Origin of the sequence: Curtobacterium sp. MCPF17_051 (assembly GCF_003234595.1) — a bacterium.
Classification (GTDB): Bacteria; Actinomycetota; Actinomycetes; order Actinomycetales; family Microbacteriaceae; genus Curtobacterium; species Curtobacterium flaccumfaciens.
In genome coordinates, this window is the sequence record NZ_QKSE01000004.1 from 57,672 (window position 1) to 173,014 (window position 115,343).

Sequence of the window (115,343 nt, forward strand, 5' to 3'; positions counted from 1 at the left end):
CACCTGCGCGGACATCGCCGGCATCGCGGCGGTGTGCCACGAGCGCGGCAAGCCCCTCATCGTCGACGAGGCCTGGGGTGCGCATCTGCCCTTCTCCGAGCAGCTGCCCTCGTGGGCGATGGACGCCGGCGCCGACGTCTGCGTGACGAGCGTGCACAAGATGGGCCTCGGCTTCGAGCAGGGGTCCGTGCTGCACCTCCGTGGCGACCTCGTCGACCACGACCACCTGTGGTCCTGCGCGGACATGCTCATGACGACGAGCCCGAACGTGCTCGTCTACGCGGGCATGGACGGCTGGCGTCGGCACATGATGCGCGACGGCACTGGGCTGATCGCGCGGACCATCGTGCTCGCCGAGCAGACCCGGCAGCGCATCGAGGCGATCGACGGCATCCACGTCCTGCACGACGAGCTGCTCGGGGCGGAGGCATCGCACCAGCTCGACCCGATGCGCATGCTGCTCGACGTCGAAGCGCTCGGGATCACCGGGTACCAGGCGCACGACTGGGTCCGCGAACACCACCGGCTCGACCTCGGGCTCTCCGACCACCGGCACCTCGGCATCGACGTGTCGCTGGCTGACGACGACTTCACCACCGACCGGCTCGTGCACGCCCTGCAGTCGCTCGCCGTGGCGGCACCGGACCTGCCGCAGACGCCGCCGGTCCGCATCCCGGAACCGTCGGGCCTGCTGCTCGAGTCGGTGATGACACCCCGCGACGCCTTCTTCGGCGCGGTCGAGCTCGTGCCCGCCGACCAGGCAGCGGGGCGGATCGCGGCCGAGCAGGCGACCCCGTACCCGCCCGGGATCCCGGCGTACGTGCCCGGAGAGCGGCTGACGGCCGAGGTGATCGACTACCTGCGCAGCGGGCTCGAGGCCGGGATGGTCATTCCGGACCCCACCGACGGGAGCCTCGGCGTGATCCGGGTGGTGCGGGAGACGAGCTGAGCGGGCGCACGAGCCCTGCGACGATCCACGCGTCGTTCGACTGGTGGTCTGTCGGAGAACGCGTGTTTGTGGGACCCGGCACCGGGCCTCCCGTCAGGCGGTCCAGGCGGCCGGGTGCCGCCGCTGCCAGCGCAACCGGCGCTCGAGCTGCGCGCCGATCGCGAGCAGGACGCGCTCGCCGCCGGGGCGTCCGATCAGCTGCACGCCCATCGGCAGCCCGCCGCCGTCGGGGTGGTCGTCGTCGGTCACGCCGACGGGCAGGGTGATCGCGGGGAGCCCGGACACGTTCGCCATCGACGTCCACGGCGAGTAGGCGCACTGGCGGCGGAAGTCCTCGTCCGGGTCGTCGCCGTACCAGCCGAGGGGCCGCGGCGTCATCGCGAGGGTCGGCGTGAGCACCGCGTCGAACCGGTCGAAGGCGCCGATGAGCGTCGTCGAGAAGGCGTCGAGCGTCGTCATCGCGTCGAGGACCTGCGTGCCGGACAGAGCCTGTCCGCGGGCCACGAGCCACGCCACGAGCGGGGTCAGCGACGTCGGGTCGATACCGGGCACCTGCGGCAGGCGGGCGGCGGAGCTCTCCCACGCCACCCGGAACGCGTCGGCGTACGGCACCCGGGGCATCCGGACGTCCTCGACGCCGTGCCCGACCTCGCCGAGCACCCGCACGGCGGTCTCCACGGCGGCCCGGGCCGCGGGGTCGACGACCACGTCGACGGTGTCGTCCCACGGCGACCCCTCGAGCACCCCGACGACGAACCGGCCCTCGCCGCGGACGGCTGCCGCGGTGAACGGCCCCTCGCCGACGTCGGGGGTGACGAGGGCGTAGGGCGACGGCTCCGGCAGCCCGGTCGGCGCGACCAGCGCGTCGAGCAGCATGCCCGCGTCGGCGACGGAGCGGGTGAGCGGCCCGGCCACGGACAGGCCGCCGACGCCGGAGCGGCCGGGCATCGACGGCACGCGGCCGCGGCTCGGCTTCAGCCCGACGAGTCCGGTCGCCGCGGCGGGGATCCGCACCGATCCGCCGCCGTCCGACCCGACCGCGGCCGGCAGCAGTCCGGCGGCGACGGCGACGGCCGCACCGCTCGACGACCCGCCCGGCGCGCGCGCGGTGTCGTAGGGGTTCCGCGTCACGCCGAGCCGGGTCTCGGACGACGAGGACATGCCGAACTCCGGTGACGCGGTCTTGCCGAGGCTGACGGTGCCGGCCGCGTCGAGCGCGGCGACGAGCGGGTGGTCGGTCGACGCGGGACGCTCCGGCAGGCTCGCGGTGCCGTTCCGCGTGGGGACCCCGGCGCGGTCGTACAGGTCCTTGTCGGCGGACGGGAGGCCCCACAACGGTCTCGACGTCGGCAGCAGGTGACCGAGGCGATCGGCTCGGGCCCGGGCCGCGTCCGCGGTGACCGTCACGAAGGCGCCGAGTCCGGCGTCCAGGCGTTCCACGCGGGCCAGGTAGTGCTCGGTGACCTCGAGGGCGGTCGCCTCGCCCCGGCGGATCCAGTCCCAGAGTTCCTGTGCGGAGAGGTGGTGGAGTTCGAACACGGCTCCGAGCCTAGGCGGCGGTGGCCCGTGCGTGCCCGGCCGATGCTCCGGTGCCCCGTATCCTTCGACGGTGGACACCACTCTCCCCTCCGGCACGACGAAGCGCCGGATCGAACTCCGGCTCGTCCGGCCCCTGTTCGCCTGGTTCGCCCGGCCGACCGTCACCGTCGACGGGGTGGGGCACCCGGCCCAGTGGGGCACCGGCACGTGGGCGGTGCCGGACGACGGCGACACGGTGATCGGCGTGTACCTGTTCAACCGAGCGTGGCGGTTCGGGGCGGCATCGGTGTCGGTCGGCGGCGCGACGGCGCTCGAGTACCGGAGCGGGCTGCTGCCGGTGGGTGCGGGTCGACTGGCGCCCAGGGGCTGAGGGTCGCGCCCGGGGGTGCCGCTTCCGCGTGGGACGATGGGCGCATGACCGCCACGCTCGTCGCCAAGGGCCTGTCCGGCGGGTACGCCGCTCGCACGCTGTTCGACTCCCTCGACCTGACGGTGGCGCCGGGCGACGTGATCGGGGTCGTCGGCGTGAACGGTGCCGGCAAGTCCACGCTGCTCCGGCTGCTGGCCGGGGTCGACGAGCCGCTGGCCGGCACGGTGTCCCTGGCGCCGACGGACGCGTTCGTGGGGTGGCTCCCCCAGGAGCACGAGCGCATCGCGCGCGAGACCGTCGCGGCGTACCTCGGGCGGCGGACCGGCTGCACCGAGGCGACCGTGACGATGGACGCGGCGGCGGCGGCGCTCGGGGACCCCGATGCCGGCGACGCAGCGGCCGACCGGTACTCGACGGCGCTCGACCGCTGGCTCGCCGCGGGGGCCGCCGATCTGGAGGACCGGATCCCGGCGGTGCTCGCCGACCTCGGGCTCGAACCCGGCACCGGCGACTCCGGTGCGGACGGCGTCGGCCCGGACTCCCTGATGACCGCGCTGTCCGGTGGGCAGGTCGCCCGCGTCGGGCTCGCCGCGCTGCTGCTGTCGCGGTTCGACATCGTCCTGCTCGACGAGCCGACCAACGACCTCGACCTGGACGGCCTCGACCGGCTCGAGGCGTTCGTGCGCGGTCTGCGCGGCGGGGTGGTGCTCGTCAGCCACGACCGTGAGTTCCTGGCGCGCTCGGTGACCTCGGTGCTCGAGCTCGACCTGGCGCAGTCGTCGAACCGGCTGTTCGGCGGCGGGTACGACTCGTTCCTCGAGGAGCGCGAGATCGCCCGGCAGCACAAGCGTGACGCGTACGACGAGTTCGCGTCGACGAAGGCCGACCTGGTCTCGCGGGCACGGACGCAGCGCGAGTGGTCGAGCCAGGGTGTCCGGAACGCCATGAAGAAGAGCCCGGACAACGACAAGATCCGCCGCCGTGCCGCCTCGGAGTCGAGCGAGAAACAGGCGCAGAAGGTCCGGCAGATGGAGTCCCGCATCGCCCGGCTCGACGAGGTCGAGGAGCCGCGCAAGGAGTGGCAGCTCGAGTTCACGATCGGCAGCGCACCCAGGTCGTCGGCCGTCGTCGCGACGCTGTCGGACGCCACGTTCACCCAGGGCGACTTCACCCTCGGCCCGGTCTCGCTGCAGGTCGACGGCGGTGACCGGATCGGCATCACCGGTCCGAACGGCGCCGGCAAGTCCACCCTGCTGCGGGCACTGCTCGGCAAGCAGGCGCCGACGACGGGCACGGCCTCGCTCGGCTCGAGCGTCGCGGTCGGCGAGGTCGACCAGGCGCGTGCGGCGTTCACCGGTGACCAGCCCCTGGCAGCGGCGTTCGAGGCGATCGTGCCCGAGTACACCACCGCCGACGTCCGGACGCTGCTCGCGAAGTTCGGGCTGAAGGCGGACCACGTCGGCCGACCGGCCGCGGCGCTCTCCCCCGGCGAACGCACCCGGGCCGGGCTCGCGCTGCTGCAGGCCCGCGGGGTGAACGTGCTCGTGCTCGACGAGCCGACCAACCACCTCGACCTGACCGCGATCGAGCAGCTGGAGCAGGCGCTGGAGTCCTACGACGGGACCCTGCTGCTCGTCACACACGACCGGCGCATGCTGGAGACCGTCCGACTCGACCGGCAATGGCGGGTCGAGGGCGGAACCGTCACCGAACGCTGACGGATCGACCGAGGGGGCGCAGCATGCGACGCAACACCTGGATCGCGACGACCGCCGGGGTGGTAGTGCTCGCCGTCGCCGCCGTCGTCGTGGGGGCGACCGTCGGGTCACCGGCGCCGGAGCCGACCCGGGCGGCACGGGCGACGACGACACCGACCCCGAGCGCCACGCCGACGCCGACGCTCGCGGCCGTCCCCGCTGCACCGTCGGACGCGACCCTGGCCGCGCTGCCGTTGGCGTTCCACGACGCCGTCGTGCCGCAGTTGCTCGACGGCGGGGACGTGGAGCCCGAGGACACCTGGCAGATCGCGACCCCGCGCACGCCGCTCGTCGCCCTGTACGCGAGCCCGTCCAGCCGCGCCCGACCGGTGGCGACCCTGTCCCACCTGGTGTCGACGATCAACCGACCCGCGGCGACCGCGGTGTGGGGTCGCTCCCCCGGCCGGGACGGCGGGATGCTCCTGGTGTCGACGCCGTCCCGCAACCGCACCCCCGGTGACGGCGGCGACCCGGACGCGCCGAGCGCGACGTTCGCCTGGGCCCGGGCGTCCGACTTCACCGTGACGCGGACCGACCGGATGATCCGGGTCGACGTCGCCGCCAGCACGGTGTCCGTCGTCACCCGGACTGGCGAGGTCACCGCGACCGAGGTCGCGCGGCTCGGGACCCCGGAGGACCCCACACCGGCCGACACCGCCACCTACGTCGAGGCGGCGTACGTCGACACCCGCGTCGCGTACACGCAGGGCAACCCGATCATCCTGACCGGGGCGCACTCGTCCCGGATCCCGTCGTACGGCGGCAACGCCGCACTGACCGCGTTGCACTACTACCCGGACCCGACCGGCAGCTCGCACGGCTGCGTCCGGATCTCGGCGGAGATGACCCGGACCCTCGCCGCGCTTCCCGTCGGCACGCCGATCCGGTTCGACTGAGACCGGGTCAGTGGAAGGGGCAGCGGCCCCGGACCTCGCCACCCGAGGCCGGCTTCGTCGGCAGCCGGCGGCGGTCCACCTGCAGCCCGTCGTCGAGGATCGTCAGCCGCGGGTCGCTCAGCACCGAGACCGCGGCCGCGAGCGCGGCGACGGCGACCTTCTCGCCGGGGCACCGGTGCCCGGTGGCGACGTCGGCGCCGCCGTGCGGGACGAACGTCGTGATCGCCTCGGAGTCGTCCACGCCGACGAACCGCGAGGGGTCGAAGTCGCCCGCTCGGTCCCACGAGTGCTCGTCGGTGTCGGTCCCGGTGATGTCGAGCACCACGCGACCGCCGGCGGGCAGGTGCTCGCCGTCGAGCTCGACGTCGGTGGTGGCCCAGGCCGGCAGCATCGGCACGAACGGCGCGGTCCGGCGGATCTCCTGCGCGAAGGCGACGGCGAGCGGGCCGTCGACGCGCGGCCCGTCCGCGGTGTCGGCCGCCCCGCTCTCGGCGGCGATCCGTGCCCGCCACTCCGGCCGGTCGTGCAGCTCCTTCGCCGCGAACGCCACGAACCGGGCCACCGCGATGGCCGGCCGGATGCTGTTCTGCAGTTCGATGCCGGCCAGCCGCGCCGGCAGCAGCGCCCCGGAGGGGTCCCGGTGCCACGCCCACTCGTGCAGGGCGGTGTGCGGCTCAGGGGCCAACCGGCCACCGCGCACGGCCTCGACCAGCCGCCGGGCGTGTCGGTCCGACCAGTGCCGGTTCAGGACGGCCTGCAGGTACTCCGGTGAGTAGGGCACCCCGAAGCCGTCGACGACCTGGGCGAGCCGGGCCGCCCACCGGGTCTTCGCCGCCGGCGTCCCCGGCAGTCCGGCCCACCGCATGACCGCACGGCCGATCGCGCCGACGGCAGCGTCGTACGCAGACCGGGTGCCGCCGGCGAGCCACGCGTCGCGTTCGGTCGCCCACTCCCGGGTCAGCAGGGGTGCGAGCCGCCGGACCTGCTCGTCCTCGTACGCGACGTCGACGAAGGTCGCCTTGCGGTGGTGGTGCTCCGCCCCGTCGAGGCTGTGCACCGACCCGACACCGAACAGCGTCCGCTGCACGATCGCCGGCATCGCGCCGTGGCGTGCCGTGCGGTCGCCGTCGTAGAACAGCCCGACGCCCTCGGCGCCACGCACGAGCAGCGCCGGACGTCCGAGCAGTCGGAAGCCCACCGCTCGCGCCCCCGGACGGGTCCGGCGCCACAGGTGGGCACCGAACCCGTAGCCGCGGGTCAGGAGCGAGAGGGAGTCGTCGATCGCCATGCCGCCATGCTGCCGAGCGCCACCCGATCAGGCTCTCGGGATCCGGACCAGTCCGAGCCGCGCCACGACCTCGGCGCTCTCCGCTTCGGGGGTGCGGTCGGCGGCGATCGTCACGTGGGCCTCGTCGGGTTGCGGCGGCTCGAGCGTGGCGAGCTGCGACTGCAGCAGCGACGTCGGCATGAAGTGCCCGGAACGCTCGGACATCCGCTCCTCGATGAGCGCGCCGTCACCGGCCACGTGCACGAACACCACCCCGGGGGCCCGCAGCACGTCGCGGTACGAGCGCTTCAGGGCCGAGCAGGTCACGACGCCGTTCGTGCCGGCGTCCAGGTGTCCGCGGATCCAGCCGGCGACGACGTCGAGCCACGGCCAGCGGTCCTCGTCGGTGAGCGGGGTGCCCGCGTGCATCTTGTCGACGTTCGCCTGTGGGTGCATCGCGTCGCCCTCGGCGAACTCCCACCCGATCTGCTCCGCCACCATGGCGGCGACGGTCGACTTGCCGGACCCGGAGACCCCCATCACCACCAGGACACGTGCTTCCAGCCCGGTGTCGGCCGCCCCGGCAGCATCGGCCGCACCGAGGTCTGCTGCGCCGCTCATCGGATGAACACCCCGGCCAGCAGGACCCCGACCAGACCGAACACCGAGATGAGGCACTCGAGCACCGTCCACGTCTTGAACGTCTGCCCCACCGTGGTGCCGAGGTACCCCTTCACCAGCCAGAACCCGGCGTCGTTGACGTGCGACAGGAACACCGAGCCGGCTCCGATCGCGAGCACGAGCAGCGACGTCATCGGCGTCGACAGGTCGGCGGCGATCGGCGCCATGATGCCGGCGGCGGTCACGGTGGCGACCGTGGCGGACCCGGTCGCCACGCGGACCAGGGCCGAGACGACCCAGGCGACGAGCAGCACCGAGACGCCGGAGTCCTTGACGGCGTCGGCGATCACGCCGCCGATCCCGGTGTCGATGAGCACCTGCTTGAAGCCACCGCCGGCGCCGACGATGAGCAGCACCCCGGCGATCGGGGGCAGCGCGCTCTCGAGCGACTTCGACACCGCCGAGCGGTCCATGCCACCGCCGATCGCGAAGAAGACCATCGCGTAGACGGCCGCGATGCCGATGGCGATCATCGGCGAACCGAGGAAGTCGAGCAGGCTCACCCACGAGCCGGCGGCGTCGGGGGCGGTGGCCTCACGGATCGCCTGGGCGAGCATGAGCACGACCGGCAGCAGGATGCCGACCAGGGCGACGGTGAACGACGGGCTGCGCGGTTCGCTGATGACGCGCGTGAAGTCGCTCTTGCCGTTGGGCAGGGACGCGGTGTCCTGCGTGACGGGGCCGCGCCGGGCCTGGCGTCCGGGGTGTGCCGGGTCGTCCACGAATGCGGCGGACCCGGAACCCGACCCCGAGCCCGGGCCGGCGGTGGCGACCGCCCCGCGCGACCCGAACATGTCGGGGACGGGGATGTCGACCCAGCGGGCCGCGAACCGGGCGAAGAGCGGCCCGGCCAGGATGATCACCGGGATCGCCAGCACGATGCCGAAGGCGAGCGTGGTGCCGAGGTTCGCGCCGACGGTGGAGATCGCGACGAGCGGGCCGGGGTGCGGCGGGACGAACGCGTGCATCGTCGACAGGCCGACCAGGGCGGGGACGGCGATCTTCATGATCGGCACCTCGCTCCGCTTGGCGACCAGCACGATGATGGGGATGAGCAGGACGAGGCCGACCTCGAAGAACATCGGCAGCCCGATGAGCGCCCCGATCAGGGCCATCGTCCACGGCAGCGCCGCCTTCGACGACTTCCGCACCAGGGTGTCCACGACACGGTCCGCTGCGCCCGAGTCGACGAGCATCTTGCCGAACATCGCCCCCAGCCCGACCAGGATGCCGACGCTCGTCATGGTCGCGCCGAAGCCGTCGCCGAAGCTCGTGACCGCCTTGTCCGGCGCGAGGCCTGCGCCGATCCCGACGCCGAGCGCACCGATCGTGAGCGCGATGAACGGGTGCACCTTGAGCCAGGTGATGAGCACGATGATCACCACGATGCCGACGAGCGCCGCGATGATCAGCTGCGGGATGGAACCGGACGGGTCGACCGTCTCGGTGGTGCCACCCGCGGCGAGCAGGTGGTCCGGGAGAGCGTGAGGCATCAGCGCCCCTTCCTGGAGTCGCTGCTGCGCGGCTCCGTCGCCTTCGTGTCGAGGGTGGACTGGCGCGACGAACGCCGACCCTCAATAATCTGATTAATCAGACTATACGACGTCGTCCCGCGCGCCGACCGCCCGTCTCCGGAGTCTGCCGCTTCGATGGGACCGGCGTCACGGCGACCGCGTGACCCGTACTGCACGGAGGAAACGATGCCCACCGCACGCGGACTGCACGCCCACGTGCTCGACACCCTGGGCCAGCGGATCGTCGACGGCGACCTGGCCGCGGGCGCCGTCGTCCGACCCGAACTGGTGGCCGACGAGTTCGGGGTGTCCCGCTCGGTCGTCCGCGAGGCCCTGCGCGTCCTGCAGTCCCTCGGCCTGGTCGAGCCCCGGCAGCGGGTCGGCACGCTCGTCCGCGACATCACCGCGTGGGAGCTGCTCGCCCCCACGGTGATCCGGTGGCGCGGCGGATCACCGGCGTACTTCGTGCAGCAGCGGGAGCTCGTCGAACTCCGACTCGGCGTCGAACCGGTCGCGGCGTCCCTGACCGCCGGCTCCGAGGGCGCGGACGCCGTGCTCGCAGCCGCCGAGGACATGCTCGACGCCTGCGGACGCGAGGACAGCCGCGCCTACCTGGAGGCCGACGTCCGCTTCCACCGTGCACTGCTCACCGGGTCGGGGAACGCCGTGTTCGCGCACTTCGCCGGCACGGTCGAGGCCCTCCTGCGCACCCGCACGTCGGAGTCGCGCGACCCCATCACGCGCTGGACGCGCGAGGCGGCGCTCCGGCACGAGGCCGTCGGGCGCGCAGCGGTCGACGGTGACGCGGACGCCGCGGCGGCGGCGGCCACCGCGCTGCTCCGCGTGACGCGCGACGAGTTCATCACCGAGGCCCCGGCGGGCTGACCCGGCCACGGCGGTCCGACGCGACCCGGAGACGGCCTGGAGGCGCGTGCCGGGCCCGCCACGGGCCTCCCGTCCGCACTGCCCACGTTCTCGTGCGTGACGCGCGTCGACCGCGTCGGGTCCGTCAGCGTCGTCGTGCGAACAGCCGCGGGCCGCGCAGGCGGAGCCGCATCGTGACGGTGCCGAGCCAGCGGTCGTACTTGTAGCCGACCTTCCCCATCCGGCCGACCTCCTCGAAGCCGAGCCGCTCGTGCAGCCGGATCGACGCCTCGGCCTGGCGGTCCGCGATGACGGCGACGACCTCGCGCACGCCGGCCGACCGGCACTCGTCGAGCAGCGCCTCCATCAGTGCGCGGCCGAGCCCCTTGCCACCGGACGCGGCGCCGAGGTAGATCGAGTCCTCGACGACGTGGTTCGAGCGGTCCCGGGGGTTCCACGCGTCGACCAGGGCGTACCCGAGGATCTGTCCGGCAGGGTTCTCCGCCACCAGGAACGGCAGGCGGCGCTTCCGGATGTCGTCGTAGCGCTTCTTCCACGCGGCGTAGGTGAACGCCGCCGGGTCGAAGGTCACCGACGAGTTGCGGACGTAATGCGTGTGGATCTCGCGCACGTGGGGCAGGTCCCCCACCTCGGCCGCACGGATGCGGTACTCGAAGGCCGTCTCGGTCGCCACGGGGGCACGCAGGTGTCGCGGCAGGACCCGCCGTCGCTGGTATTCCTCCTCGAGCACGTGCCGAGCCTACTGAGCGGGCAGCGTCCAGTCGACGGGCGGTGCGCCCTGCGACTCGAGCAGGGCGTTCACCTGCGAGAACGGGCGGCTGCCGAAGAACCCGCGCGACGCGCTGAGCGGGCTCGGGTGGGCCGACGCGACGACCGGGGTGTCACCGAGGAGCGGTCGCACCGACCCGGCCTGGGCGCCCCAGAGCACGGCGACGAGCGGGCCGCCACGGGCGACGAGGGCACGGACGGCCTGGTCGGTCACCGCCTCCCAGCCCTTGCCGCGGTGACTGCCGGCCTCGCCCGCCTGCACGGTGAGCACCCGGTTGAGCAGCAGGACGCCCTGGTCGGACCAGGCCCGCAGGTCACCGTGCTGCGGCGGCGTCACCCCGAGGTCGTCGGCGAGCTCGCGGTAGATGTTCGCCAGGCTGCGCGGCACCGGACGGACGGCCGGGTCGACCGCGAACGACAGGCCGATCGGGTGGCCGGGCGTCGGGTACGGGTCCTGCCCGACGACCAGCACCCTGACGGCGTCGAACGGGGTCGTGAAGGCACGCAGGACGTCGCCGCCAGCGGGCAGGTAGTGACGGCCCGCAGTGGTCTCGTCCCGCAGCCATGCGCCGATCCGGTGCACGTCGGGCTCCACGGGTGCGAGCGCCGACGCCCAGCCGGGGTCGACCAGGTCGGCGAGCGGCCGGGGTTCCACGTCGGCTACGCGCCCATGGTGGCGACGGCCACCGACTCCTCGCCGGCCATCACGCGCCAGACGCTGCCGGTCCCGCGGACCTCGAGCGCGCCCTCGCCGACGACGAGCGTGGTGTCCTCGTCGATCGCGAGTCCGGCGGTGACGAACTCGGCCTCGGCGCTGGCGATGAGCCGCGCGAGCGTGCCGGCCTGCACCGCGTGCACGTCGATGGTCAGGTCGACCAGGCCGAGGCCCTCGCGGAGCTCGACCTCGTCCAGGCCCTCGGACGCCGCTTCGGGGCAGATCTCGACGCCGCCGATGCGCCAGCCGCCCACCAGGGCACGGTCGGCGGCGATCATCGCACCGGCCGAGTAGCCGAGGTAGGGCAGACCGTCGGAGACGAGCAGCCGGAGCTGGTCGACGAGCGGGGCGATCGCCGCCAGGTAGTCGGGGGTGACGCCGCCGCCGACCACCAGGGCGTCGACGTCGCTCAGGACGGTGGTGTCGAAGACCTGACCGGCTGCGACCTCGGTGACGAGCACCTCGGCCGTGCGCGGGCCGCCGAGGACCTCGGCGATGTCGGCGGTCGACGACGGGCTGCCGCCGTCCGGGCCCGCCACGGAGAGCAGGGCGATGCGCGGGGTGCTCCGGCCGACCGCTGCCGAACGGGCGGTGGCCTCGGCGAGGAACGGCGCTGCGGCGTCCGAGGCGGCGAACAGACCGCCGCCGACCAGGTGGATGCTCACGACTCGGCCGTCACGGGGGCGAGGGCGCTCCACGGGAACGTGATCCAGCCGTCGACCCGACGCCACACGTGGTCGGGTTCGAGGACGGTGCCGGGCTTCGAGTACAGGCAGGCGCTCCGGACGTCGGCACCGGCGTTCCGGATGATGTCGACCACCAGGCGCAGGGTGCGGCCGGAGTCCGACACGTCGTCGACGACGAGGACCCGCTTGCCCGCCAGGCTCGGGGCGTCGAGGGCGGGGGCGAGCACGACCGGCTCCTCCAGCCGCTGCTCGACGTCGGTGTAGAACTCGACGTTGATCGAGCCGCACTCCTTGGTGCCGAGCGCGTACGCCACGGCGCCGGCGATGATCAGTCCGCCGCGGGCGACGGCGACGACGACCTCGGGCTCGAAGCCGCTGGACAGGACGTCCTTGGCGAGCAGGCGTGCGGCGTCACCGAACTCGAGCCAGCCGAGTACCTCGGGCCCGCTCGTCACGGTCACGGTGGACGGAGCCGCGGGCTCGGGTTCGCTGCTGATCGGCATCCGACCACGGTACCGGCAGGGAGCCCACGCCCGCGACCCGCGCCCGCCGCCCGGGCGCTGCGTGGGGCCGGCGCGGGTCCGGCGCGGGTTGGGCGCGGGTCGGGCGCCGTCCGCTCAGCGGGGCGTCAGCGGGCCGCGGGCCAGCTTGTGCTGCGCCGACTGCGCCACCGGCCGGATCGTCACGAGGTCGAGGTTCACGTGGGCCGGCAGCTCCACGGCGTGCACGATCGCCTCGGCGACGTCGTCGGCCACGAGCGGCTCCGGCACGTCGTCGTACACCGCGGCGGCCTTCTGCTCGTCCCCGCGGAACCGGGTGAGCGCGAACTCGTCGGTCTTCACCATGCCCGGCGCGATCTCGACGACCCGGATCGGCTCCCCGTTCAGCTCGAGCCGGAGTGCGCCGACCAGGGCGTGCTCGGCGAACTTCGCGGCGTTGTAGCCGCCACCGTTCTCGTACGCGACGAACCCGGCGGTGCTGGTGACCGTGACGATGTCCGCTCCCCCGGACGCGCGAGCGCGATCGCGCAGGTGCGGCAGCAGCGCGGAGACGACATGCTTCGTGCCGATCACGTTGACCTCGAACATGGCGCGCCAGTCGTCGACGTCGGACTCCTCGACACTCGCCGAACCGAACGCCCCACCGGCGTTGTTCACGAGCACGTCGGCGCCGCCGAGGTCCGCCACCCGCGCGGCGAGCGCCGCCACGTCGTCGGCGTCCGTGATGTCGGCGACCAGGGTCTCGGCCCCGGTCTCCGCGGCGAGCGCCTCGAGCTTCGCGGCGCGGCGGGCCACGGCGAGCACGTCCCAGCCCCGCGACCGGAACAGCCGAACGGTGGCCGCCCCGATGCCCGAGCTCGCTCCGGTGACGACTGCGCGCCGTGCTGCCATGTGATCTGCCTCCTGCGTCGGTGACCGGGGCACGTCGTGGCCCGGTCCGTCCACCGTACCGAGCGGGACGGTTCCGGCACCGCACCGGGCCGTCCAGGTCACGATCCGGTAACGTGACCGGCGATGACGACGGATGCCGCCCCTCCCGCCCCCTCGGCCCCGGCGACGCAGTTCGAACCCGGTCGAGCCCCGCGCCGGATCCCGATGTGGGACACCGCGCGGTTCGTCGCGGTCACGCTCGTGGTCATCGGGCACGCGATCCAGCGGCAGACGCCGGCGAGCGAGCACGCCCTGGCCCTCTACACGTTCATCTACGCGTTCCACATGCCGGCGTTCGGCGTGATCAGCGGCTACTTCTCGTCGGCGGACACCCCGACCGCGAAGCGGATGCGCCGGACGATCACGGACATCGTCGTGCCGTACATCATCATGCAGACGATCTGGACCGTGGTGCAGGGCCTCGTCGAGGGCGGCAAGGACTTCAACCCGACGAAGCCGACGTGGACCCTGTGGTTCCTGCTGGCCCTGGGCATCTTCAAGCTGATCCTGCCGTACCTGGCGCAGCTGCGGTGGCCACTGTTCTGGGCGGTCGTGTTCAGCATCGGCGTCGGCTACTTCGACAACGTCGACTCGACGCTCTCGCTGTCCCGCGCGATCAGCCTGCTGCCGTTCTTCCTGCTCGGGTGGCAGGTCAAGCAGTGGGGCGTCTTCGACCGCTGGTACGAGGCGTCCCGTCGCACGGTCGTCCGGGTGCGGATCGCCGCCGTCGTGGTGTTCGCCGCCTGGGCGGTGTCGTGCGCGGTCTGGATCCCGCAGTTCAAGGAGTTCGACCTGCACCACTGGTTCTTCTACGACGACTCCTACTCGGGGCTCGGCGAGGACGCCTGGTGGGCGGGTGCGGTGCGGTTCGGCCTGATGCTGCTCGCGACCCTGCTGACGGCGTCGTTCCTGGTGCTCATCCCCCGTCGGAACATCTGGATCACGCAGTTCGGCGCCGCGACGATGTACGTCTACCTGCTCCACACGTTCGTCCTCTACCCGATCCGGGAGTCCGGCGTCCTGGCCGGCGAGCACTCGGCCTGGCCGTTCGTGCTCCTCATGGTCGTCATCGCGTGCGTCGTCAGCCTCTTCCTGGCGCAGCCCTTCGTGCGGCGCGGGATGCGGTGGCTGCTCGAGCCGAAGGTCGACTGGCTGTTCCGCCGCGACGCGTGACATTGCCGCGCAAGCAGTCGTCTTCGCTGCGCTCAGTCGGCAGCGCGCGACGTCGCGGCAGGCCGCGACCGATCCCCGTGGTCGCCGCCGTCAGCCCCGGGCACCATCCTGGCCTGGAGGCGCGGGGCGGGCCCGGCGGGTGCGTTACGTCCCGAGGCGGGTGCGGTGGTGCGGGCCCGGCCACCTGCGTACCGTGACACCCGACGCACAGCAGCGCCGAGCCTCCGGGCCGAGCGCAAGGCGACCCGACGACCAGCCGCACCGGACAGGAGCACCAAGATGACCGAGCACGACGCCGCGCAGTGGCAGTTCGAGACCACCCAGGTCCACGCCGGCGCACAGCCGGACCCGACCACGGGCGCCCGAGCGACGCCGATCTACAAGACGACCTCGTACGTCTTCGCGAACTCGGACGAAGCGCGCGACCTGTTCGCGCTCGCCAAGCCGGGCAACATCTACTCCCGGATCATGAACCCGACGAACGACGTCGTCGAGCAGCGGATCGCCGCGCTCGAGGGCGGGTCCGGGGCCCTGCTCGTCGCGTCCGGCCAGGCTGCCGAGACCTACGCGGTGCTGAACATCGCGGGGGCGGGTGACCACATCGTGTCGTCGTCGTCGATCTACGGCGGCACGTACAACCTGTTCAAGTACACGCTGGCGAAGCTCGGCATCGAGACGACGTTCGTCGAGGACCAGGACGACCTCGAGGAGTGGCGCCGCGCGGTCCGCCCGAACACGAAGCTGTTCTTCGCCGAGACCATCGGCAACCCGAAGATCAACGTCCTCGACATCACGGGTGTCAGCGACGTCGCCCACGAGTCCGGCGTCCCGCTGATCGTCGACAACACGATCGCGACGCCGTACCTGATCCGTCCGTTCGAGCACGGCGCCGACATCGTGGTGCACTCGGCCACGAAGTTCCTCGGTGGCCACGGCACGGTCATCGGCGGGATCATCGTCGACGGCGGGAAGTTCGCCTGGTCGCAGCACGCCGACCGGTTCCCGGAGTTCAACACGCCCGACCCGTCGTACCACGGTGCGGTCTTCGCCGAGGCGGTCGGCAACGAGCTCGCCTACATCGTGAAGGCCCGGGTGCAGCTGCTCCGCGACCTCGGTGCGTCGAACTCGGCGGACACGGCGTTCGCACTGCTGCAGGGCATCGAGACCCTGTCGCTCCGCATCGAGCGGCACGTGTCCAACGCGCAGGAGATCGCGGAGTGGCTCGACCAGCACCCCGACGTCGCCACGGTCGCCTACGCCGGTCTGCCGACGTCGCCCTGGTACGCCGCCGCGAACCGGTACGCGCCGAAGGGCGTCGGCGCCGTGCTGTCGTTCGAGCTCAAGGGCGGGGTCACCGCGGGCAAGGCGTTCGTCGACAACCTGCAGCTGTTCTCGCACCTGGCGAACATCGGCGACGTCCGCTCGCTCGTCATCCACCCGGCGTCGACCACGCACTCGCAGCTCACTCCCGAGCAGCAGCTCACCACCGGGGTCACGCCCGGCCTGGTGCGCCTGTCGGTCGGCATCGAGAACATCGCCGACCTGAAGGCCGACCTCGAGGCCGGGCTCGCCGCGGCCCGGGCGATCGCGCAGGAGAGCCAGCGCGCGTAGGGCTTGCGCGCCGCCTGTCTGCCTGCCCGCCTGCCCGCCTGTCGATGCGGGTGCATGTTGCGACGTCCCACGTGTCGATCGACGCGTGGGACGTCGCTCGTTGCACACGCATCCGGTACGTGCGCATCGTGCGACGATCCACGAGTCGAACGACGCGCACGATGTCGGAACATGCGTACGCACGCAACGGCCTGCGCGGCCCGGAGCCCGGCCGCGCGCCGGACGTGACGTAACACGGCGGCGGCGACCCGCGCCTCCCGGCAGACTGGACCCACGATGGACTGGCAGACGACCCCCGAGGACTCCGTCCCGTCCACCCTGGTGCCCGGCACCGAACTCGGCACACTCGGCAAGCCGCCCGTGACCGGTGCCTGGCGTCCCGGTGACCACCCGGGTGCACGCCACTTCGAGTCCCTCGGCGAGCAGTGGGTGCGCGGCGGTCGCCTCCCGTCCGTGCGCGTGGCCTACGAGACGTGGGGCACGCTCAACGCCGCCCGCGACAACGCGGTGCTCGTCCTGCACGCACTGACCGGTGACTCGCACGTCGCGGGCGCCCCCGGCCCGGGCCACCGCACAGCCGGCTGGTGGGGTGACGTCGTCGGGCCCGGCCGGGCGATCGACACCGACCGGTGGTTCGTGATCGCGCCGAACATGCTCGGCGGCTGCCAGGGCACCACCGGGCCGTCGTCGGTGTCGCCGACGGGCGCTGAGTGGGGCTCGCGGTTCCCGTTCGTGACGGTGCGCGACCAGGTCGAGGTGCAGGCGCAGCTCGCCGACCGGCTCGGCATCGAGACCTTCGCGGCGGTCGTCGGCGGGTCGATGGGCGGCATGCACGCCCTCGAGTTCGCGGTCTCGCACCCCGCGCGTGTGCAGCGTCTGGCTGTCCTGGCGTCGACGGCGCAGACCACCGCCGACCAGATCGCGGCGAACTCGCTGCAGCGGGCGGCGATCCAGATGGACCCGGCGTTCGCCGGCGGCGACTACTTCGAGGCCGAGGCCGGCGAGGGACCGCACCGGGGACTGTCACTGGCCCGGCGGATGGCGCTCATGACGTACCGCGCGTCGGACGAGCTGAACAGCCGCTTTGCGCGGTCCTGGCAGAGCGACGTCTCCCCGCTCGGCGACGACGGCCGGTTCTCCGTGGAGAGCTACCTCGACTTCCACGGCAACAAGTTCACGCGGCGGTTCGACGCCTCGAGCTACGTCACGCTGACGTACGCGATGGACTCGCACGACGTCGGTGCCGGGCGCGGCGGGGTGTCGGCCGCCCTCGGGCTGGTGACCGCGCGGACCCTGGTCGTGGGGATCTCGAGCGACCGGCTGTTCCCCGTCGAGGACCAGCACCGGATCGCCGCGGGCGTGCCGGACGCGCTCGACGGGGACACCGCAGCGGTGATCGAGAGCGAGTTCGGACACGACGGGTTCCTCATCGAGCACGAGCAGGTCGGGGCGCACCTGCGGCGGTTGCTCGAGCCCTGAGCGGGGCCTGCCGTCACCGCGGCGCGCCGAAGACCCCCCAACGGGTGGCGCGCGTGGAATGATGGCGTGGAGCCCGGCACTGACCGACGCTCGGTTTCCCGCACCACCCAGATCGTCACCAACCAGGACATCGATGGACTTCATCGCACAGGAACGCGACCGCTTGCTGCGGTCGGCGACCCGTGTCGTGGGCATCGTCTGCGCGCTCGTCAGCGTCGTGGGCATCCTCTCCGCGGCCGCCGTGCCCACGGCGTCCCTCATCGGCGCACTCCTCTGCATCGCCGCGATGATCACCGCGCTCGTGTGCTTCGGCCGCGGCGGTGAAGTGTGGTGGACCGCCGCCATCGTCGTCGCCGGGCTCGCCACGATGGTGTTGCTCTTCACCGGCGTCGACGACTCGGCGCGGCCCCTCGTCGCCAGCGCCGTCATGCCCCTGGCTGCCGGCGGGCTCTCGGCACCGCTGATGGCACAGCGCGGGCACCCGGTCGGTCTCGGCATCACCATCGCCGGCGGCGGTGCCGTGGTGGTGCTCATGGTCTGGGGATCGGGCTCGCTCCTGTCGACCCCGGTCAGCGGCGCACTGCTCGGGTGGATCCTGATGGCCGTCGTGGCGATCTGGATCTCGCGCAGCATCCCCCGCGTCGCCCGCCGCATCTACAGCATCGGCACCGCCCACCGCGCCGAACGGCAGGCCAGCGAGACCGAGGCGCAGCGCCGCCAGGGTGCCCGCCTGCTGCACGACACCGTGCTCGCGACCCTGACGCTGCTCGCGCACTCCGGCGTCGGCGTCTCCGAGCAGGCGATGCGCGAGCAGGCCGCCGAGGACGCCCGACTGCTGCGGCACCTGCGCCTCGGTGCGACCCCGCAGCCCTCGCAGTCCGGTGACTACTCGCTCACCCGTGAAGAAGAGTCACCGCTCGGGCAGACCCTCGAGTCGGTCAAGCAGCGCTTCGGCCGGATGGGGCTCGAGGTCAGCTGGCACGGCACCGGGCAGGTCCTGCTGCCGTCGAACGTGCTCGACGCGTTCCTGCTCGCGCTCGGCGAGTGCCTCGAGAACGTCCGTCGGCACGCCGGCGTCGGCGAGGCCCACGTCACGATCGTCCACGACAACGAGGTCGTCCGTGCGATGGTCACCGACTCCGGCGTCGGCTTCGACCTCACCACCGTCAGTGCCGAGCGACTCGGCTTCAAGGAGAGCGTCGTGAACCGCCTGCGCGAGGTCGGCGGCGACGCCAAGCTCTTCTCCGCGCCGGGCTCCGGCACCACCGTCGTCCTGGAGGCACCGCGATGACCCGGGTCCCCGAGGACACCATCGGCCGCCGCCTGCCCGGTGAGACGGCTCCGCCCGCACCCCGCACCCGCCGCGAGGCGCGTGAGCGGTACCGCACGAGCGAACGCCGCCAGGCCAGAGGGCTCCCGTCGACGTCCACCGGCGCCCGGTCCCTGCGGCAGGCCGCGAAGCCCGGCGCCTCGCTCGGTGCGGGGTACCTCGGCCTCGGCGCCGCGGTCCTCACCGCGATCGAGGCCGTCGCCGGCATCGCGTTCTTCCTGGTGCGCTGGAACGAGTACTCCGACCCGTGGCTGCCCGCCGTCGCCTGGGCGCTCTACCTCGTCGCGGCCGTCGGGGTCGGACTCAGCGTCCTGACCTACGGCGAACGCCTGACGGGTCCGGCCTTCGCGCTGATCTGCGTCGTGCTGGCCTGCGTCGTCACGCTCGACTTCATCGGCATCTGGCCCGAGCACGACATCGCACACACCGCCACGGCGTCGATGGCCGCGGGCTTCGCCCTGCTGCCGATCGCCACGCTCCGACCCGCCCGCGAGGTCGCCGCCGCCATCGGCGTGCTCGGCATCGCGTTCATCGTGATGGCCGTCGCGTCGACGCCGATCACGCACGACACCATGCCCGGCATCGTGTCCCTGCTGTCACTCGTCGTCGTGCCGCCGGCGCTCGCGCTGTACGTCGTGCAGCGGTTCCGCCAGCTCGTGCAGCGCGAACTCGACCGGGTGCTCGTGCAGAGCAACGTGCAGGCGCCGCAGTTCGCCGTCGGCATGCTCGCCTCGGACGAGCTCGCCCGGCTCGACCTGGCCGCCGAGAAGCTGCTCGACGCCGTCGCGAACGGCACCGACCCCCTGCCGTTGTCCGACGCCTCGAGCTCCGTCGCCGCGTCGCTCGCCACCGAGCTCCGCCTGCACCTGATCGAGGGACGCCGCGAGACCTGGCTCTACCACGCCATCACCGAGTCCGACCACCTCGGTCGCTCGGTGAGCGTCGCCGACCCGACCGCCCTGGCCGGGCACCTCTCCCCCACGCAGCGCGACGGGTTGCTGCAGGCGATCTGGCAGATGGTCGGCGACGGCCGCACCGCGCAGCCCGGCATGCCCGTCGTCTCCGTCACCCTCGGCCCGATCGGCTCCGACGGTCACCCGGTCAGCGACGACACGATGGACGTGCCCGTCGTGATCGAGTCCCGCGGGGTGCCCCGGCGCAGCCTCGGCCCGACGGCCTGGAGTGCCCTGCAGCGCATCGGCCCGTACACCGAGACCGTCCGCGACGGCACGCTGCACATCGTCGCCCACTGCGTCGTGAACCGACATCCGTCGATGTAGCTGCCGGACACCCGCACGCCTCACCGACTTCCGGCCCGCATCCTCCTAGGATCGGCCGAGCAACCGCACCGAGAAAGGACGCCAGCATGGCGACTCCAGAGGAACCGATCCGACTCGCACTGGTCGACGACCACAGGATGCTCCTCGGCGCGCTCACGGAGTGGATCCGGAACGCCGCCGACGACATCACCCTGGTGGCCGCCGTCACGACCTGGCCCGAGCTCCTGACGAGCCCGGCGTTCCCGGTCGACGTGGTGCTGCTGGACCTGGACCTCAAGGACTCCATCCCGGTGTCGCTGAAGATCTCGACGCTCAAGACCGCGGGCGTCAAGACCGTCGTGATGAGCACGTACTCGGAGCCGAACGTCGTGCGCGAGGCCCTCGGTGCCGGCGCCCTCGGGTACCTCGTCAAGAGCGAGGACGCCGACATGATCGTCGAGGCGATCCGCTCCGCCCAGCGCGGCGAGCAGTACGTCTCGGCCGAACTCGACCTCGCCATCAACAGCGGTGACGTCGGCGGTGTCCCGAAGCTCAGCGCCCAGGAGCGTCGCGTGATGGCCCTGTACGGCGGTGGCGAGCCCGTCAAGAGCGTCGCCTACCAGCTCGGCATCTCCGAGGAGACCGCGAAGAGCTACCTCAAGCGCATCCGCGAGAAGTACCGCGTCGCCGGCTTCGACGTGGGCACGAAGGTGGCGCTCCGGAAGCGTGCGATCACCGACGGCATCATCGTGCAGGACGGCAGCCCCCTGGGCCTGTAGCGCCGCGTGCACGCTGCGCTTCGTGCGCACAGATGGTCGGGTCCCGTCACGGGAACCGACCATTTCTGCTCACCATGGGCGGTCTCCCGCACCCACCGGACGGACGGGAGGCCCGTGGCGGCGTCGCCACGGGCCTCCCGTCCGTCGGTGCGCGCGCGCACCCCGCGTGTCAGGCCGTCGGGACCGGTGCGGTGATCGGACCGGTCGACGGCGACGAGGAGCGCAGCGACGCGCGACGGGTGCTCCGCCGCTCGACGGCGTAGCTCACCATCGTCACCAGCACACCGAGCAGCGCCAGGCCGATGCCCAGCCAGCCCGGTGCGAGGAACCCGAAGCCGGCGGCGATGACGGCACCGCCCAGGGCCGCACCGATCGAGTTGCCGATGTTGAACGCCGAGTGGTTCAGCGCCGCCGCGATCGTGCGGGCATCCCCCGCGACGTCCATCAGGCGCGACTGCACCGCCGGCGGGATCGCGGACGAGGTCGCCCCGAGCAGGAACGCGCCGAGCAGCATGCCCCAGAGCCACTGCGCCGTGAGGACGGTGAGGAGCAGCGCTCCGATCAGCGCGAACATGCCGACGTAGATGGTGCGCTTCACGCTGTGGTCGGCCAGGTGTCCGCCGAGCACTCCGCCGACGACCATGCCGATGCCCACGACGACGAGCACGATCGGCACGAACGACTCGGGCATGCCGGTGACGTTCTGCACGAGCGGCGAGATGTACGAGTACACCGCGAAGAACCCGCCGAACCCGACGGCGCCGAGACCCATCACGATCCACACCTGCGGCACACGGAACGCCCGGAGCTCACGACCGATCGTGGCGTGCTCGTCGCGGGCGCTCTTCGGCACGAAGGCCGCGACGGCCAGGAACGTCAGGGCGAACAGCGCGGCGACCACGCCGTAGGCTACCCGCCACCCGGCCACCTGTCCGACCCAGGTGATCGCCGGGACCCCGACGACGTTCGCGACCGACAGGCCGAGCAGGACCATCGCGATGCCCTTGCCGCGCTTGCCCGGGCCCATCATGTCGCCGGCGACGATCGACGCGATGCCGAAGTAGGCGCCGTGCGGCAGGCCCGCGACGAAGCGGGCGACGAGCACCAGACCGAACGAGGGCAGCAGCGCGCTCGCGATCGTCGCGACGACGAACCCGACGAGCAGCACGAGGATCAGGCCCTTGCGCGGGAACCGGGCGGACATCGCCGCGATGGTCGGCGCACCGACGACGACCCCGAGGGCGTACGCGCTGACGAGCCAGCCGGCGTGGGCGATCCCGGCGTCGGGGTCGATGCCGTACTGCTCGGGGAGCAGGGCCTGCGCGATGTTCGGCAGTAGTCCCATCGCGACGAACTCGGTCGAGCCGATGGCGAAGCCGCCGAGGGCGAGCGAGATGAGCGCGAGGGTGCGACGCGCAGGCGTGAGCTGTGACATGGGGCCTGTTCTCGTGACGGGAGGGTCTGGGCGGCCGTCACAGCGGGACTGCCGTTCGGGCAGCGCGGTCACGGCGGGGAGTGCCGGTCCGGGTTCAGCGGCGAACGGGACTGGCCGGGCGGTGTCGATCACCCGGTCTTCGCAGTGTAGACCGCTCCAAAGCCCCAACGGAAGCCGGACAGTGCCCGGTGGTCGCCGCGCTGCGCACGCCGGAGGGGTCAGCGGATCGGCGGCGGCGGGTCAGCGGGTCGGCGGCGGGTCGGCGGCGGCGGCGGGTCGGCGGCGGCGGGTCGCCGGGTCGGCGAGTGGGCGGGAGTCTCGGCAAGGCGGACAGTTCTTGCGGTCTGCGACACGTGCAGTGCCCGTCAGCGCGAGACTCGGGTCAGACCCAGCGGCAAGCCCCGGCCGCGAGCACGACCGTCGGCCCGCCAGCGCGTCAGGTCAGGCCGCCTGACGCTCCGCGTGGGCCGGACGTGCGGTGGTGACTGCGGGCTCGGGCAGCTCGTCGCGGTGGACCCATCCGGTGCCGCACTCCGCGCAGGTCGCCCAGGCGTTGTCGCCCTGTTCATCCGTGTCGATGACGACCGTTCGCAGGTCGCAGTCGGGGCACCAGCCGTCGTGCATCATCACGCGCTCCTCGTCGTCTCGCAGGCCACCCGGTGTGGCTCGATGCAGACAATGAGACACCCGACCACCGACATCCGAGGGAGGGCACCGGCGTGTCGTCCGCGCCGAGGACGCAGGATGGCGACGTGCCCACCGTCACGACCGTCCTGGCCTCCTGCGCCGCCGGCGCGCCTGCGAACTGCGAGAACGTCACCGACCCGGTCGGGATCGTCGTCGTCGTGGTGTTCGCGGTCGCCGGCCTCGTCCTGCTGACGGTCGCCGCGGTCTTCGGCACCGACCCTCGTCGCCGTAGGCGTCCGCGTCGGCGCCGCTGACCGCTACTCGCCGAGCGCGGCCTCGAGCCGTTCGAGCTTGCCGTCGATCTCCCCGGTGTGCCCGGGGCGGATGTCGGCCTTGAGGACGAGCGACACCCGCGTGCCGTACTCGCCGACGGCCTCGGTGGCGCGCTTGACGACGTCCATGACCTCGTCCCACTCCCCCTCGATCTCGGTGAACATCGACGAGGTGCGGTTCGGCAGCCCGCTCTCGCGCACCACGCGCACGGCGGCCGCGACGGCGTCGTGCACGGACCCGTCGGACGTTGCAGCGGGACCACCGGACGGAGCGACGGAGAAGGCGACGATCATGCGTCCATCCTGCCCGGCTCGGGCTGGTCGCGCACGGACGGCGACGAGCGCGCCGACACCCGTCCGGACCCCGCAGCCCGTCCCATCCGCACCAGCACGACCACGCTCCACACCAGGAGCGCCACCTCGAGTACGTTCCGCAGCGTGAGCACCACGAGGATCCACGGCTGCACGCCGAGCAACTGGTCGTAGTAGCCCGGGTAGACCAGCTGCGTGAGCAGGGCCATCGGCAGCGCGAGCACCGCGATGGGCACGAACCGACGCGCACTCGGGGTACTCGCCGCGAGTCCCCACACGATCGGCACCGCGAACCAGCCGATGTACTGCGGCGACCCCACCTTGTTCGTCGCGATGAGCGCCGCGACGAACAGGAGCGCGAGGACCGGTGCGAGCTCGGCCCGACGGGCGCCCCGGTGTGCGGCCCAGAGCGCGAGCACGACCCCGGCCACCACGACGACGGCCATCAGCGGCGTCGACACCGCGGCGGCGGCGGACGTGCCGGCACCGGACACCTCGAACGTCAGGATCTCCTGGTCGTAGAACACCGCTGCGCCCGGGACGCCGAAGGCTGCGGCCCACATGAAGGGCGTCGCGAGCGGTGACTCGATCTGCAGCGCACGGCCGGTCTGCTCACCGACGAAGGACAGCAGGTACGGCGCACCGCCCCACAGCACGTCGACGAGCACGATCAGGGCGCTCAGCACCAGGGCTCCGGCGAGCACACCGCGGCGGTGTCCGCGACGCAGGAGCAGCAGCACCGCGACGAGCGCCGCGGGCCACACCTTCGTCCACGCGCCGGCGGTGAAGAGCGCGGAGGCGACGGCCGGCCTCGAGGCCACGAACGCCACGCCCACCAGCGCGAACACCGTCGCGACGGTGTCGATCCGACCGAGCGCGATCGGCCCGAGCGCGAGCAGGAACAGCAGCCACCACCAGACGACCCGCACGCCGTGCACGCCGAAACGGTCGGACGACCCCACACGCGCCCGGAACCGCCACAGGGACGCGCACGCCACGGCGTCGAGCAAGACCATCAGCAGCAGCCAGCCGGTGCCGATGGACTCGACTCCCCCGAGCGCCGCAGCCGCCATCGGCACGATCGCCAGGATCGGGTACACCCACGCGCCGTCGATGCCGACCCAGAAGTCCGCGGTCCGCCCGGTCTCGATCCAGCGACTGTAGGTGATGGTCACGTCACCGAGCGGCAGGTTCGCCGACACGAGGGTCAGCCACCACAGGAACCCGTGCACGGCGACGAACGCCAGGACGAAGCCGGCGAGTTCGAGCCACCGGGTCGAGGTCCTCTGCACCGGACGAGCGTAGCGGCCGGACCAGGGGCGATCGATGCCACGATCTCAGGCTCTCCCGAGCATGACGTGTCACCGTTCCTTTCGTGACCTCCGACACCCCGCGCAAGCGCCGCAAGGCCGTCATCTGGATCTCCGTCATCGCCGCCGTCGTCGTCCTCGGCGTCGTTGGCGCGGTCGTCTTCACGAACGTCTACACGAGCACCGAGAACGCGAAGGCCTCGGCCGCACCGTCCGTCGCCGCCACCCGCGAGGCCTCCACCCTCGACGACACGGACCTGTCCGGCGAGTGGACGGTCGGCGGGGACTCCGAGGCCGGGTACCGCGTCCACGAGGTCCTGAACGGCTCCGACGTCACCGTCACCGGCCGCACCGACAGCGTCGCCGGCACCGCGACCGTCGACGGCACGAGCATCACCGCCGCGAAGATCACGGTGCAGGTCGCCGACATCACCACCGACTCCGACCAGCGCGACGCCTACTTCCGCGACTCCGCGATGGACGCGGCGGCGTTCCCCGAGGCCACCTTCGAACTCACCGAACCGATCGCCGACGCGGTCCCGAGCGGCTCCGACACGACGACCGTGACGGCTCCGGGGAAGCTCACCCTGCACGGCGTCACGAAGGACGTCACCGCGAAGCTGCAGGTCGGCCTGAACGGCGACGGCGTCGACATCTCCGGTTCGGTCCCGATCACCTTCTCGGACTACGGCGTGCAGGCCCCGAGCCTGGGGTTCGTCAAGGTCGACGACGCCGGTTCCGTCGAGTTCCTGGTGCACGCGACCCCCGCGAGCTGACGTCCGCGACGCGCGTCACGCCCGTGAGGTGACCGCCGACGGCCTGGAGGCACGGTGCCAGCTGGCACCGCGCCTCCAGGCCGTCGGTCGCTTGCGTCCTGGGGCCGCACCCGCTCGCTCATGCGTGCGCATGTTGCGACCTTCCACCTGTCGAACCCGTGGTGTCCTGTCGGAACATGCGCACGAACCTATTGCGTGCGCATCCGGCGACAGAACACGCGTCGATCCCCTCGTGGATCGTCGGAAGGTGCACGCGCACCGACCGCTAGCCGCGCGCGTCCCCGTCGACCACCAGGTCCCGCACGACCCCCGGCAGCTCGGCGATGAGCGTCGTCATCGGGAACGGTCCGCCGCCGGAGGCCCGCCGCGCCGCGAGCCCGTGCACCACCGCGGCCGACGCGGCCAGGTGCGCGAGGTCCGACGGCGCGAGCGACGAACCGGCCGCCTCGACGGAGCCCTGCCGCGCGGCGACGAGCGCCCCGAGCAGCCCGCCGAGCACGTCCCCGGCACCGGCCGCCGCGAGCCACGGCGTCGCCGAGGACGCCACGAGCCGCACCGACCCGTCCGGGGTGACCACGTGGGTCCGCTCCCCCTTGAGCAGCACGACGCTGCCGGTCTGCTCGGCCGCACGGAGCGCTGCGGCGGCCGGGTCCTGCTCGATCTCGGCGCGATCGACTCCCAGGAACGAAGCGAGCTCACCGGCGTGCGGGGTGAGCACGGCGAGTGGCCCGAGCTCGACGAGCGGGATCGCCCCGGCGTCGACGACGACCGGTACGCCGTCGTCGGACGCGTGCGAGAAGCCCGACGCCGTCGTCGCGTCCAACTCTCCGAGCGACGATGCCGAGACACCGGAGCCGACGAGCCAGGCCTGCACCCGGCCGATGCCGGACACGACCTCGGGGCGGCGGGTGAGCACGTGATCGGTGGCGCGTGCGGGTCCGACGTACCGGACCATGCCGACGCCGGTGTGCACGGCGGCGTCGACGCCCAGCACCGCGGCGCCCGGGTACTGGTCGGAGCCGGTGGCGACGCCGAGCACCCCGCGGCGGTACTTGGTGGACTCCCCCGTCGGCGCGGTGACCCACGCGGCGGCATCGGACGGTCGGACGGGCACGAAGTCGTTCACCGGCCCCACGTTACGGTGGAGCACATGAGCCTGTTCCTGCCTGGTCGCGTGGTGGTCTTCGACTACGGCGAGGTGATCAGCCGGACGCCGCACGCCTCGCGGGACGCACTCGTGGCCGCCACCGGGGTGCCGGCCGACGAGCTGTTCCCGGTGTACCAGGAGCTCCGGCACGACCTGGACCGCGGCGACCTGTCCGTCCTGGCGTACTGGCGTGCCATCGCGGAACGGACCGGACGGACCTGGAGCACCTCCGAGATCCACCGGTTCTGGGCGATCGACTTCACCGGGTGGTTCGAGGTCGAGCCGGAGACCCTCGGGATCGTCGAGGAGCTGCACGACGCCGGCACCCGTCTGGCCCTGCTCTCGAACGCGGGCTTCGACTTCGGTGACCCGTACCGCCGGTCCCCGATGGGCTCGTTGTTCGAGACCGTGGTGGTGAGCGCCGAGGAGCACGTCCTGAAGCCCGCGGCATCCATCTACCGCGACACCTGTGCGCGCTTGGGAATCGACCCGGGTCAGATGGTGTTCGTGGACAACAGGGCCGAGAACGCCACCGGTGCGGAAGCGATCGGGGCGGTCGGCCACCACTACACGTCGCCGGCGTCGCTGCGGTCGTTCCTGAAGGGACTGGCCGAGGCGCCGGCACCCGTCCTCTGAGGAGCCCGCGTGACGCACGCCCTGTTCGACCCGATCACCGTCCGTGACCTGACCGTCCGCAACCGCATCTGGGTCTCCCCGATGTGCCAGTACTCGGTGGACCAGCAGGACGGCATCCCGACCCCGTGGCACCTCGTGCACCTGGGCGGCTTCGCCAAGGGCGGTGCCGGCGCGGTCGTGGTCGAGGCGACGGGCGTCGTGCCGGAGGGACGGATCACCCCGCAGGACCTCGGGCTGTGGAACGACCAGCAGCGTGACGCCTACAAGCCGATCGTCGACTTCCTGCACGAACAGGGCGCCGCCGCGGGCATCCAGCTCGCACACGCGGGCCGCAAGGCGTCGACCTACCGGCCCTGGGACACCACGCACGGCACCGTCCCCGCCGACCAGGGCGGCTGGACCACGGTCGCACCGTCCGCCGTGGCCTTCGACGGCTACGACGTGCCGCGCGAGCTCGCGGTCGAGGACATCCGCGTCGTCGCCCTCGCCTTCGCGCAGTCCGCCCGCCGCGCGGTGGAGGCCGGGTTCGACCTGGTCGAGATCCACGCCGCGCACGGGTACCTGCTGCACCAGTTCCTCTCGCCCCTGAGCAACCAGCGCACCGACCAGTACGGCGGCTCGCTCGAGAACCGTGCCCGCGCGCTGCTCGAGGTCGTCGACGCCGTGCGCGCCGAGGTCGGCGAGGGCTTCCCGATCGTCGTCCGCTTCTCGGCCACCGACTGGGTCGAGGGCGGACTCACCCTCGACGAGACCACCGTCGTCGCCCGCTGGGCCGCCGAGCACGGTGCCGACCTGGCCGACGTGTCGACCGGCGGCAACGTCGCGAGCGCCCCGATCCCGGTGGGGCCCGGCTACCAGGTGCCGCACGCGGCGGCGATCAAGCGCGACGCCGGCATCCCGACGATCGCCGTGGGCATGATCTCCGAGGCGTTCCAGGCCGAGCAGATCGTCGCGACCGGCCTCGCCGACGTCGTGATGATCGGTCGCGAGATGCTCCGCGACCCGTCGTTCGCGCTCCGTGCCGCCGTCGAACTCCGCGTGCCGGTGGACTACGAGCCGCAGCAGTACCACCGCGCGCGGATCACGGCCTAGGCGCGGTCGGTTCTGTACGGATTCACGGTTCAGCGACCGCGCAGGCAGTACGATTGGCAGCACTGTGGACGATCCCCCGAATAGTTCTTCGCCTCACTCATCCGCCGCTCACTCGGTGAGCTGCACGTCATCCCTGTGCGCGAACGGGGGTGAATCATGAGTCCGATCGACATCGTCATGCTGATCGGCGGCATCCTGCTGACCCTCGGCACGGGTGTCTTCGTCGCGTCCGAGTTCGCACTGGTCAACCTCGACCGCGCCGACGTCGAAGCGCGGCGCGACCGGGGTGAAGCCGGCCTCGCACCGGTCATCGGCGCGCTGAAGGTCACCTCGACGCACCTGTCCAGCGCGCAGCTCGGCATCACGCTGACCACGCTGCTGACCGGCTACCTGCTCGAACCCTCGATCGCGAAGCTGCTCGAGGCACCGTTCCTGGCGATGAACCTGCCAGAGGGCATCGTCGAGACCGTCGGCTCGATCGTCGCGCTCGTCATCGCGACCCTGCTGTCGATGATCCTCGGCGAGCTCGTGCCGAAGAACTTCGCGCTCGCGCTGCCCCTGCAGACCGCCAGGCTCGTGGTCCCGCTGCAGATCGCCTTCACGACGGTCTTCAAACCCGCCGTCGCGCTGCTGAACGGCACCGCGAACGCCGTGCTCCGGTCGCTGGGCATCGAGCCGCAGGAGGAACTCTCCGGTGCCCGCAGCGCCGAGGAACTCACCTCGCTGCTGCGCCGGTCGGCGTCCGAGGGCTCGCTCGAACAGGACACCGCGACGCTCCTCGAGCGCACCATCTCGTTCTCGGAGCTGAGCGCCAGCGACGTGATGACCCCGCGCCCGAGGCTCTCCACCATCCGCGTGTCCGAGTCCGCCGAGGACGTCATCGCCCTCGCCCGCAAGACCGGCTTCAGCCGCTTCCCCGTCATCGAGGAGGACGCGGACGACGTCGTCGGCATCGTGCACGTCAAGCAGGCCGTCGCCGTGCCGCGCGAGAAGCGTCCGGAGGTCCCGGTCGGGGCACTCATGACCGACGCCGAACGCGTGCCGGAGACCATGCCGGGCGACACCCTGCTCGCCGAGGTCCGCGGTCGCGGCTACCAGATGGTCATCGTCGTCGACGAGTACGGCGGCACCGCCGGGGTCGTCACGCTCGAGGACCTGATCGAGGAGATCGTCGGCGAGGTCTCCGACGAGCACGACCGCGCCCGCATCGACGTGGTCCGCTCCCGCGACTGGCTGACCTTCCCCGGTCTGCTGCGTCCCGACGAGCTCGAGGACCGCGCCGGCGTGAAGGTGCCCGAGGAGGGCCCGTACGAGACCGTCGGCGGGTTCGTCATGTCGACGCTGGGCCGTCTGCCCGTCGTCGGCGACGAGGTTCCCCTGGACGGCGGCGTGTTCCGCGTCGAGCGGCTGGACGGCCGTCGGATCGACCGCATCCGCTGGACCCCGACGCGCCCGTCGACCGACACGGCGGCGACCGCGATCATCATCCCGTCCACCGGGAGCACCCCGACCACCACGACGAAGGGCAGCACCCGATGAGCTCCGATTCGGTGATGGGCGCAGCGGGATCTTCTGGCTGCAAGGAGGGACTGCGATGAGCTCCGATTGGTGGGGCATCTTCTGGCTCGTCGTCCTCTTGATGGGCAACGCGTACTTCGTCGCGGCGGAGTTCGCGGTCATCTCCGCACGCCGCTCGCAGATCGAGCCACGCGCCGAAGAGGGCTCGAAGGCCGCGCAGATGACCCTGTGGGCGATGGAGCACGCCACCCGCATGCTCGCGACGACCCAGCTCGGCATCACGGTCTGCTCGCTGCTCATCCTGAACGTGTCCGAGCCGGCGATCCACCACCTGCTCGAGGTCCCGCTGCACCTGACCGGCTGGAGCGCCGAGGTGATCGGCACCGTGGCCTTCGTGTTCACGCTGCTGCTGGTGTCGTTCCTGCACGTGGTGTTCGGCGAGATGGTGCCGAAGAACATCTCGTTCTCGATGCCGGACCGCGCCGCGCTGCTGCTGGTCCCGACGCTCTGGTACATCGGTCACGGCCTGCACTGGGTCATCGTCGGCCTGAACGAGGTCGCGAACGCCGTGCTGCGGCTGTTCCGCGTCGAGCCGAAGGACGAAGCGGTGAGCGCGTTCACGGTGGAAGAGGTGCAGACCATCGTGGAGCAGTCCCGCCGCGAGGGCACGCTGACCGACGACGGCAAGCTCGCCCTGGCGTTCGAGTTCACCGAGAAGAAGGTCCGTGACGTCGCCGTGCCGATGGCCGAGCTCGTCACCCTGCCCGACGACGCCACCCCGGCCGACGTCGAGCATGCCGTGGCCCAGCGCGGGTTCTCCCGCTACGTGCTCGTCGGCGAGGACGGCTCCCCCACGGGTTACGTGCACGTGAAGGACGTCATCGACCTGCGGCCGGACGAGTTCGACGACCCGGTGCCGCCGAAGCGCATCCGCCAGCTCATCTCGCTGTACACCGAGATGGACCTCGAGGACGCGCTCGCGACCATGAGGGCCGCGGGGCGCCACGTGGCCCGCGCCTTCGACGCGGACGGCCGCACGATCGGCGTGCTGTTCCTCGAGGACATCCTCGAGGAACTGGTGGGCGAGGTCGAGGACGCGACCCGACGCCGGTAGACGCACCGGCAGGACGGACGGGAGGCACGGGGCCAGCTGGCACCGCGCCTCCAGTCCGTCTGTGGTCGCGACCAGGGCGACGCGCGCCCCGTCCGCGCTACCAGCTGACGGGCAGGGGCTTGCCTTCCTCGTACCCGGCGGCGGACTGGATGCCGACCAGCGCACGCTCGGAGAACTCGGCGAGGGACGACGCACCCGCGTAGGTCGCGGAGCTGCGGACGCCGGTGGTGATCATGTCGAGCAGGTCCTCGACGCTCGGGCGCTCCGGGTCCAGGTAGATCGTCGACGACGAGATCCCCTCGGCGAAGAGCGCCTTGCGGGCACGCTCGTACGGGTCGAGCCGCTCGAACCGCTCACGCACGGCCTTGGCCGAGGCCATGCCCCAGCTCTCCTTGTACGCCTTGCCCGCGGCGTCACGACGCAGGACGCCGGGGGCCTCGAGCGTGCCGGCGAACCACGAGCCGATCATGACGGCGGACGCCCCTGCTGCCAGCGCGAGGGCGACGTCGCGCGGGTAGCGCACCCCGCCGTCCGCCCAGACGTGCGCGCCGAGGGAGCGGGCCGCCGCGGCGGTCTCGAGCACGGCGGAGAACTGCGGACGACCGACGGCCGTCATCATGCGGGTGGTGCACATGGCGCCCGGGCCGACGCCGACCTTGATGATGTCCGCTCCGGCCCCGACCAGGTGCGCGACGGCGTCGGCGGTGACGACGTTGCCGGCGACGAGCGGGATGCCGAGCTGCAGGGACGCGACCGTGCGGAGTGCGCGGAGCATGCCGTCCTGGTGGCCGTGCGCGGTGTCGAGGACCAGGACGTCCACGCCCGCGGCCGCCAGCGCCTTCGCCTTGGCCGCGACGTCGCCGTTGATGCCGAGCGCCGCGGCGACCCGGAGCCGCCCGGAACCATCGACGGCGGGCGTGTAGATGTCGGAGCGGATCGCGCTCGTCTGGCTCGTGGTGCCGACGACCCGGCCGTGCCGCACCACCGGCGCGAAGTCGACCTCGGCGGCCGAGAGCACGTCGTAGACGTGGCGGGGCGTGCCGGCGTCCTCGGCGTCGATCGCGGTCGAGGCGCCGTGCAGCAGGTCGCCGAGGACGGCGTCGGGGCCGGCGGTGCCGAGGCGGCTCGCGGGCACGCAGCCGAGGTACTCCCCGTCGGCGTCGCGGACGACCACACCACGGCCGGCCACCGGCAGGAGCTGCTCGAGGGCCTCGGCGACGGTGGTCTGCGCGCCCATGTCGTAGGCGGTGTCGAAGTCGACCGGCTGGTCCTTCACCCAGCGGATCGCGGCGTCGAGGTCCTGCAGGTGCATGTCCTGCGGCAGCACGCCCAGACCACCGCGGCGGGCCAGGGTGGCGGCGAGCCGGGGGCCGGTGACGGAGTTCATGTTGGCGCTGACGATCGGGATCGTGGCACCGCTGCCGTCGTTCGCCGCGAGGTCGACGTCGAAGCGGCTCGTCACGCCGGAACGGCTCGGGACGAGGAAGACGTCGGAGTAGGTCAGGTCGTGCGTCGGCCGCGTCTCGTAGAACCTCATGCGCTCCACTGTACGGCTCCCGTCAGGGCCCCGACCGGGTGCTCGGGGGCTGCCGACTCGCGTCGCGGCTGACACGGAACGGACATGTCGGAGCGGCTAGGCTTGGCACCTGTGCGGCGCAGGGTTGCTCCGCACGACACACACGAGCATCTATCGACGGAGAGTGGGCGATCGGCTGTGTCGAGCCATCTGACCGGAACGGACGAGACCGCGGGCGAATTCGGGGCGAACGAGTGGCTCGTCGACGAGCTCTACGAGCAGTTCGTCGCGGACAAGGAGTCGGTCGACAAGTCCTGGTGGCCGGTCCTCGAGAGCTACCACCGCACGCAGGTCGGTGACGCTCCGGCTCCCGCGGCTCCGGCGGGGTCCCCCGCACAGCAGGCAGCGGCTGCGCAGCAGGCACCGAGCCAGCAGCAGTCCTCGACGCAGCAGCCGGCCACCGGGGACACCCCGGGCGAAGCCAAGTCGGGCCCGATCCAGGCGAAGACCACCTCGCGCCAGCCGGCACCGCAGCCGATCCCGGCCGAGGCGAACGACGCCGCCGACGACCACGAGGAGACCCACGAGGACGTGGCGACCCCGCTCCGGGGCATGGCGAAGACGCTGGCGTCGAACATGGACGCCTCGCTGACGGTCCCGACCGCGACCAGCGTCCGGACCATCCCGGCGAAGCTGATGATCGACAACCGGATCGTCATCAACAACCACCTGCGACGCGCCCGCGGCGGCAAGATCTCCTTCACGCACCTGATCGGGTGGGCGATGGTGCAGGCGCTCAAGGACTTCCCGAGCCAGAACGTCTTCTACGAGGAGCGCGACGGCAAGCCGTTCGTCGTCGCCCCGGCGCACGTGAACCTCGGCATCGCGATCGACGTCCCGAAGAAGGACGGCACCCGCTCGCTCCTGGTGCCGAGCATCAAGCGCGCGGAGACCCTGACGTTCGGCCAGTTCCTCTCCGCCTACGAAGACCTCGTCAGGCGTGCCCGCGACAACAAACTCACCCCGGCGGACTTCCAGGGCACGACGATCTCGCTCACCAACCCGGGTGGCATCGGCACCGTGCACTCGGTCCCCCGCCTGACGAAGGGGCAGGGCTCGATCATCGGTGCCGGCGCCCTGGAGTACCCGGCGCAGTTCCAGGGCTCGGCGTCGAAGACCCTGGTCGAGCTCGGCATCGGCAAGACCATCACGCTGACGAGCACCTACGACCACCGCGTCATCCAGGGCGCCGGTTCGGGCGAGTACCTCAAGCACGTGCACGAGCGCCTGATCGGCGAGCACGGCTTCTACGACGGCATCTTCGCCGCGCTCCGGATCCCCTACAAGCCGATCCAGTGGGCGAACGACATCAACGTCGACCTGGCGCACCGGGTGAACAAGACCGCCCGCGTGCAGGAGCTCATCAACAGCTTCCGAGTCCGTGGGCACCTGATGGCCGACATCGACCCGCTCGAGTACCGCCAGCGCACGCACCCGGACCTCGAGATCGAGAGCCACGGGCTGACCTTCTGGGACCTCGACCGCGAGTTCGTCACCGGCGGGCTCGCCGGCACCACCTCGGCACCGCTGCGCGACGTCCTCGGGATCCTGCGCGACGCCTACTGCCGCACGGTCGGCATCGAGTACATGCACATCCAGGACCCGGAACAGCGTCGCTGGGTGCAGGAGCGCATCGAGGTGCCGTACTCGAAGCCCTCGAAGGAAGAACAGCTCCGCGTCCTCGGCAAGCTCAACGAGGCCGAGGCGTTCGAGACCTTCCTGCAGACCAAGTACGTCGGCCAGAAGCGCTTCTCGCTCGAGGGCGGCGAGTCCACCATCGCCTTCCTCGACACCTTGATCCAACACGCCGCCGGAGCCGGGCTGGCCGAGGTCGCGATCGGCATGGCCCACCGTGGCCGCCTGAACGTGCTGACGAACATCGCCGGCAAGACCTACGGGCAGATCTTCCGTGAGTTCGAGGGGTCTTCGCTGCCGGGCACGGTGTCCGGTCAGGGCTCCGGCGACGTGAAGTACCACGTCGGCACCGAGGGCGTGTTCCGCACGTCCGACGGCTCGAGCATCCCGGTGACGATCGCCGCGAACCCGTCGCACCTCGAAGCCGTCGACGGCGTGCTCGAGGGCATCGTCCGCGCCAAGCAGGACCGCGAGGCCCCCGGTAGCTTCGGTGTGCTCCCCGTGCTCGTGCACGGCGACGCGGCGATGGCCGGCCAGGGTGTGGTCGTCGAGACGCTGCAGATGTCGCAGCTCCGCGGCTACCGCACCGGCGGCACGGTCCACCTCGTCATCAACAACCAGGTCGGGTTCACCACCCCGCCCGAGTCGGCGCGCAGCTCGGTGTACTCCACCGACGTCGCGAAGACGATCCAGGCGCCGATCTTCCACGTGAACGGTGACGACCCCGAGGCCGTCGCCCGGGTCGCCGAACTCGCCTTCGCGTACCGCGAGGAGTTCCACCGCGACGTCGTGATCGACCTGATCTGCTACCGCCGTCGTGGGCACAACGAGGGCGACGACCCCTCGATGACGCAGCCGCTGATGTACAACCTCATCGAGGCGAAGCGCTCCGTCCGCACGCTGTACACCGAGGCCCTCGTCGGCCGTGGCGACATCACGCAAGAGGAGTACGACGAGGCGCACCGCGACTTCCAGGACCGCCTGGAACGCGCCTTCGCCGAGACGCACGAGGCGCAGACCGGCACCATCCCGGTCATCGAGGTCGACGACGACGGCGCGGTGCAGGGGCTCGAACGCCCGGCCGCGCAGCGCGACGACTCCGAGGTCGAGGTGCACGAGACCGCCGTGTCCGAGGAGCTCGTCCGAGCGATCGGCGACGCGCACAGCAACCCGCCCGCCGGGTTCTCCATCCACCCGAAGCTGCAGCAGCTGTTGACCAAGCGCACCGAGATGACGCGCAACGGCGGCATCGACTGGGCGATGGCCGAGCTCATGGCGATCGGGTCGATCCTGGTCGAGGGCAAGCCCGTCCGCCTCGCCGGACAGGACGCCCGACGTGGCACGTTCGTCCAACGTCAGTCGGTGTTCCACGACCGGGTGAACGGCCAGGAATGGCTGCCGCTGTCGAACCTCACCGAGGACCAGGCCCGGTTCTACGTGTACGACTCGCTGCTGAGCGAGTACGCGGCGATGGCGTTCGAGTACGGCTACTCGGTGGAGCGCCCCGAGTCGCTCGTGCTCTGGGAGGCGCAGTTCGGCGACTTCGCGAACGGCGCCCAGATCGTCATCGACGAGTTCATCTCGTCCGCCGAGCAGAAGTGGGGGCAGCGCTCCGGCCTCGTCCTGCTGCTGCCGCACGGGTACGAGGGCCAGGGGCCAGACCACTCGTCGGCGCGCATCGAGCGCTACCTGCAGCTGTGCGCCGAGGACAACATGATCGTCGCGCGCCCGTCGACCCCGGCGTCGTACTTCCACCTGCTCCGCCGTCAGGCGTGGGCCCGGCCGCAGAAGCCGCTCATCGTGTTCTCGCCGAAGGCGATGCTCCGGCTCCGCCAGGCGACGAGCGCGGTCGAGGACTTCACGACCGGCAGCTTCGAGCCTGTGCTGGACGACGCACGGATCACCGACAAGGGTGCTGTGCGCCGCGTCGTGCTGCACTCCGGCAAGGTGCACCACGACCTGCGCGCCGAGGTCGACAAGCGCGGCATCACCGACGTCGCACTCGTCCGCCTCGAGCAGCTCGCCCCACTCCCCCTCGACCGCATCCTCGAGGTACTGGCGGGCTACCCGGACGCCGACGTCGTGTGGGCGCAGGAGGAACCGGAGAACCAGGGCGCCTGGCCGTTCGTCTGCATGAACCTGTCGCCGCACCTGGGCGGCCGGCAGTTGTCCGTGGCGGCCCGCTCGGCGAGTGCCGCACCGGCCACGGGGTCCTCGAAGCGCTCCGCGCAAGAGGCCACCGAGGTCATCAACACCGCATTGAGCGCATCGGCCTAGCCACGAGGAAGCGCCCCGTGCAGGAGTCCGAGGGACTCCGGCACGGGGCGCTTCGACGTTCGCGCGGAAGGCGGCGGCGCTACGCGATCTTCGTGTACCGCACCCCGGCGTCGTGGTACCCGCGCTTCTGGTAGAAGCGGTGCGCGCTGTCGGTGGCGGCCGCACTGACGGCGCTGAGGCGACGCGCTCCCTGCTCGACCGCCCATGCCTCGAACGTGCCGATGAGCGCCGAACCGGTGCCGAGCCTCCTGGCCGTGTCGTCGACGACCAGCAGCAGCAGCTGCGCCGTCGGCTCGTCGCTCGCGTACGCCCAGGTGACCTGGGCACCGGCGACGGCGACCACGCGACCGTCGTCACCCCGCACCACCCAGGTCCGGTGGCCGGCTTCGGGTGTGAGTCGAGCGAGGCGCGCACGCATCGACGCATCGTCGACGTCGTGACCGAGCAGACGGACGAGGGCGGCGACGTCGGCGACGTCCGTGTCGGACCAGGTGGAGGTCGACTCGACGGAGAGGGTCATGTCGGCCAACCTACCCGTGCGTTCGGTCGTGTTGCGACGGGGTTCCGTTGCAACTGATATTCATATACCCTGTTTGCATATCACCCGCCGGGTGATCCCGACCGACAGGACAGCCATGCACATCACCTCCCGCCACGGCCGCACCGCAGCCTGGATCGCGTTCCCGCTCGCCGTCGTCGCCAGCGGCGCACTCATCGCCACGGCCTCGTACGCCGCCTTCTCGAGCAGCACCGACAACGCCGCGAACAGCTGGCGTACCGGTGCCGTCTCGCTCACCGACGACGACCAGGGCGTCGCGATGTTCGACGTCGACGACCTGGTGCCCGGGTCCGCCGGCTCCAACTGCATCACCGTCACGGCGAACACCACCAACGCCTCGACCGTGAAGCTCTACGCCGCGGACGCGGCCGACGCCGACTCCCTCGCTGAGCACGTCGGGCTGACCGTCGAGCGCGGCAGCCTCGCCACCGCCGGAGACTGCAGCACCTTCACCACGGGGACGACCGTGCACGACGGCACCCTCGCCGGCCTGATGGAACTCGAGTCGTTCGGCACCGGGGTCGATGCGTGGCAGCCCACCACGGGGACGACGAGCACGACCTACCGCTTCAGCTACGACCTCGAAGCGGACGCGCCGAACACCGTGCAGTCCTCCGAGTCGGGCACCACCTTCGTGTGGGAAGCGCAGACCGACTGACCTCGTCCACCCGACCGACCCGACCGAACCGAGGAGCAGCCGATGTCCACCGCCACCCACCGACACGTCCGGTGCACCGGCGACGTACCACGGCTGCTCCTCGCGGTCGCGTCGCGCACGGTCCTGTGGTCCGTGCTGCTGCTCGCCGTCTGGGCCGTACTGCCGGCATCCCTCGGCTGGCACGTCACGACGGTGGTCTCGGATTCGATGGCCCCGGGCATCCGGACCGGTGACGTCGTCGCCGCCATGCCCGCCGGTCCCGATGCCGTCGATCCCGGTCGCGTGCTGCTCGTCGACGACCCCGATCACGCCGAGCGGCTCCGGCTCCACCGGCTGGAGCGCATCGAGCAGGACGGCCGCCTGCGGCTCCGGGGTGACGCGAACCCGACCGCGGACCGGACGGCGGTCATGCCCGAGGCCGTCCTCGGCGTCGGCGTGCTGCGCTTCCCCGGCATCGGGCTCCCGACCGTGTGGTCACGGCAGCAGTCCTGGGTGCCGATCGGCATCGCCGTCGTGGCGGCGCTCGCGCTCGTGCGGGCGGCACGGGCCGATCGCGACATCACCGCTGGCCGACCCTGTCGACGGTGTGGGACGCCGCGTTGGGACCTCGGCACGGCAGCCCTGACGCCCGGCACCGGAGCACCCGTGTCCGGAGCAGGGGGTACCGGCGCTCCGGACGTCGCGGCGAGCCTTTCGCTGTCCGTCGTCGCCGCGATCACCGTCCTGACCATCGCACTCGCCGCCGGCTCTGCAGGGGCGGGGTTCAGCGGCACCACGGCGACCGCCACGACCCTCGGCACCGGTACGTTCCCGTGCTTCCACGAACCCGCTCCCGCCGGCAGCCAGCTGGCGTGGGACTTCGCCGAGAAACAGGGCGACATCGTGCAGGACAGCAGCGGACACGGCGCGGACGGACGCTTCGTCGGCGACGCGTCACGTGTCGACGGAAGCTGCGCGGCGAACCCGTGGAGCACCTACCCGGGCGCGGGCACCGACGACTACGCCGTCACCGACCGGCCCACCACCGGACCGCAGGTCTTCTCACTCGAGGTGTGGTTCCGGTCCGCCGATCCCGCGGGCGGCCGGGTGTTCGGCTTCACGTCCGACACCGCCCCCGCATCGACCTACCGCGACCGGCACCTGTACATCGACTCCGGCGGCGGCCTGCGCTTCGGCGTGCAGGGCGCCGGCAACCTCTTCAACTTCACGGTCGGCGGCGGTGACGTCGCGGACGGCGAGTGGCACCACGCCGTGGCGACGTTCGAGTCACGATCGATGACCCTCTACGTCGACGGCCAGCGCAAGGAGCGACGAACCGATGCCGTCGCCGCTCGGCAGTACGACGGACACTGGCGCACCGGCCGCGGAACCCTGGTCGGCTGGCCCGACTCGGGGAACTTCGGGTTCACGGGCGACATCGACTCGGCAACCGTCTACGACCGTGTCCTCGACGCCGAGACCGTCGCAGCCCGGTTCACCGCCGGCCGCTGACACCGGTCAGTGCGTGGCCTGCTCCACCCGGATGCGCGCGAGGATCTCGCTGCGCAGCTGGTCGGGAGCGGTCTCCTTGCAGGCGCGGCGCACGGTCTCCATGAGCACGACGCCGACGCGGTGCTCGGTCTGGCAGTCCTCGCACCCGTCCATGTGCTCGCGGATGTCCGCGGCGTCCTCGTGCCGGAGCTCGTCGTGCAGGAACTCCTCGAGCTCGGCCTTCGCCTTCGAGCAGTCGCAGCCGCTCATCGTGCGTCCTTCCGTCCGGCGCGACCCGTGGCCGCGGTTGCCTTCGTCGTCTGTGCCGCGCCTCGGCCCCGTCCACGCATCGTCGCCGTCGACGCTGCGTCCGGGACGATGCCGGTCTCACGGGCGTGGTCCGCCAGGAGCCCACGGAGGAGCCGGCGGCCACGGTGGAGGCGGCTCATGACCGTCCCCACGGGAGTCTTCATGATGTCGGCGATCTCCTGGTACGAGAAGCCTTCGACATCGGCGAAGTACACGGCCATCCGGAAGTCCTCCGGGATGGCCTGCAGTGCGTCCTTCACGGCGGAGGACGGCAGGTGGTCGATCGCGTCGGCCTCGGCGGACCGGGCGGAGATCGACTGGGTGACGCTCTCCGCACCGCCGAGCTGCCAGTCCTCGAGCTCGTCGATGGTGCCCTGGTACGGGTTCCGCTGGTTCTTGCGGTACGTGTTGATGAACGTGTTCGTGAGGATCCGGTACAGCCAGGCCTTCAGGTTCGTGCCCTGCTTGAACTGGCGGAACGCGGCGAAGGCCTTGACGAACGTCTCTTGCACCAGGTCCGACGCGTCGGCCGGGTTGCGGGTCATCCGCATGGCTGCACCGTAGAGCTGGTCCATGAAGGGCAGCGCCTGGTCCTCGAACAGGGACCGCAGCTCCCCCTCGGAGACGGTCTTCGCGTCCACCGGCTCGTCTGCGGCGTCGTCGAGGGCTTCGTGCTCCTCTTCGACGGCGTCGAGCTGCACCTCGGTCTCGTCGACCAGGTGGTGCGGAGCTGCCTGCGGTTCGTCGGTCGTCATCGCCGCCAAGTCTAGGCCGAGCGTGCCGAGCGTCGTCGGCACCGCGGTCAGCACGGTTGTCGTGCCGATCCGCTCTCGTGCGAGTGTTGCTGTCGCCACTGATCCTCCCGGTGCGTTCAGTACCCTGGTGAACCGATGGCAGACACGACGCATTCCCACAGCGGGGCCCAGCCCGCCGACCCCTGGATCGCCCCGGTCGCAGGGGGTCCGCTGCGCGGTGACGTCGCGCTGCCCGGGTCGAAGTCGCTGACGAACCGGGAGCTCGTGCTCGCGGCCCTCGCGGACGGCCCCTCGACGATCCGGCTCCCGCTGCACTCCCGTGACTCGGCACTGATGATCGCGGGCCTCCGTGCGCTCGGCGTCGGCATCGAGGAGCTCGAGCCGGCGGCCGGCACCGCCCCGAACCCCTACGGTCCGGACCTCCGGATCACGCCCGCCCCGATGCACGGCGACGTCCGCCTGGACTGCGGGCTGGCCGGCACCGTGATGCGCTTCCTGCCACCGCTCGCCGCCCTGGCCGTCGGGCCCGTCACGGTCGACGGCGACCCCTACGCCCGCAAGCGACCGATGCACGCCATCGTGCAGGGACTCGTGGACCTCGGTGTCGACGTCACGGACGACGGCGGGGGTTCCATGCCGTTCTCGTTCACCGGCACCGGCTCGGTCCGCGGTGGGGCCCTGACGATCGACGCGTCGGCGTCCTCGCAGTTCGTCTCCGGGCTGCTGCTGTCGGCCCCCCGCTTCGACGAGGGCCTGCACCTCACCCATGTGGGCGAACGCCTGCCGAGCATGCCGCACATCGAGATGACCGTCGCGGCGCTCCGTGCCCGCGGCGTCCGGGTCGACGAGCCGTCGGTCGGCGAGTGGGTCGTGCACCCCGGCCCGATCGGCGCGCGTGACGTCACGATCGAGCCCGATCTGTCGAACGCGGCGCCGTTCGCCGTCGCCGCGCTCGTCGCCGGCGGCACGGTGCGCATCCGCACCTGGCCCACCGAGACGACGCAGGTCGGTGCCGACCTCGAGACGCTCCTGCCCCTGTGGGGGGCGAGCGTGGTCCGTGACGGTGACGACCTGGTCGTCGACGGCGGCGTCGGGATCCGGGGTGGGGCCTCCTTGCCGGGTCTCGAACTCGACCTGAGCCGCGGCGGCGAACTCGCCCCGGCGCTCGTCGCGCTGGCCGCGCTGGCCGACGGCCCGAGCGAGATCACCGGGATCGGCCACCTGCGGGGGCACGAAACGGACCGCCTGGCCGCGCTGGCGGCGGACCTGAACCGGTCTGGAGGCGCGGTCCACGAACTCGACGACGGCCTGCGGATCGAGCCGGCGCCGCTCCACGGCAGCGCCTGGGGCGCGTACGACGACCACCGGATGGCGACCGCCGGGGCGATCGTGGGCCTCGTCGTCGACGGCGTCGCCGTCGACGACATCGGGTCGACCGCGAAGACGCTGCCGCAGTTCCCGGAGCTGTGGGCGGCGCTCGTGGCGTCCTCGGTGGCCGCGGCACCGGTGAATGGGGACTGACGCATGAGCTGGTGGGACGACACCGACGGTGACGACTCCGACGCGGACGAGCCGTACGGGCAGTACGACGAGTCGAGCGTGCGGGTGCGCCCGAACCCGAAGGGCAACCGACCGCGCACGAAGACCAGGCCGACGTACGACGACGCCCCGGTCGGCTGGGTGACGAACGTCGACCGCGGGCGGTTCGGCGTGCTGATCGACGACCACGTCATCACCGCGACGAAGGCCCGCGAGCTCGGCAAGAAGTCCGTCGTCACGGGCGACCACGTGTCGCTCGTCGGGGACGTCTCCGGTGACCCGGGCTCGCTGGCACGCATCGTGAAGGTCGCCGAGCGCACCACACTGCTGCGGCGGAGCGCCGACGACTCGGACGAGGTCGAGCGCGTCATCGTGGCGAACGCCGACCAGATGCTCATCGTGGTGGCCGCCGCCGACCCCGAGCCGCGCACCCGTCTGATCGACCGGTACCTGGTGGCCGCGTTCGACGCCGGCCTCGACCCGATCCTCTGCATCACGAAGACCGACCTCGCCGACCCCGCCGCGTTCCTGGCGCACTTCGCGTGCCTGGATCTGCGGATCGTGACGAGCCGATCGGACGACGTCCCGTTCGAGGCGCTGCACGAACTGCTCGACGACAAGGTGACCGTCACCGTCGGGCACTCCGGCGTAGGCAAGTCGACCCTGGTGAACGCGCTGACCGGATCGACGCGCGCGATCGGCGTCGTGAACTCCGTGACCGGTCGGGGGCGGCACACGTCGTCGTCGTCGATCGCGCTGCGGGTCCGCGACGGCGGGTGGATCATCGACACGCCCGGTGTGCGGTCGTTCGGCCTCGGGCACGTCGACCCCGCGAACGTCTTCCGGGCGTTCGCGTCGCACGCCGTGCCGGTGCTGCCCGCGCGGGACGGCATCCCGCTGGCGCAGGCGCACGACTGGGAGATCGTCGACCGGGTGCAGGACGGGGAGCTGGGGCCGACCGGTGTCGAGCGGCTCGACTCGTTCCGGGCGCTGCTGACCGGGATGGGCGCGTCCGACCCCGGTTCCGAGTAGCGCGGCGCGGTGGTGCCGGCCGGTCGGCGACCGGTCGGCGGCCGGTCGACTGCTGGTCGGCGACCGGTCGGCGGCTGGTCGGCGGCTGGTCGCAACACCCCGCGGTGCGTGCGGCGAGTGGTCACGAACTGTCGGCTGGGGGTGCGGCAACCGACAGTTCGTGACCACTCGAGCGTCGGCGCGCGGTGAGTCGTGACCACTCCGGTTCCCGCGCAACCTCGCACCGGACGGCGCCTCGGCACCGGGCCGCCGTCGACAAGCACGCATCGGGGTTGTACAGTTGCGGTCGTGTCTGAAGTTGCAAAGTACAACTTTGCGCCGACCCCCGCTGTCGACGCCCCGAGCACGACGACGACGTCGCACGCGCACCACTCCCCCACCCACAAGTCCCCCCGGCCCACGAAGCCGCAGCGCTCCGACAGCGTCGTGCGCCCCGCCGGCCTCGGTCGCGTGCTGCTGACCTTCGCCTCGCACATCCTCGTGCCGCTGTTCCTGGCCGCCGGCATGGGCCTGGCGTACCTCGGCGCCTTCCACGCCCCGGCACCGCAGGAACTGCCCGTCGGCATCGTCGGTCAGGGCGCGGCCACCCAGGTGTTCGCCCAGACCGTGACCGACCAGTCTGACGGGGCCCTCGTGGCCCACGTCGTCGGCTCGACGAAGGCGGCCGAGCAGCAGGTGCGCGACCGCGACCTCGCCGCGGTGTACGCGCCGACGGCGACGGGTGCCACGCTCTACGTCTCGACCGCCGCGTCGGAGACGACCGCGAGCGCCGCGCAGAAGGTGTTCCTGCCGATCGCCTACGACCAGCACGTGCCGTTCCGGGTCGTCGACGTCGTGCCCACGGGCGACCAGGACACCACCGGCCAGGGGCTGTTCTTCCTGCTCGTCGCCCTGAGCGTCGGCGGGTACGCGTCCGCGATCGCCGTGGCCTCGGTCGCGACGAAGCTCCGTGCCGTGTGGACCGCGGTCATCGGGCTCGCCACCGCGGGGGTCGTCGCCGGCATCGGCGTGATCGTCGCCGGACCGATCTACGGCGTCATCACCACCCACCACTGGCAGGTGTTCCTGTTCGCCTGGCTCTACGACGCGATCATCGTCGCGCTCGGCGTCGGGCTGCACCCCGTGCTCGGACGGTGGACCACCCCGATCCTCACGATGCTGTTCGTGATGCTGAACTTCACGTCGTCCGGCGGGATCTTCCAGCCGGCCTTCCAGCCCGGGTTCTTCGCCGCCCTGCACACCTTCTGGAGCGGTGCCGCGTGGCTGCAGGCCGCACAGGACCTGCAGTACTTCCCGGACGCCTCGCTCGGCCGGTCGTCGCTCGTGCTCGCCCTCTGGCTGGCCGCCGCGCTCCTGCTCTGCGTCGTCGTGCACGGGCTCGTCGCCCGCCGGACCCGCATCGCCCGCGAGCGCGAGGTCACCCGGCTCGAGGAAGAAGAGGTCGTCGCCGCGTAGCGACGGTAGGTTGGGCGACGTGGACCTCAGCGCCGACCTGGACTTCGCCCGCTCCCTCGCCGACACCGCCGACGCGATCAGCCTCGAGCGCTTCCGTGCCGCCGACCTGCACGTGACGAAGAAGGCCGACAGCACCCACGTCACCGACGCCGACCAGGCCGTCGAACGGGCCCTGCGCGAGCGACTCGCCGCCGAGCGACCGGACGACGCGTTCCTCGGCGAGGAGACGACGGCGGACACCGGGGCCGAGGCCGTCAGCGAAGGGCACCGCCAGTGGGTGGTCGACCCGATCGACGGCACCGCCAACTACCTGCGTGGTGTGCCGGTGTGGGCGACCCTCATCGCACTCGCGGTCGACGGCCGCCCGGTGCTCGGCGTCGTCAGCGCTCCCGCCCTCGGCAAGCGCTGGTGGGCGGCCGAGGGCTCCGGCGCGTTCTCGTTCGACGGGCCGCTCCGGGTCTCCGGGGTGTCCGAGCTCGCCGACGCGAGCCTCAGCTACAACAGCATCCAGCAGTGGGACGACGACGACCGCCTCGAGCCGCTCGTCGACCTGTCGCGCCGGGTCTGGCGAACCCGGGCCTACGGCGACATGTGGTCGTACATGATGGTGGCCGAGGGCGTCCTCGACGTCGCCGGTGAACCGGACCTGAAGCCGTGGGACATCGCGGCCCTCGTCCCCATCGTGGAAGAGGCCGGTGGCCGCTTCACCTCACTCGACGGTGACCCCGGGCCGTGGCACGGCAGCGCCCTCGCCTCGAACGGCCTGGTCCACGACGCCGTCGTCGAGGTCATCCGCCGCGACGCCTGAGCACGGTCGGCGGGCGATCAACCGCGCTCGGCGGGACCCGACGCCTCGGTCTGCTCGGCGGACCCCGCAGCCGAGCTGGAGTGCTCGGACTCACCGTCGGAACGCCGCGCCGCGCGCCGACGCGCCACCAGGTCCGCACCGGCCAGCACCAGCGCCAACGCCATCAGCGACACCGTGAACGTCGTGCCACTGCGGAACGCGTCGTGGTACGCGTCGAGACGCCCGCCCGACCCGCCGGATCCCGACCCCGCCGCCTCGCTCCGCACGATGCCGTAGAAGATGCTCGTCGCGACCGCGGTGCCGATCGCGGTGCCGACACGCTGTCCGAGCTGCTGCATCGAACCCGCCACCCCGGACTGTTCGACCGGGATCTCGGCCAGGGTCAGGGTCTGGTTCGGCGACACCACGAACCCGCCACCCAGTCCGCCCACCAGGAACGCACCGGCCATCGCCCACGGCGTGACCTCCGGAGGGGTGGCGACGGCGGCGACCATGAGGAGCAGGAAGCCGACGACGACCATCCCGAGCCCGGCGACGACCAGCGCCCGCCCGACCCGGTCGACGATCCGTCCGCCGATGTAGGAACCCACGGCACTCGTCGCGGCGAAGGGGATGCTCACCATGCCGGCGAACAGCGGTGCGAGCCCGAGGCCCTCCTGCAGGTACAGCGTCACCATGAGGAACGACGCCGGCAGCGCCGCGAAGTAGACGGCGACGATCGACAGCCCGTTGCGGTAGGACGACAGCCGGAACAGCTCGAAGTGCACCACGGGCGACTTGCCCTGGCGCTTGAACCGCTGCTCCCAGAGCACGAACAGCACGAGGAACACCGCGAAGCCGACGAGCCAGAACCAGCGGGTCGCGGAACCGCCGCCGCCGCTGGTCAGCACGAACGGCAGCATCAGGGTGATGATGGCGGCGCCGAGCAGCAGGATGCCGACGACGTCCAGTTCGCGGTCCTGCGCCTTCCCCTGGGCGCCCTTCGGCAGCAGGCGGACGGCGAAGAGCAGTGCGGCGATCCCGAGGGGCACGTTCATCCAGAACAGCAGCCGCCAGCCGGACTCCTCGCCGCCGATCGCGATGAGGCCACCGCCGATGGTCGGCCCGAGGGCGGTGGAGATGCCGATCATCGCCCCGAACAGTCCGAACGCGCGGCCCCGCTCCGGCCCGCGGAACAGCTGCTGCACCAGTCCGATGACCTGGGGCATCTGGATCCCGGCGGCGAAGCCCTGCAGGATCCGGGTGACGATCAGGACCTGGATGTTCGGTGCGACCGCGCACAGCAGGCTCGATCCGGTGAACGCGCTGAGCCCCACGATGAACATGACGCGCCGGCTCTTCAGGTCCCCGAGCCGACCCGCGGGCACGAGGGCGAGACCGAACGCCAGCGCGTACCCCGCCACGATGAGCTGGAGCGACGAGCTGGTGGCCCCGAGCGACTGCTCGATCGAGGGCAGCCCGACGTTCACCTTGGACAGGTCGAGGATCGTCAGGGCCGCGACCGCCACGCACACGGCGAAGGCACGCCACCGGGTGCGGTCATCGAGGCGGGCGTCGGTCGGTTCGGCGTTGGACATCCCGTCCGTGCTACACCTGCGACGACGAACGAGGTCCGGACAGACCTGTACCCCGGTTCCGTCCGGCGGACCCGGATCGGGGTCCGGAGCGCGGGTGCCACGCCCCCTCGTGGCCCCCCGTACTGGGGGCACCGTTCTGGACATCTGCTCGCCGGAGTCCGCTCGGCGGGCCGGTACCTGAGTTATCGTGCTCCAGACGGCAGGTCACGTGATGCTCTCGGATTCCCTAGATCCGGACGGCGGAACAGACCGGTCGTGTTCGTCCGAAGACCCTAACCCGAGGGGTGATACAGACGATGACATCATCGTTCCCGAGCGGAACCGAGTGCACCCACACTCGTCGACCGCATCCAATCCACGACAGTTCCGGCGCGCGCTCAGTCGCCGCCGCTCGTCCGCACTCCGCCACGGTCACCCGCCGTGCAGCAGTCCGGTCCGCCTCCGTGCGCCCCGTCGCAGCGACCCCCGTGTTCGCCGACGCCCTCCTCGCAGCATCCACCTCCGGACCCGGAGGCCGGTGAGTCATGGCACTCACCGGTCGACGTCTCGAGGTCGACCGGATCGCGACCCTCGCAGTGCTCCCACGGGAGTCCGCGATGGTCGTGGTCGGCGACCCTGGTTCCGGACGCAGCAGCGTCCTCGACGCGGTCTCGAACCGCGTTTCCCTCCCCGTCGTCCGGGTCGGTGTCAACGGGAGTGAATCCCGCTGGCCACTGGCCGGGGTGACCTCCCTGTTCACCGCGCTCGACGACCCCCGAGCGACCGCGCACATCGCCCACCTGCTGCAGGCAGGCGGGACCGCGGCCGCCGTGACGGCCGGGCTGGCGGCGGCGCACGACTTCCTCGACGCCGTGCACGCCCTGACCCTCCCGCCGACGCTCGTCCTCATCGACGACCTCGACCGGATGGACACGGAGAGCCAGGAACTCATCGCGTTCCTCGCCGGACGACTCGCGGGCACCGCCCTGCGCGTCGTGGCGACGGTCCGCTCGGTGCCGTCGGACGGTCCGCTCGCGGCCCTGCCGACCCTGCGCATCGAACCGCTGCCGTCGGACGAGGCCCTGGTCCTCGCCCGGGCCATGGCACCGGCCGAGGCGAACGACGGCGTCCTCGCCGTCCTCGCCGAGGAGACCGGTGGCAACCCCGGCGCGCTCCGCGAACAGCTCGCGGTGCTCACCCGGGAGCAACTCACCGGTGCGGAGCCGATCGTGCTCCCGCTCCGACCCACTCCGATGACCGAGGCCATCGCGGCGCTCGCACTCGGGCCCGCCGCGGGACGCGATCTGGACGTCCTCGCGAAGCTCGCCCTGGTGCCCGTCGCGAAGACCACGGCGTGGGACCGGGACGAGCTGGACGACCTGGTCGGGGCCGGTCTCGCGACCGTCCGCGGACAGAGCGTCACCGTCCGGCACCCGCTGGTCCGTTCCGCGCTCTACTGGCGGATGCCCGCCCGTGACCGTCGTGCGGCACACGCCGAGCTGGCCACGGCGAGCGCGGAGAGCGACCCACGGTCGGCCGCGTGGCACCGGAGCTTCGTCGACGACGTCCCCGACGTGGTCGCACTGCTCCAGGCTGCACGGTCGTACGTCGTGGACGGCAACGTGCACGCAGCGATCGCGCTGACCGAGCGTGCCCTGCACGTCGGTGGCGGGACCGAGGACGAGCACGTCGCGCTCCTCGGGGTCGCGGAGGCCATGCTCGGCAAGCGCTTGCTCGGCTTCGCCGCGCGGTACCTCGCGGCGCTCCGTCCGTTCCGGACGACGCCGGACGAGGTCCGCCGGCTCCGGCTGCAGTACTCGGCCGAGTACCTCAGCGGTGACGCCGTGCACGCGGACGAGCTGCTCGTCCCCGTCGACGCGACCGACCCGGCCGAGGTGGACGCCGTCGCCGGTCTGATGGCCATGGTGGCGTGCTTCCGTGCCGAGGCGTGGGAGCTCGACCAGGCGAAGGACCTGCTGCACCGGATCGAACCGCTCGAGGGGTCGGCGTCCGCGCACACCCTCGAGATCGCGACGACCGCGCGGGAGCTCATCGCTGCCGTGGACGGCGTGCTGCCGCCCGACACGGAGCTGCACGACGGGCTCGCGACGTCGGAGCTCGTGGCGATGTCCGACCCGGCCCTGCTGCTCCTCGCCCACGCGCTGAGCATCGGCGAGCGCTACCGGAGCGCGCGACGGGTGTTCGCACTCGTGCTCGCCCGGGGGCAGGAGACCGCAGCGGTGTGGACCGAGGCGGCGCGCTACCTGACGGCCGAGAACGAGGTGCGCTCCGGCAACTTCCGGCAGGCGCTCCGCGCGATCGACGTCTGGGAGTCCGGTTCGTCCGTCGCCGAGCGGTTGCGTGAGCCCTCCCGCGCGATCGCCGTCGCGTGGCGGCACTTCGCCGAGGGGCGTTCCGCCGAGGCGCTCGACGTCGTGGACCGGTGCCTCGAGCACCGTTCGACGAGTCGGCTCTGGGGTGCGACGGCGAAGCTGCACGCGCTCCGCGGCAAGGTCCTGCTGCTCGACGGCCGCCTCGACGAGGCAGCCACCGCGCTCGAGGCCGCCGACGCCATCGGTCGGTCGCTCCGGAACCCCGCGGTGCTCCGGCACCTCGGTGACCTGGTCGAGGCGTACGTGCGTCTCGGACGGATCGACGACGCGCGGACGATCACGGCCCGTCTGGCGGCGGACCACCATGCCCGTCCCGGGCGCTGGGGTGCCCTCGTGCTGGCGCGGAGCCTCGCACTCGTCGCTGACGACACCACCCGCGAGACGGCTCGTCGCCGTGCGCTGGAGCTGTTCCAGCCGCACGACTCGCAGTACGAGCGGGCTCGCACGTTCGCGGCGCTGGCCGCGGTCGGCAACCCGGCTGAGCGTCCGCGCCTCGGTGCGGCGGCCGCAGCGGCGTACGAGGCGGCCGGCCTGCGTCGACCGCTGGTGACGCCGGCGCCGGCTGCGGCGATGCCGCAGTTCGGCACGGGCTCGTCATCGATCCGGTCCGCACCGGTGCTCTCGCCGGCGTTCCCGGGGACGCCGCGCAGCGCCCCCGACGCGTCGGCGGTGCTCACGTCGCTGACCGCCGAGGAGCGTGCGGTGGTGCAGAAGGTCACCGAGGGCTACCGCAACCGCGAGATCGCCTCGTCGCTGTTCATGTCGCAGCGCACGGTGGAGCTGCGGCTCACGCAGATCTACCGCAAGGTCGGCGCGCGGTCGCGATCGCACCTGGTCGCGCTCCTCACGTAGGAGACGCACCACAGGACGGAGGGGAGGCCCGGTACCAGCTGGTACCGGGCCTCCCGTCCGTCGTCCCTCGCTTGGTGCGCCGGCGGTTGCGGGAGTCCGCACGCGACCGCAGCGCGGTGTGCCCCCGCACGCGGGGAACCGCAAGAGCGTCCGACGGGTGTTGCCGTGTGGTCGGCGGCGGGTGAGGCTTCTCCTGCACCGACCGCCGTGCCCCTCCCCCGGGGGCCAGCCCGCGGTACCTCGTCCGGTACCCGAACCCCTCGGCCCAACGACACCGACGTCCGTCCTCGCCTGATCCGAGGACGGGCGTCGGTTCCCGGGCCGGGAGGCCCCGGACGCGCGGCAGACCCGACGGCGGTCGGTGCCGCACCAGTCCCACCTCCCCGTTCCACCCACCCTCGTTCCCCCGAAGGGACAGCCGATGTGCGGCATCATCGCGGCCCGCGTGTCTGACGACGCGACCCCCTACCTGCTCGACGGACTCGAACGACTCGAGTACCGCGGGTACGACTCCGCCGGCATCGCCGTCCGGACGGCCGCCGGCCGCACCGAGACGATCCGCTCGGTCTCCCGCGTCGGCGACCTGCGCACCCTCGTCGCTGCACGCTCCGGTGACGCGCTCACCGGCGTCGGCATCGGCCACACCCGCTGGGCCACGCACGGTGCCGTGCGCGAGGCGAACGCGCACCCGCACGCCGACTGCACCGGCCGGATCTCGATCGTGCACAACGGCATCATCGAGAACGCGGACCGGCTGCGGCAGACGCTCGAGGCGCAGGGCCACCGCGTCCGGTCCGACGTCGACTCCGAGGTCATCGCGCACCTGGTCGAGCGGGCCCTGGCGGTCGACCCGGACCTGATGCTCGCGGTGCAGATCGCGACGGCGCAGCTCGAGGGCTCCTGGGCGATCGTGGTCCTGGACGCCCGGGACGGCCGCATGGTCGTGGCGGCGGACCGTTCGCCGCTCGTCGTCGCCCGCTCCGGCCGTGGTGACTTCGTGGCGAGCGACATCGGCGCGATCGCCGAGTGGTGCGAGACGTTCGTGGCGCTGCGCGACGGCGACGTCGTCGAGCTCGGTGAGGCCTGGACGTGGTCGTCCGACGGCATCACGGTGCCCGTGCCGTTCCCCACGCCGTCCCCGTTCGCCGCCGCTGCGCTCGACCTCGGCGACCACACCGACCACATGGCGAAGGAGATCGACGAGCAGGCCGACGTCGTCGCCACGATCCTGGACCGGGTGGCCCGGCGCACCGCCGACGGCAGCATGTGGGTGGGTCTCGGCCTGGCCGGCTTCCACCGGCTGGCGATCGTCGCCTGCGGCACGTCGTTGAACGCCGGTCAGGTGATCGCGACCGCACTGCGCGGGATCGGCGGGGTGCCGACCGACATCGTCGTCGCGAGCGAGGCCGAACAGGCCGTGCTCGGTCCGGGCACCCTGGTCGTCGCGATCAGCCAGTCCGGTGAGACCGCGGACGTGCTCCGCGCCCTGGACCGGTTCGAGGACCGCCACCCGGTGCTCGCACTGACGAACAACATGCACTCCTCGCTCGCCCGACGGGCCGACGCCGTGCTCGACTGCCACGCCGGCCCGGAGATCGGGGTCGCCGCCACGAAGACGTTCACGGCGCAGGTCGTCGTCGGCGTCGCGGCGATGATCTCCGCGATGGTGGCCTCCGGCCGCATCGAACCGTCACGCGCGCAGGTGCTCGTCGACGAGCTGCTCGACCTGCCGGCCCGGATCGAGCACGCCGCGCGGGTGTCCGCCGAGCGGATGCCGCTGCTGGTGTCGAGCGTCAAGGAGGCGACGGGCTTCCTGTTCCTCGGCCGCGGCGCCGGGCTGCCGTACGCCGCCGAGGGCGCCCTGAAGCTCAAGGAGCTCAGCTACCGCTGGGCCGAGGCGTACCCCGCCGGTGAACTCAAGCACGGGCCGCTCGCGCTGGTGGACGACGGCACCCCGGTGGTCGTCATCGACCACGGTGAGCCGAAGATCCAGTCGGCGATCGCCGAGGTCCGGGCCCGCGGTGGCTTCGTCATCACGATCGGCGGCGAGTCGGCGGACATCCCCGCGCTCGGCCGCCGTGGCACCGGTGACCTGGCCTGGGGTGCGATGACCGCGCCGTGGGGTCCGCTCGAGGCCGTCGTGCCGCTGCAGATGCTCGCGCGGGAACTGGCTCTGCAGCTCGGGTGCGACGTCGACAAACCCCGGAACCTCGCGAAGTCGGTGACGGTCGAATAGCCGGGCGCCGACGCGTGAACCGCCTGACGGTGTTCCTCGCCGTCCTCACCGCCCTGGCGATCACCGGCACCGTGGTCCTGGTCACGGTGGCGCTGACGACGCCGGTGCTCCCCTGACGCCGGTCCCGCAGGGTCTTCCTGGGCGGGGCTGCGATGCTGGTCACTTGACCACCGCAGCCCCGCCCCTCGTCTTCGTCGCGCTCCTCGTCGGCGCCGTCCTGCCGTTCGTGCCGTTCGTCGGCCGGGTGGCCCGCATCGCCGCGACCATCGCGCACGAGGTCGGGCACGCGATCGTCGTCGTGCCGTTCGGCGGGCGGATCCAGCGGATCGAGCTGCACCCGGACGGGTCCGGCGAGGCCTGGGTCCAGCTCAGCCGGGTGCCCGGCGGCATCCGGTGGCTCGTCCGGATCCTGAACCTGTACGCCGGGTACAGCGCACCCCTCTGGGCGGGGGTGCTCCTGGTGACCGGGGTGCTGCACGGCTCCCGCTGGCTGCCCGTGGTGGTGCTCGCGGTCATCGGGCTCGTCGCGCTGGCGTTCGTCCGGAACTGGTTCGGCCTGCTCGTCGTGCTCGGCTTCGACGCGCTCGCCCTCTGGGTGGCCGTGCGCCCGTCCGAGACGACCGTCCTGGTGGTCGCCGCCGTCGGGGCCTTCTTCGTCGTCGACGGCCTGCGCTCGGTGGTGCAGGTCGGGCGCTGGCTGGTCACCGGCGCCAGGGTGCAGACCGACTTCCACATCGCCGCGGCCGAGATGCGGGTGCCGGCGTCCCTGTGGTTCGTGCTGTTCGTCGCCGTGAACGCCGTCGCGGTGTGGCTGGCGCGCGAGCCGCTGCTCCAGGTCTGGGACACCGTCGTCACCGGGGTCCGCGCGCTCGTCTGAGGCTGCGCTCGCGTAACCGGGGGCCGCAATCGCCTGTCCGCGCCGAGGGGCTGCGAGGCTACCGCCAGACAACCCCCGGAGGTGTCCCATGGCGACCGACGACCACGGCTTCGCGACCGAGCAGGTACACGGCGGCTTCGTGCCCGACGCCGGGCACGGCGCCCGGGTCCCCGCGATCCACATGTCCTCCGGGTTCCTGTTCGACGACTTCGACCAGGCCCGCGACCGCTTCGCCGACACCGACGACGGCTACACCTACACGCGCCTCGGCAACCCCACGAACGCCGACGTCGAGCGTCGCGTGGCGCTGCTCGAACGCGGTGTCCAGGCGATCCTGGTCGGCAGCGGTCAGGCGGCGGCGACCGTGGCGTTCCTCGGCCTGCTGCAGGCCGGCGACCACGTCGTCAGCGCCCGGAGCATCTACGAGGGCACCCGCGGCCTGCTGCTGCAGAACCTCGGCCGACTCGGCATCGAGGTCGACTTCGTCACCGACGCCCGCGACCTCGACGCCTGGGCCGGCGCGGTCCGACCGAACACGAAGGCGTTCTTCGCCGAGACGATCCCGAACCCGAAGAACGACGTCCTCGACATCACCGGCGTCGCCGAGACCGCACACCGCGCCGGCGTCCCGCTGATCGTCGACAACACCCTCGCCACGCCGTACCTGGTGCGCCCGGTCGAGCACGGTGCGGACATCGTCGTGCACTCGGCGTCGAAGTTCCTGTCCGGCCACGGAGCCGGACTCGGCGGTGTGGTCGTGGACGGCGGCCGGTTCGACTGGACCGTCGCCCCCGAGCGCTGGACCCACCTGACCACTCCCGAGCGGTCCCTCGGCGGCGAGAGCTACGTCGAGCGGTACGGCAACCGGGCGTTCGCCGTGTTCGCCCGCGACGTCGTCGCCGCACGCATCGGCCCGGCGCCGTCCCCGTTCAACGCGTTCCTGCTCCGCCAGGGCATCGAGACGCTGTCGCTGCGGGTGGAACGCCACTGCGCGAACGCGCTGGCCGTCGCGTCCTGGCTGGACCAGCAGCCGGAGGTGACGAGCGTCGATCACGCTGGCCTGGCCTCCAGTCCGTTCCACGACCTCGCCCAGCGCTACCTGCCCCGCGGGGCCGGCTCCGTCTTCGCCTTCACGCTCGCCGGTGGCGAAGCCGCCGCGCGGGCGTTCATCGACGCCGTGCAGCTGTTCAGCCGGATGACCCACCTGGGCGACGTGCGCTCGCTGATCCTGCACCCGGCCACCACCACGCACGCCGGCCGCACGGCGGAAGAGCGAGCCGAGCAGGGCATCAGCGACGGCCTGATCCGCCTGTCGGTCGGCATCGAGGACGTCGCGGACCTGCTCCGCGACCTGGGACGCGGGTTCGCCGCGGTGCGGTCCGCAGACGCCGCCGCCGGCCTGGAGGCACGTGGAGCGTCGGACGCGCAACGCACGGCCGCCGGTGGGTCGGCACTCGACCGGCAGGAGCGCTGAATGGCCGAGCTGCAGCACTTCGGGTACTTCTTCTCGCGCGGCTTCGGCCCGCAGGCGTGGGGACGGTCCGACTGGGACTGGGGCCACGACTGGACGAAGCCGGAGCTGTACCAGCAGTCCGTCCGGACGCTCGAGCAGGCCGGCATGGACCTGGTCATCGCCGAGGACGCCGTCTCGCTCGGCTCCCCCGCGACCCTCGACCTGCGCATCCGGCAGGCGTACGGCGGCCCGAAGCACGACCCGCTGCTGCTCGCCCCGTACCTGTTCGCCGCCACCTCGCACATCGGCATCGCACCGACCGTCAACGCCGGCATCACTCCGCCGTACCTGGCGGCACGGCAGTTCGCGACCCTGGCGCACCTGTCCTCGGACCGCCTGGGCATCAACGTCGTCACCGACGTCGGCAGCGCACGCCACGCCGGCCTGCCGCCGCTGCCGCACGACCAGGCGTACGACCGCGCCGAGGAGTGGATCACCCTGCTCCGCCGGCTCTGGCACTCGTGGGGCGACGCGTACGTCGGCGCACCCGACTCGTGGCACTTCGCGGACGGGGACGCCCTCGACGCGTTCCACCACGAGGGCGCCCACTTCACCGCCGACGGTCCGCTCAACGCCCTGCCGCTGGCGTCGGACCCCGTGGTCGTCTCCCCCGGTGGCTCGGGCCGCGGGCTCGCGTTCGCCGGCACCCACTCGGACGTCCAACTCGCCCTCGCGCCGCTGTCCGCCGCCGCCGTGACGGACTACCGCGCCCGGGTGATCGCGGCAGCCGAGGCCGCAGGGAGGTCCACCGCGGACCTGCGGATCCTGTTCGTGCTCAAGCCCGTGATCGTGTCCTCGCCGGAGGAGGCCGACCGCATCGTCGCGGCGTCCGAACACCCCACCGACGAGGCCCTGCGTACGGCGGCGATCGCCTGGTCGAGCGACTCCGAGACCGACCTGCTCGCGCTCGACCTGGACGCCCCGGTGCCCGACGGCACCTTCGGCGAGCACGTCTCGGCCGGCACGATCCGCGGGCTGCTCGGGGACACCCCGGACGCGCCGCTGCGGGAGCTGCTCACCCGCAAGGCACGGCAGGGGCGGATCGCGTCACGCTCGGGCTTCGTGGGGACCGCCGACGAGTTCGCGGACTTCATCGAGGAACTCGGCAGCGACGCCGACAACGACGGGATCATCTTCTCGGGCGACCTGCACCCGGCGCAGATCCACCGGATGTTCGGCGACCTGGTGCCCGTGCTCCGGCGCCGCGGCCTGCTGCGACGGGAGTACGGCGCCGGCGGGATCCGGGCGAACCTGTTCGACTTCTAGCTGGTGCGGCTGCGAGCTACTTCTTCTTCTTGGACTTCTTCTTCCCGTCGTCGTCCTTCTTCGACTTCTTCTTCCCGTCGTCCTTCTTGGACTTCTTCTTCTTGCCGTCGGCCTTCGCCGACTTCTTCTTGTCGTCGTCCTTCTTCTTCGACTTCGCCTTGCTCGTACCGGTCGGCAGCGGCAGGACGGCCGGCACGGCCTCCGGCTCCGCCTGCGAGGCGTCGGCGTCGGCGTCGGCGTCGGCGTCAGCGGACGCAGCCCCGGGCTCCGGCGACTCCACCCCGTCGATCGGCTCGACGACCACTGCCGAGCCGGTGTCCAGCTCGACGCCGACCGCGTGCTCCTCGAGCACCGGTGCCAGGGCATCGGCGACCCGCTCGACCGACAGGACCGCGTCCGCCTCGGCGAGCCGGAGCAGGGCCTGCGCGGTCCGCACCCGGGTGGTCGCCTTGCGCGCGAGGACGTCCGACCGTGCCCCCTCGAGGAACGTGCGCAGGGCGCGTTCCACGGCGGAGCGTCCGCGCGGGGCAGCGCGGTCGAGTCGATCGAGTTCCCCGGCGACCCCGGAAACATCGTCCGCGACGTGTTCGTGGCGGACCGACTCGATGAGGGCGGCGATGGCTGCGGCGGCGCGTTCGACCCCTGCGGCCCGCTGGTCGAGCACGACGAGCATCTCGACCACCGAGCCGTACGTGACGGTCTCGAGGCGAACCGGCTCCGCGCCACGGCCGCGCACGACCAGGCGGGTGTCGGGGTTCGGCAGCCATGCGGCGAGGGCGGCGACCGTGGCGACGGAGCCCACGATCCGCTCGTACTCGCTGAGCACCACTCGTTCCTGCTCCCGCAGACGGACACGGATCGCGATCTCCTGCACCACGTGCTGACCTCTCGTTCGGGTTCGACGCGAGCGTGTTCTGCGCGCCTGCTCCGGAGCGTAGTCCTCGGACGTGGCGGAACAGCGAACGCCCCGGCACTGTCCAGGGACGGTGCCGGGGCGTTCAGGTGGCGCAGCGTGACAGCGGTTCGTCGTTCGGCGAATGGTGGAGATGGGGGGAATCGAACCCCCGTCCATCGCTGCAATTCGACGTCTTCTACGGGCGTATCCGGTTAGTTCGTTCTGCTCGGCCCCGTCCTTTGCTACCGGCTTCTAGGACGACGGGCCCAGTCTCAGTGCAAGTCCCGCACGGCCCTGAGGCGCAACCGTGCAGCAAGTCCTCTGGATGACGCCGGTATCAGGTTAGAAGACGATCACCTGGCCGACGGACTTCATGTGCTGGGCTGCTTACGCAGCGAGAGCGAAGTCAGTGCGCTTGGAATTGGCACTTGTTGTTTTCCACGGATCGTTAACGAGATAACCGTGGGTCCTCGGCCCGCTTCCCGTCGGCACACAGGCAATGTCGAAACCGATCATCCCCATGCGGGCCGGACGTGCGAGCCGCTGTCACGCTGTTGAGTTGCCAATGCCCCTGTCGGAGCAGTCCCTCAGTCTAGCCGAGGAGATACGTCGGCGCTACTCGCCGACGCGGTTCCGGGTGCGCATGGCCCGCTCGGCCTCACGCTTGTCGGTCTTCTCGCGCAGCGCCTGGCGCTTGTCGAACTCGCGCTTGCCCTTCGCGACAGCGATCTCGATCTTGGCCCGACCGTCGTGGAAGTAGATCTGCAGCGGCACGAGCGTGTACCCGCCCTGGGCCGTCTTGTGCGAGATCTTCACGATCTGCTGCTTGTGCAGGAGCAGCTTGCGCTTCCGTCGGGGCGAGTGGTTGTTCCACGTGCCCTCGGTGTACTCCGGGATGTGCACGGCGTCGATCCACGCTTCGCCACCGTCGATGTAGGCGTACCCGTCCACCAGGGACGCCCGCCCCATCCGCAGGGACTTCACCTCGGTGCCGGACAGGACCATGCCCGCTTCGTACGTGTCCTCGATGAGGTAGTCGTGCCGGGCGCGACGGTTCGTCGCGACGATCTTCTCCCCGCGTTCCTTCGCCATGACGACTCCTCTCGATGGTGACCGGTGCAGTGTGCTGCGTGGGTCTTCCCGCGCAGCCCTACAGACTACTCAACACGAAGCGGGCGGCGCACCTTCCCGGCGCGCCGCCCGTTCGCGGATGCTGTGCTGGGTCAGACCTTCAGGTACCGGCGGATGGCGATCGACGCCGACGCCGCGGCGAGGAGCACGCCGATCACGATCACCGCCGGGACCACGATGGCCGCGTCCCCCATGCCGATGAACGCCGTGCCGGTGAAGCGCTCCGCCAGGAAGTTCCGGACGAAGAACCAGACCACGGCGGTGATCGCGCCACCGGCCAGGACGGCTCCGATGGCGGCGGCGATCACCCCCTCGAGCACGAACGGTGTCTGGATGAACCGGTTCGACGCACCGACGAGCCGCATGATGCCGAGCTCTCGCCGTCGACTGAACGCCGACAGACGGATCGTCGTCGCGATGAGCAGCACCGCCGCCACGAGCATGAGGGCCGCGATGCCGATCGCCGTGTACGACGAGGCGTTGAGCAGGTTGAAGATCGGCTGCAGGTACCCGCGTTGGTCGACGACGCTCTGCACGCCGGCGACCTTCGACAGGCTCTCGACCAGGACGTCGGCCTGCGAGGGGTTCTTCAAGTTCACCCAGAAGGTCTCGTTCAGGTACTCCGGCTTGACGAACTCCGTCGCGGCCGAGTCCTTGAACTGCTCCTTGAACCGGGTGAAGGCCTGGTCCTGGTTCTCGTAGTAGGTCTTCTCGATGTACGGCTTGAGCGTCGACGAGTCGAGCTGCGCCTGGACCTGCTCGCGCTGGTCCGCGGTGGCCTTCGCGCCGGTGCAGTTGCCCGTGGTGTCGGTGTCGGTGCACAGGTAGACGGCGACCTGCGCCCGGTCGTACCAGTACCCCTTCATCTGGTTGATCTGCATCTGGAGCAGGATCGCCGTGCCGACGAAGGTCAGGGAGATGAAGGTCACGAGGACGACGGAGACGACCATCGACGCATTGCGCCGCAGGCCCGAGCCGACCTCGGACATGACGAGCCCGAGCCTCATCGGATGAGCCCCGGGATCGTCTGGATGCCGGTGGTGTTGGACACGGTGCCTCGCTGGATCGGGACGGCCTGGGTCTGGTAGCCGCCGGACTGCTCGTCGCGCAGGACGGTGCCGTTCGAGAGCTCGATGACCCGACGCTGCATCTGGTTCACGATGCTGGCGTCGTGCGTCGCCATCAGCACGGTGGTGCCTCCCTGGTTGATGCGTTCGAGGAGCGCCATGATGCCGGCGGAGGTGGTGGGGTCCAGGTTTCCGGTGGGCTCGTCGGCCAACAGGATCGCCGGCTTGTTCACGACGGCGCGGGCGATGGCCACACGCTGCTGCTCACCACCGGAGAGTTCGTGCGGCATGCGGGTGGCCTTGCCGGCGAGCCCGACGAGCTTCAGCACGTCGGTCACGGCCTCGCTGATGAAGCCCTTGCTCTTGCCGATGACCTGCAGCGAGAACGCCACGTTGTCGAACACGTTCTTGTTCGGCAGCAGACGGAAGTCCTGGAAGACCACACCGAGGTTGCGGCGGAAGTACGGGACCTTCCGCGATGCCAGGGACCCGAGGCGCTGCCCGAGCACGTGGATCTGCCCACTGGTGGGCTTCTCCTCCTTGAGCACGAGGCGCAGGAAGCTGGACTTGCCGGAACCGGACGCGCCCACGAGGAACACGAACTCGCCCTTGAGGATCTCGAGGGTGAGGTTGTCGAGCGCCGGACTCGGGTTGCCCGAGTAGACCTTGGTGACCTGGTCGAATTTGATCATGACCGGATCAGGGTAGGTCGCCCCGCTTGGAAAGCAAGCGAGGCGCGCGGCTCACGAACCCCTACTCGGCGGCGGATTGCTTGCGCCAGCGGATGCCCGCGTTGATGAAGCCGTCCAGATCACCGTCGAACACGGCTGAGGGGTTGTTCACCTCGTGCTCCGTCCGGAGGTCCTTGACCATCTGGTACGGCGCCAGCACGTAGGAGCGGATCTGGTCGCCCCAGCTCGCCGTGATGTTGCCGGCGAGTTCCTTCTTCTTCGCGTTCTCCTCTTCCTTCTTCAGGAGGAGCAGGCGCGACTGCAGCACGCGCATGGCGGCAGCACGGTTCTGGATCTGCGACTTCTCGTTCTGCATCGAGACGACGGTGCCGGTCGGGATGTGCGTCAGGCGCACCGCGGAGTCAGTCGTGTTGACGGACTGCCCGCCGGGGCCCGACGAGCGGAACACGTCGACGCGGATGTCGTTCTCGGGGATGTCGATGACGGCGGTCTCCGGCATGAGCGGGATGACCTCGACCGCGGCGAAGGACGTCTGGCGCTTGCCTGCGGCACCGAACGGCGACATCCGCACCAGGCGGTGGGTGCCGGCCTCGACCGACAGCGTGCCGAACGCGTGCGGGGCGTCGATCTCGAACGTCGCGGACTTGATGCCCGCTTCTTCGGCGTACGAGGTGTCCATCACGGTGGTCTTGAAGTTGTGCTGCTCGGCGTACCGCAGGTACATGCGGAGGAGCATCTCGGCGAAGTCCGCCGCGTCGACACCGCCCGCGCCGGCACGGATCGTGATGACCGCGGGACGGTCGTCGTACTCGCCGTCCAGGAGCGTCTGCACCTCGAAGTCGCCGATCATCTTCTGGATCGCCTTGAGCTCGGCGAGGGCTTCGTCGGCGGACTCCTGGTCGTCACCCTCGTTCGCCATCTCGACCAGCACCTCGAGGTCGTCGATGCGCTGCTCGGTGTCGGTGATCTTCTTCAGCTCCGACTGGCGGTGCGAGAGCGCGCTCGTCACCTGCTGCGCGTGGTCGACGTCGTCCCAGAGGTCCTGGGCCCCGGCCTGCTCGCTGAGGTCGGCGATCTCACGCTGCAGGCGGTCGACGTCGACCACCGAGCGGATGTTGCCGAAGGTCTCGCGAAGGGCGGAGAGCTGCTCGGTGAAGTCCAGTTCGACCATGGTCATCGATCCTACCGGCGCGAGTCCGACTCGGCCGACCGGGAGGCCCGGTGTCGGTCCGTCCCGCTGGTCGCGGTCTTCCCCCACGCGCCCTGCACCCCCGCTCCGTCCCCGCAGCACCGGATGACCGGCGCTTCGTCATCCGGGCCTCCGGTGCGACCTGGCGATGGCGTACCGTCGCAGCCGCACGCCTCCGCGGCGCTCGGTCGACAGCAGGACGGCGTCGTAGTGCTCCAACACCCCGATGGAGCCGTCGTTGTCATCGCGGCAGACGGCGATCACCGGGTCGATCCCGACGCGCGATGCGTGCGCGAGCACCTGGCCCAGCGCCCACGTCGCCACGCCTCGGCCCCTCGCCGACGGGCGGATCCCGTACCCGACGTGGCCGAACCGCTGCACGCCGTCCGCGTCTCCCGGAGCCCGGAGTGCGATCCCGCCCAGGACGCGGCCGTCCTCGACGATCCACCAGAGCGCTCCGGGTCTGGCGTGCAGTCGTCCGACCCAGGTGCGGAACCCGTCCTCGTCGCCGACGTCGTCGTGGGCGGTGATCCCGAAACCGTCCTCGTGCACGCCCGGCCCCCACTCGGCATGCGCTTCGGCCCACGCCTCGTACAACGCCGTCTGCGGTCTCACCAACTCGAGCATGTCCAAGTATCACAACGAAGCGGGTCGGTACGTCAGGACCAGAACCATGACCAGCCCCGCAACCGACCCAGCCGGAGCCGATCGATGGGCAGCCGCCGCCCGGCTCGCCGACGGCCAGAGCGACGACGGGTTCCACCGTCGCCGGACGCGCGTGTTCGTGTGGGTGGGGGCACTCGTCCTGGTCTCGTGGGCGGTCGGGGTGGTCCTGGCGCTGGTGCTGGTGCCGGCCACCGGGAGCAACCACGCGAGTGGCGGCGGTGGCGTGCAGCTGCTCCTCCAGCTCCTGCTGTTGCTGCTCGGGCTGGTCGTCGGCATCGTCGGTTTCGTGTGGGCGTACCGCTCCGGTCACTACGTCACTCGCTGGCGATCGGTGAGCAGCCCGCTCTCGCGCGCTGAGCAGCGGTCGGTGCGGCGTCAGATCGCCGGCAAGGAGCCGGTCGACGACGAGCACGCGGACATCGTCACCGCGGTCGCCGTGCAGAACCGTCGAGCCACGCTCGGCATCCTGCCGATCTTCGGCGCCCTGATGCTGTTCGCCGCGTCGACAGCGGTGAGCACGGACAGCGTGGCCATCAAGCTGCTCGAGCTCGTCGCGTCGCTCGCGTTCGTGGTCGGGCTCGTGCAACTCGCCTTCCAGTACCGGCGTGCCGGGCGCTTTCTCTCGGAGCGGCCGCTCAGCTGACGCCGTCCGCAACACTCGGCCGTCGGCGGCGTCGGCGCCTCAGGGCCAGCAGGAGAATGACCAACGACGCGGCTCCCCCGAGGAAGACCCCCGCTCCGATCCACGTCGTGACGAACGTGCCGTGCCCGAAGAGCGCGTTGATGAGCATGCCGAGCCCCACTGCCACAGCCGTGAGCAAGCCCGCGCAGGTCGGTTCGAGCCACGGAGGCGACAGGAGCGACCGTCGGTCGACCGGCAGGCCGCGGTCCAGTCGAGCGCGCGCAGCTTTCTCGCGGTCCTGGATCGCGATCCCGATCGTCGGTCCCCAGAACGCCACCGTCGCCTGGCTGCCGTCGGGATCGACCAGGTTCAGGATCGCCATCGTCGCCACCGCGCCGCTGAGGTACCACCAGGGGAAGACCCGACGGATCGGGACGGCCCAGCGGCTGTCCGGCCGGGTGCCGTTCCGAGGGTGGCGCTCACCGCTGTTGGTGGCCATGGTCAGCGCTCCCGGCGCAGCCCTCGGATGAGCAGAGCGGTGCACACCAGCATCGTGCCGGAGAGGAGCATCGCGGCCCCGAGGACGGCAGTCGGTGTCCTTCCTGCGGCCACGAGCAGGACGATCCCGATGAGAGCGAGCGGATCACCGACGAGCAGGCCCACCAGGTCGGCGCTGCCCTCTGGTCTCGGAGTGGTCACGAGATCAAGCTACTGGCGCGCACGTGCGAGCTTCGCTTCGAACGCCGCAGCGATCTCGTCGTTCCACTCGGTCGAGCGGTACCAGTTGTCGTCCCGCGGCGGTCTGACGCGCGCTGGACGGCGGACGTCCCCTGCGTCGTGTACGTCGTCCTGCCCCAGCACCACGAGCAGCAGTATGCCCTGGAAGGGGACCGGCGTCAGCGTCGCAGCCGAGATCGCCGGTGTCCCACCCAGGCACTGACCAGGACGACGACCGCGCAGACGAGGGTGACGAACCCGAAGGGCCGGGATCCCGCCTGGGCGAACAGCGCGACCGAGACCCCGAAGAACACGATGCCGAGCAGGGCGAAGACGACCCACACGGCGGACGAGCGAAGCATGCCCGGAGTCAACCACTACCGCCCGAGCAGCGGCTCCCTCGACGCCATCCCCGCGGCACCGGCCCGTGCGACGGCATCCGGCAGCGCCGCCAGGAACGCGTCGACGTCGGCATCGGTGGTCGTGTGGCCGAGCGTGATCCGGAGCGCACCACGGGCGTCCTGCTCCGACAGCCCCATCGCGAGCAGCACGTGCGACGCCTCGGGCACACCGGCCTGGCACGCCGATCCGGTCGAGACCGCGACCCCGGCGGCGTCGAGCAGGAACAGGAGCGAGTCGCCCTCGCACCCGGGGAACGTGAAGTGCGCGTTGCCCGGCAGCCGGTCGACGGGGTCCCCCATCAGCACCGCTGACGGCACGGCTGCACGGACCCCGGCGATCAGCCGGTCCCGCAGGGCGACGAGCGACGGGTGCGGCATCGGCTCGGCGACGACCGCGCTGGCCGCCACGCCGAAGGCCGCAGCCGCCGGGGCGTCCTGCGTGCCGCTCCGCACCTGCCGCTGCTGCCCACCACCGTGGATGAGGGGCTCGACGGTGGCCTTCCGTCCGAGCACGAGCGCACCGATCCCGACGGGCCCACCGACCTTGTGCGCGGAGACGCTGAGCGCGTCGAGGCCGGACCCGGCGAACGACACCGGCACCTGCCCATAGGCGGCGACCGTGTCGCTGTGCACGGGCACGCCGGAGGCGTGCGCGAGCTCGACGATCCGTGACACGGGCTGGATGGTGCCCACCTCGTTGTTCGCCCACAGGAACGTGACCAGGGCGACGTCCGAGGCGTCGGCGAGCCGCGCCTCCAGTCCGGCGAGGTCGACGCGACCCTGCGCGTCCAACGGGACCACGTCGATGACGGCGCCCTCGTGCGTCTCCAGCCAGGTCAAGGTGTCGACGGTGGCGTGGTGCTCGCCACCCGGGACGACGATGCGGGGCCGCCGGCGGTCGCGCTGGCGAGCCCAGAACAGGCCCTTCACGGCGAGGTTGATGCTCTCGGTGCCGCCGGAGGTGAACACGACCTCCACCGGGTCGGCGTCGAGCGAGCGGGCGACGGCGGCGCGGCCGTCCTCGAGCAGCATCTTGGCGCGCTGACCGGCGCTGTGGATGGACGACGGGTTGCCGACGGTGCCCAGGGCATCGGTGAAGGCGGCGAGCGCCTCCGGCAGGATCGGCGTCGTCGCGGCGTGGTCGAGGTAGACCGACAAATGCACCCCCTGGATCGAGCAGTGTCCAGGATACGCGCCGGTCCTCGTACCCTTGTCGCGTGCACGAGACAGCGATCGACCTCACGCCGGGGTTCTCCCTGGGCGGGACCGTCCCCCGGTTCACCCTGCGGTCCGCGACGGCGACGGGCGTCGTCCTGGTCGTGGCGAGCGCGGGAAGCGCCGACGGCGCGGACGGTGCCGACCGCACCGACGGCCGGCCGACCCGACACCCGCTCGAGCGGGTGCCGGACACGGACGTGTGGACCGGCGAGGTCCCCGGGATCATGCCCGGCGACCGCTACCACCTGCTCGTCGACGGGCCGGTCGGGCCGCGGCACGAGTTCGACCCGACGCGTCCGCTGCTCGACCCGTACGCGCGGGGCATCCTGCCGACCGGCGACGAAGAAGCGGCCGGTCCCCGCTGGACCAGCGTGGTCGTCGACGGCGCCTTCGACTGGGGCGGCGTCGTGAAGCCGCAGGTCCCGCTCGACCGCGCCGTCGTGTACGAGGCGAACGTCCGCACCCTGACGGCAGCGAACCCGCACCTGCCGGAGCACCTGCGCGGCACGTACGCCGGGGTCGCCCACGAGACCACGATCGCGCACCTGCTCCGCATCGGCGTCACCACGCTCGAGCTGCTGCCCGTGCAGGCGTTCGACACCGAGCGGTGGCTCCGCGACGCCGGTCGTCAGAACGCCTGGGGCTACAACACGCTCGGTTTCTTCGCCCCGCACGCCGCGCACGCCTCGGCGCCTGCGCAGCAGGAGGGCGCCGACGCCGTCCTGCGCGAGTTCAAGGGCATGGTCCGGCTGCTGCACGAGGCCGGCATCCAGGTCGTCCTGGACGTCGTCTACAACCACACCGCGGAAGAGGGCCTGGGTGGTCCGACGACGAGCCTGCGTGGCATCGACGGTGCGAACCGCTACCGCTGGGCGCAGACCGACCCGCCCCGCCGGGACACCTACTACGACACCACCGGGTGCGGGAACACGCTCGACACCTCGGTCGAGGCGACGGCGGACCTCGTCGTCGACAGCCTGGTGTACTGGGCGCGCGAGGTGCAGGTCGACGGGTTCCGCTTCGACCTGATGGCCGCCCTCGCCCGCGACGGCGAGCACCGCTTCGACCCGTCGCACCCGCTGCTCGAGCGCATCCGGAACCACCCCGACCTGCAGGACACCCTGGTGATCGCCGAGCCGTGGGACGTCGGCCCGGACGGCTGGAAGACCGGGGCGTTCGGCGCGGCCGGCCAGCGCACGAGCGAGTGGAACGACGGGTTCCGCAACACGGTCCGCCAGTTCTGGCTCACCGACATCGCCGAGGAGCGCCGCACCGGCCTGCCGCAGACCGGGATCGGCGCGCTCGCCGGAGCCCTGACCGGCTCGCGTCACGTCTTCGGCGCCGACCGCGGCCCGCTGGCGAGCGTCAACTTCGTCACCGCGCACGACGGCTTCACCCTGCTCGACCTGGTGTCGTACGACGGCAAGCACAACGAGGCCAACGGCGAGGACAACCGTGACGGCTCGAACGACAACCGCTCGTTCAACCACGGCATCGAGGGTGACACCGCCGACCGCGGGGTCCGCGCCGCGCGTGGTCGGTCGATGCGCAACCTGGTGGCGACGCTGATGCTGTCCGCCGGGGTGCCGATGCTCACCGCCGGTGACGAGCGGAGCCGCACGCAGCACGGCAACAACAACGCCTACGTGGTGTCCGACGACCTGACCCCGGTGGACTGGTCCGACGACGAGGACGCTGAGGCGATGACCGAGGCCGTCGCCGCGCTGGCCCGGTTCCGGCAGGCGCACCCGTCGCTCCGACCCACCCGCTTCGGCGTCGAGGGGCAGGAGACCCCGGGGGCCTCGCGGATGTCCTGGTACGGACCCGACGGGCACCCGATGACGATCGAGGGCTGGGACCAGCCGGTGCACCGCGCCCTGCAGTACTTCGTCGAGTCGACGCCCGAACACGAGCCCTTCGACCGCGTCCTGGTGGTGGTGCACGGCAGCGGCCGCACCCGCGACCTGACCCTGCCGGTGCGCGAGGACGTCCTCGGGTACCGGCTGGCCTGGTCGAGCGAGAAGCACCGCGACCACGAGCGCCTCCGACCTGCCGGGCAGGTCTTCACCGCCTACGGCCCCGGCATCCACCTGTTCGAGGTGGCGTAGCGCCGAGCAGTCGGGTGCGGCCCGGCGCCGCGACCGGCCGCGGGACGCCAGGCCCCTGGCGGCTCCGCCACGGGCCTGGCGTCCGGTCCTCCACAGGCTCCACGGCGCGCCCGGCCCGCCACAGCGGGCCGATTCCGGGGAACGCGGAGCCGCCCGCCGGGTAGCGTCGCTTCCGTGGCCACCGCAGACCGACCCCGCCGCCCGAAGATCGGGCGCATCCCGATCACCGAGCTCGCCCCGAGGACGCCGAACGGCTTCCCCGGCAAGGCATTCGACGGCGAGGTGATCACGTTCGGTGCAACCGTCTTCCGAGAAGGACACGGCATCATCGGCGCAGACCTCGTCCTCGAACGCCCAGACGGTGGAACCCGCACCGTCCCCATGACCCTCGGTGCCCCCGGCACCGACCGCTACGAAGCCACGGTGCAGGTCGACCACGTCGGCGTCTGGACCTGGCACGTCGAGTCGTACTCAGACGACTGGGCGAGCTGGCTGCACGGCGCACGCCTGAAGATCGCGGCCAGTGTCGACACCGAGGCGACCCTGCTCGACGGCGCCGTGCTGCTCGACCGACTGGCCGAGGAGACCGACTCCCCCGCCGCCACCCGTGCCGCCGCACGCGTCCGTGACACCGACCTCGACCCGGCCGAACGCCTGGCCGCCGTCGACGACCCGCGCATCGTCGCCGAGGTCGAGGAAGCACCGCTCACCTCGCTCCGCACGCACTCCGCCACCCAGCTGCTCGACGTCGAACGCACCCGCGCCGGCGTCGGTGCCTGGTACGAGTTCTTCCCCCGCTCGGAAGGCGCGAAGAAGAACCCCGACGGCTCCTGGAAGAGCGGCGACTTCCGCACCGCGGCCCGCCGTCTGCCCGCCGTCGCCCGGATGGGCTTCGACGTCATCTACCTGCCGCCGATCCACCCCATCGGCACCACCGCCCGCAAGGGGCCGAACAACACCCTCACGCCCGGGCCGAACGACCCCGGCAGTCCCTGGGCGATCGGCTCTCCCGAGGGCGGGCACGACGCGATCCACCCCGACCTCGGCACCGAGGACGACTTCCGCGGCTTCGTCGAGACGGCGAAGAACACCGGCATGGAAGTGGCGCTCGACTTCGCACTGCAGTGCTCCCCCGACCATCCCTGGGTCACCCAGCACCCGGAGTGGTTCACACAGCGTGCCGACGGCTCCATCGCGACCGCCGAGAACCCGCCGAAGCGCTACCAGGACATCTACCCGATCCAGTTCGACACCGACCCCGAGGGCCTGGTCACCGAGGTCGAGCGCGTGCTGCGCCACTGGATCGACTTCGGCATCCGGATCTTCCGCGTCGACAACCCGCACACCAAGCCGCTCTGGTTCTGGGAGCGGGTCATCCGTGAGATCCGCGACGAGCACCCCGACACCGTGTTCCTCGCCGAGGCGTTCACCCGCCCGGCGATGATGCGCGCGCTCGCCGAAGCCGGGTTCCAGCAGTCGTACTCGTACTTCACCTGGCGCAACACCAAGGACGAGATCGAGGACTACTTCACGGAGCTCTCCCACGAGACGAGCGACTACCTGCGCCCGAACCTCTTCGTGAACACCCCCGACATCCTCACCGAGTACCTGCAGTTCGGCGGCCGTGCCGGCTACAAGGTGCGCGCGGCGCTCGCCGCCACCGGTGCACCGACGTGGGGCATGTACGCCGGCTACGAGCTCTTCGAGGACGTCGCCCGACCGGGCTCCGAAGAGAACATCGACAACGAGAAGTACGAGTACAAGCCGCGTGACTTCGCCCTGGCCGAGGCCGAAGGTGCGTCGCTCGCGCCGTACGTCACGATGCTCAACCGCTTCCGGCAGGCGCACCCCGCGCTCCGACAGCTGCGGAACCTGCACGTGCACGCCGCCGAGGACCCGGCGATCGTCGTCTACTCGAAGCACCTGTCGGGCGAGTACATCCGGTCAGGACGCCCCGACACCGTGATCGTGGTCGCCAACGTCGACCCGCACTCCGCCCGTGAGACCACCGTGCACCTGGACCTGGCCGCACTCGGTCTGCCGACCGAGGGCCTGTTCGACGTCCGTGACGTCGTGACCGGTCAGCGCTGGACCTGGGGCGCGTCGAACTACGTCCGCCTGGATGCGTTCCAGGAGCCCGTGCACCTGCTCGTCGTGGAAGGACCCCACCGATGACCAACGACCCGACCGACCCCACGAAGCGCGGACCGGCCGTCCCGCCGGTGCCGCCTCCGCCGCCGGCCGTGCCGCGGTACGAACCGAAGGTGTCCGCGCCCGACGAGGACCTGCCCGGAGCCCCGCCGGCGCAGCGCGAGGCGCCCGACCGCGGGGTGGCGGAGTCCGCCACGCTCGCCGGGCACCCCGCCGATCCGACGCACCCGCGGCAGCCGTCCGTCGCAGCCGCCTCGGCGTCCGACACCCCGACGGCCCCGACCGGGGGCGCCGCGCCCGTGGTCCGGCCGGCCTCCGTCGAGGCTCCGGTCGCCCCCACCGCGGCTGCCTCGGCTCCGGCCGCCGCCGGTACGTCCACGGATCCGCGTCCGGCTCCGATCGAGGACTGGCTGCGTCTGCAGGTGGCCGAGGGCCGCTGGTCCCAGCCGCACGACGTGCTCGGCCCGCACCCGGTCGACGGCGGCACCAGCGTCCGCGTCGTCCGGCACCTGGCCCGTGCGGTACGGATCGTCCGCCCCGACGGCGACGACATCGAGCTCACGCACGAGGGCGACGGGCTCTGGGCCGGCGCCACCGCCGGCCCGCTCGGTCGCTACCGCGTCGAGTCGGAGTACGACTACGACGAGTCCACGGACGAGGACGACGCCACGTGGACCACCGACGACGCGTACCGGTTCGCCCCGACGCTCGGCGAGCTCGACCTGCACCTGTTCGGCGAGGGCCGTGACGAGCAGCTCTGGCACCACCTCGGCGCACACGCCCGCACCGTCGACGGGGTCGACGGCGTCGCGTTCGCCGTCTGGGCACCTCGGGCGACCGCCGTCCGCGTGATCGGCGACTTCGAGGGCTGGGAAGGCCGCACCACCGCGATGCGCCGTCTGAGCGACCTCGGCGTCTGGGAGCTGTTCTGGCCCGGCGCCGTCGTCGGCCAGCGCTACAAGTTCCAGATCCTCACCGACTCCGGGTGGGTGGAACGCGCCGACCCGTTCGCCCGCGAAGCCGAGATCGCCCCGGCGACGGCTTCGGTCGTCACCGAGTCCACGTACACGTGGTCCGAGGGCGACGCCGCCTGGATGGAGCGCCGCGCCCAGACCACCACGCACGACGCTCCGATGAGCGTCTACGAGGTGCACCTCGGCTCCTGGCGCCCCGGCCTGTCGTACCGCGAGGTCGCCGACCAGCTCATCGGCCACATGGAGTACACCGGCTTCACCCACGTGGAGTTCCTGCCGCTCGCCGAGCACCCGTTCGGCGGCTCGTGGGGCTACCAGGTCACCGGGTACTACGCACCGACCGCGCGCTTCGGTTCGCCGGACGACCTGCGCTACCTGATCGACCGTCTGCACTCCGCGGGCATCGGCGTGATCATGGACTGGGTCCCCGGACACTTCCCGAAGGACGAGTGGGCCCTCGGGCGCTTCGACGGCTACGCGCTGTTCGAGCACCCGGACCCCCGCCGCGGCGAGCAGCTCGACTGGGGCACCTACGTGTTCGACTTCGGACAGCCGCAGGTGCGCAACTTCCTGGTCGCGAACGCGCTGTACTGGTTCGAGGAGTTCCACATCGACGGCCTGCGGGTCGACGCGGTGGCCTCGATGCTGTACCTCGACTACTCCCGCACCGACTGGCTGCCGAACATCCACGGCGGCCGCGAGAACCTCGACGCGATCTCGTTCCTGCAGGAGACGAACGCGACGGCGTACAAGCGCTACCCCGGCATCGTGATGATCGCGGAGGAGAGCACCTCGTGGCCGGGCGTGACGCAGCCGACGAGCGCCGGCGGGCTCGGCTTCGGGCAGAAGTGGAACATGGGCTGGATGCACGACTCGCTCGAGTACGTGCAGCGCGACCCCGCGTACCGCAGCTACCACCACGACGAGATCACGTTCTCGTTCGTCTACGCCTTCAGCGAGCAGTTCACCCTGCCGATCAGCCACGACGAGGTCGTGCACGGCAAGGGTTCCCTGTACGGCAAGATGCCCGGCGACGAGTGGCAGAAGCTCGCCAACGTGCGCGCCTACCTGGCGTTCATGTGGGCGCACCCCGGCAAGCAGCTGCTCTTCATGGGCCAGGAGTTCGCGCAGCCCTCCGAGTGGTCCGAGGCGAAGGGCCTCGACTGGTGGCTCCTCGACCAGCCCGGCCACCGCGGTGTGCAGGACCTCGTCGCGGAGCTCAACCGCGTGTACAAGGACTCCCCGGCGCTCTGGACGCACGACTCGACGGCCGACGGCTTCGAGTGGCTCGAGGGCGGCGACGCACCGCACTCGACCCTCGGGTTCCTGCGGAAGGACGGCGACGACCGGGTCGCGGTGTTCGTGAACTTCTCCGGCGTGCCGGTGGAGCGCCGCTTCGGGCTGCCGACAGCGGGCGAGTGGCACGAGGTGCTCAATACCGACGCGGCCGAGTACGGCGGCTCCGGGGTCGGCAACCTCGGCGTCGTCACGGCGGAGGACACCCCGTGGGCGGGCCGCCCGGCCTCAGCGCACCTCGTGGTCCCGCCGCTCGGTGCCGTCTGGCTGAAGCTGGCCCAGTAGCCCGGCCAGCGACCGCGACGCGATCGACCGACAGACGGGAGGCCCGGTGCCAGCTGGCACCGGGCCTCCCGTCTGTCCGACGCCGCGTCCACCGTGATGCGCGAGACGCCGTCGTGTCCTCGAGACGCCCCGGACACACCGAGACGCCGCCGGGTCCGGCGGCGTCTCGGTGTGACGACGGCGTCTTCTCCGCCGCGAGGACCCTGCCGGGTCTAGTACAGGGCGTTCGCCAGGCGACGACGCGCCGCGACGACGCGCGGGTCCTCGCTGCCGATGAGCTCGAAGTACTCGACGAGCCGGACACGCAGGGCCTCGCGGTCATCGCCGAACACCGTCGGCACGAGGTCGAGCAGACGCCCGAATGCGTCGTCGACGTGCCCGCCCGAGATGTCGAGGTCGGCGACCGCCAGCTGCGCCTGGACGTCCTGCGGGCCGGCGGCCGCTGCCGCACGGATTTCGTCGGCCGTCCGGCCGTTGAGCCGGTCGAGCAGCGACACCTGTGCGAGGCCGGCGACGGCCATCTGGTCGTGCGGGTCCTGCAGGATCGCGGTCTTGTACTCCTCGATGGCGGTGGCGTAGTCACCCCGCTCGATCGCGTCGTACGCGGCCTGGTGGTGCGGCGGGAGCGGCTCCGGCTCCGGCTCGCCCTGCTCGGCGTCGGTGGGGGCCGCTCCGCCGTCGACGGTGACGCGACCGGTCACGCCGTTCTGCTCGGCCGCCTGGAGCACCTGCTCGTAGACGTCGCGGACCTGCGCCTCGGGCAGTGCCCCGACGAAGAGCCCGAGCGGGCGTCCGCCGATCACGGCGGCCACGGTCGGGATCGACTGCGCCTGGAACGCCTGCACGAGCTGCGGGTTCGTGTCGGCATCCACCTTGGCGAGCACCACGCGGCCGTCGTACTCCGCGGTGAGCTGCTCGAGGATCGGCGAGAGCTGCTTGCACGGCCCACACCACTCGGCCCAGATGTCCACGATGACCGGGACGACGGTCGACAGCTGCAGGACGTCCTGGAACGTCGCATCGGTGACGTCGATCACGAGCGACGGCACCGTCAGGTCGGCGCCGTTCGCGGTGTCGGCTTCGGTACCGGGCACGGCACCGCCAGTGGAACCCGCCGGGGCCGGAGCACCGGACGGCTGGGGCGGCCGCTGTGCGCGGTCGACGAGGGACGACAGGTCCACGGCTCCGCGGAGCCCGGACGGGGTCGGGGGGATGTTGCTCATTGCACCTCACTCGCTGCGGTCAGGCCCTGTGTGAACCCGAGCAGGACCACTTTGCCATCCGAGGCGACCGGCGGCACGTAGAAGAGCAGCTGGACGCTGTAGGTCGCGCTGATGCCCTTCTTGCTCGTGTCCACGCCGGACAGTGCCTTGACGGCACCCTCGGTGTTCACCTCGGCGCCCGACGCGGTCGGGGTCACCTTCTCGACCTCGTCCAGGTCGGCGGAGACCAGGGCACCGGCGTCGTCGGTCGCGATGGCGACGGCGGAGTCGGCCGGGACCTCGGACGAGTACTCGATCTTCGCCGTGTCCGGCAGGGCCTTGGCCTTCTTGTCCTTGTACGCCTTGCCGATGGTGGTGCGGAGCGCATCACCCTCGCTCGCGAACAGGTCGGCGTACTCGCTGGCGGTGTCCTTCGACAGGATGTCGCCGTACGCGGTCGCGACCTGGTCGGGCTGGATCGTCAGGAGCTTCGACTCCGGCGCGAGCAGTGCGGCACCGATCGTCGTCGGCGCGAGGCTCGGGATCTTCGCGTCGGCCTCGAGCGAGACGTCGTACGCCACCTTGTACGGATCGCGAGCGGTGTCCTGCACCAGGGTCAGGGCCTGCGGGGCCGACTTGGCGTCGCAGTCCTCGGCGACGATCGTGAAGACCGTGCGCGGCCAGCTGTCGGTCTGCTGCGGCAGCGCGACGCACACCTGCGCGGCCGAGATCGCCGGCGGCGCCTTGACGTCCGTGTCCTTCGCGCGGATCGCGTAGTTCGCCTCGCGCAGCTCGAGCGCGGCGCCCGTGAAACGGGTCCCGGCGAGCCTGCTGTCGCGGGTCTCGTCAGCCTGCTTCGCCACGGCGGCGGTGCGCTGCACGACGCGGGTGATCTGCTGCTTGGTCGCAGCCGTCGGCTCGGTCGTCTCCGCAGCCCCCGTGGCAGTGGCCGTCGGGGTCGGCGTGGCGAGCGACGGGTCGCCGCCCTGCGGCCAGTAGTCCGAGGAACAGCCGGCCAGGGTCAGGGCACCGACGAGCAGCACCGGCACGCCGACGAAGGCGCGCGAGCCGCGGCGACCAGGACGCGGCACCTGCGCACCGGCTGCGGCAGCACGGCGCGAGGCGCGCACCCGCGGCGGCCGGCTGCCCCCACTGCGGCGACGGGGACCGCGGCCGCGGCGCTGGTGCAGGAACGCGAGGACGAGCAGCACGAGGCCTCCGACGACGAACACGCCACCGGCCACGAGCAGCGGACCGACCGCCGGGGTCGCGGTGTCCTGCGGCCAGGTGACGGACACGTCGTTCGGGGCCGCGGCCTTGCCGTCGCTGACGACCAGCACCGAGACGTCCTGCGGCAGACGCACGGTGAACTGCCCGGCGCCGTCGTACTCCTGGTACCAGAGGTCGCTGCCCCCGGGCGAGGGGACGCTGGTCTCGCTGCCCGTGGTCGACCCGACGAGCGAACCCTTCTCGGCGTCGAAGCGGAGCGTGGTGTGCTCGGCGTCACCGATCCAGGCGTCGACGTCGGCGGTCTTGCCGTAGGCCGCGAAGACCTTGCCGGAGCCGGACACGTTGATGCGCTGGTAGCCGGGGTTGGCGTTGAGGGTCGTCCCCGGGATCACCGTCACCGGGGCGGAACTGGTCGTCGAGCTCTCGGCCACGAGCGAGGACGGCGGCGCGAACACGGTCCGCTGTCCCACCGCCAGCGCCACGAGCAGCAGACCGATGACGAAACTGACGATCGCCAGGACGAATCGCACGAACTCTCTCCCTACCGCGCCGGGGTGGGGATGTCGGCGCGCGAATCAGCGACTCAGGATAGCGAGCAACGCTGGACAGTGCATCAATCCGCGCTGTCGCCGGACTCAGACGCCCCGCTCCGGCCCCCACTACAATCGGCAGCGGGCCGAACCTGGCCCGCTGCCGACCCCAGGAGCGACACGTGGCGAACGACGAGGCCGAGTTCGGAACCGAGCTGCGCGGGTACCGCCGCGACGAGGTGGAACGCGCACTGAACGACCTGCGCCGCGAGCTCATCAAGTCGAACAACGACCGCGCCGACGCCGCGAAGGAGATCCGTCTCCTGCAGGCCCGGGTCTCCGAGCTGCAGGGCGAGCTCGACGAAGCCGGCACCCCCACGTACAGCGGACTCGGCACCCGCCTCGAGTCCACCCTGCGCGTGGCCGAGGAGCAGTCGACCCGGCTCATCAGCCAGGCGGACATCGACGCCCAGCGGCTCCGTGCCTCGAGCCGCACCGAAGCCGAGCGCACCGTCCGCGAAGCACAGGAAGAAGCGCGCGACACCCTCGAGGACGCCCGTACCCGCGCCACCAACGAGCTCACCCGCGCCCGCGCCGAGGCAGCCGACACCGTCGAGCGCGCCCGCGCCGAGGCCGGCCTGCTCACGCAGGACGCCCGGAACGAAGCGGCCGCGATCCGCGGTGCCGCCGTGACCGAGGCCGCCGAGGTCCGCTCCATCGCCATCCGCGAGACGAACGCCCTGCGCGCCCAGGTCGAGCACGAGGTCGCAGAACTGCGCGAGATCGCCCAGCGGGAGTCCGCCGAGGCCCGCACCGCCGCCGCCGAGCTCGACCGCGAGACCGAGCACCGCCGGACGGTCTTCGAAGCCGACCACACCCGCCGTACCGAGGACCTCGACCGTGAGGAGACGACCCGGCGCGAGGCCCTCGAGCGCGAGGTCACCGAGGGTCGTGCCGCCTGGCACCGTGAGCGTGACGAGGAGCAGCAGGCACACGCGCTGGCACTCGAGACCGGTCGCGCCGAACTCGAGTCCGAGGTCACCCGCCGTCGCGCCGAACTCGACAGCGAGGTCGCCGACCGCCGCCGCGAGCTCGACGAGGAACTCGCCGCCGCCCGCGCCCAGTGGGACCGCGAACTCGCCGCCGCCCGCACCGCGCTGGAGCAGGAGGTCGAAGCGGCCCGCGCGCAGCTCCGCGTCGACGAGGAACAGACGCGCGTCGAGAACGCGCGCCTGGTGCAGGAGACCGCCGACCGGATCGCCCGTGAGCTCGAGGAGCACGACGCCCGGATCGCGCAGGAGCGCGCGGAGGCCGACGCAGCAGCCGAGCGAGCGCTCCGTGAGCACGAGAACGCCATCGCCGCCCGACGCGAGCGCGAGCACGCCGAGGTCGACACCGAGATCGCCGACCGCCGCACCACCGAGCTCGGGGTGCTCGAGGCCGAGCGCACCGCCCTGCGGCAGGAGATCGACACCGCCCGCGCCGCCCTGGTGAAGGAGCGCGACGAGGTCCGCGCCGAGATCGCCCGGGAGCGCGACGAAGCCCGCACGACGCTCGAGTCGGAGCTCGCTTCCCGACGTGACGACGCCGAGCAGGACTACCTGCGGAAGCACCACGAGACGGTGACCGAGACGCAGAAGTACCTGGACGAGGCGAACCTGCAGCTCGCCGAGGCCACGCGTCGCGCGACCGAGGCCCGCGAGCGCGCCGAGCGCCTGCAGCAGGAGGCCGACGACCTCGAGCGCACGAGCACGGCCGAGGCCCAGGAGCACGCGCGCACCATCGTCGCCGACGCGCAGGACCGCGTGCACCGGATGGTCGCCGACGCCGAGGAGCGCACCGCCGGCGTCATCGCCGAAGCCGAGGACCGCCTGGCGGCGATCCGGACCGAACGCGAAGCCGTCGCGGGGTACCTGGAGAACCTCCGCGGCGTCCTCACGAACGCCACGGGCCTGCTCGGCACGGCGCCCGCCGCAGCGTCGGATGCGGACGCTGACGACGACGTGGACGCGACCGAACGCTGACGGTCCACTGCCCGGAGGCGCGACCCGCGCCTCCAGGCAGTCCCACCTGGTGCAGGTGGGAGCCGCAGGGCGCCTTCCGGGCGTCGTCAGACGGGCCAGTGGGTCGGCAGCGGCGCGCTGCCCGGCACGACGAGGTCGGCGATCGCGTCGAGGACGATCCGCACGTACCGCTCCCCCACCCACAGGTGCTTCGCGCCCGCGACCGCCACGACCCGGACGTTCGGGGCGAGCGCGAACCGTGCCGCCGCGGCCTCGGGCTGCAGGAAGTCGTCGTGCTCCGGGACGAGCGCCACGACCGGGACCCCGACGGCAGCCCAGCGGACGAGTTCCTCGTCCGAGGTGCGGTGCAGCGGCGGGGACAGCAGGACGACCCCGGCGACCGTGCCTGCCTCGACGTGTTCGAGCGCGTGCTTGAGGATCACCTCGGTGCCGAACGACCAGCCGACCAGCCACGGGGTCGGCAGGCCGCGGTCGATGACCTCGGCGACGGCGGCTCGCAGGTCGAAGCCCTCGGACACACCCTCGCCGAAGACGCCCTCGGAGGTGCCGCGCGGCGACGTGACGGACCGGAAGTTGAACCGCAGCACCGCGATGTCGGCGAGGGCGGGCAACCGTGCGGCAGCCTTCTTGAGCACGTGCGAGTCCATGAACCCGTGCGCGGTCGGCAGGGGATGGAGCGTGACGATGGTTCCGCGAGCCGAGGTGTCGGCAGGCTCGGCGAGCTCACCGACGAGCGTCAGGTGGTCGTCCGTGACGAGCTCGACCTCGGTGCGACGGGCCGGCAACTCGGTGGCGGATCGGATCTCGGTGTCGTGCTCGGTCATGCGATGCTCCAGCAGTGGTTGTGCCAGTGCCGGCGCGACGCCAGGTCGGCAGCGTCACCGAGCACGCCGTCCGCGCGCCAGACGACCACGTGGGCGGTGCCGGGCAGGACCGTTCCGCCGCACCCCGGGCAGATGTACTCCTTCTGCGCCGACGCGGCCGAGATCGGCTGCACCTGGTACTCGCGACCGTGACGGACCTCGGTGCGCTTCCACGAGCTCATCAGCCGGTCGAGGGTGGTCTCCTCGTCAGGCTCGACGTCGCGACCACGGGGGCGCCGCGGTCGGTTGCTGCGCGGCACCCGAGCAGCCGATCAGTACCAGTTGTTGGCCTGGCTGTGACCCCAGGCACCACAGGGGGTGCCGTAGACGCCGGCGATGTAGTTGAGACCCCACGTGATCTGCGTCGCCGGGTTGGTCTGCCAGTCGGCGCCGGCCGTGGCCATCTTGCTGCCGGGGAGGGCCTGCGGGATGCCGTACGCACCGCTCGGGTTGTAGGCGTTCACCCGCCAGCCGGACTCCTTGTTCCACAGCGAGACCAGGCAGTTGTACTGGTCGGTCCCCCAGCCACGAGCCGTGACCTGCTGCAGGGCGATCGCCTGCGCGCTGCCCGGGTCGGGCGTCGCGGCGGTGGCGGCGAGCGTGTTGGCGGCCGAGACCGGCTGGGTCTCGGTGGCCGCGGTGTCGTCGGTGGTCTCGGCGTCGGCCTCGTCCTCTTCGACGACGGGCTTGACGACCTTCGGGGCCGGGACGGTGACGTCGTAGCCGTCACGGTCGGCGGCGGCCACGGCGTAGGTGCCGTGCGCGGTGTACTGCTGCGGTGCCGGCGGCGTCTTCACGAGCACCGGGGTGTCGACGGCGGCCTGTGCGACGTCGGCCTGCAGCGGGTTGAACAGCGAGCCGCCGACGAACAGGAACACGCCGACGAAGGACATCATCGGGGCGGTCGCGCGCTTGCGGGCCACGGCGTTCACCGACGATGCGGCGGGCTTGACGAGCTTCGGCGTCGCACGGCGCTGCACCGTCGCGGTGCGCTGCTTCGCGGGACGCTGGTCGGCCTCGACGAGGGCATCGTGGGCGAAGGACGCCACACGCTCGTCGGAGACGCGGTTCGCCGCCACCGACTTCGGCGTGGCGACCGGACCCGTCGTCGCGGCCGCTGCCTGCGGGGTCACCCCGAACGCCGACGTCTCCGTCGTGCGGGTTCGCTGCATTGCCGCGCGGCGCTCACCGGAAGCCTGGAGGCTGAGGTGCTCGCGGGTATCGCGGTCGGAGCTTGAGTCTGCCGTGTGCCTGCCCATGAGTAGGACCAGGGTAACGGAACGATCACGGAAAGCGAAGCACCTGGGGACAGCGCGTCGTCACCGGACAGCGAGCATCACTTCGACGACGGCGTCGAGCAGCGCGTCGACCTGCGCCTCGCGGTACCCGCCGTGCTTCGGGCGGAAGACGATCGAACGGACCTCGGTGAGGCTGAGCGGCTTGCCCTCGCGGAAGTACCCGGCGAGCCGGGCGGCGAACGCGTCGACGTCCTTCGGGTGGTAGCCGGTGCCGAGCACGCTGACCCGGCTGAACCGCTGACCGTCCGGCCGCTCGAGCCGCGCCACGACGTCGGATGCCTTCGTCCGTGCTTCTGCGTACCAGGCCTTCTTGCCGACCTCGCTCATCTCACGCTCACGCTCACGGGCAGCGAAGGCGTCCTCGAGCCGCTCGAGCGCAGCGTCGACGTGCGACGTGGAGTACCCGCCCTTGCGCATCGAGAAGGCCGTGGCGCGGATCTTCGCGGCCTCGATGCCGGGAGCGCTGTCGTCGGCGGAGTACGCGCGCCGGGCGTCCTCGAGGAAACGCTCGACTTCGTCGACGTCGTAACCGAGAGCGGAACGGGCTGCGGTCGGGAAGGTGGTGGCCACGGCGTCATTCTGCCAGTCCGGACCCGTGGCACAACCTGGACGCGCTGAGTGCGGCGTTCAGCCGACACGACCGCGGTCAGTGGTTGACGATGAGGTACAGCACGTAGGCGACCGCGGCGGACGGCAGGATGCTGTCGATGCGGTCGAGCAGGCCGCCGTGTCCGGGCAGGAACGACGAGATGTCCTTGATGCCGAGGTCGCGCTTGATCATCGACTCGGTCAGGTCACCCAGCGTGGCCGAACCGGAGATGAGCACACCGAGCAGGACACCCGTCCACCAGGGCAGCCCGAGCATGAACAGGGCCACCAGGATGCCGACGACGATGCTCGCCGCCACGGACCCGGCGAAACCCTCCCACGTCTTCTTGGGGCTGATGCGAGGTGCCATCGGGTGCTTGCCGAGGTTCAGCCCGGTGGCGTACGCGCCGGTGTCGACCGCGACGACGACGAGGATGAACCCGATCACCCAGAGGTTGCCGTCCGGCTGGGCGGAGAGCAGCACGACGCAGGCGCCGAGCAGCGAGATGTAGGCCTGGACGAACAACCCGTTGGTGAGGTCACGGGCGACGTTGCCGGCCGGGGGCTTCTGCCGCGCGACGGCGACCTCGACCAGTCGCCAGACGCTGATCAGGACGATGCCGCCGAGCAGGGTGAACAGCGCCGCCACCTGCCCGAGCAGGAACGCCGCCGGAACGATCGCGACCGCGACCGCGACGCTCGGGATCCGCGGGACGTCGCGCCCGGCGAACCGCATCGCGCTCGTCAGCTCGTAGACGCCGACGCCCAGCAGGAACGCCGCGACCACCATGAAGGACGGCGGCCAGAGGAGCAGCGTGCCGAGCATCACGACCGCGAACGCGAGCGCGATCCCGATCGCCGCCGGCAGGTTGCGCCCGGTCCGCGCGGTGAGCGCTTCGTTGCGCGCGCCGAATTCGGCCTTGCGCTGGCGGAGCTGCGCCTCGAAGTCGGTGCGCGCCGCTCGTGCACGCGCATCGAAGTCCTGACGGAGCCCCTTCTTCACGGGCCCGCTCGACGCGGGCCCGTGCTCTGCTGTGGGGCGGTCATCGCCCTGGTCGGAGCGACGCATCAGACCTCGAGGAGTTCGGCTTCCTTCTTCTTCAGCGCGTCGTCGATCTGGTCGACGTGCTTCTTCGTCAGGGCCTCGAGGTCCTTGTCGCCACGCGAGATCTCGTCGTCGGAGATCTCACCCTTGAGCGCGTCGAGGTCGTCCTTGGCCTTGCGGCGGATGTTGCGGATGACGACCTTGTGGTCCTCGCCCTTGCCGCGGACGAGCTTGACGAACTCCTTGCGGCGGTCCTGCGTGAGCTCCGGGATCGTCACGCGGACGATCTCGCCGTCGTTCGACGGGCTGGCGCCGAGGTTCGGGAACGTCGCGATGGAGCGTTCGATCTCCTTGAGCGCCGACTTGTCGTACGGCGTGACGATGAGCGTGCGGGCCTCGGGCGTCTGCAGGGACGCGAGCTGCGCGAGCGGCGTCGGCGTGCCGTAGTAGTCGACCGGGATCTTCTGGAAGAGCGCGGCGTTGATCCGGCCGGTACGGACGGTCGAGAAGTCGTCCTTGGCGACCTCCACGGCCTTCGCCATCTTCTCGGTGGCTTCGGTCAGGACATCACTGATCACGGTGTTACTCCTTCGGTACTGGCGTCGAGTCTAGTCAGCGCGGGGGTCAGTTGCTGACGACGGTGCCGATGCGCTCGCCACGGATCGCGGCCTGGACGTTGCCCTCGCCCTCCATGCCGAAGACGTGCATCGGCATGCCGTTGTCCATGCAGAGCGAGAACGCGGTGGCATCGACGACCTTGAGGCCCTTCAGCAGCGCGTCCTGGTAGGTCACGTGGTGCAGCTTCTCGGCCGTCGCGTCCTTCTTCGGGTCGGCGGTGTACACGCCGTCGACGCCGTTCTTGGCGACGAGGACCTCGTCCGCCTTGATCTCGAGCGCACGCTGCGCCGCGACCGTGTCGGTCGAGAAGTACGGCAGCCCGGCACCGGCGCCGAAGATGACAACCCGGCCCTTCTCGAGGTGCCGCTCGGCGCGCCGCGGGATGTACGGCTCGGCGACCTGGGTCATCGCGATGGCGGACTGCACGCGGGTTGCAGCTCCCGCCTGCTCGAGGAAGTCCTGCAGCGCGAGTGCGTTCATCACCGTGCCGAGCATGCCCATGTAGTCGGCGCGGCCGCGGTCCATGCCGCGCTGCGAGAGCTCGGCACCCCGGAAGAAGTTGCCCCCGCCGACGACGATCGCGATCTCGACCTCGCGCGCGGCGACGGCGATCTCCTTGGCGATGGTGCCGATCACGTCGGGGTTCACCCCGAGGGAGCCGGCGCCGAACGCCTCTCCCGACAGCTTCAGCAGAACGCGGCGTCGTCCGGTCTTCTCGTCGGTCATCTGGTCCGCACCCTTCGTCGTGGTCTCGTGGAAATGTACTCGCGGATGTGTCGCGCGCGTGCCGTGCCCGTGCGCGCGAAAAACGGGGCCAGGAACCTGGTTGGTTCCTGACCCCGTCACGGGTTCGTTACGCGCCGACCTTGACGCGGGCGAAGCCCTGGATCGTGATGCCGGCGTTCTCGGCGGCCTTCGCGACGGAGATCTTGTTGTCCTTCGCGTAGTCCTGGTCGAGGAGCGACACCTGCTTGATGTAGGCGTTCACCCGGCCCTCGACGATCTTCGGGAGCGCAGCCTCGGGCTTGCCCTCTTCGCGCGTGATCGCCTCGACGGTCGCACGCTCCTTCTCGATGGCCTCGGCCGGGACCTCGTCGCGGGTCAGGTACGTCGGGTTCGCGAACGCGACGTGCTGCGCGATCGAACGTGCCTCGGCGGCGTTGTCACCCTCGTACGCGATGACGACGGCGATCTGCGGCGGCAGGTCCTGGCTGGTCTTGTGCAGGTAGATCTCGAAGGCCGAGCCCTCGACACGGCGGACCGTGCGGACCTCGAGCTTCTCGCCCAGCGCGGCAGCGGCCTCGTTGACGACCTCGAGGACGGTCTTGCCGTCCAGCGGCGCGGCGTTGGCGGCAGCGACGTCGGCGGCACCGGCAGCGGCGACCGCGCCCAGCACCTTGTCGGCGAGGGTGGTGAACTTCTCGTTCTTCGCGACGAAGTCGGTCTCGCTCGCGAGCTCGACGACCGTGGCGGCGCCGTTCTCGGAGGTCGCGACGACGACGCCTTCGGAGGTGGCACGGTCGTCGCGCTTGGCGACGGCCTTGGCACCCTTGATGCGGAGCAGCTCGACGGCCTTGTCGTAGTCGCCGTCGGCCTCGACGAGCGCGTTCTTCGCGTCCATCATGCCGGCGCCGAGGTCCTCGCGGAGCTTCTTCACGTCAGCAGCGGTGAAGTTTGCCATTGACTGGAGTCCTTTCTGGACTGTACGTGTGTGGAGAGTGGAGTGCAGTCGGGGCGCCGGACCCGGTGGGTCCGGCGCCCCGGCGACTCACTCGGCGGGGGTGGTCTCCGCGGCTGCCTCGGCCTCGGCCGTCGGCTCCGCGTTCTTCGCCTCGTCGGCGATCGGCTCGCCGATCTCCTTCGCGGCGACCTGCGCGTCAGCGTCGTTCTCCTCGACGGGGGCGGCGGGCGCCTCGGTCGTGGCGGCGGTCTCGCCACCGAGGAGCTCCTGCTCCCACTCGGCGAGGGGCTCGCTGGCCTCGTCCTCGTCGCCACCGTTGTGGCGGGTCTTCAGGCCCTCGGCCGCGGCGTCGGCGACGATGCGGGTCAGGAGACCGACGGAGCGGATCGCGTCGTCGTTGCCCGGGATCGGGTACGTGATCTCGTCGGGGTCGCAGTTGGTGTCGAGGATGCCGATGATCGGGATACCGAGCTTCTGCGCCTCGTCGACGGCGAGGTGCTCCTTCTTGGTGTCGACGATCCAGAGCGCGCTCGGGGTCCGCGTGAGGTTGCGGATACCACCGAGGGTCTTGTGGAGCTTGTCCAGCTCGCGCTTCTTGATGAGGAGCTCCTTCTTGGTGAAGCCCTTCGTCGTGTCGTCGAAGTCGATCTCCTCGAGCTCCTTCATGCGCGCGAGGCGCTTGGAGACCGTCTGGAAGTTCGTGAGCAGACCGCCGAGCCAACGCTGGTTGACGTACGGCTGGCCGACGCGGGTCGCCTGCTCGGCGATGGAGCCCTGGGCCTGCTTCTTGGTGCCCACGAAGAGGATCGTGCCACCGTGCGCGACCGTCTCCTTGACGAAGTCGTACGCGCGGTCGATGAAGGCCAGCGACTGCTGCAGGTCGATGATGTGGATGCCCGAGCGCTCGGCGAGGATGAAGCGCTTCACCTTCGGGTTCCACCGACGGGTCTGGTGTCCGAAGTGGACGCCGCTGTCGAGCAGCTGGCGGATGGTGACGACGGCCATGTGCCGTCCTCCTTCTGTGTTCTCGGCGCGCAGCCGTGCTCTCGCACGTCCCTGCGGACCTGTTGCGGTTGTGTCGATCACGACCGTCGGTCGTGGTCCCTGGTGTCCTGGCACGCGACCGCCCGCTCGTGGGAGCGGGACCGGTGGTCGGGTACCGAGCCGGTGAGGGCCTGGTGGACACGCGAAGTCAGCGCGCATCAGCACGCTGCTGGATAGATGCTAACAGAAGGGAGGCCCGGATCACGCGCGCCTCGCGGCTGACGTGATCCGGGCCTCCCTTCCGGCGATCCGTGCGGAACTGACGCGGTGCGCGACCGGCCGATCAGGCCTTGGCGTCCACCGTGTCGCCGTCGGCGGAGATGCCCATCTCCTCGAGCGAGCGGCCCTTGGTCTCCGGGATCTTGGCGATGACGAAGAACAGCGACAGCAACGCGAACAGCGCGTAGATGCCGTAGGTGACCGTCAGGTTGAAGCCCGAGAGCACCGGGAACGAGATCGTCACGATGAAGTTCGCGATCCAGTTGGCGGCCGAGCCGATGCCCAGCGCCGTGGCCCGGATGCGGTTCGGGAACATCTCGCCGAGCAGCACCCACATGAGCGGGCCCCACGTGGCGCCGAAGGACACCACGAAGAGGTTCGCGAAGATCAGCGCGATGACGCCCCACGAGCCGGGGAGGCTCGGGCTGCCGTCGACGATCGTCGCCTGCGAGAACGCGATGGCGACCATGGTCAGCGAGACGAACATGCCCGCCGAACCGGCGACGAGCAGCGGCTTGCGACCGACCTTGTCGACCAGGAAGATCGCCACGAAGGTGACGGCGACGTTGACCACCGAGGTGATCGTGGAGATGAGGAACGAGTCCTCCTCCTTGAAGCCGACGGCCTGCCAGAGCGTCGTCGAGTAGTAGAAGATCACGTTGATGCCGACGAACTGCTGCAGCACGGCGAGGATGATGCCCACCCAGACGATGGGCTGGAGCCCGAAGCGGTTGCCCCGGATGGAGCCCTTCTTCTCGTTCGCTTCCTTCTTGATGCCGTCCTGGATCTCCTCCAGGCTCGTGTTCACGGTGTCGCGCGGGACGATCTTGCCCATCACCACGCGCGCGTCGTCAGCACGACCCTTGGTGAGGAGGTAGCGCGGGGACTCCGGCAGCGTGATCGCCAGGACGCCGTAGACGACCGAGGGGATCACCCCGACCAGGAACATCCAGCGCCAGGCCGCCAGGCCCCAGACCTCGGCCGAGGCGCTGCCCGCGGTGACGGCGAAGAGCTGGTCGGACAGGAGCGCGGCGAAGATACCGAGCGTGATCGCCAGCTGCTGGAACGAGGCCAGCCGCCCGCGGATCGCCTTCGGGGACACCTCGGAGATGTACGCCGGTGCGATGACCGAGGCAGTACCGATGCCGAGACCGCCGACCAGACGCCAGATCACGAGGTCCCACGTCGCGAACGCGAACGCCGACCCGATCGACGAGACGAAGAACAGCACGGCGGCCCAGAACATGATCCGGGTGCGGCCGTAGCGGTCGGCGAGGCGGCCTGCGAAGTAGGCGCCGAACGCGCAGCCGATCAGGGCCGAGGCGACCGCGAACCCGCTCGCCGCGTCGGAGAGGTCGAACTCGCCCTTGATCGCGTCGACGGCGCCGTTGATGACGGACGAGTCGAAGCCGAACAGGAAGCCACCGACCGCCGCCGCGATGGCGAACAGGGTGACCTTCCCCTTGAACGCACGGTCTTCGCCGTGCCCGGTGGTCGTGGTGGACACGATGCTCCTGGGTTCTGCCGCCGTGCCGGTGTGCAGCACGGTGCCCCGGCGGTCGGCTGGTTCGCCGTCCGAGCGGCGTTGCGTGTTCCGGAGCGGCCCCGACTGTACTCCTCGCTCGGGATCTGGTCATAACCGGGGCGTGATCGGCAGGACTCGCTCCCGTGCGGAGGCGGAACGTCGGTGTCGTTGTCGTACGACGTCGGTTCCGTCGCGCCCGTCGCGCCCGTCGCTGCATGGTTCCTCCCCAGGGCCTGGAGGTGCGACTCCCCCTCCACGGATCACCTCGGGTCCGCCCCGGGGCCGGTTCCACGGCCGAAGCTGGGGACATGCGATCGACTGCACGTTCCGTCTTGCTGTCCGTGGTGTGCGCGGCGGTGCTGAGCGGGACGGCGGTGCTCGGTGCATCGCCGTCGACGGGCGCCGGGGCGTTGGCGGGTGCTGCGACCGACTCGGGCCGGGTCGAGGCTCGCTGGGTCTGGCCCACCGGATCGCGGGTCGTCGAGCGCGCGTGGGAACCAGCGTCCTCGGACTACGCCGCCGGCCACCGGGGCCTCGACGTCCCGGCCGTCCTCGGGAGCACCGCCTCGGCGGTGGACGACGGCACCGTGGCGTTCGCCGGCGCGGTGGGCGGCCGCTCCGTCGTGACCATCGACCACGGCGACGGGCTGGTCAGCACGCTCGACTCGGTGACGCCCCTGGTCGCCGCGGGAGACGAGGTCGTGCGGGGTGCGGCGGTCGGACGCGTCTCGGTCGGACACTGTCCGGCGTCGGCGCCGTGCCTGCACCTCGGTGCTCGCGTCGACGGTCGCTACGTCGACCCGATGGCGTACCTGCCACCGGCCGAGTGGCCGGTGCTGCTGCCCGAGTCGGCCTGGCCCGGGTGAGCGGAACCGACCGGGACGCACGTCGGCGCAGCGTCAGGCGCGCGGGTGCGCTGTCCGGTAGACCTCGCGCAGCCGGGCCGACGACACGTGCGTGTAGATCTGCGTCGTCCCGAGGCTGGCGTGACCGAGGAGTTCCTGCACCGCACGAAGGTCCGCTCCCCCGTCGAGCAGGTGCGTCGCCGCGGTGTGCCGGAAGGTGTGCGGGCCGCTCGGGCCCTCGCCCGGCAGGTCACCGAGCAACCGCGCCACCACGCGGTAGGCACTGCGGACGCCGAGTCGGGCGCCACGGTCGCCGAGGAACAGCGCCGTGCCGGCCGCTCCCTCCGCCCGTGCCGCGAGGGCGGGCCGTCCGCGCTCGAGCCACGCCTCGAGTGCGTCCCGCGCCGGCACCCCGAACGGCACCACGCGTTCCTTGCCGCCCTTGCCGAGCACGCGCACGGTCAAGCGTCCGCGATCGACGTCGGTCACGTCGATCCCGACCAGTTCGCTGACCCGGATGGCCGCCGCGTACAGGAGCTCGACGAGGGCCAGGTCCCGCAGCGCCGTCGGGTCCTCCGTCGCCGCACGGGCACCGAGTCCGTCGAGCAGGGCGCGCACCTGGTCGGCCGACACCACGCGAGGCAGGTGCGCCCCACCCTTCGGCGCGCGGAGCCGGACCCCGGCGTCGGTCGTCGTCATCCCGGTCTCGCTCGCCCAACGCGTGAACGCCCGCACGGACGAAGACCGCCGGGCGATGGTCGACCGGGCGAGCCCGCGGTGATCGGCGTCCCACAGCCAGTCACGCAGGAGCTCGAGCTCGACGTCGGCGACGCGGTCGATGCCACGACCGTCCGCGAACACCACGAGCTGCTCGAGGTCGTTGGCGTACGCGCGGAGGGTCTGCTCGCTGAGGCCACGCGCGTGCCGGGCGTGCCGGAGGAAGGCGTCCACCGCCACCACGAGTCGACTGTCCGTCCGCGCAACCACGACGCCAGCGTACGGCGACCGGACGTCATGCCCGACCCCACCCGCCGCCGCTGGCGACGACGAGTCCCTGCAGCTGTGCGAGCGCGAGCGCGTCGGCGACGTCGGCCGTCGACATCCCGGCCCGGCGGGCGATCTCGGCCTCGGGCAGGGCGCGACGGCCGAGCGCGTCGAGCACCCGGAGCACCTCGGGATCCTGCCTGCCGGACAGGAGCGGTTCGTCGCGCACCGCTCCCCCGCTCGTCCCGGTCGCGGGCCTCACCGTCGCGACCGGATCCCCGGGGTGCACGACGATCTGTGCCCGCCCCTGTGCGATGAGTCGATGGCACCCGACCGACGCCGAGGACGCGAACGCTCCCGGCACCGCGAACACGGGCCGGCCGAGCTGTGCGGCGTGGTGGGCGGTGTTGAGGGCCCCGGACCGGGCGCCTGCTTCGACCACGACCGTGACGTCGGCCAGCGCGGCGATCAGTCGGTTCCGGGCGAGGAAGCGCCACCGCGTCGGTCGCGTCCCCGGTGCCGACTCGGCGAGCAACGCCCCTTGCCGGGCCACGTTGTGGAGCAACTGCGCGTTCCCCACCGGGTAGAGCTGGTCGATGCCACCGGCCAGGACCGCGATCGTGGGCGTCCCGGCGGCGACTGCGACACGGTGCGCCACCGCGTCGATGCCGTAGGCACCCCCGCTCACGATGCGGCACCCGGCGTCCGCCGCCGTCGACGTGATCTCCGCCGCGGCCTCGGCCCCGGCCACCGTGTTCGCCCGGGACCCCACGACGCCGAGCGCCGGCCTCCCGTCGCCGAGGCACACGCCCGAGCTGCGCGTCCAGAGGACCACCGGGGCGTGCGGACCGAGGTCGTCCATCGCCGACGGCCACCCGTCGCTCGCGGGGACCAGCAGACCGGCTCCGACCGCTCCCGCCGCCGCCAGCACGTCGCCCACCTCGACGGCGGCCAGCCGGGGCCGCCAGCGTTCCACCGCGGTCTGCAGCACACCGAGCAGCACCGCGGGGTCCTCGGCGCCCGGTACCTCGGCGTCGACGCAACATCCCAGCAGCGGATCGAAGTCCTTGTCAGCGGCGAGCAGCACCGCACCGAGCGCGCGCTCCGGTCCGAGTCCGGCGAGGAGCTCTCCGGCGACGGAGTCCCCCGGCTCGACGATGGCCGACCACGCGACGCGGGCCGCGGCCTGCACCGGGTCGACCGCCGCACCGCTCGGCCCGAGCAGGCGCGCCACCGTGTCGAGGAGCTCGGTGCCCGCCGCGATCACAGGGCGCTCCGCAGCGCGAGGGCTCCGCGGACGTGCGCACCCGTGGGCCGCTCCACCGCGTCGAGGTCGGCCAGCGTCCACGCCAGTCGCATCACGCGGTCCCAGCCGCGCATCGTCAGGGTGCCGAGGTCGAGTGCGCGGTCGAGGTCTGCCGTCGACCCGGGTTCGATGCGCCCCTCGGCCCGGAGCCACGTCCCGGTGACCTCGGCGTTGCGGGACCATCCCGTCCCGTGCAGTCGCTCCGCCATCCGGGCGCGGGCTGCCGCGACCGCGGCACGCGCGACCGCCGTCGTCGGGGTGCTGCCGTCCGCGTCCCGCATCCGACCCGTCGTCACCCGGGGCACCAGCACCCGGATGTCCATCCGGTCGAGCAGTGGCCCCGACATCCGGCCGAGGTACCGGCGGACGGTGCTCGGCGAGCACTCGCACGGCTGCCCGTGCGCACCACCGGCGTTGCCGCACGGGCAGGGGTTCGCCGCCAGGACGACCTGGCAGCGTGCGGGGAAATCGGCCGCGCCCGCCGCACGGTGGATCGTGATCCGACCGGACTCGAGCGGCTGCCGGAGCGCATCGAGCACAGCCCGCGGGAACTCCGGCGCCTCGTCGAGGAACAGGATGCCCCCGGTGGCCCGCGACACGGCTCCGGGGCGAAGGACCCCCGACCCACCGCCGATGAGCGAGACCGCCGACGCGGAGTGGTGCGGGGCTTCCCAGGGTGGCTTCGTGCTCCACGACGCGGAACCCAGCCCGGCGACGGACCGGACCGCGGCGACCTCGAGCGCGGTCTCGTCGTCGAGGTCGGGCAGCAGCCCGGGCAGCCGCTCGGCGAGCATGGTCTTGCCGGCGCCCGGCGGCCCGAGCAGCAGTGCATGGTGTCCCCCGGCCGCCGCCGCGATGAGTGCTCGGACGCCGACCGGGTTCCCCACGACGTCCGACAGTTCGGCCACGGGACGCGGCACCGACGTGACCGGGACCGGCAGCACCGGATCGACCTCGACCGCCGGCAGGAGCGCCCCGGCGTCGATCGCCGCCGCCCGCAACGAGTCCACGCCCCGGATCCGCACCCCGCCGACCACGCGGGCCTCGGTCAGGTTGCCGACGGGCAGCACCACGCGGTCCGCACCGGCGTCGCGCGCGGCGACCAGCATCGGGATCACCCCGGGGACCGGACGCACCCGCCCGTCGAGGCCGAGCTCGCCGATGTAGACGATGCGCTCCGAGACGTCCGGCGCGAGACCGGCACCCGCGAGCACGGCCATCGCGATGGCGAGGTCGAACCCCGAACCGCGCTTCGGGATCGCCGCCGGGGTCAGGTTCACGGTGATCCGACGTGCGGGCAGCGGGCACCCCGCGTTCGCCGCCGCGGATCGCACGCGTTCGCGTGCCTCGCCCAGTGAGGTGTCGGGCAGACCGATGATGCTGAACGCCGGGAGCTGACTGGTCAGGTGCGCTTCGACCTCGATGCGACGACCGGTGACCCCGAGGAGCGCGACCGCGGCAGCGCGCCCGATGCCGGTCACAACACACCGGCCAGGTGCTCGACGACGGTGCGGGGACCGTCCAGGTGGACCGCGACGACGTCCACCCGGACCGCGCGCGCCGAGACCTCGGGATGCGCGTCGAACCACTCGGGCACGAGTCGCCGCATCCGGGTGAGCTTCGCGGCGGTGATCGCCTCGAACGGGTGGCCGGTCGCGGCCCCGGAACGGGTCTTCACCTCGATGAACGCGAGCGTGCAGGAATCCCACGCGACGATGTCGATCTCGCCGCGGGCACATCGCCAGTTCCGCTCGAGCACGCGGAATCCCCGCGCTTCGAGCCAGACCGCCGCTCGTTCTTCACCGAATCGTCCGAGTCGACCATTCCGGAGCGACCGCCCCGGTGGACGTTGCACGTCTTGTTCCATGTCGTTGCCTCCACGACAACGATCTCCGGAACGAACACCCCGATCGGCGGAGTCGGAGAGTCTGTGGAATCAGCGCGCGCGAATTGCCCCTGTGGAGGAAAGAAGAAGGACCCGGGCGATCGAGATCACCCGGGTCCTGCTGCGACGAGCGTCAGTGCGCTGCTGCGTAGGCTTCCTGCACCTGCGTCGAGATGCGGCCGCGGGACGAGACTTCGTACCCGTTCTCCTTGGCCCACTCGCGGATCTTGCCGAGCTCTTCCGAGTTGCCGCGCTTCGGCGCGGACTTCGGGGCGGAACCGCCGCCGGTTCGGCGACCGGACACCTTGCGCGCTGCGGCGATGTAGTCGGAGATCGCCTCGCGGAACTTGTCGACGTTGTCGTTCGACAGGTCGATCTCGTACGACGAGCCGTCGAACGCGAATTCGACCGTCCGACCTTCACCGGTGGTGATGGGGGAATCGTCGAGGTCGTCGACGAGCTGGACGGTGACCTTCTGTGCCATGGGGTGCTCCTGTTCGTGGGGCGGTTGAATCCCCATCAGAATAGCGCGAACAATTCACCGCCGGTTCGGATCAGCGGCGATTCACCGAGAAAGAAGCAGAAGAAAGCAAATTGACGATCACTCGTCGAGTGCGAGTTCCTTCGGCAGTTCGAGTTCCCGCGTCGTGAGTTCCTCGACATTCACGTCCTTGAACGTGAGTACCCGGACACCCTTGACGAACCGGTCGGAACGGTAGACGTCCCAGACCCAGACGTCGTTCATCGTCAGTTCGAAGTAGAAGTCGTGCTCCGTGTCACGGCGCACGAGTTCGACCTCGTTCGCCAGGTAGAAACGGCGCTCCGTCTCGACCACGTAACGGAACTGCGACACCACGTCTCGGTACTCGCGGTACAGGGCCAGCTCGACCTCGCGGTCGTAGTCGTCGAATTCGTCCTCATCCATTGCGCCCACAGTCTACGGCGACGGAGGGCCGAGCGGACGACGGGCTCAACCCGCGACGGCGTCGAGTTCGTCGAACCCGTCCAGTGCGACGCTCGAGGCCTGGTGCAGCCAGGACTTCCGGTGCAGTGCGTGCGCACCGATCGTCCGGATCGCGTCGTAGTGCGCCGTCGACCCGTAGCCCTTGTTCGACACCCACCCGTAGTGCGGAGCCTCGTCGTGCGCCGAGATCATGAGCGCGTCACGAGCGACCTTCGCCACCACCGACGCAGCAGCCACCGAGGCACAGTCGCGGTCGGCCTTGACCCGGACGACGACCTCGAGCGGATCGGCGGCCGGACGGAGCGCCTCGGGCAGGGCGCGGCTCAACCAGTCGAACGAGCCGTCGAGCACCACCACCGCGCCGTCGAGCGACACCCCGTCGGCGACCAGGGAGCCGAGCGCCTGCGCACCGGCCGCGCCGAGGGCCGGGACGATGCCCTGCTGGTCGACGAACTCCGCCGATGCCATGCCGACCGCCGTGCGTGCCCAGCGCTGCACGACGGGCACGAGGTCGGTCCGGCGCGCTTCGGAGAGCAGCTTGGAATCGGCGAGCCCCTGGGGCACACGACCGATGTCGAGCGTCACCGCGGCCACACCGACGCCGACCGGACCGGCGATGGCGCCACGGCCGACCTCGTCCATGCCGATGACCGTCACGCGGCCCTCGGCGAGCAGACGCTTCTCGACCCGGAGCGACGGACGGACGGCGGTCACTCGTCGCGCTCCTCCACGCCGGCGAACACCTCGGGGTGGTCGTCGAGCCACGTCCAGCGGCTCGCCGGCCAGGAGATGACGAACGCGCGGCCCGTGACGTCGGACATCGGGACGAAGCCCTTCGACGGGGTGTCGCCGTTGTACCGGGAGTCCTTCGAGTCGTTCCGGTTGTCGCCCATCACCCAGATGGTGCCCTTCGGCACGGTGACCGAGAAGTCGGTGGCCGAGGCCGGGGCGCCGGCGGGGAGCTTCAGGTACGGCTCCTTGATCGGCACACCGTTGACCGACATCTGTCCGAGGTCGTTGCAGCAGGACACCTTGTCGCCCGGCAGCCCGATGACGCGCTTGATCAGGTGGTCGTCGCTGTCACCGGTGCCGAGCCCGACCTGCGTGAGGAGCCAGTCGATGGCCTTGGCGGGCTGGGTGTCCGGCGTGACGCTCGGCACCTCGGACCCGGTGAGCCAGCCGCCCGGGTCCTTGAAGACGACGACGTCCCCCCGCTTCAGGGCCACGGCGCCGGGGACGAGCTCGTTGACGATCACCCGGTCGTTGATCTGCAGCGTGTTCTCCATCGACGCCGACGGGATGTAGAACGACCGGATCAGGAACGTCTTGACCAGGAACGACACGAGCAGTGCCGCGATGAAGATGATGACGAGGTCGCGGAGGAATGTGAGGACTCCGTTCCGTTGCTTCTCAGCACGTGGCCTGCGCCCGGAATCCTCTGTCGTGTCCGTCATTTCCGCTCTCGTTCGAACCACTGACTCCCCGCAATGGGAAGAGCCCCCCGTCGATGCACAACCGTACATGGACGAGGGGCTCGCAGCGCCGTCCGGCTCGCGGACGTTCACTGTGAAGGCGATCAGGCGTCGCGCTTCTCCTTGATCTTGCGGCGGGCCGCCTTGCCGCGGAGCTCGCGCAGGTAGTAGAGCTTCGCACGACGGACGTCACCCTTGGTGACGATCTCGATGTGGTCGATGATCGGCGAGTGCACCGGGAACCAGCGCTCGACGCCGACCTGGAAGCTCACCTTGCGGACCTTGAAGGTCTCACCGATGCCGTGGCCCTGACGGCCGATGACGACTCCCTGGAAGACCTGGATACGCGAGCGCGTGCCTTCGATGATGTTGACGTGCACCTTGATGGTGTCGCCGGGGCGGAAGTCCGGGACGTCGGTACGCAGCGATGCTGCGTCGACGTTGTCGAGGAGCTGGCTCATGGTGGGTTTCACTCTCTGCGGACGCGCACGGGTCGCCGCGGATCGAAGGTTCGGAAAGTGGTGGTGCGTGCCCGGTGTCGGCGACTCCCCCGTGGCAGAGTCCAGCCAGGGCACAGCGTTCAATACTGCCACAGAGAGCGCGGGAGACAAAACGACGAGGATGGACCCATGATCGAACTCCGCACCCCCGCCGAGCTGGACGGACTGCGCGTCGCCGGCCGGTTCGTGGCCGATGTCCTCGACGAGCTGCTCGAGACCGTCGACGTCGGCGTCAACCTGCTCGACCTCGACCGCGTCGCGGCCAGGATGATCGCCGAACGCGGGGCGGAGAGCTGCTACGTCGACTACCATCCGTCGTTCGGCATGTCGCCGTTCGGCAAGAACCTCTGCACCTCGGTGAACGACGCCGCCCTGCACGGGCTGCCGCACGACCACACCCTGCAGGACGGCGACCTGGTGAGCCTGGACTTCGCCGCGAGCGTCGGCGGCTGGGTCGCGGACTCCGCCGTGAGCGTCCAGGTCGGCACGCCGCGCGACGAGGACCAGGCCCTGATCGCCACGGTCGAGCGAGCACTGGCCGCCGGCATCGCCCAGGCGGCTCCCGGCAACAAGCTCGGCGACGTCTCGCACGCCATCGGTCACGTCGCGCACGAGGCCGGTCACGACGTGAACCTGCAGTTCGGCGGGCACGGCGTCGGTCGCACGATGCACGGGGATCCGCACGTGCCGAACGACGGCCGTCCGGGTCGCGGCCTGAAGCTCCGACCGGGGCTGGTCGTCGCGATCGAGCCGTGGCTCATGCAGACGACCGACGAGCTCTACCAGGACGATGACGGCTGGACCCTGCGCAGCGTCGACGGCTCACGTGCCGCGCACGTCGAACACACGGTCGCGGTCACCGAAGCCGGCCCCGAGGTCCTGACCCTGCGTCGCGCTCAGCGCGCCGACCCGACCGTCTGACGGACGGGAGGCACGGTGCGGGCCCGCCCCGTGCCTCCAGGCAGACCCGGCGGGGCCGGGTTTCGTGCTCAGCGACAGTTCACGCGGAACGAACCGCGAGGAGTGTCGCTCAGCCCGAAACGCGTTCAGCAGGCAGACGCGCCAGCCGATCACGCAGGCGGCAGCAGGTCCGGACGGACGCGCCGCGTCCGCTCCAGCTGCTGCTCGTGCCGCCAGGTACCGACGCGGGCGTGGTGCCCGCTGAGCAGGACGTCGGGGACGTCCAGGCCGCGCCACGACGCGGGCTTGGTGTACGAGGGGTACTCGAGCAGGCCGTCCTCGTGGGACTCCTCGACCAGCGACTCGGGGTTGCCGACGACGCCGGGGACGAGTCGACCGACGGCCTCGATCATCGCCATCGCGGCGACCTCGCCGCCGTTCAGCACGTAGTCCCCGAGCGAGAGCTCCACGACGGTGGCGTGCGACGACGCCCACTCGAAGACGCGGGCGTCGATGCCCTCGTACCGCCCGCAGGCGAACACGAGGTGCTCCGACGTCGACGCGAGCGACCGCGCGATGGACTGCGTGAAGGGCGTGCCGGCCGGCGTCGGGACCACCAGGGTCGACGAACCGTCGGGCCGGAAGAGCGCCTCGAGCGCCTGCGCCCACGGCTCCGGCTTCATCACCATGCCGGCACCACCGCCGTACGGGGTGTCGTCGACGGTGCGGTGCCGGTCGGTGGTCCACGACCGCAGGTCGTGCACGTGCAGGTCGAGCAGACCGCCGGAGCGGGCCTTGCCCAGCAGGGACACGTCGAGCACGGAGAAGAACTCCGGGAAGATCGTGACGATGTCGATCCGCACGGGGACTAGTCCGTGACCGTCTCGGGGCGCGAGGTGTCCTCGGGGTCCTCGAACAGCCCCTGCGGCGGCGTGACCGTGACGGTGCCGGCCGCGATGTCGACCGCCGGCACGATGGCCGAGACGAACGGCACGAGGACCTCGCCGCGGGACGGCGTGTCGATCGCGAGCAGGTCCTGGGCGGGCATGTGGTCCACACGGGCGACCGTGCCGACCTCGACGCCGTCACGCAGGACCTTGAGCCCGACGAGCTGGTGGTCGTACCAGGCGTCGTCCTCACCGGTCTCGGCGTCGGCGTCCTGCTCGACCCAGAGGATGATGCGCGCCAGGGACTCGGCCGCGGTGCGGTCGTCGATCCCGGCGAAGAACGCGACGGGGTGACCGTTGTACCAGCGCAGTTCGTCCAGCTCGAGGGTCTTGCCCGACCACGGTGAGTCGTCGGGGACCTGGAGCGTGAACGTGGCGCCCGGGGTGAACCGACGATCCGGGTCGTCCGTGTAGAGCTCGAGCTTGATGCCGCCCTTGAGCCCGTGCGCCTTCGTGATTCGACCCACCCGGAGCTGGGTCGTCTCCCTAGGAATCGGTGTCCACCACGTCGACCCGCACGCGCTTGCCGTCGGCCAGGGCCGTGACGAGGGTGCGGAGCGCCTTGGCGGTGCGCCCGGCGCGACCGATCACGCGGCCGAGGTCCTCGGGGTGCACGCGCACCTCGAGGACCTCGCCGCGTGGGGAGGTGGAGCTGGCGACGCGCACGTCGTCAGGGTGATCGACGATCCCCTTGACGAGGTGCGTCAGCGCGGATTCGAGCAAGGACTACGCCTCGGTCGTCTCGTCGGCGGTCTCGGCGTCGTCGGCCTTGGCGGCGGGAGCCGTCTTCTCCGACTTCGGCTTGAGCACGGCCTTCTTCGAGGAGTCGACCTGGAAGGCCGGCTTCGGCTCGGCGACCTTGACCTTGGACTCGGTGTCCTTCTCGCCCTTGAACTTGGCCCAGTCGCCGGTCAGCTTGAGGAGGGCCGCGACCTGCTCGGTCGGCTGCGCGCCGACGCCGAGCCAGTAGAGCGCACGCTCGGACTCGATCTTGATGACCGAGGGCTCCTCGGTCGGGTGGTACTGACCGATCTCCTCGAGGACACGACCATCGCGCTTGGTGCGCGAGTCGGCGACGACGATGCGGTAGTAGGGCGCACGGATCTTACCGAGACGCTTCAGACGGATCTTGACAGCCACAATTGCTCCTGTTTGCTTTCGTTGTGGTTGAACTGGAACCGCGGGCGTGGGGGCACACACGGCGAAAGCTCGAGAGAGATCGCTCACAGCTGGATAGAGGGTCGAGCTGCGGCGATTCGACCGTTCATTCTTGCAGATTCCCGGCCGTGATGCGAGCCGACTCGCTACGGCGCGAGGCGCCGCACCGCTTCGAGGGCCTCGGACGTCGCCCGAACCGCGTCCACGCTCCGTGCGTCCCGCGCGCCGCCGACGACGGCGTACGGCACGCCGGCGGCCTGGAGGCCCGTGGCGAGTCCGTCAGGCGCGTCGCCCTCGGCGTCGGTCGCGCGCTCCTGCCCGGCGCAGACCACGACGGTGTCCGCCGGTACGCCGACCTCGTCCCCGTGCTCGTCGCGGATCCAGAGCACCCCGGGTTCGATGCGCAGGTACTCCTGCACGCCGCCGACCATCCGAACCCCGGCGTCCCGCAGCCGACCGATCGCGACCCAGCGCGAGGTGATGCCGATCCCCTGGCCGAACTTGCCCGAACGCCGGAGCACCGTCACCTGCGACCCCGGCCTCGTGGTGCGCTGTGCCGCGGGGAGCCGCTGCGGCACGTCGCCGACGAGCTCCTCGGACACGTCGAGGTCCCAGCGGGCCGCGAACTCGGCGGCCCGGACGACCTCGTCGGGCGACTCGGTCAGGAACGCCGCGGTGTCCACGCCGATGCCGCCGCCACCGATGATCGCGACGGTGCCCTCGCCGACCCCCTCGCGGAGTGCCTGCTCGTAGGACAGCACGTGCGGCAGGTCGCTGCCGGGGACGTCGATGCTCCGCGGGACCACCCCGGCCGCGAGCACGACGGCGTCGCTGTCGACGAGGTCCCGAGCCGTGGCCGGGCGTCCGAGGTGGATCGTGGCGCCCCGCTCGGCGAGCTCGGCACGGGCGGACCGCACCGTGGCGGGGTAGTCCTCCTTCCCCGGGACGAGTGCGGCGAGGCCGAACTGGCCGCCGAGGCGGTCGGACGCCTCCCAGACGGTGACGTCGTGGCCCCGGCGAGCGGCGTCCACCGCGGCGGCGAGCCCTGCCGGTCCGCCACCGACGACGTCGACGCGCTTCGGGTCCGCGGTCGGCCGTGCGGGGAAGGCCACTTCGCGGGCCGCCCGCGGGTTCACGAGGCACGACACCGGTGCGCCGATGATCGAACGGTCGAGGCATGCCTGGTTGCAGCCGATGCAGGTGTTCACCAGTGCGAACCCGCCCGCGAGCGAGCGCGACACGATGGCGGGATCGGCGAGGAACGGCCGGGCGAGGGCGACGGCGTCGATCAGGCCGTCGCTGAGCACGGCCTCGCCGTCGCGCAGGTCCGTCATCCGGTTCGAGGCGATCACACGGACGTCCGGGTACGCGGACGAGCGCACCACCGCGGCGATCCGTGCCGCGTACGCCAGCCAGGCCCCGTGCGGCACCGAGGCCTGCACGGTCGGGGTGCGGGACTCGTGCCAGCCGATGCCGACCGAGATGCCGTCGAGCCCGAGCGGCAGCAGGTCGTGCACGAGCGCGTCGACCTCGTCATCGGTCGACGAGCCGGGCATCAGGTCCGCGCCGGACAGCCGGATCGTCACGGCGAGCTCGGGCACCGCGGCGCGCACGGCCCGGACGACCTCGATCGCGAAGCGCCGACGCCGTTCCGCATCGCCGCCCCACTCGTCGTCGCGCAGGTTCGTCAGCGGCGACTGGAACTGGTTGATCAGGTACCCCTCGGACGCCATGATCTCGACGCCGTCGAACCCGATCGCGCGGGCGGTGCGGGCAGCGGCGGCGAAGTCCTCGATGGTCCGCTCGACCTCGGCCGACGTCAGCTCGGTCGGAACCACGCCGCGGGCGGCCGCCCACGGCAGGGCCGAGGGTGCCACGACGCGCTGCGGGTCGCCGTGCCGGTCGACCATGCCCGACGCGAGCGCGTACCGCCCGGCGTGGAACAGCTGCGCCAGGATAGTCCCGCCCTCGTCGTGCACGGCGTCGGCCGCCACCCGGAACCGCTCGTCGGCTCCCCCGACGCCGAACACCGCGAAGTCCGGACCGCCGCGCGCCTCGTCGTTCACCGCGATGCCGCCGGTGATGATGCACGCCGCCCCGCCTGCCGCCCGTTCGCGGTAGAAGGCGGCCATGCCGGCTCCGCCGTCGTCGTGCACCTCGAGCCCGGTGTGCATCGACCCCATCACCACCCGGTTCGCCAGGTGCAGGGGGCCGAGGGTCCATGGTGACGCGACGGTCCGGAGGGACTCCGGCACGACGGGGGCGGAAGCGACGCTGCTCATGCGCCTATTCTGCGGTGTCCGCGCCCGGAGCGTCGGCCGGCAGCACCGCGTCGCGGAGGGGCGACGTGGTGTCCGACCAGTACGGCGGGGCGATGACCGTCAGACCGCCGTCCACCGAGAGCACCTGCCCGGTGATGTACCCGGCCTTGTCCGACAGCAGGAAGTCGACGGCGTCGGCCATGTCGTCGGCCGTCCCGGGGCGCTGCAGCGGGAGCTTCTCGAGCACGGTGTCCATCGGCGCCTGGCCGGGGACCTTCGTGTAGAAGTACTCGAGCGAGTCGGTGTCGATGAGGCCGCCGTTCACCGCGTTGACGGTGATCTGGCGCGGACCGAACTCCACCGCCATGTACTTCATGTACGCCTCGCTCATGGCCTTGGCGGCACCGAGTGCGGCGTAGGTCGGGAACGCCCGGAGCGATCCGTACGACGTCACGACGACGATGCGACCGCCGCGGTCCATGAGTTCCGCGGCGCGCTGGGCCCCGAGCACGAACGAGCGGGCGTTCGTGGCGTAGCTGCGGTCGAGGTGGTGCAGCTTGAGGTCGGCGACGGGCTTGAACGCGCTGGCGGCGGCGTTCGCCACGAACATGTCGAGGCGTCCGTAGGTGTCGCGCACCAGGTCGAACAGGGCGTCGATCGACTCCGGCTGCTCGATGTCGACCTGCGCCGTGATGCCGTCGCCGCCGGCCGCCTTGACGTCGGCCAGGGACTCCTCGGCCAGGTCGGCGTTGCCCTTGTACGTCACGACGACGGTGACGCCGCGCTGGCCCAGCTTCTGGGCGAGCAGGCGGCCGATGCCGCGCGAGGCACCCGTGATGAGTGCGATGGGAGCGTTGGTGGAGTCGGTCACTGCAGTCCTCTGCTGACGGTGGTGGGTGACGGACGGGAGGCGCGGGGCGGGCCCGCACCGCGCCTCCCGTCCGGTACTGGGTTGCGGTCTAGAACCCGGCCTGGCCGGTGACGACGGCGCGGCCGACGATCAGTTTCTGGATCTCGTTGGTGCCCTCTTCGAAGCGCTGCGCGCGTGCGTCGCGGTAGACGCGCTCGATGGCGTTGCGCTTCCAGTAGCCCTGACCGCCGTGCACCTGCAGGGCCTTGTCGGTGACGCGGGCGAGCATGTCGACGGCGATCATCTTCGACGCGCTGGAGAGGGTGCCGGCGTCGGGACGGTCCTCCTCGTACGCGCGCGCGGCCTCGAGCACCAGGGCGCGTGCCGCGGCGATGTCGGCGTAGTTCTCGGCCAGGTAGAACTGGATCGCCTGGCGGCTGGAGAGCCGCTTGCCGAACGTCTCGCGCTTGTTCGCGTACTCGACGGCGAGCTCGTTCGCCCGCTCGGCGAGCCCGACGGCGCTCATCGCGACGGACACCCGGCTCGGCAGCAGGAAGCCGCCGAGCGCGACCTCGAGGCCCTGGCCTTCGTCGCCCAGGCGGGCACTGGCGGGGATCGGGGTCTCGGTGAACCGCAGGATCGCGTGGTCGGTGCCACGGATGCCCATGGTGTCGGAGTCGTCGATCACCTCGGCACCCGGCAGCCCGCTGTTCGGCATCAGGAACGCGACCGTGCCGTCCTGGCCGGTGGTGCCCTCCAGCCGAGCGGCGATGAGCCAGTGGTCGGCCTTGACCCCGAAGGTGATGAGGTGCTTCTCGCCGTTCATCACGTAGGTGTCGCCCTCGCGTCGGACCGTCGTGCGGATGTCCGCTCCGGTGCCCGCGGTGGCCTCGGTCAGGGTGAACGCGACGAGCGTGTCACCGGCGACGGAAGGCTTGACGACCTGCTCGATCTGCTCCGGCGTCGCGTAGGGGGCCATCGCGCGCCAGGTGCCGTTGATGACGTGCACGAGCATGCGGATGGAAGCGTGCGAGCGGGAGATGACCTCCATGATCTCGAGGTACCGCGAGAAGGGGATCGCCCGTCCGCCGAGCTCCGTCGGGGCGGCGAGGCTGAGCCACCCGTTCTCCTTGAGCTCCTGGAACAGCTCCGGAGCGACCCGGCCGGTGCGCTCGATCTCGTCCGCCCACTCCTCGCCGGGGCCGCGGACCCACTCGGTGACCTCGGCCTTGAGCTGCTGGAAGGCGGCTTCGTCGAAGCCCGTGCTCGTCTGCTCGACGGTCGTCATCGTGTCTCGTTCTCCTTCGTCGCGACGAGCGCGGCCGCCTGCTCGCGCAGGATGTTCTTCTGGACCTTGCCGACCGCGTTGCGCGGCAGCTCGGTGGTGTACTCGAGTCGTTCCGGCCAGTAGTACTTGCTCACGCCGGCCGTGTCGAGGTACTGCTGCATCCCGGCGAAGTCGAGCGGCTCGTCCGCGCGGGCGTTCACGACCCAGGCGCAGGCACGCTCACCGAGCCGCTCGTCCGGCATCGCCACGATCGCGACGTCCGTGACCAGCGGGTGCTGGTACAGCAGGTTCTCGATCTCGACGACGGGGATCTTCTCGCCGCCGCGGTTGATGACGTCCTTCACGCGTCCGGTGATCGACAGGAAGCCCTTCTCGTCGACCTTCGCCAGGTCGCCGGTGCGGTACCAGCCGTCCGCGGTGAACACGTCGTCGGTCAGGTCCGGGCGGTCGAGGTAGCCCGCGAACATCGTCGGCGAGTGCAGCTCGAAGTTGCCCTCGGTACCGGCGGGCAGCTCGATCCCCGCGTCGTCGACGACGCGGATCGCGATGCCCGGCAGCGCCCGGCCGTCGTGGCCGTACGCGTCGGCGGGATCGTCGCTCGGGCTGGACAGGGCCCCGAGACACGTCTCGCTCGTGCCGAAGGCGCCGAGGATCGCACTGCCGAGCACCGTGCTCGCTCGCTGGGCCAGTGCACGGGGCACCGCGGCGCCCGTCGGCACGAAGATCCGGAGCGACTCGGGCTGCGGAGCACCGGCCTCGACCAGGTCGACGAGGTCGGTCAGGAACGGCGTCGCGCACTGCACGAAGGACGCCCGGGCGACGCCGAACGCCTGCTCGAGTGCGACCCGGCCGTCCCACACCGGCTGGATGACCTGCGGCGCACCGAGCCGGAACGCCAGCAGCATGCCGTACAGGAACCCGGTCTGGTGGGCGAGCGGGGACGGGATGTAGATGCGGTCGGCGCTGGTCAGACCGGACTGCGCCACGTGCATGGCGGTCGCGAGCCCGAGCGTGCGGTGCGGGTGCTGCACGCCCTTCGGCTCCCCCGTGGTGCCGGAGGTGAAGAGCAGCTGGCAGACGTCGTCCGGCCCGGGAGCGTGCGACGCGATCTCGTCGACGTCGACGTGCACGGCGGCGAGGGCGTTCTCGAAGTAGCGCCAGTGCCAGTCGCTCGCCACGACCCGCTCCAGGGCGTCGGCGGGCAGCGGCGGCTGGTTCGTCGGGGTGTCCCCCTGCCCGCGGGCCTCGGCGCGGAGCACGATGACGTGCTCGAGCGCAAGGCGGCGGTCCTGCGCGGCGGCCTCGTCGATCACGTCGAGGAGTTCGAGCGCGGGACGGCGCTTCCGGAACACGTTCGGCAGGAACACCACGCGGGCCTTCGAACGAGCCAGCGTCATCGTGGTCTCGCGGGGACCGAACACCGGCATGATCGGGGTCGCGACGGCACCGATCTGGATCGCACCGAGGGTGATCGACACGAACTCGCGCCAGTTCGGCAGCTGCATCGCGACGGATTCACCGGTGCGCACGCCGAGTTCGAGCAACAGGGCGGAGACCCGGTCCGCCTCGTCCTGCAGCTCCTTCCACGTGGTGTTCGCGGGGGTCGCACCGCCGACCTCGATCACGGCCAGGCCGTCGGGGTCGGTCTGCGACAGCGCGCGGACCCGCTCGCTCAGGACGAGCGGGTCGGCGTCGACGCCGGCGAGCTCGGGCACGGCGACGGCGGGCCGCGGGGCGGTGGGCTGCGCGGCGGCAGGCTGCGCGGCGCCCTGGGCAACCGGCTGGCCGACCGGCTGGCCGCCCAGTCGGTCGGCGGGCTCCGGCACCGTCGACGTCTCGACGTCCGCGGTGGCCGTGCCGACCGGAGGCGTGCCCAGGTGCGTGCGGACCCCGTCGGCCTCTGCGGCGTCGATCCGGTCGTCCCGCGCCACCTGGGCTGCGAGCCGGTCGCCGACGGACATGTCGAGCCCGACGGAGTTCATCGCCTCGAGGAACGTCGGGTAGGAGATCCGGTAGGCACGCGGGTAGGTCAGGCCGGACACCCCGTCGGCACCCGACGCCGCGACCGCGAGGGACATCAGCACGCGGTGGTCGTTGAACGAGGACATCGGCGCACCGTGCAACCCGGCCGCGCCGACGCCGGTGACCCGCAGCTCGTCCGCGCCCTGCTCGGCGCGGCCGCCCATCCGGTTCAGCTGGAGCATCGCCGCGACCCGGTCGGATTCCTTCAGCCGGATGTGGGCCACGTTCCACAGTCGGCTGGTCCCCTCGGCGAAGGTGGCCATCGTCGACAGCACTGGCAGCAGGTCCGGGATCGGACGGCAGTCGACGTCGAGCGGCCGGAGCGGGGACCCGTCGTGCTCGATCCGGACGAAGCCGGTCTCCTCGTCGATCCGCATCGGGACACCCATCGCGGTCGCGAGGTCCAGGAACTCGCTCTCCGGGTGGTCCGTCTCGGCCGTCGTCGTGGCCGTCATGCCGCGCAGCAGCACGTTCGACTGACGGGTGCCGGCCGCCGCGATGCCGAACGCTGCGGAGCCGATGTCGGGCGGGATCACGTAGTCGTGCGGGGTGGCCTGCTGGCCCGCCGGGATCCGGTACTCGAGCCAGTCGTCGGAGACCTCCACCGTCAGGCCGAACTGCCGCATCATCCGCACGGTGAGCTCGACGTAGGGCTGCTCGTTGAGCCGCCCGCCGGTGATGTGGATCCGGGTCTCGTGCTCGGCGAACGGTGCCACCAGCAGCAGCCCGGACACCCACTGCGACAGGGTGCCGGCGATCGTCACGTCGCCGCCACGCGGACGCCTCGGCTGCACCGTGACGGGCGGGCAGTCGTTCGTCGCCTCGAGTTCCACCCCCATCTGCGTCAGCGAGGTGAGCAGCGCCTTGATCGGGCGGCGCTGGAAGTACTTCATGCCGGACAGGGTCATCGGGCGGTCGGCCAGCGAGGCGAGCCCGGTCATGAAGTAGAGCGTGGTGCCCGAGGAACCCATGTTGAGCAGTCCGTCGGCACCCCGTGACCCGTGGTCCACGACGTCGGTCGCCTGGTACCGGCCGCCCAGTCCGGTCACGTGGTACGCGTTCCCACGACGCTTGACGTCGACGCCGAGCGCGCGGAGCGTGCCCACGGTCCACTCCACCTGTCGCGTCGCGCTGACCCCGGAGACGACACTCGTCCCCTTCGCGAGCGACGCGAGCACCAGCGCGCGGTGCGCGTGGTACTTCGAGACCGGGATGTCGAGTTCTCCGACGAGCGGGGCGTTCGTCCCGCGCACCACCAACTGCATGCGTACCTCTTCCCTGTAGGAACATTTCAACGGTACGCCCGGAGTGGAACTAGTTGCAGGACGATCCGCACGATCGGGACACCGCTTCGTTGTGCGTGTCCGACAAGGACCCGGGCAGGATGGACGGCATGGACATCCGCTTCACCGAGTCCCGCCCGTCGACCATCGGCGTCGAGTGGGAACTCCCCCTGGTCGACCGGGCGACCGGCGACCTCGCGCCCCGTGCCCCCGCCGTCATCGCCGCCGTGCACGAGCGGCTCGGTGACCACGACCGCGTCACCGAGGAGCTGCTGACCAACACGGTCGAGGTCGTCTCGAGCGTCCACGACCGCGTGGGGGCTGCGACGAGCGAGCTGTCCGGCATCATCGGCGAGGTCATCGACGCCGCCGAACCGCTCGACGCCCAGGTGATGTGCTCGGGAACGCACCCGTTCGCGGTGTGGGACCAGCAGGAGATCACCCCGGACAGCGAGCACTACACGACCCTGATCGACCGCACCCGCTGGTGGGGACGCCAGATGCTCATCTGGGGCGTGCACGTGCACGTCGGCATCGAGGACCGCGACAAGGCGGTCCCGATCATGAACGCGATGCTCGCCTACGTCCCGCACCTGCAGGCGTTCACCGCGTCGAGCCCGTTCTGGGGTGGCACCGACACCGGGTACGCCTCGAACCGCGCCCTCATGTTCCAGCAGCTCCCGACCGGCGGACTCCCGCCGCAGCTCGGCGCCTGGGCGAACTTCGAAGAGGTCGTCGGCGACCTCACGCACACCGGCGTCATCGACGGCGTGAAGGACCTGCGCTGGGACATCCGACCGTCACCGGGCTGGGGCACCCTCGAGAACCGGGTGTCCGACGGCATCTCGACCCTGCACGAGGTCGGCGCCGTCACCGCGCTCGTGCAGTGCCTGGTCACCGCCTGCTCGGACCGGCTCGACGCCGGTGAGACCCTGCCCACCATGCAGCCGTGGTTCATCCGCGAGAACAAGTGGCGCGCGGCCCGCTACGGCATGGAGGCCGAGATCATCACGAACGTCGCCGGCGACGAGCGGCTCGTGACCGACGAGGTGCACGACCTGGTGCAGCGGCTCGACCCGATCGCCGAACGGCTCGGCTGCCTCGACGAGCTCCACCACCTCGACACGATGATCGAGCGCGGCGCCTCGTACCAGCGGCAGCTGCGGGTCGCGCAGGAGAACGGCGGCGACCTGCGCGCCGTGGTCCGCCACCTGGTCACCGAGTTCCGCGACGCGCTCTAGCCGCGACCGGCCCGGATCGGGCGTACCCGGCCGAATCGGGCATACTCGGCCGAATCGGGCGTACCCGGCCGAATCGGGCGTACCCGGCCGAATCGGGCGTACCGGGTCGAATCGGGCGTACCTCGTCGTTTCGTTCGACCAGGTACGCCCGATTTCACTTTCCATCGCGCGTGCGATGGGAAGGAACGTCGCGACGCGACCGGACGACGGACGGGAGGCCCGGTGCCAGCTGGCACCGGGCCTCCCGTCCTGGGGGCACCGGCAGTCCACGGCGAACGCTACAGTTCCCCTGTGGCGGGGGAGGCAGCACAGCGCGGACCGGCGACGGTGATCCGTGCCGGCGCGCTCGTCGACGCCGGCCGGCCGGAACAGGCACTCGCCGAGGTCACGGCGGCGGAACACGACGAAGGCGAATCGATCGCCGGACAGCGCGTGCGTGCCCTGGCGCTGCTCGCGCTCGACCAGCCGGACGCGGCGTGCGACGCTGCTCGACGAGCGGTCGCTCTCGCGCCGGGTGACAGCACCTCCCTCCGTGTGCTGTCGACCGCCCTGCTCCGCTCTGGGGACCGGATCGGAGCCGTCGAGGCCGCCCGCCGTTCGGTCGCCGCCGACCCGGGCTCGTGGCAGGCGCACGCTGCGCGAGTCGATGCCCTCTGGCTCGGCGAGCAGAACCGCCTGGAGGCGATGCGGGCGAGCTTCGAGGCCGTCCGTTTGGCTCCCACCGAACCGTTCGTGCACCGCCAGCACGGCGACCTCCTGCTCGCCGTCGGACGGCAACGGGAAGCGCAGGACGCGTACCGCCGGGGGCTCGCGCTCGCTCCGGAGGACCGAGGGGCACGGCACAACCTGGCGGTGTCACGGCTCCGGCGTGGCCACGAGAGCGAGTCCGCGCTGGTCTTCGCGGGCATCCTGTCGACGAACCCGACGGACGCCACAGCACTGCGGAACCTCATGGTCGGCGTCGTCAACCCACTCGGCCGGATCGGGGTGGCCCTCGGCGGCGCCGCAGTGTTCACCGGCTTCGAGTTCCTGGCGACGATCGACAGCGGGGATCCGGCGATGGAGCGCTGGGCGACCACCTTCCCGCCGGTGATCGCCCTCGCCGTGATCGCCTTCATCGCCCTCCGGTTCACCTCCGAGGCACGGCCTCGCCTCGCCTTCCTCCTCTCGGTCGCTCGACGAGCGGTACCGGGTTGGGGACTCGCGGCGCTGGTGCTCGGTGTCGCGACCGCGATCTCCGTGACCGGGCTGTTCCTCCCACCGGTCGTCGCCCTCGTCGCACAGGGTCTCGTGCTCGTCGGGGTCGTCATCGCCTCCGTGCTGATCAAGCGCATCCTGCGCGCCTTCCCGAGGACCCGCCCACCGGTGCACGAGGACGACGATGACGACGGGTGACGGGCTCGCCGTGGCGACCGAACTGCGCCCGGCCGGACGTCCGCGCGACGCGCTCACCTCCACGACCGAACCGCACCACCGCCGCGTCGCGCGACACCACCGAACCGACCGCTCCGAGAGGACTCCCGATGAACGATGACCCGGTTCACGACGACCCGGTGATCGACGCGCTCCGACGCGCCGTCGACAGCGCGCCCCACGACGTCGCACTGCGTGTCCACCTCGGTCGTCTGCTCCTCGAAGCCGGACGTCCGGCCGAGGCGACCGCCGAAGCGGCGGCCGCACTCGCCATCGCACCGACCGACGATGCGGCGGGCGCCCTCATGCTCGCGGTGCTGCGCCCGCGCGCCGGCACGGCACTCCCCGCGGACGCACCGACCGACGCTCCCACCGCTGGTGCGCCGTCCGACTTCGACTGGCACGCGGCGGAACAGCAGGTCGAGCACATCGTCGAACCGTCCTTCGTCGAGGACTCGACTCCCGACCCGGACCTGCCGTCGGCGTTCTCGGTCGAGCCGTCGGAGGTCCGGTTCGGGGACGTGGGCGGGATGGAGGCCGTGAAGCAGCGGCTCACCGTCGCGTTCCTCGCCCCACTCGCGAACCCCGAGCTCCGAGCGTTGTACGGCAAGAGCCTCCGTGGCGGTCTGCTGCTGTACGGCCCTCCGGGGTGCGGGAAGACGTTCATCGCCCGTGCCGTCGCCGGCGAGCTCGGCGCACGCTTCATGAGCGTCTCCATCACCGACGTCCTCGACCCCTACCTCGGCGCGAGCGAGCAGAACATCAGGGCGGTCTTCGAGGCCGCACGCGCTGCGGCACCGTGCGTGGTGTTCTTCGACGAGATCGACGCGCTCGGCCAGCGACGGAGCCAGACCCGCAGCTCGCACGTGCGCGGGATGGTGAACCAGCTGCTCACCGAACTCGACGGCGTCGACGGCGGGAACGAGGGCGTGTTCGTGCTGGCTGCGACGAACCAGCCGTGGGACGTCGACCCCGCGCTCCGTCGTCCGGGTCGGCTGGACCGGACGGTGCTCGTCCTGCCGCCGGACACCCCGGCACGTGAAGCGATCTTCCGCGGGCACCTCCGCGATCGACCGGTCGAGGGCATCGACCCCGCAGCGCTCGCGAAGCGGACCGAGGTATTCTCCGGTGCGGACATCGCCTACGTGTGCGAGGTCGCCGCCGAGCACGCGCTCATGGACAGCATCACGACGGGCACTGCACGGCTCATCGGGATGCCGGATCTGCTCGCCGCCCTGAGTGAGGTCCGGCCCTCCACGAGCGCCTGGCTCGAGACGGCTCGGAGCGTCTTCCTGTTCGGCGAGGACGACGGGACGTACGCCGACCTGCGGGCGTACCTCAAGAAGTCCAAGCGCTGAGTGACGGACGGGAGGCCCGGTGCCAGCTGGCACCGGGCCTCCCGTCCGTCAGGTGGTCGCGATCGCGAGCCGCGTCAGCGACCCAGGAACTTCTGCAGCGACGCGAGCTCTTCCTCGGTCGGTGCCTTGCCGCCCTTGGCGCCCCCGAGGCCGAGGCCGGACCCCTGCGGGGCCTGCTGCGGCGCAGCCGCCGCGCCGGCAGCCAAGGCCGCGCGCTTCGCCGGGTTGCCCACCTTCGACTTCTTCTTGCCGCCCTGCTGCTGCTTCTTGCCGCCGTGCATGCCCGGGATCGGACCCATGCCCGGCATCTGCGGCACGCCACCGCGGGCGACGGTCTTCATCATCTTGGCGGCCTGCTCGAAGCGGTTGACCAGGGCGTTGACCTCGGTGACCGTCGATCCGGCACCGCGCGCGATGCGCAGACGACGCGAACCGTTCAGGAGCTTCGGGAGCTCGCGCTCCTGGGGCGTCATCGACTGGATGATCGCCTCGGTGCGGACGATCTCGCGCTCGTCGAAGTTGTCGAGCGCCTCGCGCATGCCCTTGGCTCCCGGGAGCATGCCGAGCATGCCCTTGATGGAGCCGGCCTTGCGGAGCTGCTGCATCTGCTGCAGGAAGTCGTTCAGCGTGAAGTTGTCGGTCGCGATCTTGTCCGCGACCTTGCGTGCCTCTTCCTCGTCGAAGGCACCCTGCGCCTGCTCGATGAGCGACAGGATGTCACCGAGGTCGAGGATGCGGCTCGCCATGCGGTCCGGGTGGAACGGCTCGAAGTCGTCGAGCGACTCACCCGTCGACGCGAACATGATCGGGCGGCCGGTCACGCTGGCCACCGACAGGGCAGCACCACCACGGGCGTCACCGTCGAGCTTCGAGAGCACGACACCGGTGAAGTCGACGCCTTCCTGGAACGCACGGGCCGTGTTGACGGCGTCCTGACCGATCATCGCGTCGATGACGAACAGGACCTCGTCCGGGTCGACGGCCTTGCGGATGTTCGCGGCCTGCTTCATCAGCTCGGCGTCGACACCGAGTCGACCGGCGGTGTCGACGATGACGGTGTCGTACTGCTGGTCGATCGCGGCCTTGATGGCGTTCTTGGCCACCTTGACCGGGTCGCCGACACCGTTGCCGGGCTCGGGCGCGAAGACGTGCACGCCGGCCTGCTCGCCGACGACCTGCAGCTGCTGCACGGCGTTCGGACGCTGGAGGTCCGCCGCGACGAGCATCGGGGTGTGGCCGTCCTTCTTGAGCCACTTGCCGAGCTTGCCGGCCAGGGTCGTCTTACCGGCACCCTGCAGACCCGCGAGCATGATGACCGTCGGCGGCTTCTTCGCGAACTCGAGCCGCCGCTGCTGCCCGCCCAGGATGCCGACGAGTTCCTCGTTGACGATCTGGACGACCTGCTGCGCCGGGTTGAGCGCCTTGTTGACCTCGTCGGAGAGGGCACGCTCGCGCACCGATGCGGTGAACGCCTTGACGACCTCGAGCGCGACGTCGGCGTCGAGGAGCGCCCGCCGGATCTCGCGGACGGTGCCGTCGACGTCGGACGGAGTCAGCCGACCCTTGCTCCGCAGATTGCGGAAGGTCTCGGTCAGCCGATCGGAGAGTGAACCGAATTGCGCCATGATCCGTCGATTCTACAAGGCTCCCGCCGCCACCACCGGTCCGTTCACCGCAGGAGGACGCCCTCGGTCAGTCAGACCGGTGCGCCGAGCCCCACCGTCGCAACCGTTGTGGAGGTCGAGCACAACGTTGTTGGACCCGGTCCAGAAACTGTCGTACGCTCGCCGCATGCCGGAACTCGCGATCGTCCGCCACCACGGCCTGCTCGACTACGCGGACGGCCTCGCCCTGCAGCGGGACCTGCACGCCGACGTCGTCGCCGGCCGTTCCCCCGGGGCCCTCGTGCTGTGCGAGCACCCGTCCGTGTACACCGCCGGCCGCCGCACCGAACGCTCCGACCTGCCGACGAACGGCGCCCCGGTCGTCGACACCGACCGCGGCGGACGCATCACCTGGCACGGCCCGGGGCAGCTGGTCGCCTACCCGATCGTCCGGCTCGCCGAACCACTCGACGTCGTCGCGTGGGTGCGCGACCTGGAGCAGGTGGTCATCGACGCCGCGGCCGCCGTCGGGGTGCACGCCGAACGGGTCGAGGGTCGCAGCGGCGCCTGGGTGCCGGGCACGAACGGCTCGCCCGCCGCCAAGGTCGGGGCCATCGGGCTGCACGTCGCCGAGGGCGTGACGAGCCACGGCATCGCGATCAACTGCGACAACGCCCTCGACGCCTACGCCGCGATCGTCCCGTGCGGCATCGCGGACGCCGGGGTCACGACGCTGAGCGCCGCGGCGGCGCACGCGGGGCTCGCTCCCGTGACCGTCGACGTCCTCGCACCCGTGGTCGCGCACGGCGTCCAGCAGGCCGTCGACGGCATGCACAGCGGCCGCCGGATCAGCACGATGGCCCCCAGCACCAGCACGAGCACCAGCACCGCGACCGCCCGACAGGAGACCCTCGTATGACCCTCGCCCCCGAAGGCCGCCGCATGCTCCGGGTCGAGGCCCGGAACGCCGAGACCCCGATCGAGACGAAGCCCGCGTGGATCAAGACCCGTGCCACGCAGGGCCCGGAGTTCCGCGAGCTGTCCGGACTGGTGCGTGACAAGCAGCTGCACACCGTCTGTCAGGAGGCCGGCTGCCCGAACATCTTCGAGTGCTGGGAGGACCGCGAAGCCACCTTCCTGATTGGCGGCTCGCAGTGCACCCGACGCTGCGACTTCTGCCAGATCGACACCGGCAAGCCGGAGCCGCTCGACCGCGACGAGCCCCGCCGGGTCGCGGACTCCGTCGCGGAGATGGGCCTGAAGTACGCGACCGTGACCGGCGTCGCGCGCGACGACCTGCCCGACGGCGGATCGTGGCTCTACGCCGAGACCATCCGAGCGATCCACGAGCACTCCCCCGGCACCGGCGTCGAGATCCTGGTGCCGGACTTCAACGGTCGGCCCGACCAGCTCGGCCAGGTGTTCGACGCCCGCCCCGAGGTCTTCGCGCACAACGTCGAGACCGTTCCGCGGATCTTCAAGCGCATCCGCCCGGCCTTCACGTTCGAACGGTCCCTCGACGTCATCACCCAGGGCCGCGACGCCGGGCTCGTGACGAAGTCGAACCTGATCCTCGGCATGGGCGAGGAACGCATCGAGATCGAGGACGCCCTGCAGCGCCTGTTCGACGCGGGCACGGACATCATCACGCTGACGCAGTACCTCCGCCCGTCGCCGCGGCACCTGCCGGTCGCGCGCTGGGTCAGCCCTGCGGAGTTCGTCGAGCTCCGCGAGGTCGCCGAGCAGATGGGCTTCGCCGGGGTGCTCGCCGGACCGCTGGTCCGGTCGTCCTACCGGGCGGGCCGACTGTGGGCGCGGGCGACGGTGGCTCGCGGCGGCTCGGTGCCCGAGCACCTGGCCCACCTGCTCGACGCGACCCCTGGTCGCCAGGCCGTCTGACGCGCGCCGCGCGCGCGGCGCGCGCGGCGCGGCCGGCGTTTCGCGCTGGGCGACAGTTCACGGGCTGCGGAGCACGTGAACTGTCGCTCAGGCCGAAACCCCGTGCGTCCGGCCGACACGGAGACAGACGGGAGGCGCGGTGCCAGCTGGCACCGCGCCTCCGGTCCGTCAGGTGGTGACGGCTACTTCGCGTCGGCCTCGACCGACTCCTTCGGCTGACCGGTCGGGGTGAGCCCGCGCTCCTGGCGGCGCTTCGAGACCACCAGCGACGCGGTCGTGGCGACCGCGATCGTCAGCGCGATGAAGCCCAGCGAGAACCAGATCGGGATCTCCGGCGCCCACTCGATGTGCTCGCCACCGTTGATGAAGGGCAGCTCGTTGACGTGCATGGCGTGGAGGACGAGCTTCACACCGATGAACGCCAGGATGACGGCCAGGCCCTGACCCAGGTAGATGAGGCGCTCGAGCAGACCGGCGATCAGGAAGTACAGCTGCCGGAGGCCGAGCAGCGAGAACGCGTTCGCCGTGAACACGATGAAGGCGTCCTGCGTCAGCCCGAAGATCGCGGGGATCGAGTCGAGCGCGAAGAGCACGTCGGTCAGGCCGATGGCGACCATGACGAGCAGCATCGGGGTGAACAGGCGCTTGCCGTCGACACGGGTGGTCAGGCGGTCGCCGTCGTAGTGGTCCGAGGTCGGGATGATGCGCTTGAGGATCCGGATGAGCCGGGATTCGCCCTCGCTGCCGTGGTCGTTGCCGCTGCGGGCCTGCGACCAGGCGAGCCAGAACAGCAGCGCACCGAACAGGTAGAAGACCCACGAGAAGTTCTCGATGATGGTGACGCCGAGGGCGATGAAGACACCGCGGGCGACGAGCGCGATCGCGACGCCGACCAGCAGGACCTTCTGCTGGAACTCCTTCGGCACGGCGAAGCTCGACATGATGATGAGGAAGACGAAGAGGTTGTCGACCGACAACGCCTTCTCGGTCAGCCAGCCGGCGAAGTACTCACCACCGGCCTGTCCGCCGCCGAAGACCAGGATCCCGATGCCGAACAGGATCGCCAGCCCGATGTAGAAGGCCGACCAGAACGCGGATTCGCGGATGTGGGGCACGTGCGGGGTGCGCACGTGCGAGTAGAAGTCGAACACCAGCAGCGCGAGGATGCCGGCGATGGTGATGAGCCAGACGAAGAGTGGGACGTCCACGGTTTCCTTCAGGTAGGGCGCGCCGCTGATGTGCGGGTACGCCGAGGCCTGAAGGTCTCTTCCGTCGCACCGCACCGGAACCGGTGTCGCACGACCGGCGCCCCGGGGCCGGATCGTTCCGGACCGTACTGACGGGGTCACCGAGAGGGAATACTCCCCTTCGTGTTCCCGAGCATACCGGGCACAGCGGACATGCGCCGCGCTCTAAGCTGGGAGCATGGCGAGTTCCTGGTCACTGTCCTCACGGCTGCGCGGCCTCTTCCAGCGCAAGACGATCGACGAGACCACGTGGGAGGACCTCGAGACCGCCCTCATCGGGGCCGACTTCGGGCCCGACATCTCCGAGGAGATCATCGAGGACCTGCACGCCCGCGTCGACCGGTACGGCACGACCGACCCCGCCGACCTGCAGCGCATGCTCCGCGAGGTCCTCGAGGAACGGCTCTCGAAGCTCGACACCACCCTGAAGCTCAGCGCGCGGCCCGCCGTCGTGCTCGTCGTCGGGGTGAACGGCGTCGGCAAGACCACGACGATCGGCAAGTTCGCCAAGTTCCTGAAGACCTACGACCGCACGGTGCTCGTCGGCGCGGCGGACACGTTCCGCGCCGCGGCGGTCGAGCAGGTCGCCACCTGGGCCCAGCGTGCCGGGGTCGACGTCGTCCGTCCGTCGCAGCCCGGGCAGGACCCGGCGTCGGTGGCGTACCAGACCGTCGAGAAGGCGATCCGCGACCAGACCGAGATCGTCGTCATCGACACCGCCGGGCGCCTGCACACCAAGGCCGGGCTGATGGACGAGCTCACCAAGATCAAGCGCGTGGTCGAGAAGCAGACCGAGATCAGCGAGGTCCTGCTCGTCCTCGACGCGACGACGGGCCAGAACGGCCTCGCACAGGCCCAGGCCTTCATCGAGGGCGCCGGCGTGACCGGCCTCGTCATCACGAAGCTCGACGGCTCGGCGAAGGCCGGCTTCGTGCTGAGCGTGCAGGAGAAGACCGGCATCCCGATCAAGCTCATCGGGCAGGGCGAGGGCATCAACGACCTCACCGGCTTCACGCCGCACGTGTTCGTGCAGAACCTCGTCGGCTGAGCGAACGCGTCGGCACGCCGAGGAGTAGCGTCCCTGACGGCCCGGGCATCTGCTCGGTCTCGTTCCAGGGATAGGAGACCCTCATGCCCGCACTGCTGATCATCGCGATCATCGTCGGCCTCGTCCTGCTCTTCAGCGGCATCTTCGTCGGTGCGCTGAAGTTCCTGCTCTGGGTGGGCATCGTGCTCATCCTGCTGGCGGTCATCGGCTGGCTGCTCCGGACGATCCGCGGTCGCGCGTAGCGACCCGGCGTCCTGTCCGGACGCACCTGACACAACGGGAGGCGCGGTGCCAGCTGGCACCGCGCCTCCCGTCTGTACTCAGGTCGCGACCAGGACGCCTACGCGACCGCGTCCGCCGGCTCGCGCTTCTGCACCCGCTGCCCGACGACGGCGGAGACGCCGTCCTGCCGCATCGACACCCCGTACAGGGCGTCGGCGATCTCCATCGTCCGCTTCTGGTGCGTGATGACGATGAGCTGGGACGACTCGCGCAGACGCTCGAACACGGTCAGCAGGCGGCCCAGGTTGGCGTCGTCGAGTGCCGCCTCGACCTCGTCCATGATGTAGAACGGCGACGGCCGGGCGGTGAAGATCGCGACGAGGAGCGCCACCGCCGCCAGGGACCGCTCGCCGCCGGACAGCAGGGTCAGGCGGTCGATCTTCTTGCCGGCGGGCTTCACCTGCACGTCGATCCCGGTGCCGAGCAGGTCGGTCGGGTCGGTCAGGTTGATGGACCCCGAGCCGCCCGGGAACAGGATCGGGAAGATGACGTCGAACGCTTCCTTCGTGTCGTTGAACGCGGACTCGAAGATCGTCTGCATCTTCGTGTCGAGCTCGTCGATGATCGTCAGCAGGTCCGTCCGGGTCTTCTGCAGGTCCTCGAGCTGCTCGGCGAGGAACGCGTGCCGCTGCTCGAGCGCCTGGAACTCCTCGAGCGCGAGCGGGTTGACCTTGCCGAGCTGTCCGAGGTCGCGCTCGGCAGCCTTGAGCCGGCGCTCCTGCTCGGCGCGGACGTAGGGCACGGTCTCGACGTCGGCGGGGTCGACCTCGTCGGTCGTGTCGAACTCGGGCAGCGCGGGGCCGCCGGGCAGGGTGGACTCGGCGTCGACGAGGGCCTCGTCGTCGGTGTCGGTACCCGCTTCTGCCGCTGCTTCCTCCGGCTCGGTCACGCCCGCGGCTTCGGCGGCGGCTGCCGCCGCGCGCTCCGCCTCGCGGTGCTTCCGCGCGCGCACCCGCGGGTCCACGAGCACGTCGACCGGCACCGGCACGTGCGGCCCGTACTCGGCCACCAGGACGGCCTCGGTCAGCCCGAGCTCGCTCTGCGCCCGGTCGAGGACGCCGGACACGTGCAGCTTCTTCTCGTAGATCTCCATCTCGAGCGAGTGCACGCCGTCGGTGATGGTCTGCAGGCGGTCCCGGAGCTCGCGCTCCTCG

General features: G+C 71.4%; 104 protein-coding genes and 1 other RNA gene (2 of these 105 cut by a window edge). 43 read left to right on the plus strand and 62 right to left on the minus strand.

The window, feature by feature from the left end:
• Positions 1 to 949, plus strand: partial view of an aminotransferase class I/II-fold pyridoxal phosphate-dependent enzyme gene (locus tag DEJ35_RS04085; RefSeq protein ID WP_111090449.1) — the 3' portion only. 530 nt of this gene lie to the left of the window's left edge; 949 of the gene's 1,479 nt are visible here — the last part of the coding sequence; its start codon lies off the left edge, out of view; the stop codon is at positions 947 to 949.
• 93 nt (positions 950 to 1,042) lie between these two features.
• On the opposite strand, the gene DEJ35_RS04090 is transcribed toward DEJ35_RS04085, so the two are convergent.
• Positions 1,043 to 2,488 (minus strand): amidase, encoded by a 1,446-nt coding sequence (locus DEJ35_RS04090; protein WP_111192101.1) that lies wholly within the window; start codon positions 2,486 to 2,488, stop codon positions 1,043 to 1,045.
• 70 nt (positions 2,489 to 2,558) lie between these two features.
• Here DEJ35_RS04090 and DEJ35_RS04095 point away from each other — a divergent pair, with 70 nt between their 5' ends.
• The 3 genes from DEJ35_RS04095 to DEJ35_RS04105 are packed head-to-tail and all read left to right on the plus strand — an operon-like array spanning position 2,559 to position 5,511.
• A complete protein-coding gene (locus DEJ35_RS04095; RefSeq protein WP_110859035.1) occupies positions 2,559 to 2,858 on the plus strand; it encodes a hypothetical protein in 300 nt (99 codons plus the stop codon).
• Between the two features lie 44 nt (positions 2,859 to 2,902).
• Positions 2,903 to 4,576: an ABC-F family ATP-binding cassette domain-containing protein gene (locus DEJ35_RS04100; protein ID WP_111192102.1), complete on the plus strand. Its 1,674-nt coding sequence runs from the start codon at positions 2,903 to 2,905 to the stop codon at positions 4,574 to 4,576.
• Between the two features lie 23 nt (positions 4,577 to 4,599).
• A complete protein-coding gene (locus DEJ35_RS04105; RefSeq protein ID WP_111192103.1) occupies positions 4,600 to 5,511 on the plus strand; it encodes a L,D-transpeptidase in 912 nt (303 codons plus the stop codon).
• A 7-nt stretch (positions 5,512 to 5,518) separates the two neighbouring features.
• Here the strand turns inward: DEJ35_RS04105 and DEJ35_RS04110 are convergent, their stop codons facing one another.
• Genes DEJ35_RS04110 through DEJ35_RS04120 form a run of 3 tightly spaced genes read right to left on the minus strand, consistent with a single transcriptional unit; the run spans position 5,519 to position 8,952 of the window.
• Positions 5,519 to 6,799: a cytochrome P450 gene (locus DEJ35_RS04110; RefSeq protein ID WP_111192104.1), complete on the minus strand. Its 1,281-nt coding sequence runs from the start codon at positions 6,797 to 6,799 to the stop codon at positions 5,519 to 5,521.
• A gap of 27 nt (positions 6,800 to 6,826) precedes the next feature.
• A complete protein-coding gene (locus DEJ35_RS04115; protein ID WP_111192105.1) occupies positions 6,827 to 7,399 on the minus strand; it encodes a gluconokinase in 573 nt (190 codons plus the stop codon).
• Complete coding sequence (locus DEJ35_RS04120; protein WP_220036872.1) at positions 7,396 to 8,952, minus strand: GntP family permease; 1,557 nt, start codon at positions 8,950 to 8,952, stop codon at positions 7,396 to 7,398. The genes DEJ35_RS04115 and DEJ35_RS04120 overlap by 4 nt, the downstream gene beginning before the upstream one ends.
• A gap of 207 nt (positions 8,953 to 9,159) precedes the next feature.
• On the opposite strand from DEJ35_RS04120, the gene DEJ35_RS04125 reads away from it, so the two are divergent.
• Positions 9,160 to 9,858, plus strand: a complete 699-nt coding sequence (locus DEJ35_RS04125; protein ID WP_181430093.1) for a FadR/GntR family transcriptional regulator — start codon at positions 9,160 to 9,162, stop codon at positions 9,856 to 9,858.
• A 124-nt stretch (positions 9,859 to 9,982) separates the two neighbouring features.
• Here the strand turns inward: DEJ35_RS04125 and DEJ35_RS04130 are convergent, their stop codons facing one another.
• From DEJ35_RS04130 to DEJ35_RS04150, 5 genes are all read right to left on the minus strand, one after another.
• A complete protein-coding gene (locus tag DEJ35_RS04130) occupies positions 9,983 to 10,588 on the minus strand; it encodes a GNAT family N-acetyltransferase (RefSeq protein WP_110859041.1) in 606 nt (201 codons plus the stop codon).
• 9 nt (positions 10,589 to 10,597) lie between these two features.
• Positions 10,598 to 11,281: a uracil-DNA glycosylase gene (locus DEJ35_RS04135; RefSeq protein ID WP_110859042.1), complete on the minus strand. Its 684-nt coding sequence runs from the start codon at positions 11,279 to 11,281 to the stop codon at positions 10,598 to 10,600.
• A gap of 5 nt (positions 11,282 to 11,286) precedes the next feature.
• Entirely contained in the window at positions 11,287 to 12,006 is a 720-nt protein-coding gene (locus DEJ35_RS04140; protein ID WP_110859043.1) for a Type 1 glutamine amidotransferase-like domain-containing protein, read from the minus strand.
• Positions 12,003 to 12,530, minus strand: a complete 528-nt coding sequence (locus DEJ35_RS04145; RefSeq protein WP_051596753.1) for a phosphoribosyltransferase — start codon at positions 12,528 to 12,530, stop codon at positions 12,003 to 12,005. Before DEJ35_RS04145 ends, DEJ35_RS04140 begins: the two co-directional genes overlap by 4 nt.
• 114 nt (positions 12,531 to 12,644) lie before the next feature.
• Entirely contained in the window at positions 12,645 to 13,418 is a 774-nt protein-coding gene (locus DEJ35_RS04150; protein WP_111192106.1) for an SDR family oxidoreductase, read from the minus strand.
• A gap of 123 nt (positions 13,419 to 13,541) precedes the next feature.
• Between DEJ35_RS04150 and DEJ35_RS04155 the strand changes: the two genes are divergently transcribed.
• The 6 genes from DEJ35_RS04155 to DEJ35_RS04180 all read left to right on the plus strand — a co-directional run bounded on the left by DEJ35_RS04155 (position 13,542) and on the right by DEJ35_RS04180 (position 21,088).
• Entirely contained in the window at positions 13,542 to 14,630 is a 1,089-nt protein-coding gene (locus DEJ35_RS04155; RefSeq protein WP_111192107.1) for an acyltransferase family protein, read from the plus strand.
• A gap of 279 nt (positions 14,631 to 14,909) precedes the next feature.
• Positions 14,910 to 16,241, plus strand: coding sequence for a bifunctional o-acetylhomoserine/o-acetylserine sulfhydrylase (locus DEJ35_RS04160; RefSeq protein WP_071404574.1), 1,332 nt, complete (start codon positions 14,910 to 14,912; stop codon positions 16,239 to 16,241).
• 276 nt (positions 16,242 to 16,517) lie between these two features.
• On the plus strand, positions 16,518 to 17,720 hold the full coding sequence (locus DEJ35_RS04165; RefSeq protein WP_110859046.1) for a homoserine O-acetyltransferase: 1,203 nt from the start codon (positions 16,518 to 16,520) through the stop codon (positions 17,718 to 17,720).
• 133 nt (positions 17,721 to 17,853) lie between these two features.
• Positions 17,854 to 19,011: a sensor histidine kinase gene (locus DEJ35_RS04170; protein ID WP_110859047.1), complete on the plus strand. Its 1,158-nt coding sequence runs from the start codon at positions 17,854 to 17,856 to the stop codon at positions 19,009 to 19,011.
• Positions 19,008 to 20,330: a hypothetical protein gene (locus DEJ35_RS04175; RefSeq protein WP_110859048.1), complete on the plus strand. Its 1,323-nt coding sequence runs from the start codon at positions 19,008 to 19,010 to the stop codon at positions 20,328 to 20,330. The genes DEJ35_RS04170 and DEJ35_RS04175 overlap by 4 nt, the downstream gene beginning before the upstream one ends.
• A gap of 86 nt (positions 20,331 to 20,416) precedes the next feature.
• Positions 20,417 to 21,088, plus strand: a complete 672-nt coding sequence (locus DEJ35_RS04180) for a response regulator transcription factor (RefSeq protein ID WP_017888182.1) — start codon at positions 20,417 to 20,419, stop codon at positions 21,086 to 21,088.
• A gap of 169 nt (positions 21,089 to 21,257) precedes the next feature.
• Here the strand turns inward: DEJ35_RS04180 and DEJ35_RS04185 are convergent, their stop codons facing one another.
• Together DEJ35_RS04185 and DEJ35_RS04190 are read right to left on the minus strand one after the other, a co-directional pair.
• Positions 21,258 to 22,523 carry an MFS transporter gene (locus DEJ35_RS04185; RefSeq protein ID WP_110859049.1) on the minus strand — a complete coding sequence of 422 codons (1,266 nt, stop codon included), beginning with the start codon at positions 22,521 to 22,523 and terminating at the stop codon, positions 21,258 to 21,260.
• 441 nt (positions 22,524 to 22,964) lie between these two features.
• Positions 22,965 to 23,150 carry a hypothetical protein gene (locus DEJ35_RS04190; RefSeq protein ID WP_111123442.1) on the minus strand — a complete coding sequence of 62 codons (186 nt, stop codon included), beginning with the start codon at positions 23,148 to 23,150 and terminating at the stop codon, positions 22,965 to 22,967.
• Between the two features lie 125 nt (positions 23,151 to 23,275).
• Here DEJ35_RS04190 and DEJ35_RS04195 point away from each other — a divergent pair, with 125 nt between their 5' ends.
• The gene (locus DEJ35_RS04195; RefSeq protein WP_111123443.1) at positions 23,276 to 23,464 is read left to right on the plus strand and encodes a hypothetical protein; all 189 of its coding nucleotides are present in this window, start codon (positions 23,276 to 23,278) and stop codon (positions 23,462 to 23,464) included.
• Between the two features lie 3 nt (positions 23,465 to 23,467).
• On the opposite strand, the gene DEJ35_RS04200 is transcribed toward DEJ35_RS04195, so the two are convergent.
• Positions 23,468 to 23,776 (minus strand): thiamine-binding protein, encoded by a 309-nt coding sequence (locus DEJ35_RS04200; RefSeq protein ID WP_071404568.1) that lies wholly within the window; start codon positions 23,774 to 23,776, stop codon positions 23,468 to 23,470.
• Positions 23,773 to 25,086, minus strand: coding sequence for a glycosyltransferase 87 family protein (locus DEJ35_RS04205; protein ID WP_111192108.1), 1,314 nt, complete (start codon positions 25,084 to 25,086; stop codon positions 23,773 to 23,775). Before DEJ35_RS04205 ends, DEJ35_RS04200 begins: the two co-directional genes overlap by 4 nt.
• Positions 25,087 to 25,169: 83 nt before the next feature.
• Here DEJ35_RS04205 and DEJ35_RS04210 point away from each other — a divergent pair, with 83 nt between their 5' ends.
• Positions 25,170 to 25,880 (plus strand): YceI family protein, encoded by a 711-nt coding sequence (locus DEJ35_RS04210; protein ID WP_111123445.1) that lies wholly within the window; start codon positions 25,170 to 25,172, stop codon positions 25,878 to 25,880.
• Between the two features lie 265 nt (positions 25,881 to 26,145).
• On the opposite strand, the gene DEJ35_RS04215 is transcribed toward DEJ35_RS04210, so the two are convergent.
• The gene (locus DEJ35_RS04215) at positions 26,146 to 27,006 is read right to left on the minus strand and encodes an ADP/ATP-dependent (S)-NAD(P)H-hydrate dehydratase (RefSeq protein WP_111192109.1); all 861 of its coding nucleotides are present in this window, start codon (positions 27,004 to 27,006) and stop codon (positions 26,146 to 26,148) included.
• Positions 27,007 to 27,030: 24 nt separating this feature from the next.
• Between DEJ35_RS04215 and DEJ35_RS04220 the strand changes: the two genes are divergently transcribed.
• The 4 genes from DEJ35_RS04220 (at position 27,031) to DEJ35_RS04235 (ending at position 31,387) form a co-directional block, all read left to right on the plus strand.
• Positions 27,031 to 27,663 carry an HAD family phosphatase gene (locus tag DEJ35_RS04220; RefSeq protein WP_111192110.1) on the plus strand — a complete coding sequence of 211 codons (633 nt, stop codon included), beginning with the start codon at positions 27,031 to 27,033 and terminating at the stop codon, positions 27,661 to 27,663.
• A 9-nt stretch (positions 27,664 to 27,672) separates the two neighbouring features.
• Positions 27,673 to 28,755, plus strand: coding sequence for an NADH:flavin oxidoreductase/NADH oxidase (locus tag DEJ35_RS04225; RefSeq protein WP_110859056.1), 1,083 nt, complete (start codon positions 27,673 to 27,675; stop codon positions 28,753 to 28,755).
• A 156-nt stretch (positions 28,756 to 28,911) separates the two neighbouring features.
• Positions 28,912 to 30,294: a hemolysin family protein gene (locus DEJ35_RS04230; RefSeq protein WP_110859057.1), complete on the plus strand. Its 1,383-nt coding sequence runs from the start codon at positions 28,912 to 28,914 to the stop codon at positions 30,292 to 30,294.
• Positions 30,295 to 30,349: 55 nt separating this feature from the next.
• On the plus strand, positions 30,350 to 31,387 hold the full coding sequence (locus tag DEJ35_RS04235) for a hemolysin family protein (RefSeq protein ID WP_027465832.1): 1,038 nt from the start codon (positions 30,350 to 30,352) through the stop codon (positions 31,385 to 31,387).
• Positions 31,388 to 31,484: 97 nt separating this feature from the next.
• Here the strand turns inward: DEJ35_RS04235 and DEJ35_RS04240 are convergent, their stop codons facing one another.
• Positions 31,485 to 32,924: a GuaB1 family IMP dehydrogenase-related protein gene (locus tag DEJ35_RS04240; protein ID WP_111192146.1), complete on the minus strand. Its 1,440-nt coding sequence runs from the start codon at positions 32,922 to 32,924 to the stop codon at positions 31,485 to 31,487.
• Positions 32,925 to 33,101: 177 nt separating this feature from the next.
• Here DEJ35_RS04240 and DEJ35_RS04245 point away from each other — a divergent pair, with 177 nt between their 5' ends.
• Positions 33,102 to 36,875, plus strand: a complete 3,774-nt coding sequence (locus DEJ35_RS04245; protein WP_181435506.1) for a multifunctional oxoglutarate decarboxylase/oxoglutarate dehydrogenase thiamine pyrophosphate-binding subunit/dihydrolipoyllysine-residue succinyltransferase subunit — start codon at positions 33,102 to 33,104, stop codon at positions 36,873 to 36,875.
• Positions 36,876 to 36,954: 79 nt separating this feature from the next.
• Here the strand turns inward: DEJ35_RS04245 and DEJ35_RS04250 are convergent, their stop codons facing one another.
• Positions 36,955 to 37,395 (minus strand): GNAT family N-acetyltransferase, encoded by a 441-nt coding sequence (locus DEJ35_RS04250; protein ID WP_110859058.1) that lies wholly within the window; start codon positions 37,393 to 37,395, stop codon positions 36,955 to 36,957.
• Positions 37,396 to 37,510: 115 nt separating this feature from the next.
• Here DEJ35_RS04250 and DEJ35_RS04255 point away from each other — a divergent pair, with 115 nt between their 5' ends.
• Both DEJ35_RS04255 and DEJ35_RS04260 read left to right on the plus strand, forming a co-directional pair.
• Positions 37,511 to 38,092 (plus strand): hypothetical protein, encoded by a 582-nt coding sequence (locus DEJ35_RS04255; protein WP_111192111.1) that lies wholly within the window; start codon positions 37,511 to 37,513, stop codon positions 38,090 to 38,092.
• 42 nt (positions 38,093 to 38,134) lie between these two features.
• Positions 38,135 to 39,583 carry a LamG-like jellyroll fold domain-containing protein gene (locus DEJ35_RS04260; RefSeq protein ID WP_111192112.1) on the plus strand — a complete coding sequence of 483 codons (1,449 nt, stop codon included), beginning with the start codon at positions 38,135 to 38,137 and terminating at the stop codon, positions 39,581 to 39,583.
• A 6-nt stretch (positions 39,584 to 39,589) separates the two neighbouring features.
• On the opposite strand, the gene DEJ35_RS04265 is transcribed toward DEJ35_RS04260, so the two are convergent.
• Both DEJ35_RS04265 and DEJ35_RS04270 read right to left on the minus strand, forming a co-directional pair.
• Positions 39,590 to 39,832 (minus strand): zf-HC2 domain-containing protein, encoded by a 243-nt coding sequence (locus DEJ35_RS04265; protein WP_027465838.1) that lies wholly within the window; start codon positions 39,830 to 39,832, stop codon positions 39,590 to 39,592.
• Entirely contained in the window at positions 39,829 to 40,626 is a 798-nt protein-coding gene (locus DEJ35_RS04270) for a sigma-70 family RNA polymerase sigma factor (protein WP_375342433.1), read from the minus strand. Before DEJ35_RS04270 ends, DEJ35_RS04265 begins: the two co-directional genes overlap by 4 nt.
• 135 nt (positions 40,627 to 40,761) lie before the next feature.
• Here DEJ35_RS04270 and aroA (DEJ35_RS04275) point away from each other — a divergent pair, with 135 nt between their 5' ends.
• The 4 genes from aroA (DEJ35_RS04275) to hisN all read left to right on the plus strand — a co-directional run bounded on the left by aroA (DEJ35_RS04275) (position 40,762) and on the right by hisN (position 45,460).
• The gene (gene aroA / locus DEJ35_RS04275) at positions 40,762 to 42,147 is read left to right on the plus strand and encodes a 3-phosphoshikimate 1-carboxyvinyltransferase (protein ID WP_111192114.1); all 1,386 of its coding nucleotides are present in this window, start codon (positions 40,762 to 40,764) and stop codon (positions 42,145 to 42,147) included.
• Between the two features lie 3 nt (positions 42,148 to 42,150).
• A complete protein-coding gene (gene rsgA / locus DEJ35_RS04280; RefSeq protein ID WP_027465841.1) occupies positions 42,151 to 43,197 on the plus strand; it encodes a ribosome small subunit-dependent GTPase A in 1,047 nt (348 codons plus the stop codon).
• Between the two features lie 288 nt (positions 43,198 to 43,485).
• Entirely contained in the window at positions 43,486 to 44,652 is a 1,167-nt protein-coding gene (locus tag DEJ35_RS04285; RefSeq protein WP_146244743.1) for a hypothetical protein, read from the plus strand.
• 19 nt (positions 44,653 to 44,671) lie between these two features.
• Positions 44,672 to 45,460, plus strand: a complete 789-nt coding sequence (gene hisN, locus DEJ35_RS04290; protein WP_111192116.1) for a histidinol-phosphatase — start codon at positions 44,672 to 44,674, stop codon at positions 45,458 to 45,460.
• 17 nt (positions 45,461 to 45,477) lie between these two features.
• Here the strand turns inward: hisN and DEJ35_RS04295 are convergent, their stop codons facing one another.
• Positions 45,478 to 47,037: an MFS transporter gene (locus DEJ35_RS04295; RefSeq protein WP_111192117.1), complete on the minus strand. Its 1,560-nt coding sequence runs from the start codon at positions 47,035 to 47,037 to the stop codon at positions 45,478 to 45,480.
• Positions 47,038 to 47,561: 524 nt separating this feature from the next.
• Here DEJ35_RS04295 and DEJ35_RS04300 point away from each other — a divergent pair.
• The 5 genes from DEJ35_RS04300 (at position 47,562) to DEJ35_RS04320 (ending at position 56,153) form a co-directional block, all read left to right on the plus strand.
• Positions 47,562 to 50,261 (plus strand): LuxR family transcriptional regulator, encoded by a 2,700-nt coding sequence (locus DEJ35_RS04300; protein ID WP_111192118.1) that lies wholly within the window; start codon positions 47,562 to 47,564, stop codon positions 50,259 to 50,261.
• 421 nt (positions 50,262 to 50,682) lie between these two features.
• The gene (gene glmS, locus DEJ35_RS04305; protein ID WP_111192119.1) at positions 50,683 to 52,497 is read left to right on the plus strand and encodes a glutamine--fructose-6-phosphate transaminase (isomerizing); all 1,815 of its coding nucleotides are present in this window, start codon (positions 50,683 to 50,685) and stop codon (positions 52,495 to 52,497) included.
• Positions 52,498 to 52,660: 163 nt separating this feature from the next.
• On the plus strand, positions 52,661 to 53,374 hold the full coding sequence (locus tag DEJ35_RS04310) for a M50 family metallopeptidase (RefSeq protein ID WP_181435507.1): 714 nt from the start codon (positions 52,661 to 52,663) through the stop codon (positions 53,372 to 53,374).
• 88 nt (positions 53,375 to 53,462) lie between these two features.
• The gene (locus DEJ35_RS04315; protein ID WP_111123456.1) at positions 53,463 to 54,848 is read left to right on the plus strand and encodes an O-acetylhomoserine aminocarboxypropyltransferase/cysteine synthase family protein; all 1,386 of its coding nucleotides are present in this window, start codon (positions 53,463 to 53,465) and stop codon (positions 54,846 to 54,848) included.
• Entirely contained in the window at positions 54,849 to 56,153 is a 1,305-nt protein-coding gene (locus DEJ35_RS04320) for an LLM class flavin-dependent oxidoreductase (RefSeq protein ID WP_111192120.1), read from the plus strand.
• A 16-nt stretch (positions 56,154 to 56,169) separates the two neighbouring features.
• On the opposite strand, the gene DEJ35_RS04325 is transcribed toward DEJ35_RS04320, so the two are convergent.
• From DEJ35_RS04325 to DEJ35_RS04355, 7 genes are all read right to left on the minus strand, one after another.
• Positions 56,170 to 57,030, minus strand: a complete 861-nt coding sequence (locus DEJ35_RS04325) for a hypothetical protein (RefSeq protein WP_111192121.1) — start codon at positions 57,028 to 57,030, stop codon at positions 56,170 to 56,172.
• A 161-nt stretch (positions 57,031 to 57,191) separates the two neighbouring features.
• Positions 57,192 to 57,568: a transfer-messenger RNA gene (gene ssrA, locus DEJ35_RS04330) on the minus strand.
• Positions 57,569 to 57,663: 95 nt separating this feature from the next.
• Positions 57,664 to 58,140 (minus strand): SsrA-binding protein SmpB, encoded by a 477-nt coding sequence (gene smpB, locus DEJ35_RS04335; protein ID WP_027465851.1) that lies wholly within the window; start codon positions 58,138 to 58,140, stop codon positions 57,664 to 57,666.
• A 131-nt stretch (positions 58,141 to 58,271) separates the two neighbouring features.
• Positions 58,272 to 59,186, minus strand: a complete 915-nt coding sequence (gene ftsX, locus DEJ35_RS04340) for a permease-like cell division protein FtsX (protein WP_027465852.1) — start codon at positions 59,184 to 59,186, stop codon at positions 58,272 to 58,274.
• Complete coding sequence (gene ftsE / locus DEJ35_RS04345; protein ID WP_017888215.1) at positions 59,183 to 59,938, minus strand: cell division ATP-binding protein FtsE; 756 nt, start codon at positions 59,936 to 59,938, stop codon at positions 59,183 to 59,185. Before ftsE ends, ftsX begins: the two co-directional genes overlap by 4 nt.
• A 61-nt stretch (positions 59,939 to 59,999) precedes the next feature.
• On the minus strand, positions 60,000 to 61,109 hold the full coding sequence (gene prfB / locus DEJ35_RS04350) for a peptide chain release factor 2 (RefSeq protein WP_071244840.1): 1,110 nt from the start codon (positions 61,107 to 61,109) through the stop codon (positions 60,000 to 60,002).
• Positions 61,110 to 61,247: 138 nt separating this feature from the next.
• Positions 61,248 to 61,742, minus strand: coding sequence for a GNAT family N-acetyltransferase (locus DEJ35_RS04355; RefSeq protein WP_220032925.1), 495 nt, complete (start codon positions 61,740 to 61,742; stop codon positions 61,248 to 61,250).
• 58 nt (positions 61,743 to 61,800) lie between these two features.
• On the opposite strand from DEJ35_RS04355, the gene DEJ35_RS04360 reads away from it, so the two are divergent.
• Complete coding sequence (locus tag DEJ35_RS04360; protein ID WP_110859074.1) at positions 61,801 to 62,436, plus strand: hypothetical protein; 636 nt, start codon at positions 61,801 to 61,803, stop codon at positions 62,434 to 62,436.
• On the opposite strand, the gene DEJ35_RS04365 is transcribed toward DEJ35_RS04360, so the two are convergent.
• From DEJ35_RS04365 to DEJ35_RS04375, 4 genes are all read right to left on the minus strand, one after another.
• Positions 62,429 to 62,914, minus strand: coding sequence for a hypothetical protein (locus DEJ35_RS04365; RefSeq protein WP_111192122.1), 486 nt, complete (start codon positions 62,912 to 62,914; stop codon positions 62,429 to 62,431). The two genes, DEJ35_RS04360 and DEJ35_RS04365, sit on opposite strands and share 8 nt — an antisense overlap.
• A gap of 2 nt (positions 62,915 to 62,916) precedes the next feature.
• Positions 62,917 to 63,114: a hypothetical protein gene (locus DEJ35_RS16945; protein ID WP_111090468.1), complete on the minus strand. Its 198-nt coding sequence runs from the start codon at positions 63,112 to 63,114 to the stop codon at positions 62,917 to 62,919.
• 197 nt (positions 63,115 to 63,311) lie between these two features.
• Complete coding sequence (locus DEJ35_RS04370) at positions 63,312 to 63,494, minus strand: hypothetical protein (protein ID WP_110859076.1); 183 nt, start codon at positions 63,492 to 63,494, stop codon at positions 63,312 to 63,314.
• A 15-nt stretch (positions 63,495 to 63,509) separates the two neighbouring features.
• Positions 63,510 to 64,691, minus strand: a complete 1,182-nt coding sequence (locus DEJ35_RS04375) for a cysteine desulfurase family protein (RefSeq protein WP_111090469.1) — start codon at positions 64,689 to 64,691, stop codon at positions 63,510 to 63,512.
• A gap of 59 nt (positions 64,692 to 64,750) precedes the next feature.
• On the opposite strand from DEJ35_RS04375, the gene DEJ35_RS04380 reads away from it, so the two are divergent.
• The 3 genes from DEJ35_RS04380 to glgB all read left to right on the plus strand — a co-directional run bounded on the left by DEJ35_RS04380 (position 64,751) and on the right by glgB (position 71,565).
• Complete coding sequence (locus tag DEJ35_RS04380; RefSeq protein ID WP_111192123.1) at positions 64,751 to 66,859, plus strand: glycogen-debranching protein; 2,109 nt, start codon at positions 64,751 to 64,753, stop codon at positions 66,857 to 66,859.
• A gap of 174 nt (positions 66,860 to 67,033) precedes the next feature.
• Positions 67,034 to 69,034, plus strand: coding sequence for an alpha-1,4-glucan--maltose-1-phosphate maltosyltransferase (locus tag DEJ35_RS04385; RefSeq protein WP_181419987.1), 2,001 nt, complete (start codon positions 67,034 to 67,036; stop codon positions 69,032 to 69,034).
• Entirely contained in the window at positions 69,031 to 71,565 is a 2,535-nt protein-coding gene (glgB, locus tag DEJ35_RS04390) for a 1,4-alpha-glucan branching protein GlgB (RefSeq protein WP_111090470.1), read from the plus strand. Before DEJ35_RS04385 ends, glgB begins: the two co-directional genes overlap by 4 nt.
• 212 nt (positions 71,566 to 71,777) lie before the next feature.
• Here the strand turns inward: glgB and DEJ35_RS04395 are convergent, their stop codons facing one another.
• The gene (locus tag DEJ35_RS04395) at positions 71,778 to 72,788 is read right to left on the minus strand and encodes a tetratricopeptide repeat protein (protein ID WP_111192124.1); all 1,011 of its coding nucleotides are present in this window, start codon (positions 72,786 to 72,788) and stop codon (positions 71,778 to 71,780) included.
• The gene (locus DEJ35_RS04400; RefSeq protein WP_110859081.1) at positions 72,785 to 74,527 is read right to left on the minus strand and encodes a hypothetical protein; all 1,743 of its coding nucleotides are present in this window, start codon (positions 74,525 to 74,527) and stop codon (positions 72,785 to 72,787) included. The genes DEJ35_RS04395 and DEJ35_RS04400 overlap by 4 nt, the downstream gene beginning before the upstream one ends.
• Before the next feature lie 182 nt (positions 74,528 to 74,709).
• Here DEJ35_RS04400 and DEJ35_RS04405 point away from each other — a divergent pair, with 182 nt between their 5' ends.
• Positions 74,710 to 76,551, plus strand: coding sequence for a hypothetical protein (locus DEJ35_RS04405; protein WP_181419988.1), 1,842 nt, complete (start codon positions 74,710 to 74,712; stop codon positions 76,549 to 76,551).
• Positions 76,552 to 76,637: 86 nt separating this feature from the next.
• Here the strand turns inward: DEJ35_RS04405 and DEJ35_RS04410 are convergent, their stop codons facing one another.
• The 10 genes from DEJ35_RS04410 to DEJ35_RS04455 all read right to left on the minus strand — a co-directional run bounded on the left by DEJ35_RS04410 (position 76,638) and on the right by DEJ35_RS04455 (position 85,414).
• Entirely contained in the window at positions 76,638 to 77,375 is a 738-nt protein-coding gene (locus DEJ35_RS04410) for an alpha/beta hydrolase (RefSeq protein WP_110859082.1), read from the minus strand.
• On the minus strand, positions 77,372 to 77,674 hold the full coding sequence (locus DEJ35_RS04415; protein ID WP_111103455.1) for a hypothetical protein: 303 nt from the start codon (positions 77,672 to 77,674) through the stop codon (positions 77,372 to 77,374). The genes DEJ35_RS04410 and DEJ35_RS04415 overlap by 4 nt, the downstream gene beginning before the upstream one ends.
• A gap of 12 nt (positions 77,675 to 77,686) precedes the next feature.
• Positions 77,687 to 78,586 carry a lytic transglycosylase domain-containing protein gene (locus tag DEJ35_RS17530; RefSeq protein WP_258378430.1) on the minus strand — a complete coding sequence of 300 codons (900 nt, stop codon included), beginning with the start codon at positions 78,584 to 78,586 and terminating at the stop codon, positions 77,687 to 77,689.
• A gap of 147 nt (positions 78,587 to 78,733) precedes the next feature.
• A complete protein-coding gene (locus tag DEJ35_RS04425) occupies positions 78,734 to 79,282 on the minus strand; it encodes a DivIVA domain-containing protein (RefSeq protein ID WP_071406375.1) in 549 nt (182 codons plus the stop codon).
• Between the two features lie 76 nt (positions 79,283 to 79,358).
• Positions 79,359 to 80,303 carry a phosphatidate cytidylyltransferase gene (locus tag DEJ35_RS04430; RefSeq protein ID WP_110859157.1) on the minus strand — a complete coding sequence of 315 codons (945 nt, stop codon included), beginning with the start codon at positions 80,301 to 80,303 and terminating at the stop codon, positions 79,359 to 79,361.
• A gap of 65 nt (positions 80,304 to 80,368) precedes the next feature.
• Positions 80,369 to 80,923, minus strand: coding sequence for a ribosome recycling factor (frr, locus tag DEJ35_RS04435; protein WP_110859084.1), 555 nt, complete (start codon positions 80,921 to 80,923; stop codon positions 80,369 to 80,371).
• Between the two features lie 46 nt (positions 80,924 to 80,969).
• A complete protein-coding gene (gene pyrH, locus DEJ35_RS04440) occupies positions 80,970 to 81,689 on the minus strand; it encodes a UMP kinase (RefSeq protein WP_110859085.1) in 720 nt (239 codons plus the stop codon).
• A 127-nt stretch (positions 81,690 to 81,816) separates the two neighbouring features.
• On the minus strand, positions 81,817 to 82,644 hold the full coding sequence (gene tsf, locus DEJ35_RS04445) for a translation elongation factor Ts (protein WP_111090475.1): 828 nt from the start codon (positions 82,642 to 82,644) through the stop codon (positions 81,817 to 81,819).
• An 87-nt stretch (positions 82,645 to 82,731) separates the two neighbouring features.
• Entirely contained in the window at positions 82,732 to 83,649 is a 918-nt protein-coding gene (gene rpsB / locus DEJ35_RS04450; RefSeq protein ID WP_027465874.1) for a 30S ribosomal protein S2, read from the minus strand.
• 322 nt (positions 83,650 to 83,971) lie between these two features.
• Positions 83,972 to 85,414 carry a sugar porter family MFS transporter gene (locus tag DEJ35_RS04455; protein ID WP_258366745.1) on the minus strand — a complete coding sequence of 481 codons (1,443 nt, stop codon included), beginning with the start codon at positions 85,412 to 85,414 and terminating at the stop codon, positions 83,972 to 83,974.
• A gap of 326 nt (positions 85,415 to 85,740) precedes the next feature.
• Here DEJ35_RS04455 and DEJ35_RS04460 point away from each other — a divergent pair, with 326 nt between their 5' ends.
• Positions 85,741 to 86,298 (plus strand): murein hydrolase activator EnvC, encoded by a 558-nt coding sequence (locus DEJ35_RS04460; RefSeq protein ID WP_181430095.1) that lies wholly within the window; start codon positions 85,741 to 85,743, stop codon positions 86,296 to 86,298.
• Between the two features lie 33 nt (positions 86,299 to 86,331).
• Here the strand turns inward: DEJ35_RS04460 and DEJ35_RS04465 are convergent, their stop codons facing one another.
• From DEJ35_RS04465 to rplS, 9 genes are all read right to left on the minus strand, one after another.
• A complete protein-coding gene (locus tag DEJ35_RS04465) occupies positions 86,332 to 87,264 on the minus strand; it encodes a tyrosine recombinase XerC (protein WP_258378431.1) in 933 nt (310 codons plus the stop codon).
• Between the two features lie 25 nt (positions 87,265 to 87,289).
• Entirely contained in the window at positions 87,290 to 88,528 is a 1,239-nt protein-coding gene (gene dprA / locus DEJ35_RS04470; protein ID WP_111192128.1) for a DNA-processing protein DprA, read from the minus strand.
• Positions 88,525 to 90,048 (minus strand): YifB family Mg chelatase-like AAA ATPase, encoded by a 1,524-nt coding sequence (locus tag DEJ35_RS04475; protein ID WP_110859091.1) that lies wholly within the window; start codon positions 90,046 to 90,048, stop codon positions 88,525 to 88,527. Before DEJ35_RS04475 ends, dprA begins: the two co-directional genes overlap by 4 nt.
• Positions 90,045 to 90,434 carry a YraN family protein gene (locus DEJ35_RS04480; RefSeq protein WP_110859092.1) on the minus strand — a complete coding sequence of 130 codons (390 nt, stop codon included), beginning with the start codon at positions 90,432 to 90,434 and terminating at the stop codon, positions 90,045 to 90,047. The genes DEJ35_RS04475 and DEJ35_RS04480 overlap by 4 nt, the downstream gene beginning before the upstream one ends.
• A gap of 151 nt (positions 90,435 to 90,585) precedes the next feature.
• Positions 90,586 to 90,936 (minus strand): Lsr2 family protein, encoded by a 351-nt coding sequence (locus DEJ35_RS04485; protein ID WP_017888250.1) that lies wholly within the window; start codon positions 90,934 to 90,936, stop codon positions 90,586 to 90,588.
• A gap of 117 nt (positions 90,937 to 91,053) precedes the next feature.
• Positions 91,054 to 91,377: a DUF2469 family protein gene (locus DEJ35_RS04490; RefSeq protein WP_017888251.1), complete on the minus strand. Its 324-nt coding sequence runs from the start codon at positions 91,375 to 91,377 to the stop codon at positions 91,054 to 91,056.
• A 45-nt stretch (positions 91,378 to 91,422) separates the two neighbouring features.
• On the minus strand, positions 91,423 to 92,130 hold the full coding sequence (locus DEJ35_RS04495; RefSeq protein ID WP_110859093.1) for a ribonuclease HII: 708 nt from the start codon (positions 92,128 to 92,130) through the stop codon (positions 91,423 to 91,425).
• A complete protein-coding gene (gene lepB / locus DEJ35_RS04500) occupies positions 92,127 to 92,870 on the minus strand; it encodes a signal peptidase I (RefSeq protein ID WP_110859094.1) in 744 nt (247 codons plus the stop codon). The genes DEJ35_RS04495 and lepB overlap by 4 nt, the downstream gene beginning before the upstream one ends.
• 122 nt (positions 92,871 to 92,992) lie before the next feature.
• Positions 92,993 to 93,349: a 50S ribosomal protein L19 gene (gene rplS, locus DEJ35_RS04505; protein ID WP_017888254.1), complete on the minus strand. Its 357-nt coding sequence runs from the start codon at positions 93,347 to 93,349 to the stop codon at positions 92,993 to 92,995.
• Positions 93,350 to 93,517: 168 nt separating this feature from the next.
• On the opposite strand from rplS, the gene map reads away from it, so the two are divergent.
• On the plus strand, positions 93,518 to 94,309 hold the full coding sequence (gene map, locus DEJ35_RS04510; RefSeq protein WP_111192129.1) for a type I methionyl aminopeptidase: 792 nt from the start codon (positions 93,518 to 93,520) through the stop codon (positions 94,307 to 94,309).
• 149 nt (positions 94,310 to 94,458) lie between these two features.
• On the opposite strand, the gene trmD is transcribed toward map, so the two are convergent.
• From trmD to aroA (DEJ35_RS04550), 8 genes are all read right to left on the minus strand, one after another.
• Positions 94,459 to 95,151, minus strand: a complete 693-nt coding sequence (gene trmD, locus DEJ35_RS04515) for a tRNA (guanosine(37)-N1)-methyltransferase TrmD (RefSeq protein ID WP_111192130.1) — start codon at positions 95,149 to 95,151, stop codon at positions 94,459 to 94,461.
• Between the two features lie 5 nt (positions 95,152 to 95,156).
• On the minus strand, positions 95,157 to 95,702 hold the full coding sequence (rimM, locus tag DEJ35_RS04520; RefSeq protein ID WP_171907871.1) for a ribosome maturation factor RimM: 546 nt from the start codon (positions 95,700 to 95,702) through the stop codon (positions 95,157 to 95,159).
• 19 nt (positions 95,703 to 95,721) lie between these two features.
• Complete coding sequence (locus DEJ35_RS04525) at positions 95,722 to 95,958, minus strand: RNA-binding protein (protein ID WP_017888258.1); 237 nt, start codon at positions 95,956 to 95,958, stop codon at positions 95,722 to 95,724.
• A 3-nt stretch (positions 95,959 to 95,961) separates the two neighbouring features.
• Entirely contained in the window at positions 95,962 to 96,375 is a 414-nt protein-coding gene (gene rpsP, locus DEJ35_RS04530; RefSeq protein WP_027465884.1) for a 30S ribosomal protein S16, read from the minus strand.
• 164 nt (positions 96,376 to 96,539) lie between these two features.
• On the minus strand, positions 96,540 to 98,675 hold the full coding sequence (locus DEJ35_RS04535) for an FAD-dependent oxidoreductase (RefSeq protein ID WP_111192131.1): 2,136 nt from the start codon (positions 98,673 to 98,675) through the stop codon (positions 96,540 to 96,542).
• Between the two features lie 4 nt (positions 98,676 to 98,679).
• Positions 98,680 to 99,525: an SDR family oxidoreductase gene (locus tag DEJ35_RS04540; RefSeq protein ID WP_110859098.1), complete on the minus strand. Its 846-nt coding sequence runs from the start codon at positions 99,523 to 99,525 to the stop codon at positions 98,680 to 98,682.
• Positions 99,526 to 99,613: 88 nt separating this feature from the next.
• Entirely contained in the window at positions 99,614 to 100,792 is a 1,179-nt protein-coding gene (locus DEJ35_RS04545; protein WP_110859099.1) for an acyl-CoA dehydrogenase family protein, read from the minus strand.
• A complete protein-coding gene (gene aroA, locus DEJ35_RS04550) occupies positions 100,789 to 104,079 on the minus strand; it encodes a 3-phosphoshikimate 1-carboxyvinyltransferase (protein WP_111192132.1) in 3,291 nt (1,096 codons plus the stop codon). The genes DEJ35_RS04545 and aroA (DEJ35_RS04550) overlap by 4 nt, the downstream gene beginning before the upstream one ends.
• A gap of 119 nt (positions 104,080 to 104,198) precedes the next feature.
• On the opposite strand from aroA (DEJ35_RS04550), the gene DEJ35_RS04555 reads away from it, so the two are divergent.
• From DEJ35_RS04555 to DEJ35_RS04565, 3 genes are all read left to right on the plus strand, one after another.
• Positions 104,199 to 105,338 (plus strand): glutamate--cysteine ligase, encoded by a 1,140-nt coding sequence (locus DEJ35_RS04555; protein WP_181435509.1) that lies wholly within the window; start codon positions 104,199 to 104,201, stop codon positions 105,336 to 105,338.
• Positions 105,339 to 105,629: 291 nt separating this feature from the next.
• Entirely contained in the window at positions 105,630 to 106,733 is a 1,104-nt protein-coding gene (locus DEJ35_RS04560) for a tetratricopeptide repeat protein (RefSeq protein WP_146244744.1), read from the plus strand.
• A 128-nt stretch (positions 106,734 to 106,861) separates the two neighbouring features.
• Positions 106,862 to 108,109: a 26S protease regulatory subunit gene (locus DEJ35_RS04565; RefSeq protein WP_111192134.1), complete on the plus strand. Its 1,248-nt coding sequence runs from the start codon at positions 106,862 to 106,864 to the stop codon at positions 108,107 to 108,109.
• Positions 108,110 to 108,183: 74 nt separating this feature from the next.
• Here DEJ35_RS04565 and ffh read toward each other — a convergent pair whose 3' ends face one another.
• Positions 108,184 to 109,734, minus strand: a complete 1,551-nt coding sequence (ffh, locus tag DEJ35_RS04570; RefSeq protein ID WP_110859103.1) for a signal recognition particle protein — start codon at positions 109,732 to 109,734, stop codon at positions 108,184 to 108,186.
• Positions 109,735 to 109,900: 166 nt separating this feature from the next.
• On the opposite strand from ffh, the gene lipB reads away from it, so the two are divergent.
• Complete coding sequence (gene lipB, locus DEJ35_RS04575) at positions 109,901 to 110,632, plus strand: lipoyl(octanoyl) transferase LipB (protein WP_111192148.1); 732 nt, start codon at positions 109,901 to 109,903, stop codon at positions 110,630 to 110,632.
• The gene (gene lipA / locus DEJ35_RS04580) at positions 110,629 to 111,612 is read left to right on the plus strand and encodes a lipoyl synthase (protein ID WP_110859105.1); all 984 of its coding nucleotides are present in this window, start codon (positions 110,629 to 110,631) and stop codon (positions 111,610 to 111,612) included. Before lipB ends, lipA begins: the two co-directional genes overlap by 4 nt.
• 182 nt (positions 111,613 to 111,794) lie before the next feature.
• Here lipA and DEJ35_RS04585 read toward each other — a convergent pair whose 3' ends face one another.
• A complete protein-coding gene (locus DEJ35_RS04585; RefSeq protein ID WP_111192135.1) occupies positions 111,795 to 112,820 on the minus strand; it encodes a TerC family protein in 1,026 nt (341 codons plus the stop codon).
• A 217-nt stretch (positions 112,821 to 113,037) separates the two neighbouring features.
• On the opposite strand from DEJ35_RS04585, the gene ftsY reads away from it, so the two are divergent.
• Positions 113,038 to 113,907, plus strand: coding sequence for a signal recognition particle-docking protein FtsY (ftsY, locus tag DEJ35_RS04590; protein ID WP_027465892.1), 870 nt, complete (start codon positions 113,038 to 113,040; stop codon positions 113,905 to 113,907).
• A gap of 83 nt (positions 113,908 to 113,990) precedes the next feature.
• Entirely contained in the window at positions 113,991 to 114,149 is a 159-nt protein-coding gene (locus DEJ35_RS17185; protein ID WP_171907827.1) for a hypothetical protein, read from the plus strand.
• A gap of 98 nt (positions 114,150 to 114,247) precedes the next feature.
• Here DEJ35_RS17185 and DEJ35_RS04595 read toward each other — a convergent pair whose 3' ends face one another.
• Positions 114,248 to 115,343 carry the final stretch of an AAA family ATPase gene (locus DEJ35_RS04595; RefSeq protein WP_111192136.1) on the minus strand. Its footprint extends 2,630 nt past the window's final position, so 1,096 of the gene's 3,726 nt are visible here — the last part of the coding sequence; its start codon lies beyond the right edge, outside the window; it ends in the stop codon at positions 114,248 to 114,250.

Coding starts and splice junctions, on each gene's coding strand:
- DEJ35_RS04360 (WP_110859074.1), top strand. CDS start 61,801: ATGACCAGCCCCGCAACCGACCCAGCCGGAGCCGATCGATGGGCAGCC.
- DEJ35_RS17185 (WP_171907827.1), top strand. CDS start 113,991: ATGCCCGCACTGCTGATCATCGCGATCATCGTCGGCCTCGTCCTGCTC.
- lepB (WP_110859094.1), bottom strand. CDS start 92,870: ATGACGGACACGACAGAGGATTCCGGGCGCAGGCCACGTGCTGAGAAG.
- DEJ35_RS04110 (WP_111192104.1), bottom strand. CDS start 6,799: ATGGCGATCGACGACTCCCTCTCGCTCCTGACCCGCGGCTACGGGTTC.
- glmS (WP_111192119.1), top strand. CDS start 50,683: ATGTGCGGCATCATCGCGGCCCGCGTGTCTGACGACGCGACCCCCTAC.
- glgB (WP_111090470.1), top strand. CDS start 69,031: ATGACCAACGACCCGACCGACCCCACGAAGCGCGGACCGGCCGTCCCG.
- pyrH (WP_110859085.1), bottom strand. CDS start 81,689: ATGACCGACGAGAAGACCGGACGACGCCGCGTTCTGCTGAAGCTGTCG.
- DEJ35_RS17530 (WP_258378430.1), bottom strand. CDS start 78,586: ATGCAGCGAACCCGCACGACGGAGACGTCGGCGTTCGGGGTGACCCCG.
- DEJ35_RS04410 (WP_110859082.1), bottom strand. CDS start 77,375: ATGACCGAGCACGACACCGAGATCCGATCCGCCACCGAGTTGCCGGCC.
- DEJ35_RS04150 (WP_111192106.1), bottom strand. CDS start 13,418: ATGGCAGCACGGCGCGCAGTCGTCACCGGAGCGAGCTCGGGCATCGGG.
- tsf (WP_111090475.1), bottom strand. CDS start 82,644: ATGGCAAACTTCACCGCTGCTGACGTGAAGAAGCTCCGCGAGGACCTC.
- ftsY (WP_027465892.1), top strand. CDS start 113,038: ATGGCGAGTTCCTGGTCACTGTCCTCACGGCTGCGCGGCCTCTTCCAG.
- DEJ35_RS04180 (WP_017888182.1), top strand. CDS start 20,417: ATGGCGACTCCAGAGGAACCGATCCGACTCGCACTGGTCGACGACCAC.
- DEJ35_RS04300 (WP_111192118.1), top strand. CDS start 47,562: ATGGCACTCACCGGTCGACGTCTCGAGGTCGACCGGATCGCGACCCTC.
- rsgA (WP_027465841.1), top strand. CDS start 42,151: ATGAGCTGGTGGGACGACACCGACGGTGACGACTCCGACGCGGACGAG.
- DEJ35_RS04295 (WP_111192117.1), bottom strand. CDS start 47,037: ATGTCCAACGCCGAACCGACCGACGCCCGCCTCGATGACCGCACCCGG.
- DEJ35_RS04160 (WP_071404574.1), top strand. CDS start 14,910: ATGACCGAGCACGACGCCGCGCAGTGGCAGTTCGAGACCACCCAGGTC.
- DEJ35_RS04170 (WP_110859047.1), top strand. CDS start 17,854: ATGGACTTCATCGCACAGGAACGCGACCGCTTGCTGCGGTCGGCGACC.
- DEJ35_RS04365 (WP_111192122.1), bottom strand. CDS start 62,914: ATGGCCACCAACAGCGGTGAGCGCCACCCTCGGAACGGCACCCGGCCG.
- DEJ35_RS04120 (WP_220036872.1), bottom strand. CDS start 8,952: ATGCCTCACGCTCTCCCGGACCACCTGCTCGCCGCGGGTGGCACCACC.
- DEJ35_RS04100 (WP_111192102.1), top strand. CDS start 2,903: ATGACCGCCACGCTCGTCGCCAAGGGCCTGTCCGGCGGGTACGCCGCT.
- DEJ35_RS04105 (WP_111192103.1), top strand. CDS start 4,600: ATGCGACGCAACACCTGGATCGCGACGACCGCCGGGGTGGTAGTGCTC.
- ftsE (WP_017888215.1), bottom strand. CDS start 59,938: ATGATCAAATTCGACCAGGTCACCAAGGTCTACTCGGGCAACCCGAGT.
- DEJ35_RS04370 (WP_110859076.1), bottom strand. CDS start 63,494: ATGCTTCGCTCGTCCGCCGTGTGGGTCGTCTTCGCCCTGCTCGGCATC.
- rpsB (WP_027465874.1), bottom strand. CDS start 83,649: ATGGCCGTCGTCACCATCCGCCAGCTGCTCGACAGCGGCGTCCACTTC.
- DEJ35_RS04220 (WP_111192110.1), top strand. CDS start 27,031: ATGAGCCTGTTCCTGCCTGGTCGCGTGGTGGTCTTCGACTACGGCGAG.
- DEJ35_RS04545 (WP_110859099.1), bottom strand. CDS start 100,792: ATGACGACCGTCGAGCAGACGAGCACGGGCTTCGACGAAGCCGCCTTC.
- DEJ35_RS04200 (WP_071404568.1), bottom strand. CDS start 23,776: ATGATCGTCGCCTTCTCCGTCGCTCCGTCCGGTGGTCCCGCTGCAACG.
- DEJ35_RS04240 (WP_111192146.1), bottom strand. CDS start 32,924: ATGAGGTTCTACGAGACGCGGCCGACGCACGACCTGACCTACTCCGAC.
- DEJ35_RS04230 (WP_110859057.1), top strand. CDS start 28,912: ATGAGTCCGATCGACATCGTCATGCTGATCGGCGGCATCCTGCTGACC.
- aroA (WP_111192114.1), top strand. CDS start 40,762: ATGGCAGACACGACGCATTCCCACAGCGGGGCCCAGCCCGCCGACCCC.
- DEJ35_RS04395 (WP_111192124.1), bottom strand. CDS start 72,788: ATGAGCAACATCCCCCCGACCCCGTCCGGGCTCCGCGGAGCCGTGGAC.
- DEJ35_RS04155 (WP_111192107.1), top strand. CDS start 13,542: ATGACGACGGATGCCGCCCCTCCCGCCCCCTCGGCCCCGGCGACGCAG.
- prfB (WP_071244840.1), bottom strand. CDS start 61,109: ATGGTCGAACTGGACTTCACCGAGCAGCTCTCCGCCCTTCGCGAGACC.
- DEJ35_RS04490 (WP_017888251.1), bottom strand. CDS start 91,377: ATGGATGAGGACGAATTCGACGACTACGACCGCGAGGTCGAGCTGGCC.
- lipA (WP_110859105.1), top strand. CDS start 110,629: ATGACCCTCGCCCCCGAAGGCCGCCGCATGCTCCGGGTCGAGGCCCGG.
- DEJ35_RS04535 (WP_111192131.1), bottom strand. CDS start 98,675: ATGAGCAGCGTCGCTTCCGCCCCCGTCGTGCCGGAGTCCCTCCGGACC.
- map (WP_111192129.1), top strand. CDS start 93,518: ATGATCGAACTCCGCACCCCCGCCGAGCTGGACGGACTGCGCGTCGCC.
- DEJ35_RS04555 (WP_181435509.1), top strand. CDS start 104,199: ATGGACGGCATGGACATCCGCTTCACCGAGTCCCGCCCGTCGACCATC.
- DEJ35_RS04460 (WP_181430095.1), top strand. CDS start 85,741: ATGCGATCGACTGCACGTTCCGTCTTGCTGTCCGTGGTGTGCGCGGCG.
- DEJ35_RS04565 (WP_111192134.1), top strand. CDS start 106,862: ATGAACGATGACCCGGTTCACGACGACCCGGTGATCGACGCGCTCCGA.
- DEJ35_RS04250 (WP_110859058.1), bottom strand. CDS start 37,395: ATGACCCTCTCCGTCGAGTCGACCTCCACCTGGTCCGACACGGACGTC.
- DEJ35_RS04480 (WP_110859092.1), bottom strand. CDS start 90,434: ATGGAACAAGACGTGCAACGTCCACCGGGGCGGTCGCTCCGGAATGGT.
- DEJ35_RS04125 (WP_181430093.1), top strand. CDS start 9,160: ATGCCCACCGCACGCGGACTGCACGCCCACGTGCTCGACACCCTGGGC.
- DEJ35_RS04265 (WP_027465838.1), bottom strand. CDS start 39,832: ATGAGCGGCTGCGACTGCTCGAAGGCGAAGGCCGAGCTCGAGGAGTTC.
- smpB (WP_027465851.1), bottom strand. CDS start 58,140: ATGGCGAAGGAACGCGGGGAGAAGATCGTCGCGACGAACCGTCGCGCC.
- DEJ35_RS04260 (WP_111192112.1), top strand. CDS start 38,135: ATGTCCACCGCCACCCACCGACACGTCCGGTGCACCGGCGACGTACCA.
- ftsX (WP_027465852.1), bottom strand. CDS start 59,186: ATGAGGCTCGGGCTCGTCATGTCCGAGGTCGGCTCGGGCCTGCGGCGC.
- aroA (WP_111192132.1), bottom strand. CDS start 104,079: ATGCAGTTGGTGGTGCGCGGGACGAACGCCCCGCTCGTCGGAGAACTC.
- DEJ35_RS04320 (WP_111192120.1), top strand. CDS start 54,849: ATGGCCGAGCTGCAGCACTTCGGGTACTTCTTCTCGCGCGGCTTCGGC.
- lipB (WP_111192148.1), top strand. CDS start 109,901: ATGCCGGAACTCGCGATCGTCCGCCACCACGGCCTGCTCGACTACGCG.
- DEJ35_RS04270 (WP_375342433.1), bottom strand. CDS start 40,626: ATGACGACCGACGAACCGCAGGCAGCTCCGCACCACCTGGTCGACGAG.
- DEJ35_RS04115 (WP_111192105.1), bottom strand. CDS start 7,399: ATGAGCGGCGCAGCAGACCTCGGTGCGGCCGATGCTGCCGGGGCGGCC.
- DEJ35_RS04255 (WP_111192111.1), top strand. CDS start 37,511: ATGCACATCACCTCCCGCCACGGCCGCACCGCAGCCTGGATCGCGTTC.
- DEJ35_RS04315 (WP_111123456.1), top strand. CDS start 53,463: ATGGCGACCGACGACCACGGCTTCGCGACCGAGCAGGTACACGGCGGC.
- DEJ35_RS04485 (WP_017888250.1), bottom strand. CDS start 90,936: ATGGCACAGAAGGTCACCGTCCAGCTCGTCGACGACCTCGACGATTCC.
- rplS (WP_017888254.1), bottom strand. CDS start 93,349: ATGAGCCAGCTCCTCGACAACGTCGACGCAGCATCGCTGCGTACCGAC.
- DEJ35_RS04185 (WP_110859049.1), bottom strand. CDS start 22,523: ATGTCACAGCTCACGCCTGCGCGTCGCACCCTCGCGCTCATCTCGCTC.
- DEJ35_RS04175 (WP_110859048.1), top strand. CDS start 19,008: ATGACCCGGGTCCCCGAGGACACCATCGGCCGCCGCCTGCCCGGTGAG.
- DEJ35_RS04145 (WP_051596753.1), bottom strand. CDS start 12,530: ATGCCGATCAGCAGCGAACCCGAGCCCGCGGCTCCGTCCACCGTGACC.
- DEJ35_RS04235 (WP_027465832.1), top strand. CDS start 30,350: ATGAGCTCCGATTGGTGGGGCATCTTCTGGCTCGTCGTCCTCTTGATG.
- ffh (WP_110859103.1), bottom strand. CDS start 109,734: ATGGCGCAATTCGGTTCACTCTCCGATCGGCTGACCGAGACCTTCCGC.
- DEJ35_RS04190 (WP_111123442.1), bottom strand. CDS start 23,150: ATGATGCACGACGGCTGGTGCCCCGACTGCGACCTGCGAACGGTCGTC.
- DEJ35_RS04165 (WP_110859046.1), top strand. CDS start 16,518: ATGGACTGGCAGACGACCCCCGAGGACTCCGTCCCGTCCACCCTGGTG.